The organism is Haloarcula argentinensis DSM 12282 (assembly GCA_000336895.1).
GTDB lineage: Archaea > Halobacteriota > Halobacteria > Halobacteriales > Haloarculaceae > Haloarcula > Haloarcula argentinensis.
This window is the reverse complement of the sequence record AOLX01000027.1, coordinates 54796-166594: the sequence shown is the minus strand read 5'-3', so window position 1 is coordinate 166594 and position 111799 is coordinate 54796. Positions and strand designations below refer to the sequence as shown.

Genomic DNA, 111799 nt, shown 5'->3' with positions numbered 1-111799 from the left:
TGCCAATTCGACTGTGCCGCTATCGTACTCTGCTGCCTGCTCGACGCTAACGTTCGCACCGGCGGCGGCTGCGCCACCGGAGAACGCGATGGTCCCGGCGAATACCGAGAAGACCATCAGCGCCGTCAGGAACAGACTGCGGATTTTTTCGCTTGTATCTGTCATGTTTGTGTTTGCTATCGGGCGACCCCAGCAGTTTTCCGCGTGGTCGGAACGTGGTCACCGCGACCACGCATAGACCGGACCGGCGTACTCACTTCTGGCGTCATGGGTAGGGGTGTCGATATATTGCCGGAAGTGTGGTAAATGCTTTATGGATAAAGGTTACATCCAAATTACATATTCGTGTCGGGTAATAATTATTTTGAAGTGGTATGTACACTTGTTCTGGACATTTAGTTGACTCTTCTTGAGATCGGATCTGAGAAACACGCCTCCGATTCCATCCGAGTTTGTTCCATCACTCGACTACGGATGGGTCCCAAATGATTGCCAAGCCGCCTTCACAGCGGCGGACATCGAGGGGGTGTCGGGCAGGTACCGGATCACTGCCGTGCTGTGCCAGCGTTCGCCTGTGATCCAGTCACGACTGACGATGGGCAGTTAGCCGTTCAGAAGTGGACGGAATAATATCTAAACAACGAGTCCTCGAGTCACTCTGCAGTCTATTTGAGTTGGTCTGCAGTCTGTTTGCACTCCTCGGGTACGCGCGCGAAAGAAAGAACGGTGTTCAGGGACTGGAGCGATTCCAGTTAGTTGTCGCGTCGGACGGCGAGGAGTGCAGCAGCGACGAGCGCGATGAGCGCGAGGGCTGCCGTGAAGCCGGGACCGGTCTGTTCCGTGGTCTCGACTTCATCAGTTCCGGAGTCCATGGTGGTGATCTCCTCAGTCTGATCCTCGGTTTCGGTCTCGGTTTCCGTTTCCGTTTCCGTTTCCGTTTCCGTGTCCGTCGGGTCCTCGGCAGTGACAGTCACGTTCGCACTGTCCGTCACGGCGGAGCCGTTCTGGGTGTACGGACCGTCATCGCCGGGGAAGTCGTACGCTTCGTTGTCGTTGGTGTCCTGATGCGGCATCGCGACCGCGGTGAAGTTCTCGTCCATCGGCTCGTCGAGCGTCACCGTGAGATCATCGTAGGTACCCGGTTCGAGGTACTCGGAGTTCCCGATGACATCGCCGGATGCGCTATCCTCGTGGATAGCGATGAACCCACCGCTGGACAGCTGGGCGCTGTCAACGACGACTTCGCTGCCGTCGGATTCCTGATCACTGATGCTCACAGTGGCCGTGTCGGCTTCGACGATGCGGCCGTCTTCCTCGTCGCTGAAGTCCTCGTCACCGTCGACATCTAGTGTCTCGACGGTGAAGTTCGTTCCAACGGCGTAGTCGCTGAAGTCTTGTGTAGCGACGTACGTGCCGTCCTGACCGACAGTTGCTTCCGGTCGTTCGACGAACGGGCTCACTTCACTCTCGGACTCCATTTTGACTTCGAACTCGGAGCCAGGAGCGACGTTCGTATCGCCGCTCACAGTCTGTCCGGCCGCGGCTCCAACGGTGACAAAGCCGTCGTCGTCAAGGTTCAGCTCCGCGCTGCGTTCGGACGTCGTGTAGAGTGCGCTTTCGGACGTACTATCATCGCTCAGTGGTCCTTCTTGGACGGAGAGGGTGGCGTTGATTTCCGTGTCCTCTTCGTCGGTGATCGTGTCACCGGATTCGAACTCGGCGTCACTGGTGTCGAGAGCGACGAAGTAGGTGTTGTTGTCCGGATCGTCAACGACGGTCACTCCACTACTGCTGTTCGTGAAGTTGAGGGGGTCTTCGTCCGCGTTCGCACCGACGTCGGTCCGGTTGACGTAGAGTCGGAGGCCGGATGCGGTCCTGTCGTCGTTGATGCGATCCGGCGTGGTGTCAGCAGCTGCGACGAACGCGTCGGTCACGTCGGAAGACCCGTTGTCTTCCTCTTCGTATTCGAGGACACCCTCGATACCGGATGCCTCAATCTGGTGGACGACGACGTCTTCCGCTGCGACATCGTCGGACTGCGTGAGGTTCTCACCGATGCGGTCATAGATATCGATATCCTCGTCATCGATATCTGCGTCACTCGGTGCAACCCAGGACCGCATATTCTCGACGGAATTCTCGTTGAGTCGGAGCGTTGAAACCGAATCAGGGCTGGTGACATCTGGGGATGTCCCAGCAGTCACGTTGATCGAGTAGGACTGAGGTTCGAGTACGTCCTCCTCCAAGTTGGCTCTGCTATCAGTGTAGCTTCCCTTCTCTTCGATCACATCAAGGTCGTCGTCACCGGGGACGCTGAGGACCGTGTTGTTGTTGTTGGTCCCAGCAGTGTAGCTGTTGAACTGGACAATGACTTCGCCGTCACCGTTTTCGTCCTCAAGTTGACCCTGAATGACGTAGTTGTCGTCGTTCTGATCGCCGACGTTGATGACGGCGTCCTCAGTGTTGGACATCTGGACGGTGATGTTGGCGACGTCACCGACCTCGTCCTGCACGGAGTCTTCGAAGCTCGCGTCACCCTCACCGGAATCAGAGACGTTGATCTGGTCGGAATCTGCGGAGACGCCGGTCTGGTTGTCCGTCACTGTGACGTAGTACGGACTGTCGTCTTCGCTCTGGTTACCGAAGTTGAACACGACGTTATCGTTGCCTTTCAGGTTCTTGATCTGCGTGGCAACCTTGTCGTCGTCTTCGTTGTACAGCGTCGCGTTGGCCGGCTCACCACCACGGTTCGTGGAGACGTTGACTGCGAGGGTGTCCGTGTCGTCGATGTTGGCACCGTCGCCAACATCGTCGTCAATGTTCACCCCTAAGTTGAGGTCGCTGACGCCGACGACTGCTTCGTCATTGTCGGCGACAGTAATGGTGTAGTCTTCACCAGTGTCGAGGTCACTCGTATCAACAGTGTAGACTTGGCTGTTGTCAGCGTACGAGTCAGACAGAACGATACTGTCTCCGTCAACCTCGATGGACGTGGAGGCGGTGTCTGCGGTGTCGTTTACAACAGCAATCACTTCGCCGCGGAAGGCGTTGAATTCCGTATCGTTCGTCCCGCTCGTCGTGATCGTCTCGGATGTCACGTCGATATCCTCAGCGATGACCGTCCCATCGCCGCCATTGAGGCCGGAAACCTTGATGGTCAGGTTCCGGTTCGGCTGAACGTCCTGAGCCAGACTGAACTCAAGGCGCCCAGTCGCTCCGTTGTCAGTCCCATCGACGGAGGAGACGTTGTAATTGCTGGGGTTCTCGTTCCCGTCAATGTAGACATCGATGTTTCCTCTCGGGACTGCGCTGCCGGTCGATCCATTGAGTGCCAATTCGACTGTGCCGCTATCGTACTCTGCTGCCTGCTCGACGCTAACGTTCGCGGCGGCGGCTGCGCCACCGGAGAACGCGACGGTCCCGGCGAATACCGAGAAGACCATCAGCGCCGTCAGGAACAGGCTACGAATCTTATCTGAATTTCCTGTCATAGTTTGTGTTGCTATCGGGCGACCCCAGCAGTTTTCCACGTGGTCGGAACGCAATCACTGCAATCGCGTGTAGACCGGACCGGTGTACTCACTTCTGGCGCCATGGGTAGGGGTACAGTCTAAACGATAGGTGTCTGTTGTAAATGTTTTGTGGTAAGAAAATCTGGCTGTCATGAATATTCAGGCATAGAGACACTATCAGTGGTGATTAGATGTGGTATAAGCATCTTGTAGGTCTAGAATAGGATCGTCATTCGAGCGTCTGACGGGTCAGATGTACACATTCGAGCTGATCTCATTGGACTGAGAAACTAGGGTTTCACAGATCCTGACTGCTGGCTCAGAAACGACTCCGTGGAAGGATCATCTTCTGATCGCTACTGCGTGAGAATAGGGAAGGTGTGAGAGCAGCCACTACCGGCCAGTGCCGTCAGTTCGTCACGATTTCGATTTCGCGGCCGTCGGGGTCTTTGGTGAACGCATAGCGGTCGTCACAGCTCTCGGGGTCGCGGTAGTCCTCGGCGTGGCGCCCCATCAGCGTCTCCCACGCGTCGTGGAGGTCATCAGTCTGGACCGCGAGATGTCCCCACGCATCGCCGAGTTCGTAGGACCGACCGTCGTAGTTGTAGGTGAGTTCGACCGACATCGCCTCGTCGGGGGCGTCCTCGGGTTTGAGGAAGTACAGCGCGAAGTCGTCGAACTCCTCGCGGCGGAACAGGTCGTAGTCGAGCTTCCGAGTGTACCAGCCGATAGCCTGTTCAGCGTCTTCGACACGGATCATGGTGTGGTCGAGGGACCACTTCGCACCGTGGTCCCGCTCGACGATTTCGATCTCGTGGCCGTCGGGGTCCGTGACGAAGGCGTATGAGCCGCCACAGGAGTCCGGGTCGCGGTAGTCCTCAACGCCGGCGTCCATCAGCTCATCGTAAGCCTCGTACACGTCGTCACAGCGGACGGCGATGTGCCCCCACGCGTCGCCCATCGTATACGAGCGCCCGTCGTGGTTGTACGTCAGTTCGAGCAGTGCACCCTCGTCGTGGACATCCTCCGGACCGAGGAAGACGTTGGTGAAGGTGTCGGCCTCCCAGCGGCCCTTCTCCTCGTAATCGAGGTGTGTCGTGTACCAGTCCAGCGAGGCGTCCAGATCCTCGACGCGCATCATCGTATGATCGAGTGACCACATACGAGGTACGTGGTCTGAGCGAGCGAAAAGGCTACCGCCACAGGCGGTTCCGTCCGGATTCGATACCGTGGTCACTGTGTCGATGTGTCGCCTCGGATGGCCGGTAGATAGTACCACCAAACCAGGATAAGCAGGACGAGGGAACCGACCGGGACAGCCACGTAGTTGAGCCGTCTGTTGAATCCCAGAAACACGGGCAACTGAGTCAGACCTGCACCCGCGAGTGCGAGGGCAGTGAGCCGAACGTCCTCACGCCAGACGACACCGGCGACGGCGCTGGCCAGGGCAAAGGCATACAGCAGGACACCCGAACCCCACGACTCGATGAACTGCGGGAGGGCGTCGGTAAGCCGAACGAAGTAGCTGTAGACCGAGAGGAGCTCCGGCGGGTTCGTGTTGAACAGGCCAAAGGAGAAGACGAGCGTCAGGTCCGTCCCGACTACCACCACTGTCCAGGGGACGAGGCCAGCAACGACGACGGCAACAAGACGGCGTCGGGGACCGCGATCCATATCTGGTCGCAGGGCTCCACACGCATGAACGCATCTACTCCAGCGCGTTCCGAGATCGCGCGCGCGTGAGCTAGCGCGCGACACCTAGCGGTTGGCGACGATCCGCAGAATATCCTCGTCCGCAAGCTCGTGGTCGCGCCCGACCTGCTGTTCGTCGTGCTTGGCACTCGGGCCGGTCACACGAGCGAACCGGAACCGTTCGTCGAAGCTCCCACCGAGCTTCTCGCAGGCGTCGTCGACGGTGTCGCCTTCGCGGAGTATCAGCGGTTCCTCGCGGTCGACACCACGGCCCGGCTTGTCCATGTAGATCCGGATCAGGCCGAGTTCCTCCCAGATACGCTCGGTGAGGCTATCTAGCCCTTTCTCTTCCTCGGCGCTGATGAAGATCGCTTCGTCGGGGTCAATGTCCCGCTCTCGGAGTTCGTCTTCGACCTTCGGAAGGTAATCGGGTTCGATGAGGTCCGCCTTGTTGATGGCGACGAGAGACGGCAGGTAGACGCGATTGTCCATCACCCCGTCGATGAGCTGGTCGATGTCGATCTGCTCGCCGATGGTCACGTCGGCGTTGACGTAGCCGTGTTCGCGCAGGACAGCTTTGACCGTCTCGTCGTCGAGTTCGACGCCGGTGGCCGTGTTGACCGAGATCCCGTCCTTGCCCTTCTTCCGGACGTTGACCCACGGCGGGTCCTGGTCGAGTCGGATCTTGTTCTTGTACAGCTCTTCGCTGAGTCGGTCGTACTGGTCGATCTCGAAGACGGAGATGAGGAAGACGATGAGGTCCGCGGTCCGGACGACGGACAGCACTTCCTTGCCGCCGCCGCGGCCGCCGGCAGCGCCCTCGATGAGACCCGGGACGTCGAGAATCTGAATGTTCGCCCCCTTGTGCTTGAGCATCCCCGGATAGACGTCGAGCGTGGTGAACTCGTATGCACCGGTCTCANAGAGATGTGTATAAGAGACAGGGTCGCGTCACCGTGTTTCTCGACGCCGTAGCCACCGCCGCCGCCCGAGGAGGCCTGTTGTTCGAGTTTCTCTTTTTTCTCCGCGAGCTTGGACTTCAGCCGACCGATATGGGCCTCTGTAGACTTGTTGTAGGGAGTGCTGGCGATTTCGTCTTCGAGTTCCTGAATCTCCTCTTCGAGCCCCATTAGATGTATGTCGGCCCCTCGCACCGAATAAGGCTTTCCTCCCTCGCCGACGCCGCCCCATCGACACGGATAACGGGGCCGTTCTGCCGTTCGAAATGGTCAAACAATGCTCATGTAATTCGACACACCTATAGGGTATCCTGCGTCATGTGTCGATAATGGGAGCGGCGAGTCGGTTCCGCGACAGCACGCAGATACTGTTGCCAGTCGGTGCGCTCGACGGGATTCGCGAGGAGTTGGAACAACGGTTCACTGTGAGTGTTCATCAAGAGGGTGAACAGGTTCGGATAATCGGCTCCCCGGTCGAAATCAAAGACGCGAGTGATTTCCTCGCACGGCATGGCGTGACGTTCGCCTGAGGCGGCGGGGAACCTATTCTTTGGCGCGCTAGCAGTCCCGATATTGCGTCCAAACGGTGAGTGTTCGTGCGTGCGGGAGCCTCACGCAGCGATCCGTGAAACGCAATCCTTTAAACTGCCGCGAGGATTCCACTATGTATGGCTGGAACTATCGAAGTCCTCGTTCCCGGTGGGGAGGCCAACCCTGGCCCGCCACTCGGCCCGGAACTCGGCCCGACACCGGTGGACGTGCAGGCAGTCGTACAGGAAATCAACGACCAGACGGCAGCGTTCGACGGCACCGAAGTCCCCGTCACTGTCGAGTACGACGACGACGGCTCCTTCGAGATCGAAGTCGGTGTCCCGCCGACGGCCGAACTCATCAAGGACGAGGCTGGCTTCGAGACCGGTAGCGGTGAGCCTCAGGAAGACTTCGTCGCTGACCTCTCCGTCGATCAGGTCAAGCAGATCGCCGAGCAGAAGCATCCCGACCTGCTCTCCTACGACCTGAAGAACGCCGCAAAGGAAGTCGTCGGAACGTGCACCTCCCTCGGTGTCACCATCGAAGGCGAGAACCCACGCGAGTTCAAGGAACGCATCGACGCGGGCGAGTACGACGACGTGTTCGCGGCCGAAGCACAGGCGTAAGTCGGACCGCCGTGCGACTGGCGTGTGTTTTCCCTTGCTTTCGACGCTACTGAGCCACTGCACTGTCGGCTAGACCCCCGTCAACGGCTGGTCCCTGCGAACCGGAAACACGCCTGTCAGCGGTCCTTGGGCTGGTTCGACGGGTTTAAGTGTCGCATTGGCGTCTACCCGCACGAGACAGGCATCCGCCTGTTTCACTGACCCGTAGAAGCCGATTGGCGTACTACGGAGGTGAACAATGGCAGATCAGGAAATAGAGAACGCAGTCTCGCGCGCACTCGAGGACGCACCTGAGCGGAACTTCCGCGAAACGGTCGACCTCGCTGTGAACCTGCGCGACTTAGATCTTAACGACCCGTCGAACCGCGTCGACGAGTCCGTCGTGCTTCCTGCTGGCACCGGTCAGGAGACCACTATTGTGGTCTTCGCCGAGGGCGAAACCGCCCTCCGTGCCGAGGAAGTCGCAGACGACGTACTCGACGAGGATGAACTCGAGGAACTGGGTGGCGACGACGACGCCGCCAAGGACCTCGCCGATGACACTGACTTCTTCATTGCGGAGAAGGATCTGATGCAGGACATCGGTCGCTACCTCGGGACCGTCCTCGGTCCGCGTGGGAAGATGCCGGAACCGCTCGACCCCGACGACGACGTCGTCGAGGTTATCGAACGCATGAAAAACACCGTGCAGCTCCGCAGCGGGGAACGGCGAACGTTCCACACGCGGGTCGGCGCGGAGGACATGTCCGCCGAAAACATCTCGGACAATATCGACGTTATCCTCCGCCGTCTGCACGCGGACCTCGAGAAGGGCCCGCTCAACATCGACAGCGTCTACGTGAAGACGACGATGGGGCCTGCGATGGAGGTTGCCTGATATGAGCGCCGAATCCGAACGCAAGACGGAAACTATCCCCGAGTGGAAGCAGGAAGAGGTCGACGCCATCGTGGACATGATCGAGTCCTACGAGAGCGTCGGCGTCGTCAACATCGCCGGGATCCCGTCCCGCCAGCTGCAGGACATGCGACGCGACCTGCACGGGACTGCCGAGCTCCGCGTCTCCCGGAACACGCTCCTCGAGCGTGCGCTCGACGAAGTCGACGACGGACTCGAAGACCTCAACAGCTACATTACCGGACAAGTCGGGCTCATCGGGACCGACGACAACCCGTTCTCGCTGTTTCAGGAACTCGAGGCTTCCAAGACGCCCGCACCCATCGGTGCCGGCGAGGTGGCCCCGAACGACATCGTGATTCCGGAAGGCGACACGGGCGTCGACCCCGGTCCGTTCGTCGGTGAACTCCAGAGCGTGGGTGCCGACGCACGTATTCAGGAAGGCTCCATTCAGGTCCTTTCTGACTCGACAGTGCTTGATACCGGCGAGGAAGTCTCTCAGGAACTCGCAAACGTTCTGAACGAACTCGGCATCGAACCGAAGGAGGTCGGTCTCGACCTTCGCGCCGTCTTCGCCGACGGCGTGCTGTTCGAACCCGAGGAACTGGAACTCGACGTCGACGAGTACCGGAGCGACATCCAGGCGGCTGCCGGCCGAGCGTTCAATCTCTCGGTCAACGCCGACTACCCGACTGCGACGACGGCCCCGACGATGCTCCAGTCCGCTCGTGGCAACGCCAAGAGCCTCGCGCTCCAGGCGGCCATCGAGGACCCCGAGGTCGTGCCTGACCTCGTGAGCAAGGCTGACGCACAGGTCCGTGCGCTCGCCTCACAGATCGACGACGAAGAGGCGCTCCCGGAGGAGCTCCAGGGCGTCGAGGCCGACGTGGCGACAGAGGAACCGACTGACGACCAAGACGAGGACACCGTATCCGAGGACGACGCGGACGCCGACGACGCGGCCGAGGAGGCCGACGAGGACGACGATGATGGCGACGCCGGCGACGCACTCGGAGAGATGTTCTAACAACACACACTACAACAATGGAATACGTATACGCTGCACTCATCCTGAACGAATCGGGCGAAGAAATCAACGAAGACAACCTCACCGACGTGCTCGACGCCGCAGGCGTCGACGTCGAGGAATCCCGTGTCAAGGCTCTCGTCGCCGCCCTCGAGGACGTCGACATCGAGGAGGCCGTCGACCAGGCCGCTGCGGCACCGGTGCCGGCAAGCGGTGGCGCGGCCGCACCTGCAGAGGGTGACGCCGACGAGGCCGACGAGGCCGACGAGGAAGCCGAAGAAGAGGCTGCCGACGACGGCGGCGACGACGATGACGATGAAGACGACGAGGCAAGCGGTGAGGGCCTCGGCGAACTCTTCGGCTAACTCGGTTCAACACAGCTCAACTTTTCTTTGCGTACGCCTGACCGGTGAGAGACATCGCCGGCGTTCGAATCCTAAAAACCGCCATAATGCCTTGTCTGTGAACTACTGTCCACGAACGAGCGACTGCAGAAGGATGCCGCTGCGACCGTTTAGCTACCGAGTGTCACCGTGTCTGAGTCGACCGTAACCGGTGAGTCGTTTCCGGTTGCCCCGGTTTCGTCGACGTTCTTGAGATATATTTCGCCCGTCGCGGTGTCGGCCACGGTGCCGCTCGCTGTCTCGTCGTACACAGTCACCTCATAGGTGTAGTAGCCGGGGTCGAGATCGACGTCGTACCCCGCCCAGGCCGGGAACGGATCGGTATTGGTCAGGTCGCCGCTCCCGACGGTGACCATCTTGGAGCCTACGAAGGCGGTCGACCCGTCGCTTTTGTTCTTGATTGTGAGGTTCACTTCCCGCTCGTCGCCGACGGTTCCGTTATTGCGCACCTCTACAGTCATCCGCTGTGCGTGGCCGCGACGCTCGATTAGCTCTGAGGTGTTGTAGGTCTCCGCGCCAATGTTCACCGACTGCGTCTCGTTGACGACAACGTTCGACTCCCCCACGAAGAACGACTGCTCCGGGGATGTGGAGTTCGACGTTTCGGCGTAGTAGGTGTAGTTACCGCGGCTAGACGGCAGATCGAGCGTAAACTGCCGTGTTTCACCGGGCAATAGTATCGTCGATATCTTTTCTGAGTCGATGGTAGTGAACGATGGACTCGCGTCATCGTTGTTTTTGGCACGGAGGGAAACATTACCTGTACCGGCCTGGCCACCGACGTTGGTGATGTTGACGGTCGCAGTCGCGGTGTCGCCGCTGTCGATGACGCTCTGTCCACGGACTGAATCGACCTGCATGAACTTTTCTGACGTATCGCCAACACGTACGTTCCCGCTTGCCTTCTTCTGTGAACCTGCAATAGAGGCCGTGTATGGGTACTCTCCAGGAGTTTTTGAACTAGTCGGGAGCGTGAACGTGACGGTCTCGGTCTCACCAGGTTCAATTGTCGCTGACTTCGTTCCGGTACTGTTGCCATCGAAGCTACTTTTTAGAGTAACTTCACCGCTCTTTCCGCCGACGTTTATTACTTCGGCCGTCAGCGTCGCGTCAGTTGTCTGATCAACTTTGCTTGGGACGTTGACATCGATGAACTCGTACTCCGGACCCGTCTGTACGTCTTTTTCGATCGCATTGACTGTGAACAGGACAACGGCGTCGTTATAATCCGGGTCATCTGGTTCCGACGCGTTACTTGGATACGCGTTCTTTTTCGAGAGTTCGTACAGAAATGCACGCTCGCCATCACCCAATTGGAGGTATCCCGTGTCATTCACACGGCTGCCGAGAACATCTTGAATGTTACGTTGATATTCTGCAGCCTGTTTAAAAGATGGAAGTTCATCGCCATCATTCAGGATAACAAGATTCCGCTGGTTCTGTGTCTGGCTGACAGTAGTCGTATCATATCTATCCCAATCGCTACAGTACGCTGTAGCGTAATTCTCATCTGCGAGTTTGATTGAGGGGTCGGTGCGGGTATACCCGTCACAGTCATAGGCTGTTGCGAAGACTGAAACCTCCGTCCCAGGTTCGAACGAATCGGAGTAGGAGTACGGGTTCTCGTACGCGTCAGAGACGAGACGTTTCTCCGCATACGGACCGTTGATATCGCCGTTCTCGTACCCCCGCCAGAGTCCGATCGACCGCTGGCTGGACCCGTTGTCGACATACAACGACATCTGAACGGGTGCGTGGAAGATGTACGGACTCGAAAAACGTGGATTCGCGAGCCCTTCCAGATCTGCGCCCTTCAGTGCGACCGAAGCATTGACCGACTGCTGGATCGTGACTGTCGAGCCGTTCCCTTCGAGCAGCGAGTCCGGCTGGACGTACAGCGTCGCCTGTCGCGACCGGTTCGCCGTCGAGAACGTTAGCAAGTACTTGCCGGGCTTTCCAGGCGCTGTGACAGTCCGATTGAGCGTGACGCTTTTTCCGGGGGCGAGCCGTTCGTCCTCCGCAATGTGAGTCGTTCCGTTATACTCGACACGCAGTGTCTGTTTCCCTTCCGTGCCGCCAGTGTTCGCGACAGTGAACTCGACAGTCGTCTGGTTGTTCGGCGTAACGGGGTTCTGGACGTCCGCAGCAGTGATCTCGAACAGCGGCGGCGGCGATGAACCGACGACGAAGGACCCTGTCTGAGTGTCATCCGGTGTATCGACGACGTAGGTGTAATGCTGTGGTGACCCGACTGTTATCGGGCTACTGGTCACTGAAGCGGTCCCCGACTCGGTTCCTCGACGCGTACCGTTGAGGATAAGCGTCGTGTTCTGTGACGCAACAACGCTGCCAGACGTTGCGTTTTCGATACGGACTTCGACGTCGGTGGATTTCCGAATGTCGCCGGTGTTTTCGACCGTCGCTTCGACGGTCGCCGTATCCCCACTCTGCAATCCACCCGGCGGCGAGACAGACGAAATCTCGAAGACACCTGCGTCACCGACAATGAAGTAGTGACCGTCATCGGTGTGCTGCGAATATAGGTCATCCCCTGTCTCGACTTCTAGATCGTACGTCCCGTTCTCCGAAGTCGGCAGCGACGGACCGAAGTCGATGGTTCGGCTCTCTCCCGGATCGACCAGCACGCTTCGGGTCGCGCGTACCGTCCCGTTGACACGGAAGGCTACCTCCTGATCTGCGGTCATTTGCCCGGTGTTCGTGACCGTGACCGGGGCCGCTGGGACCTGATTCAGTCGTGCTGTTGCCGGAATCGAATTGCCAGTGACGTCCAGCGATGGCGTTCCGTGGGAGGACGCATACTTGATGATTTTGTAGTCTTCGTCCTGCTTTGACTCCACAGTGAAGTTGTGTGGCTTCGCAGTCGAGACGCTCAGCGACCGACTCACAGTGGTCGATTCGCCGCCGGCGAGGGTCACTGTCTCGTCCACCTCGCTTGGTGACCCCGACTGGTTGTGCTTCAGCGTGATGTCTTGCGTATCTTCCAAGCCCCCGGTGTTACGGACCGTCGCTGTTACGTCCGCCTTTCCGGGGTCTGACGGAACCGGCTTGACCGTGACATCCTCGACTTTGAACTTCGGGTTCGTCACATCGCCGAGTGCAAAGCGTATGTGAACGGTCTCTCCCGGTTTGACAGACGCCGGGGCCACCGTAACATACTGGTCATCGTAGGTACTCCGTGCCCAGTCCGCCCACGCGCGGGAATAACTACTGTTTTCGATCGTCAGTGTCGCGTTGGCGACCTGCGACGGAGTACACTCATAGCTGGGTGACGAAATTGAGCCGGTTCGTGCGTCCTCGTAAGACGCGTCAGTGAACAGGGCCATCTGCAGTGCCGCTTCGTGAGACCGCTTGGCCGTCGCGTTCGACTGAATCGCAACTGAACTCCCCTCGATCTGCTGCCCGGAGATATTCGCGAACGAGACCGACAGAGCCCCATTGTCGTAGTTCACTGCTGGAGGCGACGACATCGTCGCACCTGACTCGGTCATCCGCCAGACACCCCCGCCCTGGTAGCCGACCTGTTGGCCGTTCTCTTGATACCGAATCGTCTGCAACGAACGGTTCCCCGTTGAACAGGCCGAGCGGCCGTTCAACGTCAGGTTGTATGCCGCGTCGTCAGAGACGGCGACATCAGATCGAACCCGGTCGGGAATCTTGACTGACTCGTTTGTATCCGACCGCTGGAAGCTCTGATCGACCGACAGCAGCACCTCCTCAGCGAGCTCGACATTCGCATCGTCGTTGATATCTCCGATCGTCTGCTGCCCCACCTGAACGATCAGTACAGCACCGATAATGACTGCACTTGCCAACAACACCACACCCAGAACATGCGATACACCCCGGTCTCCAGCCCCCCGGCTGCCCCACTCGAACATATCCAATTACATACCAACTATTGCACATAAGTGTACTGTTTCAATCTATATTAATGATAGCTCAATCAGGGCCCGCCGACTTTGAACAGCATCTACTCAGTCCCAAACCAGCACGAATCTCACTATAGACGATTGGTTCAGTTACGTCTGTATTATGTTGACCAACGCTTCGATGATCATTCAGGATAATGTATTACCGTTTGTGCCATCTTCTATATGACAGTAGGGCTCTATCTCATGTTAACAGCAAACAAACAGCAGTTGGATTTGACTTCCTCACTGTTTGCATCTGGAGGATTAGGAGCAACCTACGAAGCACGTCTGGAATCAGTTCGAATGAGCCTGTGGAGAACGCGCAAGTATTGGCTCGCTCTTATTAATAGCTGAATGTATTCTTATATCGTTACTGAATGTGGTTGCAACTTCAATTATCTGGGGTGTGATAAAAGCCACCAGACCCCATCGCTAGCCCTTCTAACAGTGTTGGGGGGATTCTTCAATTGTGGCAGTAAAATAAGGATGGACTCGCCGGGTTGTTAGCCTATTCGAGGATGCGCGTTTCCTAGATTCATCCGCTGGAGTGTACTGGTGCTGAATCATGCGTCGTCGATGAACTCCCGTCGAACCTCCATCTTCTCGCGCTCGCTGCGCTGGTCGTAGTGCTGGTCGAGAACGTCGTTAGAGACGTTCATCCGATCCGAAACAACCTCTTCCGGCGTACCGTCTCGAAGGTGCTTCGTGATCGAACCGCGCCGGATACCGTGTGGAGATCGGGACGACGGACAACCACTGGCAGTGTCCCGAGTCATGTACTCACAGCTCTCCGGGTTCTCGCCGTGTGGACACTCGCCGACCATACAGGGCCGAGTCCACTGGTAGACGGTACTCCGGATAGGTGTCTCACTCAGACGGCCCTGGTTGCTGGTGATGAGCGGTTCCCGACCGTAGTCGTCAGTGACCGAATCTCGGTGATTCTCGATGTACTCCTGAATCACTTCAGCGTAGAAGTCACCGACAGCTATCGACCGCTCGGCAGCCCGTCCGTTCTTCAGTGGAGTTCCTGTTCCCGGGCGGTGTCGCAGCTGTAGGTACTGTCCGTCAGCGTCGAAGTCTCCCAGGTCAAGCGACCGGAGGCTACCGAGTCGGATACCAGTGTGCCAGAGGATTCCGAGTATGACGTGTTCGCGGGAAGCGTACTGGTAGCGGTTCAGGTAGTCAAGGATGGCTTCGGCGTGTTCGGTATCGAGTTTCTCATCTTTCGAGGCTTCCTCAGGGTCGACCTCCGGCAGCAACACCCGTTCACGCATTCCCTGTTCGACTGCGTCGATGCTGGCGCAGAATTCGAGGAACTTCCGTAGCGTAGCGAGAATGCCCCAAAGGGTGACCTTCGACACCTCACCGTATTCACTTCCTTTGCCCTGCCGACGCCAGACTCGGAACTCATGTAGATCGCGCCCAGTCAGATCGTTCATGTTCTCGATTCCCTTCGACTGGGTCCACTCGATGAACGAGTTCAGCCGGTACCGCTGATTCGTGAGGGACTTTTCAGATAGCTCCGGTTCCCGGTGATCTAGGTAGAGATTCACTGCGGTTGCCGGAGCTATCGGTTGGAGGTCGTCGCTCACGCTTCCTCCATCGGGGCAAGCAGCTGGCGGGCAGTCTCAAACGCATCGTCCTCCGCTGGTTTTTCGCCAAGTGGGTAGCCGTCACCGTCTCGACCCATCGCCTCGAGTATCTTCGAAACTGAGGGTGCAGGACCGTCGATGAGGAGTTTACGGCGGGCTTCGCAGGCAGCCGCGACCGCTTCAGCAGCATCAAGCGATTCATTTCGTCGCTGCTCGGTACTTCTGACAGACCGAGCATTCGGTCACAGTGCGGGCAGGAATGGCGGCGTTGGTGGGAAGTCGCGTCGGCGTACGAGTCGAACCGTTTCGAGAACTTACAATCTGGACACCGAACGCGGTACTCCGTACCCGGGCGAACAGCGGACTTTTGAGCAGGCGATTCGACTACTTCCGTGCGGGGAGTACTCCCCGTATCGGTTCCGTACGACATTGGTTTGCCGGGCGGAGCCACCTTCTGGGCCGTGTCCTAGCACGGCCCGGTTCTCGATGGCCGAGAGCCATCTACGGGCGGCCGTAGCAACACTGTTACCCGGAAAATGCATAAATGTATCGAACGGCTATATATGCCTAACTGGTAAGTAATTGTAGAAAAGAACTGAATTAGGTAGGAAGGATAGTATACGTTATTCAAATGCGTCTATCGGGTTCGTGGCAGAGTGTATGGGATGACCGTATCCTCGAATGGATACGAGAGAACGAGGGTACAGGGACGCCCAAAGTAGTCCACGACAGTGGGTTAGTTCGCGTGTCGAGAACTCAGATCGGCCGTCGGATGAAGAAACTCGCCGAGCATGGACTTCTGACCCACGTCGGGAATGGAGCCTACGTGATTACTGAAGAAGGAGAAGCGTATCTCGATGAGGAATACGACGCCGAGGAAGGCGTGTATCTTGATAGAGAGAATGACGCTTCCGAGCTGTCGACGCCAGCTGAACCAGAAACGAACGACGTGTGAGCAGTCCTCCACCATGACGATACGAAAGACCGCCCGTTGGCAGCAGTCTATCGACGACCGGATACTCGAACACTTGCGTGATGATTCGTGGTCCACAGCGAGCCAGATGGCAAAAAGAGACGGAATTCACGCGACAAAAGCGCAGATTCAGGACCGCTGCCGCGTTCTGGCTGATGCTGACCTCGTGGCGTTTCTGACGGAGGATCATGACTTGATAGAGCTGACCACTGAGGGTGAGCAGTATTTAGAGGGTGAGGTTGATGTCGAACTCTATCCGTACCCGCGCCATCCCCGACTCATGGAATAACCAGCAAAATAAAAATAAATAGATGAAATAACGGTTCTATGGGAATACTCGCTATTCTTCAGACGGTGGGAAGTTTACTTACTGGCTTAGGTGCGGCATTCGTATTTTTACAATTCCGTCAGCAGAATATGCAATTTGTCACAGAGTTTGAAGATGGATTAACTAAGGAGTACAGAGAGATTGTTCAGGACTTGCCTGTCAAAGTAAGGGCCAGTGAAGACGTAGATTGGGAACAGAATAAACAAGATATTTACAGATATATCGACTTGTGCAACGAACAAATATTCTTGAGACAGAATGGACGAGTTAGCAAAGAAACTTGGAAAAGTTGGCAGGAGGGAATGGAGTCAAATATACAAGAAGGTGTTTTTAATAGTGGATGGGAAAATATAAAATCTAATACTGATTCATTTGATGAACTAAAGCGAGTGGAAAAGGAAGACTGGGATACAGACCCGTACCACTGGGAAAATATCAGGTATGGAGAAAAGCTCTGGAGATGGATAATGGGAAGACGGAGAAAGAGACCATTTTAAATTGGAGGCCCATCACTCACATCGATTTTGTGTTGTTGTCGATCTATTTATGATGACTAAATCTCATGACCGCGGTATCCTCAACTCATAGAGTGAATTAAGGGAAATCTTCTTAGCGGCTGAAACAACTGAATGAGTTGTGTATCAATTCTGCCCTGATGAGGTCGATCAGAATCGCGCCCACCACCAAGCGGTCAAGCAAGGTGCAGACGACGTTGATGTAAAGCGAATCGGGAACCTTGGAGAGATAGCATTCGAGCAGTTCTGCCGTGAATACCTTCCAGCAGAGATGTGGGAGTGGGAAAATGAAGAAGCCATGCGACGCTGCAACCCGGAAAGTTTCTCTGGCCACGATTTCGAAGTATTCGGCTACGAGATTGATGTGAAGACCTCCCGCGACGTGTCTGCATTTCTCCCCGAAACGCTCGTCGAGAACGACTCCGAAGATGATATCATTGTCATGGTCTGGCACCGCGACAACGAAGATAGCCTAATGCTACTCGGTTGGGAGCACGTTGATACATTGAAATCGAAGGTCGAGACAGAGGAGCAATTCTCTGGGAACTCGCCCGACAAGCTTGAACATCTTGCAACGAGGCCGATGAACGACCTGCGGAATCTCGGGCCGAACACTGCGAATATGAATCAGAAACCACAGAATCCATTCCAGCCGGGAGATCGCGTTCAGAAGCGCGAAGATGAAGATGCGTCCGTGGGGGTAGTTGTTGAGGTCCTTCCTCCAGAGACACAGGTCAAGCTGTACGGGCAGGAACTCGATGGCGAAGCCGTACGGGTTGCCTTCCCAAGTTCACTGGATGAAGGTCCCGGCGACTGGCGCGATATCTCACCGGCCCTTCTATCCTCATACTGTGACGATCAAGATATCAGCCTCTACACCTACAAACACGAGAATCTGAAATTTGCCGAGAATCCGTACACAGTAGGAGACTATGTTATCAAATCTTCACACGATGACCCGAACTTGGCAGTCGTAGTTGAGGTAGATGGATACGATGTCACTGTCGTGTATGAGGGGCCGAAGGGTGATGAAGTCGCTCCGGCGAACCTCCCCGATTACTGCGAGGATGAAGACCTGTCTTTGTATGAGTACACTGAGGAAGAACTCCAGTTCGCCAACTTAGCTAATCTCTAGTAAATCGATATAAAGCAGCTAGCATAGTGTTTAGCAACCAAACAGAGAGTGAGTATCCTAGGGGCTCTACAAATTCTCGCCGACAGACAGTTTGTTTCCCCTTCTACGATCGGAATATCATGACAGAGTAGTGTAGGTTACCACAAGCTATTACCTCGGATATCTCATATGAGGTACATGGTAAGTTTCGTAGTTTACGTAGTAATTGGATTAACAATTCAGTCCATATTAGCGATGTTTGTTGCCGGAGATGCCTCCGATAGAGGCCTTAATAGTCAATTTTGGGGAGCGTTTACGTTCATTTTCGGAATCGCCGGAATTGTAATCTATCTTTTATTACGACCCAGTAGCGACCCTGACATCATCTATGTCTGTCAAGAGTGCCGCACCGAAAATCCCGAACAGAACAATTTTTGTTCGGAGTGTGGGACTGAACTGAAGACAAGACAATCAGAAGGCAAGCATCAGCCAGATGATGAAACTGAAAAAAAGGGAAGCATGAGCATCATTGAAGCTGTCAAATCTGGTTTTGGAATGCGGTGAAGGCCCCAATCAAGTGTCCAGAGAGAGATCGCACACAGAGTTCTAATGAGTTTCCGCACTGGGATTGCCCCCGTCGCTCCGCTCGGGGGCGTGCGCTCACAGGCTCGCTCGGCCCCCCATGTGAGGGGGGCGCTTCGCGTCGCCGTTCGCTTGTGGCGTTGGTGTAATCAGCAGGCACACCGTGGCCGGACCCTGAAAGCGGTGGGTCGGCGGGTGGGTGGGCGACGGGGTTACGAAGATCGTCGGCTACGTTGTTGGACCGAGTTCTTCCAGTCGGTCGCCAAAGTGGTTCCAGTCATCGAAGCCGTGCCATACATCGGGATCAAGGTTCCACTTCCAAGATGCCACGTCGTCAGGGTCGTAGCTGTGCAACGTTGGTTCGAGATCGGTCAGGTCCGCATCGAACAGCGGGGAATCAGGCCGATCAGCGTCACCGTCCCAATTGGTGTAGAACTCGACGACATCTGGAGCTGATTTCCAGAAGGCCAGATTTGTCAGGCGCTTGCACTCGGGGACGACGTCTTTCCCGGTGTGGCCGACAGCACCGACAACCTCAACGCCGAGTTTGCTCATGGCCTTCAGCGCAGGGGCGTACTGGGTACTCACTTCGCGGCTGTAGACACGAGCGTCCATGTAGCGACTGGCTTCGTCAAGGACGAACGTTTTCGGAACGTCGCGGTTTTCGACGAGGAGCGTCATCAGCTCGTGCATCGAGGAGACGTAGCGGTCAGCGCCTTCCCAGGTCTTGGAGTTCGAGATGACCAGCACGTCGTCCCAGACAGCACGGGCCATATCCGAGGCGAGCAGGAACATCGTGTTCGTCTTTCCAGTGTTGGGTCGGCCCGCAGCGAGAACCGTCGTCAGCGTCCCGTCGGCTTCGAGCCGATCCATCAGGCGAGCGGTCACCGTCAACGACGACGCGTCGAGTTCTTGCTCAGTAATACCGACGAGGTAGGAAGCGAGCGACCCGTTTCCGTTCTCGATTGCGCGAGTAGCCGCTTCGGTGTGATATTTAGCCTGGAGAACGTCGGAGAGCGCGGTTTGCCCGAAGGACCGGGAACCGCTCACCTCAGCACCACGGTCAAAGAGCGACGAGACGAACGACAGGGTCGCCTGGTCAGCGTCATCAGCCACGACACCGGTATGTTCGTGCAGGGACTCACCGCCATCGATGTTCCCAGCAACGACCTCGTTGAGCTTGGCCGCCGTCAGCAGCCTCTCATCGGAGTCAGTCATCAGCTGGCACCTCAACAGATTCAGTATTGTCCTCTACAAGCTGATCCCGGAACGCGTATGCGAAAGCGACCAGCGGTAGCGCCACCGACAGCACAGGGAGATGGTCAGGAACAGGACGATACGCAGCTTGGTATGCCTGTTCACCGGCGCGATACGTCACATCGACCGGTACATCGAGTGCCTGCGGTGGGACTGCCCACAGGCCAGCCCAGTAGCCAGCGACGAAGGTTACAGCAGCAGTTACCACAACAATACTCTTCTCACGATGGGTTAGGTTGAGTTCAATCATCAGCGGAAACACCTCCGTCACCAGCACCAGCGAGGTCGGCGAGATCCTGGTCGAGATCGACGCGGACGCCCGGAACATCAGACTCCGGAGACTCATCGTCCTCGGCAGCGCGGATCTTTCGGTCAAGGCCGAACTGTTCGATAGCCGAATCTATCTCGTCGGTCAGTGCGTCACCCTCGTCCGGCAATGTTCCGCGCTCGAACGTCGACACGATACGGAGAACCGCCTTTCTGGTGGCGTTGCGGATGATCGTGAACGCCTGGGCTTCGATTGCGAAGCCACGCTTGGCGTCGGCTTCGAGCTGGCCGCGACACTCTTCGACGGCTTGGAGTGTTCGCATCAGCTCGCGGTCGGAGAGCGTGCCACGCCAGCAGCCGTCGACGGCCTGGGCTTCGAGATCGACGTTCTTGCCGAAGGCGAGGTTCGGACTCACCCAGTCAAGTTGCCCGTCCTCGACGGACCACTCGCGGAACCGTTGTCCAGGTGTCCGGAAGATACCGCCTTTGGTGTGGCGTGCATCGATGTCGACGAGCCAGACGTAATTCGGGTCCCAGAGCAGCGACCGGACTTTCTTGCCGGTTGGTCGCCCGACCAGCGGAATCGTCACAAGCGCACAGAGTCCGATCAGGCGCAGGCTCCGAGGGAGTTCGTAACCGAGTATCGATGCGATGACGAACAGGACGATGCCGACACCCGAGGCGATCAACAGCAGATTCTCCGTGAACCACCGGAACAGTCGATAGGTCCGACTGTGATCCGGGCCGGGTTCGGCGTTGTGCGCCATCTCGTCACGGTCGAGATCGGGATTACTCTCGTCGTCGGTCATGCCAGTCGCTCACCTCGTTGGGCTGACCCGATCTTCGCAGAGACGGCTTCGTACAGGACGGCAATCACGACGCCGAGCGCACTGCCAAGGGCAGCGTTGCGAACGTCCTCACCGCTCCACGGACCGGTGATGATGAACGAATTGGGCTTGCGGAGGTAGTGGAAGCGCTGCTGTTCGATGGACTGCTCAGTCCAGAGCGTGACACCACCGCTGGATGGCACTCGAACAGTTGTGGTCGTATCCGCGTCAACGACAGCCGCACGGAATGAGACACTGCCAGCTTCCGACCCATCGTCGACCTGCGGAGCGACACTGACGACCTTGTACTCGTCCGATCAGAAGTCGATCATCATCTGGCCGTCCTCGTAACGATAGCCTGTGACCACCACGTTCTCGTCAACGACGAGTTCGACATCGCTGGGTGCGCCATCCGGTGCAGAGACGTTTGTCGAGGTCGCCGTCTTGTTCGTTGTTTCCTGCGCTGCTGCTGGTGCAGCGAGAGCGATACAGCTGACGATCAGTATGAGGAGTATGGGCGTACGTGGGTTCATGCTCGAAAAATACGCGTGTTGGTCACCAGAACCAGCCGAGCGAAGGTTCTGGGAGCCAGGACGATACCAGATCGATGGCTGGCCCCATCACATCGACGGCCCCCGAAAGTTGCAGCGCGACGAGTGCGACTATGACGAGCCACACGTCCCGAGGGACCAGCTTGAGAGCCAGCCAGTAGACCATCAGTTGTTCCCTCCCGTTCGCCGCTGGCTCACGGCATAGAGTGCGCCAACGCTGACCAGTACCAGCACGAGTGAGGAGGATGAACCACCAAGCAGGCCACCGCCAGCCGAGCCACGAAGGTTCTGCTCACGCGCCTCGATCTCCGCTCGCTTCCGCGCAAGATCCTCGTACTGCTGTTTCAATTCGGTTACGTTGGTTGTCTCGTAGGTGGTTTTCTGGATAGTGACGTTCTGGACGGTCTGGCCGTCCGTCGTAGTGATCTTGTTCACCGTGAAGTTACTCTGTAGCTCGACAATTCGATCACTAGTGACGACGTACTGCGTACCGCCAATCTGGTATGGGTTGTAAGTAGAACCGTTCTCGAACTGCCCGCTGGCAGGATTCTCCTGTGAAAACAGAACGCCCTGGTACTGCTTTCCAGATTCAGTGGTGATGTTGAAGCTCCCGATCTGGTCGAAGTTCTCCGGGGAGTTCTGTCCCATTAGGGTCAACTGTGCGGCGGTCCAGCCCTGGAAGTCATCGCCTGCGGACTGCTGGGACGCCAAGACGTATGGGTCCACGAGGTCGCCACTGTTGATTTCGCCGTTCTGATAGGCGCTATACGTGTTTTCAGCTAGCGTGTCCATGTCGTTTTGCACCTGCGTGTTCTGTGACTCTATTTCAGCCCACCGAGTGCCGTAATCGTCGAAGGTCAACGCTGAGAGGTCGTTGTTTGGAGTCTGGTGCGCGAACCATAAGGGCTGAAACCTCTAGTTCGCGTCCATCCGTGTCCGTAAACAGGAGTGGCCCCGTCTGTGTCGGGACGACTGTCTTAGTCGTCGGTGAGCCAGCCGACGACGGTTGCCCCTCAATTTTGATTCCAGTCACAGATGCGGACGTGCCATTAACGAGCGAGAGGGTCGATTTGGAGGTTCCGAGGTATGTCTGATGATTATACTCTTCCGAATCAATCGCGTTATACGCAAATCCAACGTCTGTACCGTCGTCGGCGGCTGTCGAGTCTGTTACCCCCGACTCAGAAGCCGCCGTACTGTGCAGATAATCGTAATTTGATACCTGAATGTCCCACTCGTTTATGAGGTTCTGCTGTTTGACGGCGTAGTAGTCTGCTACTGCTGATTTAGCCTCAGTCTTGGCCGCGGATTTGCTACTGCCGTTGTTCAGGGCACGGATGTATGCGTTCTTGCCGATAATCCGGGCCTGAGTCTTTGTATCGGACAGATAGTTATCCAGCGTAGTCTGGTAGTTCTGCGACCGAGCCTTGCTGTTCTGTGCGCTCTGGTATATGTCGGTATTGACCTGCTGAGCATCTGTACCGGTAGTATTGACGGTCGTGGAATCTGGTAGACCGGTCCGGTCCAGTTGCACGACCTGCGGCATGACCGATTCCCCGATTTGCTCACTGATTTCGTACTGGAAACCGGGGTCTCCGCCCGTGTCTCCGAGGAATTTGCCGTCATCGCCCGGCTTCCATGCATTCGTGACGCCGCCTTTCGACATGGACACCGGCCCATCAGCGCCTTCGACGCGGATGGTGAAGGACTTATATGCACCAGCGTTTCGGAAGTGTGCGCTGTTGTGAGAGCCACTGACGGTCTTTTTCAGAATCGCCGTGTTGTCGCCAGCGGGTGATTCATCGGTAATCACAGTGATGGTAGTCTCTGAGGACACATNCCAGCGTTTCGGAAGTGTGCGCTGTTGTGAGAGCCACTGACGGTCTTTTTCAGAATCGCCGTGTTGTCGCCAGCGGGTGATTCATCGGTAATCACAGTGATGGTAGTCTCTGAGGACACATCGAACAGGTCAATCTTGACCTTATGTGGGCCTGTCTCGAAGGTTTTCGTCACCGGGCCGGAGTCCGTAGCCGTCTCCGTCGACTGTGCCAGCGCGGGGCCGACTCCAGTAACGACGGTCGACAGGACGAGCAGGCCAGCCAGCAGGATCGAGCGTGCGTGACTCATCGTGGTTCACCTCCGAAAGAATAGCGTCGTATCATCGGTTTACTGAACAGCGACTCCCCAGGAGACGACCGTGGCGAGGAACGCCAGCTGCATCCCGAGCGGGTCGCCGAGGGAAGTGAGGAAGTCGTTCACCGCTGGCAGATACTCATTGCCGAGGATGACAGCGGGACCCAGTGCAATGGCGATCTTCTCCCAGTCCTCGTAATACTCGAACTGCTTCGTCTCGGAGCTGGCAAACGCCGCAGCGAAGGCCCCGAGCGAAATCAGCAGCGAGTGCTGTGTTGTCAGTGTGTACGACAGCCACGGGAGTTCGACCGTGGTGATGCCGCCGAACTGGTAGAGGCTGGCCGCGACGAATGCCACCGACAGCATGGCGGGCAGACTACGGATGTTCATGTAGTCGCTCACCATGCCGCTCGCGCGACTCTGGTAGCTCATTCAGGCCCTCCGGCAGGGAGTTCCCGGACCTTCCAGATGTCGTACTCCTGTTCCTCGCCGTCCTCGTTCGTGAACGTACTCGTCTGTTCGGTGTGCTTGATGCCGACCACGTCGCCCTCACCGAGGTCGTTGTCGTCGAGCGCGTTGTCGATCTGGCTGTTCGACCACATTGCGACTACGTCGCCGATGCCACGGGCCAACTCGATGACAGTCGTGTCGTACTTGCCGCAGTTGGGCGAGAGTTCCCGAATCTCACCGACGACCGATTCGCCGGGTTCGAGATCTATCCACTCCGAATCGTAGTCGTCAGAAGTGCTGTTGTCGACCGGTTCGAGATCGTCGAAGGATGGCGTCTCTTGGGTTGCCATGCATTCGAGAAAACTAGTGGTGGGTACTTAACTAGCAATACAGCCGGAGTGAAAGTAAAAACAGGTATTAGAGCGGCTGTAAATACGTTTGAGTGGAATATCTTACCACATATAGACACTTCACAAGTTCCCTTTAATTGGAAGAGTTCTCAGCTTCCCCGGAGTCTATTGGGGACTCTGGGATTGAATTTTGCGTCTCAGAAATCTTTCTCCACAAAAAATACAATGAAGATACAAGACCTACCAACCAGATTAATGTTATAACCACTGGCTCAATAATCGTGAATACGTCTGGAGTTCTCAGTGTGAGTCCTGTCTGATGGAGAAGAGAATAGAGTATGGGTGATGAAACAGAGAACAAGATAGGGAATACGGTCCATTTCAGTGATTCCTTCAGCTGCTGTGGGTCTGAAGCTTCAAACTCTTCTATCAAATTTTCTCTTTCTTTTTGGAGCTGTTCAAGATCCTTTTTAAACTCAAGATACATATTCTCATTCATATCATATTTTTCTCGATCATAGATATTCCAAAGTGCTTCAATTACCATATTAGCTGCATCATATTCGGACGTATCTACGGGAACAGAGCCAAGACCTCGATCAGGAGTTAGCTCAGAAATTAATTCCTCCCAGCGGTTTTCTAACACCTCTGTATGGTACTCGGTGATTTGATCTCTTGAAAGATCTCTGTGGGTTATCATTGCTTCAAATGCATCTTGCAAAGATACGTTGTCTGGGTCTGGATCCCAATCTCTTCCAACATCGAATTCAATGAAATTGTCTACGTGAGATTCAGCATCCTCCCTATTCCATCGATCTTCAGTTGATTCTAAAAGATGTTCATGCACATCATGCCGTTCATCAATCACTTCTAGCTCAGTATTGATAGATTGCATTCTCGTGACCAAACGACTTCTTTCAGCTCGAAGGCTGGATAGCCGATTTACAAGATAAGCAGTAAATATACCAACGAATACACTGGCTGCAGTAGCCAATCCAGTATAATATTGTAGTAATGACATAGCTTAGAATTTCGTTCGTCTAAAGAAAAAATTATTATCGATGTTTTTCACACTCATTCCACTTGGGCCATATCGTAATTTTGTGGTCTAATACAACTACTGGGGAGATCCCAGTATGCGTACGCCCCAATATAGTCGATCACACGCTGAAATGTCACTTCCTCGGGCAGTGTTGAACGTACCTGCGGCTGTTCAACGTCGGCAATCGCCCGCTTTACCGCAGATTCGAGATCGTCGAGGTCATTCCACTGTCGACGGGCGAGGTCGTCTCGAATCTCTCGCTCACTGGCAGCCTGCACAGAGTCGAGCGAGCACCAACGAACAGTCTGCCGAACGTCGGAGTCGTGCAAGTGATCGTTCGGGTCGATACCCTCGGTGATTGGCTTCGAGCAGGACCAGAAGCGCCGGTTCGTCACCCAGTAGAGCGCGAGTTTCCACGTCGCCGCTTTGTCGACGAACGCCTCACGTTCGTCGTCGTCGGGTTCCTCGAACGATTCAGTGGCGTCGAGCAGTGAGCCGAACGTCGCGCTCAGGTACTTGCCGAGGTATGCGCCAGCTGTAGATTCCATCGACTGTTCATCGTCGTCGAAATCGATCAGCTCGTGCGCTCGCGTTCGTTCACGAACCCACTCGTCAGTGTGTTCGTGATCACCGAAGCGGTACCAGTCGACGAAGCCTTCGTCAGTGTCGAAGTTGGCGTCGAGGTCATCTAGGTCGTCACGATAGACGAGCGGGTAGGTGTCGACGATCCGCCCCTGTCCGTAGTCGGACCACTTCGCCGAGATCTCCTGTTTGTCGCAGAGCCACGGCAGGCCGTCGGACTCGCGGGTGGGCACGTCGAAAAACAGCACGTGCAGGTGTGGATAGCCCTTCTCCGTGAACTCTAAGGCCTTGATATAGTCCGGGCGACAGCGGGGACGACCGGTCACGTCATCGGCGAGATCGGGCCGCCAGTTGCGCCCGTCCGAGCTGCGAGTGTCGGCCTTCGTCGACGGATCGGAGTCAAAGTACGAAAGGAGTCGATTGAAGTTTTCGTTGATACTATCGATCGCGTCTAGCAGGGAGTCGTGCTGTTTTGGGTCGGTGGTCAGCGTGGTGAGTACGGCATTGTCGGCGTGATCGTAACCGTATTCGAGAGCGCCGTTGAAACGCGCGAATTGCTTGGAGATGCGCCCGGAGTCGTTGAAGCGGGTCTTGTAGTCCTTCGTCATCCGCTTGGTGGTCTTGTCACCAGTGCGACCGACGAAGTGAACGTCGAACAACAGACGGTAGTCTTTGATCCGATTGAGGTAGGATGTAAAACCGTCCACCAGCAATTTCCGAAGGTCCTCGTCGACAGAATCGACCTTAGTGAGGTAGTTGCGGAGGAATTCACGATCGTACGTAACGCCCTCTGCGTTGGCCGTTTGAGTAATGCCTTCTGATATCAAGTCAAGAAGGCGGAGGGTCGGGGTGACCATCAGAACGCCAGCAGAGCGTGATTTACGCACGTACGGCTGGTCAGGGGCTACGAGGTCGTCGACGAAGCGGTAGACAAACTGGTAGTCCGGGTCGGAGCCTTCGACGCGCTCGCAGGCGTCCGGTGCGACTCCTTTCACTGCATAGGAAACGACGTGAGACAGCGGCGTGCCTTCGGGATGTGCCGCTATGAACTTCGCAACGCGAACGCGGTCGGTATCACGTTCTGTGAGTGCGCCGTCGATCAGTGGCCCGTGGCCGAGAAGATCGCGGTCGTTGAGGAGATCTGCCAAGACGGGGGTGTTACATCTATCGGCGAGGTCGAGACCACTCAAATGACCGGGCGGTTCGACGACGCTCATTTTCGACCATCAGTCTGGGCTACGGCGTCGCTGTCGCCCTGCAAATCCCACCGACGATTCCCTTCACCCTCCGGATTCGGGGGGAAAGCTCGGGCCTCCGGGTCGACCCACGAAGGGGCGCTTCCAGCTGGTCGAGCTGGTGCGGAGTGCGATTGGCGCTCGTCCTCCGTTCCGGGATGCTCGCTTCGCTGCGTTTCCGGGCGGACCAGCTCTCCCGTGCCCTCGCTTGTGGTGTCGGTCGAGGGCACATCGAAGCAATCCTTGCACCGGTTCGCTCGCGTCGCTGGATGGTCCTCCCGGTTGATGCAGTTGCTATGGCAGGTGGGACACCAGTACGCGACGTAAGCCGACCAGTCCGTCATCGAATCACCTGCCCCTCTTTCGAGACGGCGGTAACGCCGGGGTCGTTGAGGCGATCCAGAGCGACCGAGCAGCGAGCGCAGGGGGCAGGTACGAGTTCCGACGCGCTACTATCGCACCAGCGACAGCGCGGGCGGGCAGGAAGATCGTTGGTCACTGCTGACCACCGTCCTCAATGCGCTCGATAGCTCGCCGAACATCGCCGTCGGTCGCCTCCAGGAGGCGAGACGCACGGACGAACTCATCACGAGCGAACGGCCAGTCGGCAGGCTTGGCGAGATCGGGTTTAAGGGACACGCCGACCACCTCCGAGAACTGGTAGAGAAACAGACTCCCTCAGAATAATCGCATGACTGCGAGGGCTGCATCCGGGTTTCCAATGAACTCTCTTTCTCTGGGGACGGTCCTCGAACCCCGATTGTGCCGAAAACAGGGAGAAACGGCACTCTCGCCGTGATATAAATTCCCTATTTACGGTGGTAAAATTAGGATGGACTCGCCGGGATTTGAACCCGGGGCCTCTCCCATGCCAAGGGAGTGATCTACCCCTGATCTACGAGCCCTTGCGTGCACTGATTGCTTCCCGATGGGATTGCTTAAACCCATCGAAGCACGGGGACATAGAGAACCGGCCCCACGGTCTCGATTCAACCCGGTAATGTATCCGCCTATCAGAGAGTTCGCAGATCTGGTAATCGGAGTTACAGTACGGCCACAATGGTTATAACGCCTGATACCATCCCTACAGTAATCTCAGTTCAGTGACTCAGGCTTATGAACCGTAGGAGAAACGAGACGCAGTCTACCAACCAGCTTGTCGGCCAGTTACCTCGGATGGAAGAGCGCCGCCGCGGACAGACGACGCTGGACTTCGCAATCGGTATGAGCCTCTTTCTGAGCGTTCTGATATTCATTTTCCTGTTCATTCCGGGGCTGTTGTCGCCGTTTTCTGCGGGGGTCCAAGAGGAGACAGTTACGACCGATAGAGTGGCTGACGGGCTCACAATGGGGATGCTCGGTTCGCCACAGCAACCGTATGTCTTGGACGAGCACTGTACGCAGGAGTTCTTCGCTGGGAACACACCACCATCAGGATGTGGCTACGACTCCGGCGGAAGTGTGGAGGAACGGGTCGGCCTCGACCCGGCTCTGGAGAACGTGAACGTTACAATCAGGGGAAACGCGACGACAACAGCAGCCGCCGATGAAACGCTCTGCTGGGATGGAGCAAGCGAGGAACTCGTCGAAGCCGGGACCGGCTGTGGGACGATACTCACGACCGGCGGGAACCCGCCGGCAAACAACGACGCGTCGGTCACTGCGTTGCGAGTGGTCTCGCTGAACGGGCAGGATGTCACAGTCCGCGTGGTGATGTGGTAGCATGCGCGCGCAAGCACACACGCTCGAAGCTATCGTCAGTGGAATGCTGTTACTGGCAAGCTTAGTGTTCGCGCTGCAGATGACAGCGGTGACACCGCTGTCGGCGAGTACGTCGAGTCAGCACATCGAGAACCAACAGCAGGCAATCGGCCATGGAGTGCTTGCCTCGGCAGCGGCAGAGGACGCGCTAAAGCCGGCTGTGCTCTACTGGGACAACAGCACAGCGCAGTTCCACAACACGGCCGGTGGCCGGGAGTACTACACGAACGGGCCGCCGGAAAATCGGTTCGGAGAGTTGTTAGAACGCGCGTTTGACCAACGGGGAATCGCGTACAACGTCTATCTCAGGTTCCAGAACACGCAGGAAAAAACCGTCACGACCCGCTACGTCTACAGCGGGGAACCGAGCGACAACGCGGTACGTGCGAGCCACACAATCACACTCATGGACGACGATCACCTGCGTGATGCAGACGGGACACGCAACAGTACGCGGCTCGGTGACCCAGCGACCGATTATACGGTTTCGGACACCGGAAAGAACGTCTACAACACGGTCAGCGTGGAGGTGGTCGCGTGGCGCATCTGAACGACGACGAAGGCGGACAGATAATCCTCATCGCCGCGCTAGCGCTGGCAGTGACGTTCATCGGCCTTGCGCTGGTCGTCAACTCCGCGATCTACACGCAGAACCTCGCGAGCCGGGGTGAGGTTGCCGGGAGCAACGACGCGCTGGGGATGCGGGCGATGGTAGAGTCGAACGTCGGACAGGGAATCACCGCAGCTAACAGGTACAACCACTCGAACCAAACAACACTCAAAGCCGGTGTGCGTGAGAGCACCCGGACTGTCAGTACACAGACGGAACGCCAGCGGGTCACGAGCGGGACACTAGTCAACGTCACACTCGCTGGCTCGCCGACCTACGGCACGCGGATCGTCCAGAACGATACGTCGGTGTTCAACTCCAGCGAAGCGACACCAAGCACCGATTGGACGGTCGGAGAGCGGATCAAGCGCCCAAGTGACGGAACGAACGCGACCAGACGGTTCGTAATCAACGCGACAGAACTCCCGAGTTCGGGAAGCGAGTTCGTCGTCACAGCGAACAGCACCAGTAGCAACCAGAAATGGGCGATGCGAGTCTGGGGCGCTGTCGGACCCAGCGGAACCGTGAGCGTGGAAGTCGAACCACCGTCTGGTGGGACACAGATGTGCTCCGTCTCCATAGAGGAGCCGTACGCCCATATCGACGTGACCGGCGGAACAGTCCAGGGCGAGCCGTGTCTCGCACTCCAAGACGGAAGCTTCGACGGGCGGTTCGCCCACGGCGTCGGCGACGAGTACAACATCACCTACAAGCGGGGCGACCAGATCAGGGGGAACTACTCGATGGTCGTCCGCGATAGCACGCCAGCCAACACGCTCGATACAGCGCCCAAATCGCCGTTCAGCACTATCGCGATCTATAACGCGACTGTCCGCTACCGCTACGACACCTCTAATTTACGGTACGAGGCAAAGATACGGGTGGCCCCGGGTGAGCCAGATGCGTCGTAACCGCGCCGTCTCGACGACGCTGAGCTACACGCTGAGTCTGGCCATCGCCTCGATTCTGGTGTCTGGCCTCCTCATTGCCGGCGGCAACTTCGTCGAGAATCGGCAGGAACAGGTCATCAGGGATGAACTCGAAGTCATCGGACAGCAGGTAGCCTCTGACATCGCTCGTGTTGATCGGCTGGTGGTCGCTGCCGACAACGACCCAACTGTGCGACTGAACCACGCGTTCCCGGCGCGGGTGAGTGGGTCCGGCTACCGGGTCTCAATTGACCCCGCTGCCGATGAACTAACGCTCGAATCGACATCGCCGGAGGTGTCCGTGACAGTGTCACTCAAAACGAGGACAGACCTGGGGGACTCCACCGCTGGCGGCGGTGTGGTAACCGTGTTCTACGACGAATCGAACGACCGACTGGAGGTCCAAAATGGCTGATCGCGCCGTAAGTGAAGTACTGAGCTTTGCCCTGGTGTTCAGCCTCATCGTCGCGTCGATTATCCTCGTCTCAGTGAGCGGCCTGGGGGCGTTACAGAACGCTCGGGACGCGGAGCAGATGGAGAACGCTGAGCGGGCATTCGATGTGCTCTCGGACAACATCGCGGACCTCCACAAGCAGGGTGCACCGAGCCGTGCCACAGAGGTCAGCCTCGGCGAGGCATCGCTCAGGACAGGCGAAAACACGACGATATCGGTACAGGTCCACGACGGGATCGCTCCCAAAGACGTCGGGACCTGGGAGATACGCCCGATCATCTACGCCGGCAATCAGGAGCGGGAGATCGTATACGAGGCCGGGGCAGTGTATCGGACGAACCGGGACGGTGGGGTGCAAAAGCGAACGCCGCCGATACTCGTCTCAGATGACCGCGTACTCATCACCGTGGTCGGCACGACCGCCAGTGGCCAGCAGAGTCTGGGTGGGTCGACGGTGCTCGTCCGGACAAGCCACCGGAACAGCAACGTCTCGTTCGCTGATACCGGTGGCAACATCGAACATGTCAACGTCAGTGTCGACTCCGATCCACGACGCGAGAAGCTCTGGCAGTCGTACTTCGAGCGCGAAGGGTTCACGTGCGCGGCCAACGGCTGGTGTAACTTCACGTCGTCCTCCGGTGACATCCAGCGGACGTACGTCGTCTACCACGACATCGCGGTCGAAATCGACCAGTAATCGGTCGACTACCCGCTGGTTACGTTGATTCGGTTCTCTGAGACGTGGAGGTACGTCAGCCGGATGATGTTCGTGTTCTTCGGGACGGCTCGCTCGCTTCTGAGCGCCCGGTCGTAATGGACCAGCCCGCCGTTATCGACCGTGACGGACCCAGCGACGAGGCCGCCGTACAGTTCCGCCTTCTTGAGTAGGACACTGCTGGCACCGACGCCACCGGCAGGTGCATAAATCACGCCCTCGAACTGCGGAGTAGCAGTGTCCCCCTCGATGACGGCGTCGAAGTCCGACTTGCCGTACACCCAGAACTGTGTCGAGTTCTGCGCGGTATCGACATCGATGTCCCCGGTACGATAGATGTGGAAGTGGTGACCGCTGGGGGACGTGGCTTCGCCTTTGACGTAGAGGCGGACTTTCCCGTCACCGTTGACTTTGATCCGTCCGCTGTTTTCGATGTAGACGTAGTCCCGGACGGCGATGGTCACGTCGTCACCACCCGTATTAACCGTCAGCGTCTCGCCGTCCAGCGTCAGATCTTCAAGGTAGTATGTGCCCGCGTCCAGCGTTTGGTCGCCAGTGACAAGCTGGTTGCCGGAAATGCTGCCGGTCGCGCCGTTGTCATTGGCATCGCTTGCGTTGGCGACTCGTCGATTCACTAGGCCGTCGATAGCGCCGGCTCCCTCGACGCCCGAGATCTGGCTGACATCGCCGTTGACAGTGCCCTTGATGTGCTTCGTGCTCGAGTATTCCACGTCACGGGTGACGACGCCGCTGCCTTTGACCTCGACCCGGTTACCGGACCGAACAGTGCCGTCCACCTCGCTATTCCCTTTCACGTAGACGTCACCGGCTGTGGTGATCGTTCCGAACGATCCCACTGTACTCGAGTAGTCGCCGACAGACGAGTTGTAGCTATCCGTTCGAGCGGGGTCGGTACCACTGCCGGAGAGCGTAATCTGTCCGCCGGCGGAGGTGGCCGCGACAGCACTCGTCACCTCTCGCGGCCCCGTCGGCACGACCAGCGTCGTGGTCACGCTGTCGTTTTCGTGGTCGTAGTACGCGTCGCCGTCAGTCCGCTCTTCGAAGTAACGCCCCCAAGACCGGTAGTATTCGCTCTCGACGGTAATGTTGACCGTCCCCGTGTCTAGCGGGTTGACGTTCCCGGCTGCCTGGTCGGGATACACCTGCGTCGTACTGTCCTTCGTAATGCTCGCCCGTGAGCCAAGCGAGCGATCACCGCGGACAGTGATGAGCGGCAGTGTCAGCGTCGCGTCGCGGTAGTAGAACTCCGGCGGTGAAACCATGACACTACCACTGTCGGAGCGCCGCCATACCCCGCCTCCCTGATAGGCGACTTTCTGATTCCCGTTCTCGTAGACAACCGCGCCGAGTCGCTCATCCATCAGCGTCCTTGTCGTCGAGGGCGAAGCGGAGTGGTTGGTGATATTGACCGTCATCCGACCCGCAGTGTCGTCGATTCGGTACGTGGATTGGTCTGTCCCGACGAGTGATACCCGCTGGCTGTCAGCGTTCCCGAGCGCCACCAGCGCCGCCTGAGAGTCCAGCTGAGTCATCCCCGTCTCCGCCCGCGAGACATCGAGCCCAGCCTCAGTATCGACCAGCGCCGTCGCTCCCAGGCTGACAACGACGCCGGATCCAACAATGACGAGACTGAGAACTAGTAACAGCCCGAGCGGGGCTGATTGCGCGCGTTCCTGGCCCCAGGGGAAGTGCATTATCCGACAGTAGTTATCATGGTTGATAAGATTGCTGGCCGAATTCTGAACAGTCGCCACCAGTGGCTGTTTATGCCGGCCACAGCAGGAACCGATCGACGTCAAGTGCTATTACTTCTGATAGTGATGAAGTGGGTGTGTCCGCTGTCAGTTCGATGTAATATTGACGTCGTTCGTCGAGATGTGGAGGTAGGTGATCGCGACCACGCTCGTGTCTCTGGGGAGTGTGCGCTCTTGTCTGAGTGCCTGGTCGAAGTGGACCCGGCCACCTTTTTGGAGTTCGACTTGGCTGGTGACCGCACCACCGTAGAGGTCGCTCTTCCAGATCTCGAACCTGCTTGTTCCGGACTCTCCACCCGGCGCGTAGATGACACCCGTGACTCTGGACTTATCTGATCCTTTCTTCTCCATCCGAGCCTGAAGGTTATCTTTCCCGTAGATCCACACCTGTGTCGACCGCTCACTGACCGCACCGGTTGTCCTAATCTCACTCGCCCGTGTGAAGAAGTGATAGCCGTCGGCGCTCCCGCCAGACGCGGGCGATCCGCCTTTTATGTATATCTTGACCTGATTCGGGCCAGACACTGTGATGTCGTTCCCGGTATTGAGACTCACGTAGTTCTCGACGCCAATGATTACGTTTCCACCAGTCGTGTCGAACTCGACGTCGTTGCTCAAGTCGATTTTGTTGATGTGATACCTGCCGGCAGACAGCGTCGTCGTCCCCTCCGTACCGTCGATGACGCCGTCGTCGGCTATCGTTCCCGCGTTATCGTTCGACGACGAGAGATCGTCGACCTGTGTGTCGACATGAGAGTTGATGTTGGTAGTCTCGCCGAACGAACTGATCTGTTCGTCGGAACAGGACCCTGTACACGCGCCGTGTTTGTCGTCGAACGCGTCCGCCCATTCTACCCGGTCGCCGTTGAACGTCATCGAGTTACTACTGAATTCGACGCGCCCGCCTGAGGTGATGTTTCCGTTCAGTTCCGCACTCCCGGTTACGATGACATCACCTGCCGTCGTGAGATTGCCGCCATCACCAGCCTCGGAGGCGTCGTACCCGTCCCCATCCGCCGAAGTATAGCTGTTGGTAAATGCGTCGTTCCCGCTCAGTTTGATCGAACCGGAGTCGCTCGTCGCGGCGACGGCGTTCCGGACCGTACGCGGCCCTGCAGGGACCTTGAGAATGATCGAAACACGATTGCTATCGGGATGATACGTCACGTCACCGTCCGTTCGCTCCTCGAAGTACCCGCCCCACGCACGGTAGTAATCGCTCTGGACGGTAACGTTGACCTTCCCGTTTTCAAGTGGGTTCGTGAAGTTCGCGTTGCGCGTACTGTTGGGAAAGTGCGACGTCGTTCGGTTGTGGGAGATCGACGCGCTGTCTTTGATTGCTCCAGATCCACTCACTGTCACGAGAGGGAGCGTTAGCGTCGCGTCCCGATAGTGAAACTCCGGTGGGGATACCATCACCGACGTTCCATCGCCGTTGGACCGCCAGACGCCGCCGCCCTGATACGCGAGTCGCGTTTCATCACTGCCGTGATACGCCACCTCACCCATCGATTCGTTGAACACAGTTGTCCGATTCTCGGACGTTGTATTCCGATAGGAGACGTTCATCCACCCCGCATCCTCGTCAATACGATAGGTACTCGAACTGCTCGCGGGAAGGGAGACCTGTTGCACGTCTGTCTGTCCCAGTGCCACGAGCGCGGTTTTGGAATTGAGTTCCGTCAGCGACTTCTCGGTCCGTTCCGCGTCGAGTTGCGTCTGCGTGCTTGTAATTGCGTCAGCACCCAGCGCAACGACCGCCGTCGTCGATATAATCATCACCGCAAAAACAAGCGCGAGCCCGAGCGGAGCACTTTGTCCACGACTTCCGAGTCTCCACCCAGTGCTATCCATACTACGCACATACCCCGGCAAACGATTTAAACGAGGTGGGCAAGTTATCAATTGTAATACTTCGAAGTCTTTCGCCTATGAACCGGATTTGAGACGGTGTCCTCGTTTCGAGACGCGGCCGGGAAGCGGAACGGTTTAGTCGCGCCCTCTCAGATAGGGAAACGGGAACAGCACGACCGCAAATCTGACTCGCTATGGACTTTCATAGCTCGGGATTGCGGCCGTGTTCGGCACTGTACAGTGCCAATACGCCTCGTAACGAGAGCGGTTCGTGCGGTTCCAACCAGATTACAATGGCACGAATGCATACACGCCGCCGCGGTTCGTCCGACTCGGACAAACCGGCGGCAGACGAACCCCCGGAGTGGAGCGACGTCGACGAGGACGCAATCGAAGCGCGCGTCGTCGAACTGGCCGAACAGGGCCACTCGCCTAGCGAGATCGGCCTGAAGCTGCGCGACGAGGGCGTTCAGGGCACGCCGATCCCTGACGTCTCGCTCGCGACCGGCAAGAAAGTCACCGAGATCCTCGAGGAGAACGAAGCCGAACCGGACCTGCCGGAGGACCTTCGGAACCTGCTCGAACGGGCCGTCCGCCTTCGCGATCACATGGACGAGAACCCCGGTGACTACCAGAACAAGCGTGCGCTCCAGAACACGCAGTCGAAGATCCGACGCCTCATCGACTACTACCGCGGTGACGAAGTCGACGAGGACTTCACCTACAGCTACGACAACGCCGTCGAGGCGCTGGGTCTCGAATAGATGTCGGCGACCGGTCGGGAACCGACGCCAGCCACGTCCCCCGATGACCTTGCCGGGTCGCTACGGGAGGCCACCTTCGTGCGCCTCGTCAGCGACGCAACCGGCGAGGCACTGGCTGCGACTGGCCTGCTGGCACGGGCGCTCGATGACACGCCGTTTCAGGCGAGCGTCGTCCGCCCGTTCGAGGACCCTGACCGGACCACGGAGACCGACATCACTGTCGCCATCGGTCGCACGCAACCGACCGCCGACGTGACGCTGACCGACCGCGCCGCCGCGACCGCCTTCGAGACCGCTCGCGAACTCGGCACGACCGACCCCGCGCTCGCCCTGGCTGGCACGATTGCCGCCGGGGCGGTCGACGGGACCGTCGCCGAAGCCGCCGAGCAGGCGGGATTCGACCGCCGGCCCGGCGTCGCCGTGCCGACGGCAGACCTCGCAGATGGGCTGGCCCACTCGACGCTGTTCGTCGCGCCCTTCTCGGGCGACGCCGACGCAGCGCGGGCCGCGCTCGCCGACCTGGGTCTCGACGCGGACTCGGTTCGTGTGGGTGACCTCTCGGCCGATGACCACCGACGCCTCGCGTCGTTGGTCGCGCTGGCCGTCACCGCGGACGCGCCGCCACGGGCCGCCGATGCGGTCCAGCGCGCGCTTCGTCCGACAACAGGCGGCCCCTTCGAGACAGTCGGTGGCTACGCCGACGTGCTCGACGCCGTCGCCCGCGAACAGCCGGGCACTGCCGTCGCGCTCGCGCTCGGCCACGAGGCTGTCAACGAGGACGCGTTGGACGCGTGGCGGACTCACACCGCGCGCGCCCACGGAGCAGTGTCCGAGGCGACCACAGGCCGGTACGACGGCCTGTTCGTGGCCCGCGGCGACGCAATGCCGACCGGCACCGTCGCCCGTTTGTTCGCGGACTACCGCGCGCCGGAACCGGTGACGCTCGTCGTCACCGACGATCAGGCCGCGGCCCGCGCTACGGACGGACGAGACGTGGCCGAGACGATGCACGCAGCCGCCGAGACGGTCGGCGGCGACGCCGTCGGGACGGGCGACCGGGCACGCGCCCGGTTCGACGTATCAACGGCCGACTTCATCGAAGCGTTCCGGGAGGCAGTATGAGACGGGCCGAGATTCGCACGACACACGACTCGCCCGAACGCGTCGCACGCGCGGTGCAACCGGACAACACCGACGAGATGACCACGCGCGTCGAGGGCGACGCCGTTGTCACGACCGTCGAACGCGACTCGACCGGCGGCCTGCAGGCGACCGTCGACGACTACGTCGTCAACATCCGGGTTGCAGCACAGCTCGCAGACCAACACACACAATCCAACCATGAGTGAACGAAGCGTTTCCAAGCGCACAGAACAGAAACGGTGGTACACCGTGCAGGCTCCCGAGCAGTTCGACCGGGAGGTTCTCGGTAAGACACCGGCAGACGAACCGGACAAGGTGCTCGGACGCACCATTGAAACGACGCTCGGCGAACTGACCAACGACGCCAGCGAGAACAACACGAAGCTGACCTTCAAGATCAACGAGGTCGCCTCGGACACGGCGTACACGGAGTTCATCCGCCACGAACTCACGCGGGACTACCTCCGCTCGCTCGTCCGACGGGGCTCCTCGAAGGTCGAGGCCTACATTACCGTGCTGACGACGGACGACTACCGCGTCCAGATCCAGCCCGTCGCCGTGACGACGAAGAAGGCCGACGCCTCCCAGGAGAAGGCCATCCGCCGAACGATGATCGACCTCGTTCGCGAGACGGCCAAAGACCGTACCTTCGAGGAGCTCGTCGACAGCGTCGTCGAGGGCCGACTGTCCTCAGCCATCTACGGTGAGGCCAAGGACATCTACCCGCTCCGACGCGTCGAGATCAAGAAGACCACGCTCGAAGCGCGGCCGGAAGAAGTCGCCGCCGAAGAGGAGACGGCCGTCGACGTGGACGAAGAAGACGTCGACGTCGAAGCCTAAGCGTTTCAGCACTGACGTTCGATTTTCCTTCGTCGTAAGACAAAGTACCTACTGGCGAGACGGTAGACATGGGTTTATACTGTGGTGTGTGTTATTATACCACATGTACGAGTCAGTGCTGATTCCGACTGACGGGAGCGGCGATATGCGCGAGGTCGCCGATCACGCCATCGCACTGGCCGAGCGGTGCGAGGCTGTGGTGCACGTCCTCCACGTCGTCGACGACCGGGCATACGGGTCGATTCCCGACGACGTACAACAGCGCGTAGAGGAGACGCTCACCGCGGACGGAGAAGACGCAACGAAAGCAATCGCCCAGCGGGCACTCAATGCTGGGCTCGACACGATCCGCGAGGTTCGATGGGGGAACCCGCCAGCTGGGATCGTCGCCTACGCCACGGAAAACGATATTAGCCTCATTATCATGGGGACTCACGGCCGGACCGGATACGACCGGTACCTCCTCGGGAGTGTCACCGAAAAGGTTGTCCGCGTCGCCCCGATGCCGGTCCTGACGGTCAGCGTCGGAGACGAGGACGAAGACGACGAGCCGTTGGTCGGTATCTCGATGACGGATTCAACCCGAGAAAACTGAGACAGCCATTCCCGAAAGCAGCGCCGCTACTCGCTGTTTGTCGACGCTTCAGGATTTTCGGTTACGAAGACAGTCCCGACCATCCCAGCTCGTTCGTGCGGGATACAGAAGTAGGGATACTCGCCAAGCTCCTCGAAAGTGTGCGTGAAATCGTCGCCTTCGTACATCGTCCCGCCGGAGGAACTCCCCCAGTTGTCGCGGGCCGCCTGTTCGGTGTCGAAGCCGCCGGAGGCGAAGTAGTCGGCCTCGTCGGGGATTTCGTCCTCGTAGGCCGTAACCGAGTGGCCCTGTTTGCTCGTGTTGAGCCACCGCACGGTCGTCCCCGGTTCGACAGCGATCCGAACCGGGCGGTACGCCTTCGCGGACATCCCAACGTCGTAGTCGGTGTCAGCGCTCCCACCGCCGAGGCAGCCGGCGAGCCCTGCGACTGCCACTGGACCGGCCGCACGGAGGAAATCCCGTCGCTCCATACTACGACTCAGGACCGCATAGTCAAAGACCGCTCGGTTCCGGACTGCGGGGAACTCCGTGGTCAGTCCGTGTCGCTCACTCGAAAGTCAGGCCGTCACGGAGTTCGCGGGCGTCGTCAAGCAAGCCGTCGCGGTCGTCGGCGGTCAGTGTGACGTGCCCCATCTTCCGGAGAGCGTACACTTCGCGCTTGCCATACCAGTGCAGGTGTGCTCGCGGCGTCTCCAGCACGCCGTCTTCGCCCCGTAGCTCCGCCGACTGGCGCTCGGTCACGTCTCCAAGGATGTTGGTCGACACGGTCGGGAACCGCTGGTCGGTCGACCCCAGCGGCTGGCCGGTGACGGCCCGCAAATGTTGCTCGAACTGCGAGGTGTGGCACCCCTCGATAGTCCAGTGGCCAGAGTTGTGTGGTCGGGGCGCGATCTCGTTGAGCAGGATCTCGCCGTCGGTCGTCTCGAACAGTTCGATGCCGAACACGCCGCGGCCGTCCATTACGTCGAGCACGTCGTGAGCGACCTCTCGGGCGCGCTCGCGGACGGCTCGTGACGCTCTGGCCGGCGCGACGGACTCCCGGAGGATCTCCTCGCGGTGAATCGTCTCGGTGACCGGGAACGTGTCCCGCTCGTCCGCACCGCGACAGCCCATGACCGCCAGTTCCCGCTCGAAGTCGACCATCTCCTCGACCATCGCGGGGCCGGCGATGTCGTCGACAGCGGCCTCGACGGCCTCCGGGCCCTCGACGCGGATGTTTCCGCGGCCGTCGTAACCGCCGGTCCGGGCCTTGAGCATCACGGGGTAGCCCAGTTCCTCGCAGGCCTCGCGGAGGTCTTCGGCGGTGTCGACGGCGCGGAACTCGGGGACAGGAACGCCGGCCTCGGACAGCCGGCGCTTCTGGACGAGCTTATCCTGAATCGTCCGGAGCGTCTCGGGAGCGGGATGGACCGGCGTCCCCGTCTCCTTGGCGACCCGTTCGAGAACGTCCGGATCGGCCAGTTCGATCTCAAAGGTGAGGTAGTCGGCGCGCTCGGCGAGTTCCCGCAGGGTCGCCTCTTCGTCGAAGTCCCCGACGATCTGGTCGCGGACGACCGGCGCGGCCGGACAGTCCGGCGTCGGGTCGGTCACGAGCAGTTCGAGGCCAAGCGGCGCGGCCGCCTCGCCCAGCATCCGGCCGAGTTGGCCACCGCCGACCACGCCGACGGTCGGCCCTGGTGACGTGAGCGTCATACCGCGCGCTTTCACAGCAGCAGGGTTAACGGTTCGGTTCTCGGCCGTAGGACTCGTGAACCCACACCGTCATGTCGTTCGAGCTGTACTTTGTCCGCATCCGGTGTGTTTTGGGTACGTACCCGGCGGCTTCGAGCTGTTCGGTAGGGACTGTGCTGTCGATCTGCTGGGTGATGACTATCGGCGGCTGATCCGCCTGCGCCTGCTCGGCGAGCATGTCGGGGCGGGTCTCACAGGAGACGTTCACGTCGTCAGCCGCGTAGTACCACGGCAGCGGCAGCGAGTTGTGCCACTGCAGGCAGATCGGTCTGGTGTTCCACCACGAGTCGTTCCACTGACTGCGGTCTTCCTTGACGTACGCGTCGTCACTGTCGTAGGCGTCGCCGCGTTCTCCGTGGTACATGACGACATCGGTGCCGTTTCCGTGGGCCGTCGCGATCCGGTCCATTTCCGCCAGATCCGCACGGAGCGATTCCTGTGGCTGGGCGTACTGGACCAGCGGATTCCCTTCCAGATGCTCGTTCGTGTACACCCGCGTTGCGGTTGTGTTGACGACGAGTGCAGTGACGAGCAGAACGATGGCGGCGGCGATGGCAGCGCCGGTCACGTCGTCAGTCGACAGCGATTCGTTGCCCCACCGGATCACAGCAGCGAGTCCGACGGCGGCCGGAATCGACAGCGGGACGACGACGTGGACAGCGAGCCACGGCGCGCCGATGTCGGTTCCGATGGGGTACCCCAGAATCGAGACGTAGCCACCGTAGGCCGCGAACGGGACGAGATGGCGCGGCTTGACCGTTCCGAGTCGGTCGAGCGCGTACCCGAACATCGAAAACAGGAGCAGCGGTGCCGCGGTGTAGCCTAGTGCTTTCAACAGCACCTCGTAGTGGCCGTCGACGCTCTCGTAAAACGTCTCGATGGACCCGACGAGTCCGGTATCCGTCGTCGTGGTCTTTTCGGAGGCCGGCGAGAACCACTCGCTGTACTGGTCAGCGACGCGCTCCCAGGTGGTCTGGACGAGTTCGGGGAACAGCGACGGGTTCGTCACGCCGGACCAGAAGTTCACGTCGCCGCTGGCGGCCGGCGCTGGCGGGTATTCGATACCCGCGACACCAGCCCCGCGGGGGGCGTAGAAAAACAGCGAAACGAGACCGAACACCAGCGCGGCGAGGACGATATGACTCGCGTATGCTGCGAGGACGGAGGCGGCGCTATCGTGGCGGTCACGGAACGAGCGGATGATATCGCGGCCCAGATGCACGTCTGCCCAGAAGCGCCCTCGAAGCCGGCCCCAGATTGCACCGATGCTCGGGACGGTCCGGAGGAAGCCGACGGCGTCGCGGTAGCCGTTCGGGAGGACGAGCACCTTCGCCAGCAGGAGGCCAGTCGCGCCGAGCCACGTCAGCACGTAGACGATGGCGTTCTCCTTCGAAGCGAACCCGAGCGCCATGAACGCGGCAACGCCGTAGAGATACCGAGCCTTCCGGGTGTCGGCGAACCGGACGAGCAGGCCGAAGGCGGTGAACATGAACGCCGCGACCAGCACGTCGCTGCGCATGAACCGCGAGAAGTACAGGAGGACGGGATTGAGCGCGAGAAACGCGGCCATGAGGACAGTCTCGTCGGACCGGAGGTGCTCGCGAAAGAGCAGCGCCGTCAGCGGGAGGAGGCCGCCGACAATCGCGACCGGGAGCCGCATCGTGAAGTCGGTCGGCGCAGCGATAGTGAACAGCCAGCTATCGACGTGCTGAATGAACGGGCCGTGGATGATGTAGCGGTATGCGAACGACCCGGAATCGCGGAGATGTAGCGCCCAGTAGGCCACGCGCCCCTCGTCGAAGTGGGCGACGCGGCTCCCGAGTGCCGCGATTCTGAGGACGAGACCGAGAACTGTCACGGCGACGACGAGCTTCACGGTTGCGCGGGGGTCGTCCGCGAACCAGGATCGGTTCCGGTCCCGGATATCGTGGAGGGCAGACAGCAGGGACGACTCAGCCATATCTGGCTCAAGCACATGGGACATTAGAATCCTTCTGGTTTCTATAACAGGTTTTTAAGCTACCCGTCCGCCGACGATACCGGCACAGTCGACCTGCGGCCACACAGGCACGGAACGGTAGTTCTTTAGTCGCCCCTGCCCGGGAGTCAGGTATGGTGCAACTCGGGCTGGTTGTCGCTCAGTATGATAAACATGGGGCCGTTATCGAGGAGATGGAGCACGGGGCTCACGAGGCCGCTGCCGACAACGATGCCGAGATTGTCGCATCGGTTGACGTCCCGGGGGCCTACGACACGCCCCTGGCAGCTGACCGGCTCGCGCGCCGGTCGGATGTCGACGCTGTGGCCGTCCTCGGCGCGATCATCAGCGGCGACACTGACCACGACCAGGTCATCGGCAACGCCGCCGCGCAGGGGCTGACCGACGTGTCTCTCGACCGCGACACCCCCGTCACGCTGGGCATTATCGGCCCGGGCATGAGCCAAGCGGAGGCCGAGGCCCGAACTGACAAGGGGGCCTCGGCCGTCCGGAGTGCAATCGAACTCGCCACCGAACTCGAACAATGACTATGGACTTCGCTTCCCGCGTCGAACGTGTAGAACCGAGCGCGACCCTCGCGATCAGCAACAAGGCCGCAGAACTCGAAGCCGAGGGGAAAGACGTCGTCGACCTCAGCGTCGGCGAACCCGACTTCGATACGCCCGAAAACATCAAAGACGCCGCCAAGGACGCACTCGACGCCGGCCACACCGGCTACACGTCCTCCAACGGGATCCCCGAACTGAAGGAGGCCATCGCCGACAAGCTTCACGACGACGGCCTCACCCAGTACGGCCCGGACAACCTCATCGTCACGCCGGGCGGTAAGCAGGCGCTGTACGAGATCTTCCAGACCATCATCGACGACGGCGACGAGGTCGCCCTGCTCGACCCGGCCTGGGTGTCCTACGAGGCGATGGCGAAACTCGCCGGCGGGACGCTGACCCGCGTCGACACTGCCGCCCACGACTTCCAGCTCGAAGGCGCGCTTGACGACCTCGCCGACGCCGTCTCCGACGAGACGGAACTGCTCGTCGTCAACTCCCCGGGTAACCCCCACGGAGCGGTGTACTCTCGCGAGGCGATGGAGGGCGTCCGTGACCTCGCCGTCGAGCACGACATCACGGTGATCTCCGACGAGATTTACAAGGAGATTACCTACGATGGCGTCGAAGCCGTCTCGCTTGGCACGCTCGAAGGCATGGAAGACCGGACCATCACGCTGAACGGCTTCTCGAAGGCGTACTCGATGACCGGCTGGCGGCTGGGGTACTTCGCGGCTCCGGAAGAACTCGTCTCACAGGCCGGCAAGGTCCACTCCCACTCGGTCTCGTGTGCCGTGAACTTCGTCCAGCACGCTGGCGTCGAGGCCATCACGAACACGGACGACGCCGTCGAGGAGATGCGCCAGGCCTTCGCCGAGCGCCGCGAGTTCCTCATGGGCCTGTTCGAGGACCACGGCGTTCACGTCCCCGAACCACAGGGCGCGTTCTACATGATGCCCGAAATCGCGCCGGATGGCGACGATACCGAGTGGTGTGACCAGGCTATCTCCGAGGCTCAGGTCGCCACCGTCCCCGGAACCGCGTTCGGGACCCCCGGCTACGCCCGCATCTCCTACGCCAACAGCAAGGAGCGACTGCAGGAAGCCGTCGACCGACTGGCCGAGGCGGACCTCATCTAAGCGGCCCGTCGCGTCTTACCCTCGTCGACGTTCAGTATCAAAACCGCCCGAGCCACTGAAAAAGTGGGTCGACCGTTAGGTTGGCTGTTTTGCTACGTTACGACGAACACCGTCACCAGCGTGAGGATGACAAGCGTCTCGGGCAGCACGGTGAGGATGAGTCCTCGGCCGAACATATCGGGGTCCTCGGCGATGGCCCCGACAGCCGCCGCGCCGATACCACGCTCGGCGAACCCGGAGCCCAGCGCCGCTAACCCGACGGCGAGGGCTGCGAGTCCCCCGGCGAGATAGCTGGCTGCCTCGGCGGATATCGCGGGACCACCCGTCTGTAACATGACCGTGGTTACGGTGCCTGGCATGGCAGTTTATCCTCCGAGCGGCGGGACAATCATCTGACCGCTACATTCCAGACTCTGGTATTCATGATCGCCTTTTAGACATATCCGTGGTGAAGTAACACGGATGTACAGCTTTCCCGGCTAGTGATTCCTCGATTGACGCCACTGCGAACAGCGCCGCCATCCGAACGCGACACAGGTTCGAGCAGTTCCGTGCGAACCGTTTTCCCCCGGCCGCTGGAACAGCCGGTATGCGAACCCGGAGAACGATGCTCGCTCTCTCGGTCGGGACGCTCTATCTGGCCGGCTGTGGGGCTCCTGGCGGCGGTTCGGACAGCGGACTCACCATCGAAACCGCAGACGCAACCGCCGCGCCCGGCGGGACGGCGAGAATCGAGGTGCAGGCCTCGTCGGTCGGCGTCCTGACTTGGCAGCTGGCCGAAATCCCCGAAAACTGGCAGGTGACACACGAGGGTTTCGAACCGGAACCGACCGCCGTACGGGAGTCCTATCCGCCAGAACTCGTCTGGGACCCTGTTGCTGATTCGGTTACTGGCAACCTGACCGTGGCCGTTCCGGACGACGCGTCACCCAGTGAGTACGCGCTGGCGGTTGAGGCCGGCATCGACAGTACCGATGAGCGTGTCGTCTCCGAGGCGAGAGTGACTGTTGTAGAATGAAAATTGCGGAAAGACTGGAACCGGGACCCACTCGCCTTACGTGGTCAATCAGCAGCAGGAGCGTCTCTCGGATCGGAAGCAGGATAGCCGAAGCACCGATTACAGCGTCCCGATAGCCCGATGGCGACGGAACAGGTAGTAGCAGCCGATTATGGGGTACACTATTGGCCCGAGAAGCAGGAAAAAGACGCCGAGATTGACGTAGTTCCCTGGATTGGGCTGCCAGGCCCCGGACTGAAGACGGACGTAGGTCGCGTCGCGGTAGATGGCGACAGAGAACGGCACCGCTGTGAGAATGCCGACACCAACCAAAACAAATCCGATGCCGAGGCTTCCGCTCGAAACAAGCGTGGCCCCGAGAGCGATACAGACAGGCGGCAGCACGGTTCCGACAGCGACAACCGTCCACCACCAGTCCCGGTCCACCCAGTCGACGACATACTGATGGCGATGATACAGGTGGTGAAGCTTCATCAAGTAGCCAAGGAAGAAGCCGCCGACCGCGTACAGGACCGGATTCGGGTCCCAGTCCACGTCCGCATCTCGTATCTTCTTGGTGTCGAAATAGAGGACAATTGGGGTTACAAGCCACGATATCAGTGCGACAACAATGCCGCCGATATACCAGACGCCGAACGTCCCGAAGATGCTAGCCATTCCGAGTGGACCATCGCCCACGCTCTCGCCCCCTAGCCCGACGAGGATCACCCCAAGCCCGAGAAACCCAAACAGGAGGGTCGGCAAGAGCAGCAGTACTTCGACAGCGCGGTACGACAGCGAATCGACGTCGTTGACTGTAACCATCCCCATCGTATCAACACAACTGTTGATTACATTAGAGACGTAGCATTGTAAAATAATTTTGCTAAGCTACTGATATGAGTGTATAAACCGCGGTACCGAGTTAGCAACGCTCGTCGAGAATCCGGTCGATAATACGACCGGTCGATAGGAGTCGGTCAGCCGATTCGGCTTCTAACGGGCTGGCCCGGCGGATGTCACAGTCGATACCCCGGGCGGACAGCGCCGCTTCGAGTTGCTCGTCGTCGTGATGCTGGTCGTAGCCAAGCGCGATGATGTCCGGTTCGATGCGCTCGATGGGGACGAAAATATCCTCCGGATGGCCCAGGTGCGCCTCGTCGACCGGTTTGAGCGCGGCGACCATCTCCCGGCGTTGCTCGTCCGGGACGACCGGCGGCTCCTTGTGCGTGACGTTGACCGAGCGGGCGACGATGACGTGCAGTTCGTCGCCCATGTCGGCGGCGTCCTGCAGGTAGTGGACGTGGCCCGGGTGCAGGATGTCGAAGGTCCCCTGTGCGACGACGCGGGTCACTGATCGAACTCCTCCTCGCGGAGCTCGGCGTCGATGTCGGCCTGGTCGAAATCGAAGAAGGACTCCTCCGGCGGCTCCACGTCGAGTACCGGAAGGTCGACCTCTGTCCCCTCGCTGTCGAAGGCCTTCCAGTCGTCGCGGCCGTACGGATAGCCGACGATAATGTGGACGTCGCCGCGACCGAACGTGGCGAGGTCGGCGTCGCTCGGCTTGAGGACGCCGTTCGGGTGGGAGTGAATCGACCCCGCCGCTCGCATGTCGTTTGGAACCATGCTCGTCTTGACGGTCGCGCTGACCGGGTTCGACTCCGTTCCCGGAATGACCAAGACGTCGGTCAGCACTGTGCCGTCGTCGTCAAGCCCGAGCTTACTGGCGTCATCGCCCCGGAGAAAGCCCATGTACTCGTTGGGATGGGCCTCCTCGGAGGCTGCGAGCGCGAACTCGAGTGCGGACTCCGCGATGCCGAGTATCCCGCTCGTTCGGAACAACCCCATACCACGCAGTCGGGTCGGGCGCTTTTTACGCGTTGTGTTCGTCCCTCCGCGGATTCCGAAGAGTACAAACGGGGGAGCACCGAAGGATTGACAAATGTCTTCGCCAACTGGCACCGGTGACGGTGCGACGGTCCCCGACGGCGGGACCATCGTCTACGATCTTGCGGACCAATGTACGTCCGATGATCTCGAAGAAGGCGCACTGTACCACGCAACTGTCAACGGCACCGTCGAATACGGCGTGTTCGTCGATCTCTCCGATGCTGTCTCCGGGCTCGTCCACGACTCTAATCTCCTGGGCCAGTACGACGTGGGCGACGACCTCATCGTCGAACTCGGCGAGATCCGTCCCGATGGCGACCTGAGCTTCGAGGAAGTGCAGGTCGCCGACTACGATGAACAGCACGTTGTCCACGGCAACGCGACCACCGTAACCGACCTCGCCGCCGCTACCGGTGAGACGGTTATCATCGAGGGGCAGGTCGTCCAGATCAAACAGACCGGCGGCCCTACCGTGTTCCAGGTCCGCGACGAGACCGGTATTGTCCCGTGTGCCGCCTTCGAGGAGGCCGGCGTCCGGGCGCACCCCGACGTTGAGATCGATGACATCGTTCGCGTCTCCGGACGTGCCGAGGAGCGCGACGACGGTCTGCAGGTCGAGGCCGAATCGCTGACCGTCCTCGACGGCGAGGCAGCCGACGACGTCCAGAGCGACCTCGACGCGGCGCTGGCCGAGGCCGCTGAACCGGCCGATGTCGAGCCGCTGGTCGAGTGGCCCGCCTTCGAGAAACTGTGGGACGACCTCCGCGAAGTCGCGACAGAACTCCGAAAGACGGTACTTTCGGGCCGGCCGATCCGGATGCGTCACCACGCCGACGGCGACGGGCTCTGTGCGAGCGTCCCACTGCAGGTCGCGCTGGAGTCATTCATCGCCTCCCAGTACGAGGACGCCAGCGCGCCCCAGCACCTCCTCAAGCGCCTGCCGAGCAAGGCCCCCTACTACGAGATGGAGGACGTAACCCGGGATCTCAACTTCGCACTGGAGGACCGGACCCGCCACGGACAGAAGCTTCCGATGCTGCTGATGCTCGACAACGGCTCGACCGAGGAGGACACGCCGGCCTACCGAAACCTCCGGCACTACGACATCCCGGTCGTCGTCGTCGACCACCACCACCCGGACCCCGAAGCTGTCGAGCCGCTCATCGAGCAGCACGTCAACCCCTACCTCCACGACGAGGACTACCGCATCACCACGGGGATGCTGTGTGTCGAACTCGCCCGGATGATCGACCCCGACATCACTGCGGACCTTCAGCACGTTCCCGCGGTCGCAGGCCTGTCTGACCGCTCCGAGGCCGAGGCGATGCGGGACTACATCGACCTCGCAAGCGAGAAGGGCTACGACGAGAACGATCTGCGCGACATCGGCGAAGCGCTCGACTACGCGACCCACTGGCTGCGCTACAACTCCGGTGAACAGCTCATCACCGACGTGCTGAACGTCGACTGTGACGACCGGGACCGCCACGGGGAGGTCGTCGACTTCCTCGCCGAGCGGGCAGAACGCGATGTCGAGGATCAACTCGACGCCGCCATGAGCCACGTCGAGCACGAGCGCCTCGACAACGGCGCCCACCTCTACACGATCGACGTGGAGAACCACGCCCACCGCTTCACCTACCCTGCACCGGGGAAGACGACCGGCGAAATCCACGACCGGAAGGTAGCGGAAACTGGCGACCCCGTCATCACCATCGGCTATGGCCCGGACTTCGCTGTCCTGCGCTCCGACGGCGTCCGCCTTGACATCCCGCGGATGGTCACTGAACTGACCGAGGAGGTCGACGGTGGCGGTGTCTCCGGCGGCGGCCACCTCGTCGTCGGCTCCATCAAGTTCGTCAAGGGCCGCCGCGAGTCGGTTATCGACGCCCTCGTCGAGAAGATGGCAGAGGCCGAGATCGACGAGGAGCTCGGGAGTTCGACGGCGTTGCCCGAAGAAGTGTAAGCTCGCCACGCAATCCGTTTTCTACGCTTCGAACGAAACCCGACGAGCGGCGAGCCCGGCGACTACCAGAAGACCGAGTAGGGCCACGAGTGCCCCGACCGGCATGTCGAAGCCGCCGCCGTCCCAGTCAGCGTCGAAGACAGCTCCAAAATAGTCGGCCGCATCGCCGCCGTGCAACACCAGTACGACCTCGCGATTCGACGTCGCTGCCGCCTCGTTCCAGTTGAGACTGCCGACGACGACCCGCTTGTCATCGACGACGGCACCCTTCGCGTGGATTTTTTCGTAGCGACCGTCGGGGTCTGCCACTTTCGCCGTCAGCGGCGCGTCGTTGCGGTCGGCCCACTCTCGAAACCGCTGTGCTGTCTGTTCGTTCTCTTCGCGGACGTACCACGCGTCACTCAACAGTAAGCGGACCTCGACGCCGCGCGACGCAGCCCGGCGGAGCGCCCGCAAAAGCGGGCTGTTCCAGTCCCCGACCGTCGGCTGGATAACATCGATTGAGTCGTCCGCGTCGTCTATTGTCTCGACGAGTCTACCCTGGGCGTTGTCCGGAGTAATCAGGAGGTCCGTCCGCTGGACCGATACCGATTCAGCCCGGAACTCAGTCGGATACGACCCGGTCGCTGGTCCGGCCCGCTCGAACTGTCGGCCCTGACGGTACTCCCCCCATGGCTTGCTATCCTGCCAGCCGATGTCGGACTGGAATGTCCGGTTCAACCCGTCGATGATTCGCGGTTGTGACGTAACGACTCCCCAGCCGCGGCTACTGTTGCCGCCGGTGCCGGCGGGCTTCCAGTTCTCCGTCAGCACGACGGCCCGTTCGTCAGCGATGGCGTACTTCGCGTGATGGTAGCGATATCTGGCACGAGGGCCTGTCAACACCCGAACGGACACGCCGGCCTCGGTCAGTCGGTCGAGCGTGGCGGCTTCCCTGTCAGTGCGGCTCCCGACCGGTTCGCCCTCAAGCAGGATGCGGACCGTCGCGCCCCGGCGCTGAGCAGCAATGAGGGCATCGGCGACTCTGTCCGAGGAGAGCGTGTAGCCGGCCAGATATACCCGCTCACCCGCGTTTCGTATCGGCCGAATCGGCGCGGCGGGTGTATCCGGCAGCGTGAACGCGCGGACCTCGCCACCAGCGGCCCTGACCACAGGGCGGTCCGTTGCACCCAGCGGCCGCCAGCGAATAACCGACCCGTTCACTATGCCGAGTTCCCCCTCGACGGCCTCGGTGTATCGGACAGCGTCGACAGTCCGGTTGCCCCGCTGTAGCCGGATTCGTTCGCCGCCGTTTGCCAGTGCGAGATGACCATCGAAACCGACGACCGGCCAGTCAGTAAGTTCCCGTGTCCGGTTCGGTACCGTCGAGAGAACGACGCGCCCGCGTGCGCTGGTGTTCGGAATCCCCACGGTTCCATCGCCGTCGGTGACAGCATACTGTCCGATGTCAGTCCCGTCGGGGACGCTGAGGACAACGAACTCTCCTTCGTCGCCGCCAGCGATGGGATCCGGGTACACCGCGTGAATCGACGGCTCTGCGGAGCTGGGTGTTGTTGCGGCTGAAGTCGCCTGTCCAGTGGCGGTATATGGACCCATCGCTACGAGGACGAGCACGCAACAGACGAGTGGGGCAAACGACCGCATCGGGGCGTCTGGCCGCCCGTTTGTATAAAAAGGTTTCCTGACTCAGGCGCTTGAGGCCTTTTCGGCTTCGGCCTGGACGATGTACGCACGGTCGTCCGCGTAGCGGGCGGCTTCCTCGAGCGCCGTTTCGGTCCCGATCTGTCGGAGCGCCCACGCGGCGGAGGCTCGCACGGAGTCGCTGTCGTCGGACTCGAGGATGTCGCCGAGCGGCTCGATAGCGCGAGTGTCACCGAGCAGGCCGAGGGCGCGGGCCGCGACTGAGCGGACCTCCTCGCTGTCGGCGTCGAGCCGATTGGCGACCGGCTGGACCGACTCCGCACTGCCGATAGCGCCCAGCGCACGGAGCGTGACTTTCTGGAGCGCAGGGTCGCCGTCGCCATCGATGTAGTCGTGTAGCGTCTCGGTCGCGCGCTCGTCGCCGATCTTCCCCAGTACCTCGATCGGTCCCTTGTCGCGTTTCTGTGCACGCTGGTGCATCGCGTCGAAGGCCGGCTCGGCGTCGCTCCCGAGGTTGTACAGGAGGTCGACGATGTAGCCGTCGAAGAACTCCGATCCTAGTTTTTCGTAGGCGAACAGAACCTGCTCGAAGTCTCCCTCCTCGGCGTGGAGCTTCGCGGCGTTCCACTCCGGCGGGAAGTCCTTCCGGTTCTCGTTGGTCAGGATATCGTAAAACCCGCGGGCATCGAGTTGCTCCTGTACCGTGAGATCGTCCCAGACTTCGGCGTCGTCAAGCCCCGTTTCCAGTGTCTCGGCCGCTTCGAGGAGGCCTTCGATAGTCTCCGTGTCCTCGTCGGGGTCGAGGTTTGCCGCTTCGATGGCGTCGGCGACTGTACTCAGCGCATCCCCGGCAGCGACGAAATCGCCGCCCGTGTCGGCGTCGTGGTCGACGAACTCGGCGCTTTCGTCGAGGAACGTCTCGACGGCTTCCTGCGCCTCGTCCTCTCCATCGTCGGTCCACTCGCTGTCAGTGACGGTGTCGGCGGCGTCGGAAACGATGGCGACGACATCCTCAGCGTAGGGGCCGCGCTGTTCCTCGAGATCGTCGCGAAGGTCCGAAAGCTGGGACTCTAGCTCCTCGCGGGGGTCCTCGGCCTCGTCATCGTCCTCGTCGGGTTCGGGCAGGTCGGCGGCTTCGAGGTCGGTCTCGATGTCGTCGAGGGACGACTCAACGTCGTCGAGGTCGGCCTCCGTCTCCGCGGCCTCTAACGCGTCGCCGGCCTCTGTGAGACGCGATTCCAGTTCTTCGGCGGTCACGTCGATCTCATCTGTTGCCTCGGCGTCGTCCGACGCGTCGGCCTCGTCGTCCCCGTTGCTCATGTCGAAGACTGTGTCGGAGCGGGCCAAGAGCGTTTTCCTTTCGAGGCGGCTGTGCCCCGTCGGCGCTGGGCCAACGAGCAAAGAATATGTATCGGGAGTTGCAGTGCCATGGGTAGCGAGCATGACTGACGCGACACCGCCCGATGACGGCCAGAGTGCAACCACACCGGAGGAACCGGAAACCGCCAGCTTCGTCGAGTACGGCATCGACGACAAGCCGCCGCGAAAGCAAGCGATACTGCTCGGCGTCCAGCACTATCTGACAATGATCGGCGCGTCCGTCGCGATCCCGCTCGGACTGGCGGGCGCGATGGGGATGTTCGAGGCCGCGCCGGACCAGGTCGGCCGTCTCATCGGGACATTCTTCGTCGTCTCGGGCATCGCGACGCTCGCCCAGACGACGCTCGGGAACAGATACCCGATCGTTCAGGGCGGGACGTTCTCCATGCTCGCGCCCGGGCTGGCCATCATCGGCGTGCTGGCCCAGCAGGGTGCGAACTGGCAGACTATGCTCGTCGAGCTACAGGGGGCCGTCATCGTCGCCGGTATCGTCGAAGTGGTGATTGGCTACAGTGGCCTCATGGGGAAGCTGAAACGATACGTCGGTCCGGTCGTCATCGCGCCGGTCATCGCGCTCATCGGACTGTCGCTTTTTAACGTCCCACAGATAGCGAACCCGAACTTCGGCGACCCCGGGACCGGACAGAACTGGTGGCTCCTCGGGCTGACGATGCTCTCTATTATTGCGTGTTCGCAGTATCTCGACCGACGTCACCGCGCGTTCAAGCTCTTTCCCGTACTCTTGGGAATTCTGTTTGCGTGGACTGTCGCAGCTATCCTCTCGGTCACCGGCGTCTTCACCGCCGGCTCGATCAGCTACGTCTCGCTCGGGTCGGTCACGAGCGCACCGCTGGTCCAGCCCATCTACCCGTTCCAGTGGGGGCTCCCGCAGTTCACGCCGGGCTTCGTCGTCGGGATGTTCGCCGGGATGCTCGCCTCCGTCGTCGAGAGCTTCGGCGACTATCACTCCGTTGCCCGCATCGCCGGCCGCGGCGCACCGAACAGCAGCCGAATCAACGACGGCATCGGGATGGAGGGTGTCGGCAACGTGTTCGCCGGCATCATGGGCACCGGCAACGGCTGTACGTCGTACACTGAGAACGTTGGAGCAATCGCTATCACCGGCGTCGCGTCCCGCTACGTGGTGCAAATCGGGGCCGCGGTGATGATTCTGGTCGGATACTTCGGACCGGCGGGCCAGCTGTTCGCGACCATCCCGTCGCCGATCATCGGCGGCCTCTACATCGTCATGTTCGGCCAGATCGCCGCTGTCGGGCTCTCACAGCTCAAGTACGTCGACCTCGATGCCAACCGAAACGTCTTCATCGTCGGCTTCGCGATGTTTGCCGGGCTCGCAGTGCCCGAGTACATGAGCCAGATCGGACAGGGGATGGATGTCGGCGGGGCGACAGCCCTCCAGCAGGGTCTCGCGGCTGTGCCGGTGCTGGGGAGCGTCCTCGGGACCGATGTCGTCGCGACCACGCTGTTCGTCATGGGCGGGACCGGGATGGTCGTCGGCGGCATTGCCGCTTTCATCCTCGACAACACGGTGCCCGGAACCCGTGAGGAGCGCGGTCTCGCGGCCTGGGCCGCGCTCACCGAAGACGACAGTGAGTACGTCTCGTCGATGGACCGTATCCGCGGCCGCGGCGGCGACCGCCCGCCCGCGGTGAGCGACGACTGACCGTGGACAGCGATAGCGACGGTGCGACCGGGGACACCGTACCGCCCATCGACACCGAACGGTACACCGGCACGCTCCGAACCGGCGGGACTGTCGTCCTCGCCGCTGACCGACTGGTGGTCGACCGCGGTGACGGTCCGGTGGTAATCGACCTCGACGACGTGGTCAAGGTGAGCCTACAGGACATCGACTGGTTTCTCGCGGTGATGAGCGCTGCGCTGATCGGGTTCGGCCTGCTGTCACTCGACCGGTCCGTTCTCCTCGGCGGGGCCTTCGCTGTCGCCGGTACCGTTAGCCTCGCGCTCACGTATCGCAAGCGGTACGCGCTCCGGATACAGGTAACCGGCCGTACCGATCCACTCAGGTGCTTTCCCGCAGAGCCACAGGCGCTCCTTACTGAACTGGAAGCGGCGCTGGCCGACTGACTGGAAACCGCCTACACTTACGCCGGTCCCGGTTCCAGTCGGTCGTATGCCCGCAGACAGCGTCCAGTCGCTCATCGACCAGTTACACGAAGAAGCTGAGATGGACCGACCGAACGACCTGACGCCCGATGTCGGCATCATCATGGGCTCCGACTCGGACCTGCCGACGATGGCCGGCGGGCAAGGCAAACGGCCCGGGGCCTATGCGGCGCTCGCCGACGAACTCGGGTTCGAGGAACAGACGGATTACACTGACGCGCCCGAAAATCGCTTCACGTTCGAAACGTTCGTTTGCTCGGCCCATCGGACACCGGACCTGATGTACGCGTACGCAGAGACGGCCGCCGACCGCGGCGTCGACGTGATTATCGCCGGCGCGGGCGGCAAGTCCGCAGACCTGCCGAACATGACCGCAAGCATCGCCTACCCGCTGCCGGTCATCGGGGTTCCGGTGCAGGAGAAATCAGTCGACTCGGTCATCGGGATGCCCCAGGGTGCGCCCATCACCGCGGTCGACGCCGGCAAGTCGTTCAACGCCGCGCTCTCCGCGGTACAGATTCTGGCACGGCAACACGACGAGCTTCGGGATCGACTCGTCTCGTATCACGAGGGGCTCCAAACCGAGGTCGGCGAGGCGTCGCGTGACCTCCACGAACTCGGGACGCCCGGATTCAAACGCGAGTACTGGGACGAGTGAGCAGCGAGGGGCGTCGCGATACGGGAAGTGCGGTGGGTGCAGGTCACTTTCCATCCGAAGGCGCGTCGGCTCTTAAAGACCCACAGGGCCGAAAAACCGAACAATGAACCCTTATATGCGAGTACTTCTAACCGGCAGACGATAGGAGATACCGGAATGAGTAATCCATGGATCGCCATCGGCGCGCTCGCGGTCGTGGCGCTAGCCATCCCACTGACGATGATGGCAGTTTCGAGCCTCTTGCGGCCCAGCGTGCCGGAACAAGGCAAACGCACCACCTACGAGTCCGGTGAAGTGCCGACTGGCAGCAGTCGACAGATCAAGTTTAATATCCAGTACTACATGGTCGCGCTGCTGTTCGTCGTCTTCGACATCGAGACCGTCTTCATCTTCCCGTGGACGGTCATCTACAGCGACGCCGCCGCTGAGTTCGGGATGACCACGGCACTGCTACCGATGGTCGTATTCATCGCGATTCTCGCCATCGGACTCGGTTGGGCCTGGCGTAACGGCGCAGTTCAGTGGGTGCGCAGTCCGCGCGCCACGAAGGGGGCAGACACATATGAGTAGTGACCAGACACCACCGGCCGCGAGAGACGTATCGACACAGGAGGCCCGAATGGGTGACGGGGCCGACGACCGCTTCAACTCGACGCTACGCGAGGCGTTCGGGTCGACGCCGTTCATCCTGACCAAGTTCGACAAGTTCATGAACTGGGTCCGGGGCTCCTCGATGTTCATGCTGCAGTTCGGGATTGCCTGCTGTAGCATCGAGATGATCCACACCTACGCGATCAAACACGACCTCGACCGCTTCGGTTCAGGGGTGCCGCGCGCGTCCCCACGCCAGGCGGACGTCATCATCGTCCCCGGGACCATTGTTTCGAAGTTCGCGCCGCGGATGAAGCGCGTCTACGACCAGATGCCCGAGCCGAAGTTCGTCGTCTCGATGGGGTCGTGTACCATTTCCGGTGGGCCGTTCCAGGAAGGGTACAACGTCATCAAGGGCGCAGAGGAGGTCATCCCGGTCGACATCCACGTGCCGGGTTGTCCGCCACGCCCCGAGGCACTCATCTACGGCGTCGCCAAACTGCAAGAGCGCATCGCCGAAGGCGAGTCCTCGCCGGTGACGGTCAAACCCTACGAACTGGAGCAGTTCGGCGACCTCGAACAGGACGAGCTCGTGGACAAACTCGCCAGCGAGATCGACGAGGAGGACCTCGTCATGCGGTACAACTGGAACGACTCCCCCTAACTTGCCATGAGTTTAGAAAAACCATCACGCGATACGGCGCTCGATGTCGGCGTTACGGAGGACGGCCTCGATTACGACGCACTCGCGGACCTGCTCGGGGGCCACATCCTCGACCGCGAGGAGCACCTCAACGCCGAGGGGTTCGTCATCCGTCCCGACGAGGTTCAGGAAGTCCTCTCGACGCTGAAAGAGGAGGCTGGGTTCGACCACTGCGCCTGTGTCACGGCACAGGAGTACGACGACCGGTACGAATCCATCTACCACCTGCGGAAGTACAACGACCCGACACAGGAGTTGTCGATCGTCGTTCCCTCGCCGAAAGACAACCCGCACAACGAGTCGGCCGCTCGTGTCTACGACACCGCGGACTGGCACGAGCGGGAGGCGTATGACCTCGTCGGCATCGACTACGACGACCATCCGGACCTCCGGCGCATCCTCCTGCCGGAGACCTGGCAGGGCCACCCCCTGAGTCAGGACTACAATCAGGACCAGCCACAGATCGTCTCACTGCGCGAGCACGCGAACCCGCTGGAAGACGACAAGCGTAGCGAGGACGATCCGGACACGATGTTCGTCAACATCGGCCCGCACCACCCGGCGACCCACGGCGTGCTCCACGTCGAGACGGTGCTGGACGGCGAGCAGATCGCCGATCTCGAACCCGACATCGGCTACCTGCATCGCTGTGAGGAACAGATGTGCCAGCAGGGCACATACCGCCACCAGATCATGCCGTACCCGGACCGATGGGACTACATTTCCGCTGGGATCCTCAACGAGTGGGCGTACGCCCGCGCGGCCGAGGACCTCGCCGACATCGAGGTCCCGGAGTACGCACAGGTCATCCGGACGATGGCGGCAGAGATGTGCCGGATCGCCTCGCACGAACTCGCGCTGGCGACGTTCGCACTGGACGTGTTCGGCGACTTCACCGCCGTCTTCCAGTACGGCATCCGCGACCGCGAGATCGTCCAGAACCTTCTGGAAGACCTGACCGGCCAGCGGCTGATGTTCAACTATCTCCGACTGGGCGGGGTCGCCTGGGACCTGCCCGAGCCCCGCGAGGAGTACTTCGAGAAGATCCGGGACTTCCTCGACGATCTCCCGCACAAGCTCGAAGAGATCCACGACCTCGTCACCGGTAACGAGATCTTCCAGATGCGGTGTGTCGACACCGGCGTCCTCTCCCCGGAGCAGGTCAAGCAGTACGGCGCGACCGGTCCCGTGGCACGCGGGTCGGGCGTCGACTACGACATTCGGCGGGACGACCCGTACGGCTACTACGACGAACTCGACTGGAACGTCGTCACCGAGCAGGGCGGCGACAACTTCAGTCGCGTTCTCGTCCGTCTTCGCGAGGTCGAGGAGTCCGCGCGCATCATCGAGCAGTGTGTCGACCTGCTGGAGCAGTGGCCGGAAGACGACCGCGAGATTCAGGCCAACGTCCCGCGGACACTCCGGCCGGACCCCGACAAGGAGATCTACCGCTCCGTCGAGGGCGCGAAGGGCGAACTCGGCATCTACATCCGCTCGGATGGGACGGACAAGCCGGCCCGGTTCAAGATCCGCAGCCCGTGCTTCTCGAACCTGCAGACGCTGCCGGAGATGTCCCAGGGCGAGTACATCCCTGACATGATCGCCTCGCTCGGGAGCCTCGACATTGTCCTCGGGGAGGTGGACCGGTAATGCAGTCGGCGCCGTTACCGGAAACGCTCGCGAACCTGCTTGGGTTGGATCCCAACAGCACGGCCGTGATGATCGTGCTGAGCCTCGTTGGGGCCGGGCTCATCGGGACGCTCATGATGACGAACACGGCGCTCGCTGGCCCGTGGGCGAAGCGAAAGATTACGGCCGCGTTCACCGACCGTATCGCCGTCGACCGTATCGGTCCGTACGGGCTGTTCATTATCGTGGCTGACGCCGTTCGCCTGCTGTCGAAGGAACTCATTGTTCCAGAAGGCGCCGACCGACCGGCGTGGGACCTCGCGCCGCTGATTATCGCCAGTACCGCGCTGCTTGGCTTCGCGGTGATTCCGATGGGGAACGGCATCCATCTCGCCGACCCCGAGGTCGGGCTGGCGTACGTGTTCGCCGTGGCCTCGACCACGTCGATCGGCCTCGTGATGGCCGGCTACGCATCGAATAACAAGTACTCGTTCCTCGGCGGGCTGCGTGCTGTCGCACAGAACCTCGCCTACGAGATCCCGCTCATCCTGACGGGCGCGTCGGTGGTCATCTTCGCCGGCTCGCTTCAGATGAGCGAGATCGTCGCCGCACAGCAGCAGTCGCTGATCGGCCCGCTGCCGTCGTGGTACGCGTTCGTGAATCCCTTCGCCTTCGTGCTGTTCATGATCGCGAACCTCGCGGAGGTCGGCCGGAACCCCTTCGACATCCCGGAAGCGCCGACCGAGATTGTCGCCGGCTACCAGACCGAGTACTCCTCGGTGTACTTCGTCCTGATCTACCTCGGGGAGTTCATCCACATCTTCCTTGGCGGGGCAATCATCGCCACGATTTTCCTCGGCGGGCCGGCCGGTCCGGTCCTGCCGGGTATCGTCTGGTTCCTCATCAAGATCTGGGGCGTCTTCCTGTTCACACAGTGGGCCCGCTCGGCGGTCCCGCGCGTCCGGATCGACCAGCTTATCGAAATCGGCTGGAAGGGAATGCTGGTGCTGTCGCTGGCGAACCTACTGCTGACCGCGGTTATCGTCGGGGTGACCGTCTGATGACGGCCACGCGAACCGACCCGCGAGCGACCGGAGGTGACCACTCATGATTGGAATCCTGAAATCAATGGCGACGACGATGAAACACGCCCTCGACGGGGAGACGTTCACGGTAGAGTACCCTGACGTCGCCCCCGAGGTGAGCCCCCGTTTCCGCGGCGTCCACAAGTGGAGCCAGGAGCGGTGTATCTGGTGTCGGCAGTGTGAGAACGTCTGCCCGAACAACACCATCCAGATCGTGATGGACGAGCAGCGCAACGGCGAGCAGTACAACCTCCACATCGGCCAGTGTATCTACTGCCGGCTGTGTGAGGAGGTCTGTCCGACCGACGCCATCCTGCTGACACAGAACTTCGAGTTCACCGCGGACACGAAAGACGAGTTCGCCTACGACAAGGAACAACTCAAGAACGTGCCGTGGTACAAGGATATCGACCCACTAGAGTCCCGCGAACCCGATCGGGGCGCGTGGATCGGCGAGGGCGACGGCGAAGTGGATTACCAGTAACTCCTTCGACGGACTTTCAGCGGGTTTCGCTTACTACCCCCGGAGCGACTGCCCTGTTCTGATTAGCGCGGGCTTTCCAGAACGGCCGCAACCGCTCAGGCAAGTTTTCCGGTGTTGATCCGAGGTGGAACGACGTTTGTGGCGTCAAAAACGGTGCTGGAGTGGCACATTTTCGCCAGCAGGACGGAAGTGCCCCGAAATCTGGGGGCCATACCGGCAAACAGTGGCTCTACTGGCGAGACGAAAGAGGAATCTTCAAAGGGACGCCGCAAAGAGTCTCCAAGTAAGATGGCACTGGCAGAGTCAATTGCGTTCGCGCTGTTCGCTATGGTAACAGTGGGCAGCGCTGCGGGCGTCGTGTTAGTCCGGGACGTCTGGCACTCGGCGCTGTTACTGGGCGTGTCACTCGTCAGCGTCGCAGTGTTCTACGTAATGAACCAGGCGGCGTTCGTCGCAACGATGCAGATCCTGGTGTACGTCGGCGGCGTCCTCGTTCTCATCACCTTCGCGGTGATGCTGACCCGCGAGGACGAGTCGGTGATCGAGGTGACACCATGACCACAAAACCCGAACTACAGACGGAGGGGAGTTTCGTCGCTGGACTGGCCGCAATCGCCCTGTTCGTCGTTCTCGGTGCAGTGTTCATGGGCGTCTCGTTTCCCGCGCCAGCGGGCTTCGGCGAGGGAGCGGCGATAACCAAGAGCCTCGGTGCGGCGATGTTCGATATCGCCCCGGGCGCGATTATGGGCGAGAGTGAGACGGCCGTTCCAGCTGAAGGGTTCCTCGTCGCCTTCGAAGTGATCGACATCGTGCTGGTGGCCGCTCTCGTCGGGGCCGTCATGCTCGCCCGACGCGAAGTCGCTGGCGAATCGGTAACGCTCGGTGTCGAAACCACGGACGACGACGACATGGCCGTTGCCGCTGACGGTGGTCCGGGAGGTGACGACTCGTGATTCCGGCTGAGACGTATCTCCTCCTGTCGGCGGCCATATTCTGTATCGGCCTGTTCGGTATCCTTACCCGGCGGAACGCGCTCATCTTCCTGATGTCCGTCGAACTGATGTTGAACGCTGCGAACATCAACCTCGTCGCGTTCTCGCTGCAACACGGGAACCTCACCGGCCAGGTGTTCAGCCTGTTCACGATGGCACTCGCTGCCGCAGAGGTCGCCATCGGGATCGGTATCGTCCTGGTCCTGTACCGCAACTTCACAGACGTGGACGTGACGAAGGCGACGACGATGAGGTGGTAACAGATGGCTGCATTCACATACGCTCCGGCGATTGTCCTGCTGCCGTTCGTATCGTTCCTCGTTGCGCTGTTTGCCGGCGATCGCATGCCAAAAGGTGGCGCGCTCGCTGGGATCACCGCGACGGGCGGATCGCTTCTGCTGTCGATCTGGGTCGCGCTGACGGTGGCCGGCGGTGCGGTCCACAACGAAATACTGTACCAGTGGACCACGAGCGTCGAAACGCTCCAGCTCAACTTCGGACTCCTGCTGGACCCGCTTTCGGCACTCATGCTGCTTATCGTCTGTCTCATCTCGTTCCTCGTCCACATCTTCTCGCTCGGGTACATGAACGACGAGGGCGAGACTGGCCTCCCGCGCTACTACGGTGGGCTCGGCCTGTTCACGGCGAGCATGCTCGGGTTCGTCGTCGCCAACAACCTCCTGATGGCGTTCATGTTCTTCGAGCTGGTGGGCCTGTGTTCGTACCTGCTCATCGGCTTCTGGTTCCGTCAGGATGGCCCGCCGAGTGCCGCGAAGAAGGCGTTCCTCGTCACCCGCTTCGGTGACTACTTCTTCCTCATCGGCGTCGTCGGCATCTTCGCTACCTTCGGGACCGGCCTGTTCGCCCCGATCACGCAGGGTGGCGAAGTAGTCGCCGAGAGCTTCCCGATGCTGGCCGAACACGCTATCGTCGACGGCGAGGTTGAGGGCATCGCAATGCTGGAGACGGTCGGCATGGGCCCACAGGCCTGGTTCACCGTGCTCGGCCTCCTCGTGCTTGGCGGCGTTGTCGGCAAGTCCGCGCAGTTCCCGCTGCACACGTGGCTGCCCGACGCGATGGAAGGTCCGACGCCGGTCTCAGCGCTGATTCACGCGGCGACGATGGTCGCAGCCGGTGTGTACCTCGTCGCGCGTATGTACGGCTTCTACGCCCTCTCGCCGACGGCACTGGCCGTCATCGCTCTTATCGGCGGCTTCACCGCACTGTTTGCGGCAACGATGGGCCTGGTCAAACAGGAAATCAAGCAAGTGCTCGCGTACTCCACTATCTCCCAGTACGGATACATGATGCTCGCGCTGGGATCGGGTGGCTACGTGGCCGCGGTCTTCCACCTGACGACCCACGCTGTGTTCAAGGCGCTACTTTTCCTCGGCGCAGGGTCGGTCATTATCGCCATGCATCACAACGAGAACATGTGGGACATGGGCGGTCTGAAAGACCGGATGCCAGTGACCTACTGGACGTTCCTCGCCGGCTCGCTCGCACTGGCTGGCATCGTCCCCTTCGCCGGCTTCTGGTCCAAGGACGAGGTGCTGTACGAAGCACTCATCCACGGCTTCGGTACTGAGGGCGGCCTCGGGACGGTCTATCTGGCCGCGTACGCCATGGGGCTGCTGGCCGTGTTCTTCACCGGCTTTTACACCTTCCGGATGGTGTACCTGACCTTCCACGGCGACGCGCGCTCGGACACCGCTCGTGACCCCGAGCCCGTCCGCTGGAACGTCAAGGGGCCGCTGACGGTGCTTGGCATCCTTGCGACGACTATCGGATTCATCAACATGGCTCCGGTCGCGAAGCTCACCGGCGCGCACATTGACTTCCTCCACACGTGGCTAAGTGGACCGGAGGAGGGCGGCTGGCCCGAACTCCTCTCGACGGATCTGCACCACTACGAGGAACTGCTGCACGAAGTGCCCCACGTTGACCCGGCATACCCGCTGGGCGGTGAGATCACGACGCTACTGGCCTCGGCAGCTGTCTCACTCGGGCTGGCACTCGCCGGCGTGCTCGTCGCGCGGAGCCTCTATGCCGGTGCCGACCCGGTCGAGCATACCGACAAGCTTGGCGGTCTGAAGACGCTACTCATGCACAACTACTATCAGGACGAATATCAGGTGTGGCTCGCGACGGGTGTCACCTACCCGCTCGCCCGAGTGATGAACAAGTTCGACCAGGGTGTCGTCGACGGCGTCGTCAACGGCATCTCCAGCGTCAGCCTGTTCGGCGGCAGCCGCATCCGACGCATCCAGTCCGGCGTCGTCAGCAACTACGCGACGCTGCTGACGCTTGGACTCGTGCTCTTGCTTGCTGCCTTCGGCATCATGGGAGGGTGGTTCTAGATGTGGGTCGCTGCGCTCCTGCTCGTGACCCTGCTGGGAACCGGGCTCGTGTTCCTCTCGCCTGACCGGTACGCCGGAAAGCTCGCCGCGGCCGTCAGTGCGGTTCCGGCGCTCGGTAGCATCTACATGTACTGGGTGTACCTCACGCAGTACGGCGGCACGGGCAACGCCCTGCTGTCACCCGCCGACATCGCGTTCGGCCAGCAGATCCCGTGGATCACGCTGGGTGAACTGGAAGTGTCGTACTACGTCGGCCTTGACGGCATCAGTATGCCGCTGCTCGCGCTGACGACGGTGCTGACGACACTCGCCATCGTCTCGGCGTGGACGCCCATCGACGAGCGACAGTCCCAGTTCTACGGGCTGATGCTGTTCATGGAAGTGAGCCTCATCGGCGTGTTCTCCGCGCTGGATTTCTTCCTCTGGTTCGTCTTCTGGGAGGGCGTCCTTATCCCGATGTACCTGCTCATCGGTGTCTGGGGTGGCCCGCGTCGGAAGTACGCCGCAATCAAGTTCTTCGTATACACGAACGTGGCGTCGCTAATCATGTTCGCGGGCCTGTTCGCGCTCGTGTTCAGCACCGACCTCACGTCGCTGTCCCTGCCTGCGATGGCCGAGGCGTTCCGCACCGCGAGCGGGCTGCCGACCATCGCCGGCGTCAACCTGATGACCATCTCCTTCATCCTGATGTTCTTCGGGTTCGCGGTGAAGGTGCCCGTCTTCCCGCTGCACACGTGGCTGCCAGACGCTCACGTTGAGGCCCCGACGCCGGTGTCGGTCATGCTGGCCGGCGTCCTCCTGAAGATGGGGACCTACGCACTGCTGCGGTTCAACTTCACGATGCTCGCTGACACGGCACGTCAGCTCGCGGTTCCGCTGGCGATTATCGGCGTTGTCAGCGTCATCTACGGCGCGATGCTCGCGCTGGCACAGCGCGACCTCAAACGCATCGTCGCCTACTCGTCGATTTCCTCGATGGGCTATGTCATCCTGGGTCTGGTCGCGTTCACGCCCTACGGCATGGGCGGGGCGACCTTCCAGATGATCGCCCACGGCCTCATTTCGGGGCTGATGTTCATGGCTGTCGGTGTCATCTACAACACGACACACACGCGCATGGTCGGCGATATGTCCGGCCTCGCGGACCGGATGCCTTGGACGGTCGGCATCTTCGTCGCCGCCGCCTTCGGCTACATGGGCCTGCCGCTGATGGCCGGCTTCGCCGGGGAGTACTTTATCTTCCAGGGTTCGTTCAACGCGCCGACGCTCGGTGGGGCTGCACCGGTACTGACCTCGCTGGCGATGTTCGGCATCGTCATTGTCGCCGGCTATCTGCTGTGGGCCATGCAGCGCACGCTGTTCGGTGGCTTCAATCTGGAGACGGACTACGAGGTCAGCCCGGCCGCGTTCCACGATGTCGCGCCGCTGGCCGTGTTGCTCCTGCTGGTCATCGCACTCGGTGTCGCACCGGACCTCTCCTTTGCCATGATACAGGACTCGATTTCACCGGTTCTCGAGATCGGAGGTGGTGCATAGATGGTCGCACTCCCTGACTGGATGGCGCTTGCCCCGGCACTCTCGCTGGCCCTCGCCTCCCTGGTGTTGCTGCTGGCGGACTCGGTCGACCCGGACACGACGAACACGGGGCTGCTGGCCGGTATCTCGGTGCTCGGCTCCCTGCTTTCCTTCGGGTTCGCCGGCTGGTTTATCACCGCCGGCACCGGAATGGCGGATAGCACTGGCGTCGCGCTGTTCAACAACCAGCTCGTCGTCGATCAGATGGCCCTGTTCTTCATGGCCATCGTCGGCAGCGTCACGACGCTGGTCGTGCTCGCGAGCTACGACTACGTCGCCGAACACAGCTACCAAGCCGAGTTCTTCGTGCTGGTCCTGCTGTCCGCAACCGGGATGAGCCTTCTGAGCGCGGCCAACAGCCTGGCGACGGCCTTCGTCGCACTCGAACTGGTATCCCTACCGTCCTACGCGCTCGTTGCCTTCCTCAAGGAGAACAAGGGCAGCGTCGAGGCGGGATTGAAGTACTTCCTCATCGGTGCGGTGTCCTCAGCGGTGCTGGCCTACGGTATCTCGCTCGTGTACGCTGCGACGGGCGTGCTTCGATTCGACGGCGTCGCGACGGCCATCTCCAGTGGCACGGTCCAGACCATCGTCGACGGGTCGGTTCAGGCCCAGGCCGGTGACCCTGCCGTCCCGATGGCTATCCTCGGCGTCGGTATCCTGATGATCATCGGCGGCGTCGCGTTCAAGACCGCCTCCGTGCCGTTCCACTTCTGGGCACCCGAGGCGTACGAGGGCGCACCGGCACCGATCTCGGCGTTCCTCTCCTCGGCGTCGAAGGCCGCCGGCTTTGTGCTGGCGTTCCGCGCGTTCGCCGTCGCCTTCCCAATCGGTGACCTACTCGCCGCTGGCGGGGCGATCAACTGGGTGATGGCGTTCCAGATCCTCGCCATCGCAACGATGTTCATCGGGAACTTCGCCGCCGCGACCCAGGAGACGGTCAAGCGGATGCTGGCCTACTCTAGCGTCGGCCATGCCGGCTACGTCCTCATCGGACTCGCCGCCGTGTCTGGCTCCGGTGAGGGCCTGAGCCTCAGCATGAGTGCGGGGATGTCCCACCTGCTCGTCTACGGCTTCATGAACACGGGCGCGTTCCTGTTCATTGCGCTGGCCGAGTACTGGGGCGTCGGCCGCCGCTTCGAGGACTACAACGGCCTCGGCAGGGAAGCGCCGGTCGCCTGCGCGGCGATGACGGTGTTCCTGTTCAGCCTCGCCGGCCTGCCGATCGGCGGTGGGTTCTTCTCGAAGTTCTACCTGTTCCAGGCGACGCTCAACGTCAGCGCGTGGTCGCTGGCCGCCGCGCTCATCATCAACAGCGCGCTCAGCCTGTTCTATTACTCCCGCGTCGTCAAGGCGATGTGGATCGAAGAACCGACTGGCAGCCGAACCATCGAGTCGTATCCGATGGGGCTGTACACCGCTGTGGTGGGCGCAGCCCTCGTGACGGTGCTCCTGCTGCCCGGCTTCAACCGCGTCTCCGAAATCGCGTTCCAGGCCGCGCAGTTGCTGTAGTCTGACGCCTAGCTATTTTCTGTCTCACACGCTCTTCAAGTAGCGAGGTTTACGCCGACTCGTAGACGAACACGCCGCCGCTCTCGCGCTTCTCGACGCGGTCGGTGACTTCGAGTACGTCCAAGTGGCCGACAGCCTCGCTCATCCCAGCAAAGTACTCCGTGGCGGGCAGGTCGCCGAACAACGCCGTCATCACGTCACTGGGTGTCGTCGCTCCGCCGGAGACGATGTCGGCGACCTCCGCGGTGCGCTGGTCGTGTTCCGCGAGGATGTCGTCGATACGCTCCTGCGGTGATTCGACGGGCTCGCGGTGGCCGGTGAGAAAGCGGTCGTGACCTTGCTCACGGAGCCACCGGAGCGAGTCGTTAAATGCCGGTAACACCTTCGGCCGCGCCCCGCTTTCGTCGGGCACCTGGAGGAACGGATTGGGTGTGATGTCGCCCAACACGTTGTCGCCGACGACCGCTTCACGTCGGCCCTGAAAGTCGTACGAGAATATTATCTCGCCCGCGGAGTGGCCCTGAACGGTGTCAATCGTCAGTTCTGTGTCGTCGACGGTGACGGTATCACCGGCCGCGAGCGCGCGGTCGGTGTCGACGCTCTGGGCGTAGGGCAGGAAGGCTTCCGGTAGCTGTGTGACCGTTTCGGCGGTCTCGCGTGAGACACCACACCGCTCGAAGAAATCCGCAAAATAGGACTGTTCGGTGTGTAGTTGCGCTGCGAAATCGCGCATAATCTCTGCTGCCGGTTCGCTGGCGAGGACACGCGCTCCCCGCTCGGCGAACCGGTTCGCCATGCCGAAATGATCCGGATGCGGATGGGTTACCAGCACCTGCTCGATATCATCTGGGGACAGTTCACGTGCTTCAAGCGCCTCGATCAGACGCGACCACGCTTCCTCGCTGTCAGGTCCCGGATCGACGATTGTTCGCCGCGCGATGTATGCATTGACTGGCCCGACCTGAAACGGCGTCGGGATCGACACCCGTGTGAACATATCTCCCCGTTGCAGGTGGTGGCGCAAAACAGTTCGTACCCGCACGGCACGTTTACCATCGTGGCCGCTCGCCGTCCCTCGGTTAGCCGTGGTTCCTCATGGTTTTCCGGGCACAAGAGATATATTCGTCCTTCGCGTAGGGACAGATATGAACAAGCACTTCGAAGACGCACGGTACTACCTGAAGCGTGCCGGGGAAACCGCCACCAAGGGCGTCAAAGAGGAACTCGAACCGGTCGAGGAACGCTTCCGAGAACTCACCGGGAAGGAAGAAGAGCCCGAACCCAGCCGCCTGGAGGCCGTCAAGGCCGACCTGAAGGACCTACAGGGAAAAGCAGAGGGCGAAGCCGAGGAAGCGATCGCTGACGCCCGCAAGAAGATCGGTGCGTATCGCGGTAAGGAAGAGCCGGAAGCGTAGTCGGAAAGCAATTCTTAAGGGATGCGCTCGAATAGCATTGAGTGCACTGGGTTGGTGATCTAGTTCGGTTATGATACCTCCTTCACACGGAGGAAGTCGGCGGTTCGAATCCGCCCCAACCCATCCGCTCGCTTCCCACGTTTCTCAAGCAATAACCCTGAAGCCGTATCTGGGCCGTTCTCAACTGAACTGCGGGACTGTTTTCCGCGTCCGATCACCAAGCGTGTGCGAGCGCGTAGTAGGTAACTCCACAGGCAAAATTTCTGATTGAAAGCCAGACTCTTGATCACACAATTCACTACGAAACGTCTCACTTAGGCTTTCGAAGCCCACGCCGGGGGGTGGACAGTTGTCTGTCCCCGTTCAGTGAATTGGAGGCTGACGGTCACGGTCACCGGCCGCCCATCACGACTTGTCGCGTAGGAGACGTGGTACTCATGGACGAACCCCTCAGGGCTAATGAGCGCCGAGAACTCATAGTTCGAGGCGTTCGTATATGCTGAGGAGGTGTCCGGCTCACCGACCGACTCCACCCGGTAGAGCCTCGTACCGTTGCGCTCAACCGTCTCCGCAACCGTCGTGTTACTTGCAACCAATTTTGAGTAGACGGCCCCATACCGTTCCTTTCCGGGTGTTGCTGCCTTCTCCGCGCCAACGTGCACGACCGTTCCGTTCTCGTAGGCCGTCCGTTGGACGAGCATTGAGTCGTTCCGGAACACGGTTATTGCACGAGTCGGATTCCGTTCAGTACCCCCAATGTGCAACTCATAGAGGTACTGCCCACCGTGGCCGCGTTTCATGGTCGCCGAGAGGTTTTGGAGAAGGGTTCCATTAGCGCGAATCGACCGATAGGAGCGCTTCGTGTACGTGGTGTTCGTAAGGTGGTCGCGGTGGGCCTTCGTCAGCGCCCATGCGTCAGTTACGCCCGATTCGGTAAGCCCGGGTGCGAGTGCTGACGTGTTCTCGCCGCTCGTCGGTGACGGTGTTACGGTCGGTGACCACGGTACCCCACTACACCCCGCAAGAACGACGAAAACGGCGACGACTACTGTAAGTCGAATACGTCCGGGAATTTTCACTCTCAATTGACATTATTGCGTTCATCACCGATATGATTTAGGGACGTAGATACGACCTTGGAGTTCTCACATTCGCGACAGGAGTACGTACGACCGTTTGGACCACTCTCATAATGAGAAGTTATCGCACCGTAGGCCGTGAACCTCTCCAGGATCAACCCCGGTTAGCACGCTACGAATTTGTTACCACCGTCGTAACGCCACGGGAGTACAGATAGCGGCCGGTTGCACATCAGCCCGACAACTTTTACCGCTCGGTAAACAAAGCAGCATATGACCGAAAGTGAGTCGCAGGCGTCGGCTGACGGGCCGCTATCCGGAGAGATGATCCGGCATGGGACGGGCGTGAATTCCAACCGTGCGTTTCCGACGGAGAGCTATCCGTCCACTCTGGACCCGTTTGTCCTGTTCGAGCAGTTCTACATCGACCCCGACAAGGGGTTCCCGATGCATCCGCATCGCGGGTTCGAGATTGTCTCGTACATGATCGAGGGTGGCATGGACCACGAGGATTCGCTGGGCGTCGCAAACACTGCATACGAGAACGACGCGATGCGTATCACGACCGGCAGTGGGATACGTCACTCCGAATTCCCCGCCGACGGGCAGGCCTGCACCGGGCTACAGCTCTGGGTGAATCTGCCGCAGGCGAAGAAGGACGCTGACCCGGACTACGTTGACGCCACGGCCGACGCGCTCCCGACAGCGGAACAGGACGGTGCGACGGTCACGACGGTTATCGGCGAGGGCTCACCGATCAGCCTCCATACGCCGATGGAATATCTGGATGTGTCTGTGGCCGACGCGTGGACGTGGTCGGTCCCGGCGGAGTGGTCCGGATTCCTCTATGGTGTCACCGGTAGCGGAACGGTCGCGGGACAGTCGTTCTCCGACGGTGATTTCCTACCGGTCACTGACGAGCGGTCGGTGACACTCCAAAGCGATGAGTCGCTTCGTGTCGTCGCCGTCTCGGGCCGCCCGCACGGCGAGCCGATCCGACAGCGCGGCCCGTACGTTCTATAAGGGGCGATATGGAAGGTCTCAGGGCCAGACGTGAGGGCTTGACTAGATTTTACCAGATGGTAAAATTCTTTTGTGGGCGGTCCGTGCTGTGAGACATGGCAGACGTAGCAGTTGTCGGCGGCGGCCCCGCCGGACTGAGTGCGGCACAGTACGCTGCGAAGAACGACCTCGAAACGATCACCTTCGATACGGACGAGTCGTGGATGCACAAGGCGCACCTGTTCAACTACCCCGCAGTGCGCTCCATTAGCGGCGAGGAGTTCCTCACGATCGCTCGTGGGCAGGCCCGCGACCGCGGCGCGACGCTGTACGAGACGGAAGTTACGGCCATCGAACGGACCGACGACGGATTCGTCCTCACGACGGCCGACGACGAGTACACCGCGGAGTACGTCGTCCTCGCGACTGGCGGCGACCGCAGCCTCGCCGAGGACCTCGGCTGTGACTTCACCGATGAGGATGTCGTCGACGTGACTGTCGACATGGAAACGTCCGTCGAGAACGTGTACGCGACCGGGGCGATGGGTCGAGCAGAGAAGTGGCAGGCGGTCATTGCAGCCGGTGACGGTGCTGCAGCCGTCCTCGACATTCTCTCGAAGGAGAAAGGCGAATACTACCACGACTTCGATATGCCGTCAGACGTGCCGGAGCTCTAACGATGCAGTCAAAATCTACTACTACAATGACTCCCGCTACAGTCCCGAACCGTACTGTTGGAAACGCTCGTGCAGTCTCGGTGGTGAGTTTGTGATGGCACCCGAACTCAACGTCGTATTGCTCGTCGTCGGCCGCGTCCTCTTTGGCGGCGTACTCGCGTTCACCGGCCTGAGCCACTTCACACAGACGGAACAGATGGCCGGCTACGCCGAATACAAGGGCCTCCCGGCACCGAAATTCTCCGTCCTCGCGTCCGGCGGGCTTCTCATCCTTGGCGGGCTCGGTGTGACAGTGGGTGTCTTCCCGGTCGTCGCAGCGATCGCTCTTGCTGCGTTCCTCATCGTCTCGGCGATTGCGATGCACGACTTCTGGGCCGTGCCGGACGAGGACCGGCAGGACGAACTGAACAGTTTCCTGAAGAACGTGACGCTCGCTGGCGGGGCGCTCGTCGTCGCAGCATCAGCAACCGGAACGTGGGCGCTCAGCGTCGGTATCAGCCCCCTCTGACGCTGGCTGGTCGGCCCGATCTACTGCGGTGGGTACAGCGAGTCGAGAATGAAGTCGTTGACGGCACGCTTGGCTTCGTCGGGTGCGTCTTCGTGGCCGAGCGCGATCCGCCGGCCACGGGCCGCGTGAATCACGTCCGTGATGAGCTGACCCATCAGTTCAGCGTCGACATCGCGAAACGAACCCTGCTCGATTCCGTCTTCGATGACCGTGGCGATGCTTTCTCGAAGGCGGTTGTAGTGCTCGTTGAACAGCGCCCGGTGTTCCTCGTCGTTTTGTGCGTATGCGTACAGTTCGTGGTACACCTTCATCCGGTCCCAGTGCGAAAAGTCGTCGAACTCCGGGCCGAACAGGCACCGGTCGATGCGAACATCGAGTTCTGTGCGGGGGTCGGTTTCGTCGTCAACCTCGACGCTTCCCTCGTACTGATCGATAATGTACTCCAGAAACGACGAGATCAGGTCGTACTTGCCGTCGAAATGATAGTGAATCACTTGCCGGGACATATCCATCTCATCGCCGATGTCCCGGACTCGCAAGTCCTTGTAGCCGTGCTTGCTCAGCGCCCGAAAGGTGGCCTCCATAATGACCTCTCGGGTGTCCTGTGGCGTGCTCTGCCCGTCCGATTCGCTCATGGCCTGTTTTATCGTGGTAGGCACATATCGGTTTCTCCCTCCGTCAGGACTGTGAGTTGTCGTCGACCGGAACGTGCCTCGCCGCAACGCTGTCACCGCTCACGCGCGTTCGACGAACCGAGCGTCAGCGGAGGTGTGATCCCGGTTGAACGACAGCACCTTCGCCCGGATCACGTCACCGGCCGACACTGACGACGGCACGTCCTCGGTAAACAGGACGAACCCTTCGACTTTCCCGACGGCGACGCGATCGCCGGAGTGGTGATCGCTGAATTCGGTGATGCCGAACTCGTAGGTCTCACCGAGTTCGACTGGCGGTTCTCGCTCCTGTGCGGCTTCGTGAGCACGCTTCGATGCACTGCTGGATGAACGGCGGGTAATCGCAAACGCCAGCGCGAGGCCCACGGCGAGGGCGGCCCCGCCGGCGGCGAGCCAGAGTGGTTCCATGACGGGGGTTGCAGGACGAACGGATTAATACCTTTCAGACTCCGGCGACAGCGGCTACAGTCCAAGGCGATCTCGAATTCCGCCGCCGCTGGAGTCAGAATCCTCGCCCTCAGGGTCCCACTCCGTCGGTAGCTCGGCCGCGAGCGACGTGACCTCGTCGTCGCTGTAGCGGTGGTCCGCCGTCGCGTCGTCGAGCCAGTTCGCCCACTCCTCAGCCGTCATTCGGCCCTGCGAATCGACCTCCCACTGGTCGACCAGCGCCTCCCGGTCGCGGAACGGGATGTCCATGCCGCTGTCGCCCCAGTACAGCGGGGAGAGCGCGAACTCGTGAGTGTCGTCTTCCAGCCAGACGAGCCGATAGGGGTAGTCGTTGTAGCAGAACACGTCGTCCGGCGAAACGACATCGCCGTTGGGGAGCTCCAGGGTCTGGGACATTGTAACACTGTAGAGGCTACCCACCTTTCAGGGTTATGTGTCGGTAGAGCTACTGGACCGGCTGGACGCCCGCCGCTACGCGAGCGGGTCACACAGCGCCCACTCGTCCGTCTCGGGGGCGAGGTTCGAGGGTTCCGCGCCCCGGTCAGTCACGATACCGGCGTGGTAAAGGATCGCCTTTAGCTGGAACACGGTCGGCGAGTGGTAGACGCTGCCGTCGGTCAGTTCCGAACCGCGGAGGTCACCGTCACCGGTCAACACCCGCTGGCGGACCGCCTCGTCGCCGCGGAGGAACAGTTCGACGGTGAACTCGGGATGGAGCGCGTGGAGGTACTCGACGAACTCGACGAGCGACGGTGACTCGTACCCGTCCCGGTGGCAGGCATAGAGTCCGTCGACCAGGAGGTCCGTGGCCGGATACTCGGAGACGACGCGCCGGACGAGCTGGCCCCACTGTGGTGCGATATCGATGAACCGCCTGCGAGAGCGCTGCCAGTCCTCGAACTGTCGGAGTGCGTCGTCAACGTCGCCGACTGTCCGGAGCGCGAACCGGACGACTTCCCGACCCAGCGGCGTCAGTGTGAGCGTTCCCTGACCGGTGTCAATCAGGTTCAGAAACGCCGCGCCGGCGAGAGCGCCATCGACAGCGCCGACGACGTGGGCGGCAATCAGGTCCCGTGTGTCGCCATCGTGGTGGACGGCCAGCGGCACCGCGATGTAGTTCTTCGGATGATTAAGTCCGAAGTTCTGGTCGGCGACACCCTGGGCGCTGGCCTGGAACCGGATGGCTGATGCGGCGTCCATCGACCCGTGGCCGACCACACGTGGCCTCTCCAGAATGGAGACTGAGCCGTCGGATTCGACGCCCAGCACGCCGACATTCAGTTCGCGAGCCATCGTCCGGGCAGCGGTGGATATACCACTCCGGGGCGCGGTCAGGAAGGCCACGTTGGCCTCGTTGAGTCGGTCGTGAGCCTGAACGACTCCACGTTCGGCGTCGACGCCACTGTTGCCGGTGTAGCCCTTCGCCTCGACGGCGATCAGCGGCGGCCGGTCACCGAGTCGGTCGACGGACAGCAAGTCCGTCGAGAGCGTCTGCACGCCGACGAGGTCGGGATAGCCCGTTCCGACACGGACGTGGTTGAACGGCGCAAGCGTCGCCTGCACGGACGCCTCGATAGGCGTGTCGTCCAGCCAGCGCTGCTGTGCGAACTGTGTGTCCGCGACGACGTAGGCGTCCTCGCGGTCCGCAAATAGCCGGTCTTTCGTCCGGGCGAGTACCTGTGGCTCGGAAAGTCCCGACGCCGCTGTGGCCATAGACGGCGTTCACACAGGGCGGACATGAGTGTTCTGTCCCCGGGCTTCGAGTGGCAGTGGCGTTTTCTCCCGGCCACGCTAAGCAGGACATATGACGACGTTGCGAACGGACAGCGTGCGGGATTGGTTCTGGACCCGCCATGCGAATCCGAAGAGCGGCTGGTCGCGCGTGCCGACCGGCGCTGTCATCGTGTACGCGGTGTATCAGCGGGACTGGCGGCTCCTGATCGCGGCCTTCTTGTGGACGCTGGTCAATCCAGTCCTGTTCGCCCCGCCCGAGAACGAGGACGCCTGGATGACCCGTGCTGTGCTGGCAGAGCGGTGGTGGCTGACGGAAGAGGCCAACGGGACCATGGGTCTCGGGTACCCGAACGTCTGTAACACCGGCGGCGCGCTGGCGTCGGTGGTCGCCCTGTACGCTGCCTGGCGTCGTCGGCCGGCCACTGCTGCAGTCGCAACGATTACCATGGGCGGGTTGAAGCTCTGTTGGCTCCGCGAACTCGTTCAGGAGTACGACGTGCGCAAGGCGGGGACCAGCAGTCCTAGGTAGGATGAAGCACTGCTTGTTCGCGCGTGCAGCGGGGGCCGGTCCCCAGACGCGGCCACAAAAGGGGGAATGTCTCTGGTGGTCGTCAGTACTGGTGGAGCGGCTGTTGGCGGATTTTGGCCCGTAACTCCCCGATTGACGGGTCGCCGTCGCCGCCGAACTGCTGTGTCACGGAGTGAACTTCCTCGCGGGAAATCTTGACGTTGCCCTGCTCGATAACGTCGGCGGGTCGTTCGCGGAGCTCACGGATCGTTCCGACCGCGAGCAGGAACGGAATGGCCCACGCTGAGAGGGTGTTCCCACGGGTTTCGGGCATGGCTTCGAGCCACGCCTGCGCGTCGTCGAGGTAGCCCTCTGCTCGCTCGGTCACCTGCTCGATGACGGGAACCAGCGAGTCGACATTGTCCGTGTCGCTCACGTCGCTGTGGTCGAGGCCCTGCTCGTGGAGCAGTTCAAGCGGGAGATAGACGTTGTTTTCCTCTTCCATGTCCGTCGCGGCGTCCTTGGCGACGTTGACGAGCTGGAGCAGCAGGGCAAAGGAGCGGGCGTTTTCCTCCATCTGGGCGATCTGCTCGTCGGTGGCTTCGTGGGAGACCAGCCCGGTCACCAGCGTGCCGACGGTCCCGGCGGCGTACCAGCAGTACTCTTCGAGTTCGTCGAGCGTCTTGATCCGAAGCCCGCCAGCATCGGCGTAGCGGTCGACGAACATCGCCATCCCGTCGACGAGCTCCCGGACCGGCCCGCGGATGGTCCGCGTGGAGTGGTCGTCGAGTGTGTGAAACACGTCGACGATACGGCCCGCGTTCTCGACGACTTCCCAGTCGGCGTTCGTCGTCGTAGGGATCCACTCTTCGACGGCATCGTGGAACGTCGACACGGTCGTCCCGCTCGACGGTTCGAGCGAGCGGCTATACGTCTGCAGGAGTTCGGTCTGCACCGCTGGAGGGAGATGACCGGCGTCCTCGATCGTGTCAGCCACACGACAAAGAAGGTAGCCCAGACAGATGTCCCGGGCCATCGGTTCGTTGAGTTCCGAAATTGTGAGACTAAACGTCCGCGACACACGATGGACGGCATCGTAGCACCACTCGATGTCTTCCGAAGACGACCGGTCTGTGTGGTTCTGAGACATTCCCGACATCCGGGGTAGGGCATACGATGATAAAAATGGGACGGCTACGGCGTCAGTTCCGTCCCGGTCACGGTTCGGTGTTCCGACAGACTCACCAGTGTCCGAGCCTAGTTTACCGTATGAACGGCATAGCGACCGGGAGGGCACAACCGTGAACAATCAGGACGCAGTAGTGTTGGCGTTGACGGTCGTTGCTGCGATCATCCTCCCGGGCCTCGCAAACTGGGGATTCAGTACGCTCGGCTACCCCTGGGTCGGAAGTGCTGTCTGGGCGCTGGGGTACGGCCTCGGTGTCGTCTTCATCTGGTACGAGTGGGTCCGGCCGCTCGATATCACCGGTCCGGAGGGTGTCAGCCGAAGCGAGGACTCGGGCGAGTAACGCGCTGTTCTGCCTCCCTTGACGACCAGCCATCAGTTTTCTCAGCCAGCCACGTCGCAAGAATATACATATTGTATATTTTTCATACAACATCCGTAGTACCCAGCCGACAACATTTATACCCGTAGTCGGCCCAACGTGAGATATGACAAACGAGACGCTCGGTGTGGGTCGTCCCGGAACGAGGGGACGCGCCGGGTGGACACGCGAGCAGGCGAGTCGGATCGAGCGGACCGACGACACCGTTGCCCCCATCGTCTACCCGCCGGAAACCGATCAGATCCCCGATGTCCACATCTGGGACACCTGGTTCCTCCGGAACCGCGACGGCACGCTGGCGACAGTTGACGGCTACCGGGTCTGTTTCTCGCTGACCGCCCCGTCGGATCTGCTGCCCGGCAAGCGCCACGACGTGGCGACCATCCGCTGTTTCTACTCCGATGACGGGCGGAACTGGCACAACGCCGGCCCGGTGTTCGAGGACGCACTGGGCCAGCGCCAGTGGGCTGGGTCGGCTCTGTACGACGACGACGGCAGCGTCTATCTGTTCTATACCGCGGCCGGTGAGGAGGGAGCCGAAGACCTGACTTACACACAGCGCATCGTGGGTGCGGGCGGCGGCAGTATCAACACGGCCGACGGGTTCGAGCTCTCGGGTCCGTGGACCCACCACGAACTGCTCCAGCCCGACGGCGACCGTTACGAACGGGAGGACCAGTCCAGGGGGATGATATACACGTTCCGCGACCCGTGGTTCTTCGAGGACCCCGAGACGGGCGAGACGTGGCTTCTGTTCGAGGCGAACACGCCGGTTCCGGAAGGGAGCGACGCCTGCGGCGGCGACGCCACGCTCCAAGAGTTCAACGGCAGCGTCGGCATCGCGCGCTCGCCGACGGGCGACCCGCTGGCGTGGGAAATCGAAGATCCACTGCTGGACGCTGTGGGCGTCAATCAGGAACTCGAACGGCCGCACATCGTGTATCGGGACGGCCTGTACTACCTCTTTATTTCCAGCCACCTCCACACCTTCGCGCCGGACTTGGACGGCTTCGACGCGCTGTACGGCTTCGTCGCCGAGGACCTCCGCGGCGACTATGTCCCGCTGAACGAGTCGGGCCTCGTCGCTACGAACCCCGAGAACGCGCCGTTCCAGTCATACTCGTGGATGGCCTTCCCTCACGACGGCGAGATGCTGGTCCAGAGCTTCTTCAATTACTACGACTTCGACGGCGAGACGCTGGACGAGATCGCCCACCTGTCCGAGTCCGAACAGATGCGTCGGTTCGGCGGCTCGCTTGGCCCGACGCTCCGGCTTGAGGTTGATGGGAGCCGGACGCGTATCATCGGGGCGCTCGGGCACTGGCACATCCCACTTGACGGCGAGACGCTCCCGCTGACGGACCGCGAACTGATTCAGCGCGGCAAACGCGACGAGACGGACGCTGGTGGCTACGGCATCCGAACAGAGACTGAGCGGAAGTAAGGAGTCTCAAAGCGGTTTTTTCAGGCGCTGCCTACCAGACAGAGTCCAGTTCCCAGACGTCCAGCGACGCAACAGTCGCACGACCGCCCTCGGCCGACAGTGAGATGCCGGTCGCGTCCTCGCGGGTCGGATACACGCGGCTGGTCAGGCAGTGCCGTTCGTTGGCGAACACCTCGACGACGCTCCCGTCGACGAAGACACGCAGCGACAGCGGCGCGTCGTAGGGCCGGACTCGCATCGTCTGGGTGTCGCTGGTCGCCTTGGGGTCGGTACTCGACGCTACTCGGTCGACGGCGATTTCGCTCTGGTAGGTGTATCGGATCGGCGTCCGCTCCTCGCCGTCCGGCGATTCGAGAACGGACAGCTCGACGGCATCGGCGTCCTCCAGCCGAACCGTGGCGCGGAGTTCGAACGACCGACTCTCGACCGGCAGGCTCTCGCTCTCGCCGTCGTCAAGGCGTACCTCGTCGTAGCTGGTGTTGTCGCCCCGTAGCTCTGTGAGTTCAGGTACCGGTCGCTGGCACAGACCGCCGTCGTCGGCCAGCGATAGCTCTCGGGGCAACGACATCGCGCCGGACCAGCCGGCGTCCCACTGCCCGCTCACGTCGCGAGCTTCGGGGAGCCACCCCCAGGTCAGGATACGGCCATCGTCGGTCCACATCGACTGCGGGGCGTAGAAGTCGCCGTGGTCAAGTTTGTCGCGGCGGTCGACCTCGAACTCCCCGTCCGCGTAGGTACCCAAGAAGTACACCACGTCCTCGTAGTTCGAGATGTGCAGGAGCTGTCGGTCCCCGAAGTCGAGCAGTTCCGGGCATTCCCAGACGGTCCCGGCGGTGTCCCGGTCGCCGGCGAGGATCGGGCCCTGATACTCCCAGTTCCGGAGGTCTGCGGACTCGTACAGCAACGCCGCGCCGCCGCCGCCCTCGATCCCGGCCCCGATGAGCTGGTACCAGGTCCCGTCTTCGCGCCAGACGCAGTGGTCCCGGAACTCCCCTTCCCAGTCCTCGGTGCGGAGCACTTCCGGTTCGGACGGCAGTTCCTCGATGATAGGGTTGTCCGGGTCCTTGTCCCAGGCCGTGAGGCCGTCGTCCGCGGCGGTGGCGATACAGGGAAGCTGGCGCTTGTCGCGACCGCCCGTGTACAGCACGGTCGGGACGCCGTCGTTGTCGACCGCACAGCCGGACCAGCAGCCGTCCCGGTCCGGGCCGTCGGGCGAGGGGGTGAGCGCGACGGGGCGGTCCTCCCAGTGGACGAGGTTGTCGCTGACCGCGTGGCCCCAGTGAATCGTGTTGTGAAACGGCCCGGCCGGATTGTACTGGTAGAACAGGTGATAGCGCCCGTTCCAGTGGATGAGGCCGTTCGGGTCGTTGAGCCAGTTCGCCGGCGGTGTCACGTGATAAGACGGACGACTCGGGTCGTCGTCGAGTCGCTCGCGTAACTGCCCGAACGTGTCGGCCTCCTTCGGGCGGCCGGTCAGCGGGTGCCGTTCGTCTGTCGCCAGGAACGCCAAGGCGTTCTCGATGAGCGTCTCGCGGTTGCCGCGACACACGTCGTGGGTGGGCTGGGCGAACGCCACTGAGGACCCGATGCCGAGCACCTGCCCGTTCCCGGGCTCCCAGGAGATGGTTGCCATCTGTTTGACTACGTCGGTGTCGCCCTGGACCGTACTCGCGAGCACGTCTCCCGATTGGGGCGCGATGGACTCGTATCTCGCGTAGGGAATCGTGACACCGGCACCGCGGGTATGAACACGAAGGGTATCGTAGTCCGCGTGGATCGGGTGATCATCGTAGAGGGCTTGCCAGAGATGGCCAGTCGGCTCGGGGATCTCTTCCCAGCCGGTAGCGTCGGGCGCAACTTCCTCGAACCCGAGCGGTTCGACAGCCGAGAGCGCGCTCAGTGTCAGCAGGAGCGAGCCGCCGTCACGGACATATGCGGCCAAGGCCGGTGCGTCGTCAAGGGCTCGCTCGTCGAACCGTTCGTCACGATGCCACCAGAGGATATCGTATTCGGTGGGCTCGACCGACGAGAGTGCACACCGCTCCGCACCGTCAACCGTCTCCTGACACCAGTCGTAGGCCGACGCCTGCTCGTCCGTGCAGGCGTCGGCATAGAAACAGCCGATGCGTGGCGAATCTGCCATGACCCGTTATCCCCTCCTGAAATATAAAAACATTCGGCAATCGTTTCTGAGCGAATATGCACGCTCTTGTGGTTACCGTCGTGGCTGTGGCCAGCAGACCGCCCGGCAATCAGTAGCTACCTACAGTGTAGTCCTACCCGGTTACGACAGTGGAGAGACAACGAGGACGAAATCAATAGTCGGAGCAGTGGCTGACAGCGGACTATCGATGAAAAAGCGAGCGGGACCGGTCAGTGGACGCGAGCGTTGCGGGCCTCGGCCTTCCAGTCGATGACCGTTTCGTGACAGCTGGGACAGACGAACTCGGTGAGCTTTGTCGTCTGGTCGTTGTATGACATCCGTGTGCCACAGTTGGTGCAATCCATTATAATTGTATATATTCTACTGAAGGATATAAATTTTCTCCTGACCATAGTCGGTCCGGGCGAGAGACGGTCTGACACGGCTGAATTATGCTATCTCGTCGCATGGTTCCCCGCAGAAGCCCTCGATCTATAGCGATAGCACCGTCACTACACAGGTCTCCAGAGCGTGGATGAGCACAGACAGTAGACGGTGAGCCGAGAATGGGTGGCTGGCGGGGACTATGATCCGCCGTGGCCCGTCGGGTCGACTTTTGCGTCGGTACTACCGTTCTCGGTATCCGAGCGGTCGGTCGTGTCAGTCGCCGACGGCGAGCGTTCGTCGGCGGTCGTGATATCCACGTCCGGCGCTGTCTCGGTCCCGTCGAAGCGGTCGTCCACGTCGACGGGTTCCTCATCGAGTCTGGCTTTCGCCCGTGAGAGCCGCTGTTCCACGGCATCGAGTTCCGCTTCGAGGTGGTCGGTGGCGTCCGGATAACAGTCTCTAGCGTCTACCAGGGCAGTTTCGAACGCCGCCTTCGCCGTCTTGTACTCCGCTAACGCGGCGTCGGGCTGGCTGGCGTCGGCGTACCAGTCCCCTGCCTCCATCGCGTCCGTCGCGACTGTCCGCCGGGCGGTGACGAGGTTCTCCGCGACGGTCCCCAGTCGGTCCCGGACCCGCTTGGGGTCGCCAGCGAACCGCCGTTGGTCCGCCCCCCAGTCGAGTTCGAGGACGTCTCGGTAGGCTTCGAGCGCCTCGGCCCAGTGTTCGGCGGCGACAGCGGGGTCTTCCGCCGCGACAGCCTCGTTGTCGGCTGCAGCCGCAGTGCGCAGCGGTGACTGTTTGAGGTCCTCGATGACTGTTTCGAGCCGGTCCCGCTCGGCACGGATGTCGGCGAGTTCGGGGACGCCCTCCGTCGGAAGCGAAAAGATCTCATCGTACTCTGCTCGCGCCGCCTCGTAGGCGTCGTACGCCACTTCGAAATCGTTCCCCCGCCAGTGTTGCTCACCGGTGTCGACCGCCCGTCGGGCGCGGCTGCGACGGACTTCCGTGAGGGTCGCAATATGGCGCTCCTGCACCGTCGTAACCCGGTCTTCGAGCGCGTTTGTATCGCCGGGTGGCCCGAACTCGGTAGCTGTCTCCCCGGCCGCGTCGAGACGGTCCCCGGCTTCCAGCACCGTCGCCAGTGCTTGCTCGTAGTCTCCCTGATCGCGCTGCTCTGTCGCCGTCACCAGCATCCGCTTGACCTCGTCTAAGATGTTCTCGACGCGGACCCACGCCTGTGACGCGTGTGAGAGATACGCGGTCAGGTCGACGATTCCCTGCTTGCCACAGTGAACCCGCCACTCAGTCTCACCGCACCGCCGGAACGTGATCTGGCCGTGGCCCAGGGAGTGGTCACCCGCGACCTGGTCGATATCGACGTGCGGGATGGCGAACCGCCTGTCGCCGTCGTCGTCGCCCACCAGCAACAGGACCTGCTTGTCAGTCACGACGCCGACCATTCGGTAGTTGCTGCCCGGCCGCACAGCCTCACTTGACTCTGAGGTGCCGATTTCGACGCCGTGCTTGCGGCTGGTGAGAGCAAACCGTGGGGTTTCGTCGTCGTCGACGGCTGCCAGTGCCGGCTCGTCGTGGAGATATCCGGTCAAGAAGAGCCCGCCCGAACCGGTACTAGTGAGAACATCGGGTGGATCTGTCTCCAGATTATCTAATCTGATAATTTTTCCATTATCGGGTCAGAATGCGTCTGAGGGTTTGATTTTGACTTATGTATTCTGATACTGGCGTAGTAAATTAATATAAACTCAAAGTGAATTTCATCGTCGCGTCGCCGTCAAGGCCGCGGCCGTCGATACCCCACGCGTCTCGTCACGCCGTCCGTCAGCCGGCAGACGGGTGTCTGACTTGGCTTTAGGTATCAAGCTGCCGTAGCCGAGCATATGCCACGTACCAGTCTCGGCGGGGGTTCATCTCAGAAGCGACAGGGTGGTGACCTCGCAACGGACGCGACCAGCTTCGGAATCGACACCGACGTGTTCGAACTGCTCTCGACCGATCGCGGTCACAAAATGGCACAGTCCGAGCCCAGAATCGAGCGGTGGCTGGACTGCTGGCGGAATCCCTAGCTGGTCTCGACGAGGCGCGCTGCGATCCGCTGTGCGCCGATGGTGGGTGCGATGTCCGGTTCCTCAGCAGCGATGACATCGATGTCGCGGTTCAGCTCCGCGCTGAGGCGTTCTTCGAACTCGTCGACGATACCGGGGATGCAGGCCATGCCACCGGTGATGGCGATCGGTCGGTCCAGCGCGAGCTGGTACACTTTCATGTAATCGTTCGCCAGTTCCGGCAGGAACGTGTTCGCCAGTTCGTCGACGGCGTCGTCGAGGTACTCGTTGACCGCGTCCATCACTGAGCGCTCGATGGTGAACTCGTGTGAGCCGCCGCCGGGCTGCTGGATGATGTCCGTGAACGGCTCGAAGTCGACGAAGTCGGCGTGTTCTTCCTTGTATTCGCGGGCGGTCTGGTTGTCGATGTTGACACGGCCCTGCGTTTCTTCCTCGACGTAGTTGGCGATCATCCGGTCGACTTCGTTTCCGGTCACCGCGCCCGTCGTGAACGGAGAGAGTTGCTCGCCCCGTCGGTACGCGGAGGCTTCGAGGTTCGTCGATCCCATGTTGACGGAGACGAAGATCTCGTCGATAGCTTCGAGATCGTCGCCGAAGGCCGGGATGGAGCCACACAGCGACTCCGGGTAGCTCTCGACGAGGTCCAGCCCGATAGAGGAGTTCTCGATGACGTTCTGGAGGTTCTCCAGCCCGGTCGGATTGTCGATGGTCGGGATGGCGTACACCACGCCGCTGTTTGCCGGGATGTCGTGCTCCTCGATGATGGCCTCGAAGAACGTCTTGGTCATCTCGGCCCGGTCGGCGTCCTCGGGAAGCCCCGACCGAAGCATGTACTCGACGCGGTCTGGATACTCGCGGGCCGCTTCCTCGCCGTAGAGGACCTTTTCCTCGCCGGTCAGGGCGTCCTCGTACGTTGCCATGCACGTTAGTGTCTTGATGATCCGGTTCTCCGTGCCGTGTTCGCCCGGCAGGGCAATGACGGTCCGGGTGCTCCCGAGCTTGACCCCGACCGGAACAGCGGCAGCGCCGTCCGACGACACACCGGCGTCCGATTCGGACCCGGTGTCGTCGTCCGCATCCTCGTCACTCATATACGGTCGTCTTTGTCGACCGCCCGATATATATCCTCTCCCTAGTATTCAGGACTGATAGCTGTCCCCTCGGGTAACTGATACTGCGTCCCCCCTCAGTATCGGGGATTCGACGGACAGAATTGGTACTGAAAACGAAGGTTACGTCATCGCAGTGAGCTTCGCGATGTAGACGAGACTCAGCATGTGGTCGTCGACGCTCAGTTCGTTGTCGTCGTTGGTCGCCGACTCGTCGATGCCAAGCAGGTAATCCGAGAGGTCGTCCTGTACGTCCTCGGTTATCCAGTCGATGGAGCGGTAGTAATCGAGCGCTTCGTCGGCCCCCTGATACCCGGAGTGCATCAGCAGGAACTCGAGCCACTCGAAGACCACGAACTCCGCAGCGTAGGTCTCGGGCAGCGTTTCGAGGTAGGGCTTCTCCTGTGCGTCACCACCGAGGAACGGCAGCAGTTCACGGTACAGCCCGGAGCGAAAGGAACTCCCGGCGAGCACTTCTTCCTCGGAGTCGTCGAGCCCCATGTCCAGGTCCGTCGGGTCCGGGACGTCCTCGTCGCCCATCCCGTTGCCCCGCTGACGAGCCATCTTCCGTAACTCGTCGAGGTCGTAATCGCGCGGGTTGATGGTCATGATACTGACTCTTCAATCTACACAATGATAAATCTTGCACACCGTCAGACGGCCGTCATGCATACGCTCGCGGGTGTTTCAGTCTCGTCCGCGTTCCGTCCCCCAGTTGCGACGTTGATAATCGGGACCACATTTTTATAGTGACTCGGAGTCGACCTGTGGATACTTGGATGATGAACCGGCAATCAGAAACCGGTCCAGCCCGCTTCTGTGTGACCAACGCAAAAGGCGGGACCGGAAAGACGACAGTTGCTATCAACGTAGCCGGTGCACTGAACGACCGCGGCCGGGACGTCCTCTTTATCGACCTCGACCCGCAGGGCAACGCCACGGAAGGCGTCGGCCTCGTCGAGGCGTACGACGCCGACCCGCCGACGCTATTCGACGCACTGACCGGCGATCCATCGGCGCTGGGCGAGCTTATCTGCGAGGGCGAGGAGATGGACGTGATCCCCTCCAGCATCGACATGCTCCAGGCCGAGCACGAACTGACCATCGCCGACCTCATCGCCCGGGTCAACACACAGGGTGGGGATATCGACCAGGCCGCGCTAGCCTCGTTCGCTATCAACATCACGCCGGAGATGGTTACGGGGTCACACGCGCTCGATACGCTCGACCGGGCGCTGTCGACGCTCGACGCCGATTACGACTACGTTATCATCGACTGCCCGCCGTTCTACGGGAAGCTAACCGACACCGGCATGTACGCCGCACAGAACGTCCTCATTCCCGCACTGACTGAGGCCACCTCCGAACGGGCCATCGAGTTGCTGATGGACCAGATGGCCGCGATGGAGCGCCAGACCGACGCGTCAATCAACACGCTCGGCGTCGTCGCCAATCGGGTCGAAACGACGTCCGAAGACGAGACGATGCTCGAATGGTTCAACATGGCGTTCCCGGACAGTCCCGTCTGGGAGGTCCGCAAGCGGGTGGCGCTGCAGCGCGCGTTCAGCGCTGGCCAGTCTATCTTCGCGACCGAGGAATCGTGTGACATGGCGGCTGTCTTCGAGGACATCGCCGCTGAACTCGACGAGCAGTTCGGCTTTACCGACACAGAGGTACCAGCATGAGTGACGACGAACGCATGGACAGGGCGGAGCGCATCCGGCAGATGCGCGAGGGGAACAAAGCAGAAACTACCGACGACACCGAGGAGACAGACAACGCCTCCGCGGATGGGTCCGGTGAGCAGCCCGGCGACGAAGGCGAAACCGAGGAGACGGCAGGTGAGGCCGCCACCGCGGACTCGACGGCCGCCGCCAGCGACGACACGGCTGACGAAGCGTCTGCAGCCGATGGACAGGCCGACAACGACGGCGGCAGCGCCACCGACGCCAACGGCACAGCCACTGGCCAGAGCGATACTGACGCGATGGCTGCCGCACAGCGAGCGGCCGAGGCCTCCGCACAGGTAACGGCCGACGACACCGACACTGGAGCCGTCGACCAGCCGACGGACGACCTTTCGGCGTCGGCCAGCCCGATGCAGGGCCCGACCGGCGTCGAGTTGCCGGACCAGGAACTCATCGAGGAGGCAATGGCGTCGGACAACACCGCCACGACCGAGGGTGGCGCTCGCGCTGCGGCTATCGACGACGAGGCGACCCAGACAGAGGAACTGGTCCGGGTCCTCGAATTCGCGCTCGGCGACGAGTACTACTGTCTCGACATCGACTACGTCGAGGAGATCGTCAAACGCGAAACGGTCACTCGCGTCCCCAACACCGATGACTACGTCGAGGGCGTCGTCGACCTCCGGGGGCAGATTACGACGATCCTCAACCCCAAGGAGATGATGGACATCGACAGCGACGGGTCAGAGAACCTCATCGTCGTCTTTGATGCAGGTGTGTTCGAGGAACAGGGCGCGATGGGATGGATCGTCGACGAGGTCCGTCAGGTCGTACCTGTCGCCGAATCCGAAGTGAACACCGCCCCAGTCGACGGCGATTACATCAACGGTGTCGTCGACCGCGACGGCGAAGACGAGTTCGTCATCTGGATCGAACCCGACGACGTGCTCGGGAACGCAACCGCGGACGGCGAGAACTGACGCGCCCTACTGTTTTGCCGCTCTGTTGCAGCCATTCAGAACCACCCTCAGTGCCATCCGTGGTGCGGAATGTGTAGCCGCCGGGCGCTACCGTTCCGGTCGCACTCTCGACAGTATGACAGGGCTGTTGGTACGCCCGAGGACAAGAGACATACCGCTGCCTACAATACGCACGTGTATGGAGGCCCTACGAAGTCTGTACCGACAGGCGGATGATCGAGTCCGTGGGCTGTCTCGCCTCTCATACGCCCTTCTTATCGGTTTCGTCTCCGCTGTGGGCGTGTTTGCCGTTCGTCTTCTGTTGCCCGGCAGCGGGAGTTTTGGGCCGGTCGCGATGGGTGTCGCGATGGCTATCGTCTATTATGCCTTCGACCCGAATAACGAGAACTGACGCGAACTGCCGCCTGTGAACCGACCGATCCACAGCCTCTGTTTTCAGCGACAGACCATCGGTCGATACGCGCGCTGTATGCAGCAGGGTCACCGGATTTGAGCACTGCTGGAGGGTTTAGCGAGGTGTTCACTCATGTTCAGCTTCACCACCGTTGAGGTCCAGTTCCTCACTGACGAGATCGACCGCGTTCTGGACGGCTCCCACCGTTCCCAGATAGCCCGCGCCGACAGTCGTCTTGAGCGCCAGCGCGGCCCGCCCGGTGAGGACAGAGGGGCCAACCTTCGCCACGGCGTCGTCGCCGACCGAGACGAGCCAGCCTGGCACGTTGAACTGATACTGGGTCAGTCGGGGCTGGAACTCGCCGTGGCTACCCTGTGACTGCTCGACGAGTGTCCCGATGTTGTCGGCGGCGACACGGGCCTCGCGGATGGCCGCCGCCGCGCTTGCTGGCACAGCTTCGCCGTCGCTGTCGACGACCCGAGCGGCGTCGCCGACGGCGAACGTCGACTCGCCGAGTCGGAGGTCCGCCCGGACGACGGGTCGGTCGGCGTCAAGCGCCGGTGACCCCTCGATACCGCCGGTCCAGACGAACTGGTCCATTGCTAGGTCCGAGCCGTCTTCGAGCGTAATGGCGTCGGCATCGGCCTCGGCCACACCGGTGCCGGTCCTGACTGTCACGCCGGCGTCGACCAGCGCATCGTGGACGGCCGACTGGAACGACGCCGGGAACGCCGGCCCGACGGCGTCTTCCTGTTCGAGCAGGAGGACCTCGATATCGCTGTCCTCGCGCATCTCGGCCAGTTCGCCGGCCACCTGTACGCCTGACAGGCCAGCGCCGCCAACGATCACACGGTCGCCATCGCCGAGTTCGAGAAAGCGCTCGCGGATCTCGTGGGCGTCGTCGAAGCGCTTCAGCGGCGTCGCATGCTCGCGTACGCCCGGGAGGTCGTAGAACGCCGTCTGCGCACCGAGACACACCGCACCCACGTCGTAGGACAGGGTCTCCGATCCGTCCAGCGTCGCAGTCCCTTCGTCGGGCGCTACATCCGTGACCCTCGCCTGTCGAATCTCACAGTCGAGTACCTCATCGAGGTCGACGGTGATCTCGTCGGCCAGTGACGGCCGCCGGACGACCCTGTGGAGTTCGTGCTGCACGAGGTGTTCTGTCTGTTCGTCGACGACGACCAGCGAGACGCTGTCGGGAAGAGTCTGTTCGAGCTTTCTGGCGAGCGTGAGTCCGGCATATCCGGCTCCGAGAACGGCGACGCGCATTGTAACTGACTCTTGGTGCGAGGCCGGATTAACTCTGTGTGACCGTTATAGACACCACCACAAGCTCCGTCTATCCGAGTCTTGTCAAGACTCGCGTACAAGTACAGGGCGAAAGTGGGTTGAGCGTTCAAAGACCGGCTTTTTAATTTCGCCCGCTCACGCTCTCGTCATGCAGACGTTCCTCCACCTCGTCCACGAGTACGAATTTGATCTCCCTGACACGTTCGACGGCGACCCACGTACGCCCGCCGCCTATGTCGAGCACTTCCTGTCAGAGTGCACCGACGCTGGCGACACTGTCCTCGACCCGTTCGCCGGATTCGGGACGACCCTTCGGGTCGCAGAACGTATGGGACGGGAGGCATACGGCATCGAGTACGACGCCGAGGTCGCGTCGTTCGCTCGTGAGCAAGTTGACCATCACGAGCGGGTCATCCACGGCGACGCGCTGGACGCCACGAGCTATGACGACGTGCCGCCCGTCGACTGCTGTTTCACCTCGCCACCGTACATGGTCGAGGAGATGAATGCAGACCCGTTGACGAACTATACCGAGACAGGACGGGACTACGAGCGGTATCTTGCAGACCTTAGGCGCGTGTTCGACCACGTCGACGGTCTGCTCAAAAAGGGCGGCCACGTTCTCGTCGACGTCTCGAACATGAAAGTTGAAGGAGCGGTGACAACGCTCGCGTGGGATGTCGCGAGCGAGATGGCCGACCGGTTCCGGTTCGAAGGTGAGGTTGTTGTAACGTGGCAGGCCGACAACTCCTCACGCGACCACGGTGAGGGCACATATGGCTACGGGTACGACCATAGCTATTGCCTCGTGTTCGAACAAGAAGGGGACGCTGCTGAGTCATCCGATAATCCGCGATAGGCCCACGCTGTCTCTGTTTCCCAACTCGCTCTGTCAAGCGTGAAATCACGGGTGGCAGACTGTTGGGTCTACCCGCTGTATCTTACACTACTCTCTGTAGCTATTCCCTCCTCAAAGCTTTACCCCGAGTTGCACCGCAGTAAACCGGTTTGAATGGTTCTGTGAAGCACTATCTGTGTTCGTGACTGGGCCCTATATGCGACCGAGTGCCGTTTCAGGGACCGGGAACACGAGCCCGTACACGATGCGGTAGCCGATGAGACCGACGCATGCCCCGACGACTACGTCGTCGAGCCACCGAATACCCGAATCGTACAACAGACTCAACCCGGCAACTCCCAGCAAGACAATAGCAAAAAGCGTCAACAGTGTTAATCCCTTCCGTGGCAGCGTATTCCACGCACTGTACACCGACTCTGTGAATCCCTGGCGTTCGGAGAGATACGTGAATCCTGTAATTGCCAGCCCTGCGATAACGATGACCGCCCAGTCCAGCGGAGACGCCGTCTCAATAGTTGTCACTACTTTATCATGAAACAAGAGAAAATTGCCGAACCCGACAGCGAAGTGGGAGACGATAAGCCGATGTGCAGGCGTCACAGCTGACCGTTGTTTGTGACAGTACAAAATAACTTCTACCTGGAGCGGGGGCGACAGCCCGAATGTGTCCGAAGCGTTTCGACAGTGGGTTCAGAACAGCGCCTTGTCCTCGTCGAGGATCTGTGCGGGGCCACCGACATCCCAGACGCGGGTGTCGACGCCGCAGTCGGCGACCGTTTCCTCGACGCGGCCGACGTACTCCTCGGTCGTATTGATGTAGACGCTCGCGCCGGTGTCGACGGAAAAGTACACGGGAACGTCCTCGCTGTTCCGGAGTTCCCGGACAGCGTTGAATATCTCGATGGTTCGCGGTTGCCAGTACACCCAGCCGGCCGGCCCGGTCATCGTCGCGGCGGCCAGCGACAGCGAGTCCTTCTCGGCGAGGTCGAAGACGGCGTCGAAATCGCCGTCGTACAGCGCATCGCGCATATCCGAAATCTGGCTGTGGATATGAGCCATCCGCGACTCGAACATGTGGCTCTCGGCGGCCTCCTTGTGAGCTTCCTCGGTTTCCTTGTAGGATGGGACCATCCCGGCGACGATTCGCAGGTCGTCTTCGAGGTCCGTCTCGATGCGCTCGCTCCGGCAGTCCCTGTCGTTCATGCCGGTTCGGAGGTGGGAGAACGCACCCGTCACCGCACGCGCGGCCGAGGAGGAGCCGCGGCGTGCGACCGTCGAGATTTCCGGTCGCGTCATGTCGAGACCGGCCGCCTCGACGAGGGCCATCGCCGCGGCGGCAAAGCCCGATGAAGAGGAGCCAAAGCCGATGTTCGTCGGGAAGTTATTCGCCGATTCGAAGCGGACCCCGTGGTCGATGCCGGCGAGGTCGCGGACGTGGTCCACGACGGCGTCGATACGCTCGGCCCCGCGGCCGGTAACCTCCTCACCGTCGATGACGTACACGTCCTCCTCGCGGTCCGGGTCGAAGGCGGCCGTCGTCTTCGAGTGGCTCGGTGCGGTACAGACGGAGATGCTGTCGTGGTACGGCAGTCGCAGTTCCTCGTCGCGCATCCCGTGGTACTTGACCAGCCCCTGAATCGGATGTGCCTTCGCGGTCGCTTTCATACCTCACCCTTCCGGGCCGGTCACTTTGCTATTGCGAACCGCCGGCGCTAGCGTGGCGTCGAGTTTCAGATACCTCCTGCCGAAAAAAGCCCCGAAGCGTCAGTAATCGGGGTTTTCCTCGCGGATGCCCTCGCGCTTGTTGACGAGGCGGGCGAGCGTGAACAGGGCGTCCGAGAGTCGGTTCAGGTAGATGATGGCCGTCTCGTTGACACCGGCCTCCTCGGCGGCGAAGGAGACACAGCGGCGCTCGGCGCGCCGACAGACCGCACGGGCGTGGTGGAGCTTCGCCCCAGGTTCGGACCCGGAGGGAAGGATGAACGATTCGAGCGGGTCCAGTTCCGAATCGGCCTCGTCGATGAGGTCTTCGAGCGTCTCGACGTGGGACTCCTGTATCCGCGGGTCGTCCTCCTCTGGGCTGGGGTTGGCGAAGTCGGCCTGGACGATGTGGAGGTGATTCTGGATGACCCGGAGCTTCTCGTCGATGTCGTCGTGACCGGTCGGCCTGACGACGCCGACCAGCGCGTTCACCTCGTCGACAGTCCCGTAGGCCTCAATACGGCGGCTGTCCTTCGAGACCCGCTCCATGTTCCGGAGATCTGTCTGGCCCTGGTCGCCGCGACCGGTATAGATAGTCATAGCTAAATCTGGCACTGCCAGCGTCTTATAGGCGTGGGCGAATCCTTTGGGAGCGCGGGCGGCTGAGATCCGTGGCGAGCGCGGACGGCCGAGCCCCGTGGTGACTGTGGACCGCCGGCACCGCGTTCAGAGCCGGCGACGGACCTCCGAGAGCGCAGCCGGCGAGATATCCAGTTCGGCAAACAGCGTCTCGCGTTCGTCGTCTTCGCCGTGGCCGGCAACGAAGCCGTTGAGCCGGGCGGCGACCGTCGAATCGACGAACGCGCCGCCGTAGCGGTCTTCGAGTTCGTCGGCAATCACCGGTGTCGAGCGGAGTTCGTACTTCTGGTGGTAATCTTCCGCCAGATAGAACTGGTCAAGTGCTTCGATAGCTGTTTCGACGGTCTTCCCGGTCCGGGATTCGAGTTCCTCGCGCGTCTGTTCCGCGGTCTCCTGCTGCCGGTCGTCGTGTGCCAGCACCACGCCGCGGTACTGGCGCTTTCGGGGCGCGGAAAACGGCGTGTGGTTCGCCCAGAACACGCCTAGCAGGTCCTCGTAGCTTACCACGTCAGGGTCGTACTCGACCTGCACGACCTCGGTGTGGTCGCCCAGCGAGTAGTAGCTGGGGTTCGGTTCGGCCCCACCAGCGTAGCCCACCCGCGTCCTGACCACGCCCGGCATTGCGCCGAACCGCGCGTCCGGGCCCCAGAAACAGCCCATGCCGAACGTCGCCGTCTCGGTCGCCGATGGCGGCAGCGATTCAGCGTCGACGGCCAGTTCGGTCGGATGGGTCGGCTCGTACGCACTCTGAGTCATACTGGAAGACAGGGGTTCGAGCGGTTTGCCTGCTTCGACGCCCCGCGTGGAACCGGGAAATTCAACTGTACCCCTGTGAAAACAACCGAGTATGAGCCTCGAACTCGAACACTACTGTCCTGAATGCGAAGAGTACCGCGACTTCTGGAAGGTCGCGAGCACGACGATGCACCTGGGGACCAAGATCAAGTGGCACTGCCCTGAGTGTGACTACGGGTTCGTCCGCATCGACGGCGAAGTCGACACTGGACAGGCAGCATAGCTCTCCGGATCGGTATAGAGACCTCTTAGCAGCTGTTTTACACCGTCCCAGAGAGATATCTACTACCGATGAGTCTCGACCCGCACGGTGCAGGGAACGCGACCACCGAGCGAACGCAGGCCCCGCACAAGCTGTCGATGACCGTGGTTGAGTACACCGGTGAACCGGATCGCTGTACCGTGTCGCCGCGGGGGCTCTCCGGCATTGCCAAGCTATCGACGTGGATTACCGTTGACAAGGAGGTCGTCGTCGATCTGGATACGATGCGGTGACCGAGAGTTTTTATCGGGGAACCACGGATCTAGAACCGATGAGTATCGAGGTCCTACTGGTAGACGAAGACGTAGACGTTCTGGAGATCGTCGGGACGTTTCTGGGACAGGAAGACGGGTTCGAGATAACGACGGAGGACGACCCAGAAACGGCACTGGACCTGGCAACGAACGGTGACTTCGACGCCGTCGTCAGTGACTACAAGATGCCCCGGCTCGACGGAATGGAACTGTGTCGCGCGCTCCGGGATAACGACGTCGACATCCCGTTTCTGCTGTTTACCGCCCGCGAACACGACGACGTCGCAGATGCTGCCGCGGAACACGGCGTCACTGCCGTGGTCCAGAAAGGAACGGGCACGGAGCAGTACAGCGTGCTCGCCGACCGGATTCGCGACACTATCTAGGCGTCTATCCGAGGCAGTTCCAGTGTGACGACTGTTCCGCCGTCCGGACTGCTATCAAAGTCAACTGTGCCGCCGTAGGTTTCGGTCACCCAGACGACTAGCCACAGACCGAGTCCGGTCCCATGACGCAGTTGTGTAATCGGTTCGTCGCCGGTCACGACATCGAGTTCGTGTTGTGGAATCCCCGGCCCGTCGTCGGTGACAGTGATTGAGACGGTTCGTGGGCCCGTCTGGACACCGATGCGGATAGACGGGTCGTCGCCGGCGTGTTCGAGGCTGTTTTCGAGGAGTTCACCGAGGATTCGATGTAATCGCCCATCACCCGCCGTAACCGACACATCCGGGAGATCTGTTTTGATTTCACCGGCGTACTCGTCGCGATACGAGGACACGGTATCGGTAACGGTTGCGGACACATCGACAGGGTCCGTACCGTACTGGTCGCGGCGAACGGAGCGCTCCATGTCGCGTGCGCGCTCACTCAGCGACGCCATCTCCTCCGCCTTTCGCTGAAGCCGGTGGAGAATGGCACGCTGGTCCTCGTCGTCAATTCGCTCATCCAGCGCGTCAGCCATCCCGAGGACGACAGTCAGGTCGTTGCGGAGATTGTGCCGAAGAACACGGTTGAGCAGTTTCAGCCGGCGTTCGCGCTCGCGCTGCTCAGTGATGTCGGTGTAGATACCGAATCCGCGGATGCTGTCACCGTCTCGGCTGTACGGCACGCCCCGGAAGAGGAAGTCGCGGAACCCCGTCTCGGTCATCAGTCGGAGTTCCGTCTGGAAGGGGTCGCCGTTTGCCTGCCCGTTGTCGAACCGGGGCAGTTCATCGTGCGCAGTGTCCGGTGGGCGGAGGAGGTCGGACAGGGGACTGTTGACGGCCGTGTCCTGGTCGTACCCGAACACGTCGGAGAACGCGGGATTGACTGATCTGACGACCGACTCGCGTGCAACGGTCTCCGTCTCGATGACGGCGTCGGGAAGCGTGTTGAACAGGTACGAGAACCGGTCGCGCTCGTCCTCCAGCTCTGCCCGTGCCTGCTTGAGGTCGGTCAGGTCCCGGACGACGCCGACGGTTCCACGGAACTGGTCCGCGTCGAGCAGCGACACCTCGATCTCTGCCGGACGCGTCTCTCCGTGTGCCGTTTCCAGCGCCGTTTCGAGCTTGACCGCCCCGGTTCCGCCTTGCTGACAGAGATCGCCAATACGACACGTAAACTCGTCAATCGCGTCCTGATCGAGGACGGTCCGCGGGTGCTGGCCCAGAAGCGTCGCCTGCTCGTAGCCGAGCCACTCCGCGAGCGGTTCGGTGACCAGCTGGAACCGACCGGCGTCGTCGAGGACGTACATCATATCACGGACGTTCTCGACCACTGATTCGTACCGGAGCAGGCTCCGTTCACGCTCGACACGGTCGAACGCGGCGGCCGCGTTGGAGGCGAGGATTTCCGCCACAGAGATGTCCGAGTCGGTGAACTCTTTCCCGTCCCGTGCGCCGACGCTCACGACCCCGTGGTCACCCATCGGGAGGTACATCGTCGCCGACAGAACGTCGGAGTCGTAGTTGTCGACCCGTTCGAATTCGTCGATGACCAGCGGGTCGCCGCGCTGGAACGCCTCGCCAGGGAACCCCTCGTCGGCGTCGTACACCGGTCGTTCCGGGACTTTGTCACTGGCGACGGCGGGTCGGAGCGTGTCTGTCTCTTCATCGTACAGTCGCACGAGCGCGTGGTCGAACCCGAGGTCCGACCGGGTCGCTTCGATGACCGTTTCGGCGACCTCCCAAGGCGTCTGTGCCTGCATGAGCGACCGGGTCGTATCCAGCAGTCCGGACAGCGCCTCGTCGCGCCGCTTTTGCTCCGTGATATCCCGGATGACGCCCGCAGTCCCGGCGAATTGCCCGTCGTCATCGTACAACAACGTCATGTGGTCCTGTGCGGGGAACGAGTCCCCTGACGCCTGCTGGATCGCCAGTTCGAACGTCTCCTCGTCGTCGCGGTCCCCGAATATCATCTCCTGGACGATGGACTCGGCGCGCTCGACGACACTGTCGTTCTTTATGAAGCCGGTGTACGACCCAAGCAGCTCGGATTCGGAGTAGCCCGTGAGGTCGGTCATCGCCTGATTGACGAACTGGAAGTACCCCTCGGAGTCGAGGGCGTACACGCCGTCGTCGACCGCCTCGATGATGTTCTCGTACCGTTCGAGTTCGTCCTCACGGTGGCGGCGTTCGAGTTCGTGGTTCACCCACTCCACGAGCAGTTTCATGAACGCCTCCTCGCTCTCGGAAAAGGACTCCACCCGGGCCTGCTCATCGCCGAAGCAGAGCGTTCCGTAGGGCTCGCCGTCGACTGTGATGAGGCCACCGGCGTAGCACGCGACGCCGGTTTTTCTGTACACGTCTGACGCGTGTCCGTCCTCGGTGGTGGCATCGGTAATCGCGTAGAGGTCGCCGGATTCGAGCACTCGCTGACAGTACGTGTCTTCAAGCGGCGTCTCTGTTCCGGATTCGAGAGGAGTGTTACCGGAGACCATCTGGATTTCGTGGACTCCGTCCTCGATACGGCTCAGGTAGCCAAACGACATGTCGAGTCGGTCCAGCCCGATTTCGATGACCCGACCGACGGTTTCGGCCTCGCTGAGTCCGTTCCCGGCTGCAAGCTGTGTCAGCTCCTGTAGCGAGTCGTTGTTGGCACGCAGCGTCCGTTCCCGCTCCTTGCGTGCCGTGATGTCCGTGGCGATGGCGACGAGACGCGGAGCCTGTGCGTCGCGTTCCTCGATGACTCCGCGCGTCCGGAGCCACCGCGTCTCCCCGTCGACGTCGGTACGGAACTCGGCGTCGACCCGTTCACCGCTCTCCGACACCCGCTCGACCGCCGCTTCGAGTGACTGGCGGTCGTCGGGATGGACGTACTCGTAAAATGCCGAGGCAGTGCCTTCGAAGGTCGCTGGCGTCGTCCCGAAGAGTTCCGCGGTCGCCTCGTCCCAGACTATCGCGTCGGTGTCCAGATTCCACTCGTAGACGCCGGTGTTTGTCCCGTCCAGCGCCAGATCGAGCCGCCGGTTCGTCTCTTCGAGCGCCCGCTCGCGCTCCTTCCGATCGGAGATATCCCTGAGAACGCCCGTACAGAACCACTGCCCGCTTCGCTCGAAATCACCGAACGACACCGCGACGGTCAGCTGGTTCCCATCAGCGGTCACGAGCGGGAGTTCGAGATAGTCCCAGTCGACGTTCCGGTCGCCGGTCCGGCGGTAGCGGTCCACTCCCTCGAAGTGGGAGCTTCGCAGGTGTTCAGGGATCACTTTCGCGAAATCGTCACCGACCAGCTCCTCACGGTCATAGCCCGTCAGCTCGGCAGCCTCGTCGTTGGCGTACACGACTTCGCTGTCGGCATCGATGGTGACGACGGCGTCGGAGATACTGCCGGCGATGGCGTCGAAAGAGTCCACGAGTTCCGGCGGAAGCCGCGTCGGTCGGTCATCGGTAGTAGCCGGTGGGTCACTTCCGTTGCCGTGGTCCGTCGGTTCGCTCCTCTGTGTTACGATATCATACACCCGGTCCGTCAGCGACACTTCGCTGCGGGGGACGTACTCGGTTACATCGAGCTGTGTCGCGCGGGCGGCGACCATCCCATCTGGCTCGGCCGTACAGAGAACGACTGGGAGCGTGTCGTACTGCTCACGTACCGCCGCTACCACCTCCAGACCGGTTTCCGTGCCCGGTAGGTGTTGCTCACAGATGACGGCATCGTAGGCGTGCTCGGCCAGTTCCGATAGCGCGGCCGCCACGGTGGTGACTGACGTGACCGTGGCCGGCGCGTCTGGCATGGCTGTATCCGCGTCATCGTCGGCAGAGCCTACGTACAACAAATTCGGCATCTCGGACATAGCGTTCCGTTGTAACTGCTATACGTCGGGGTGGCATATACGCTCGGGCAAGAGTATCAAATGTCGAAACGAGCGGCTACGTGTCGTCAAGCGCCTGCCAGGAGAGTCGCGGGTTCCGGGCCGCAGTCGCCTGGTCGATGCGTTTCGCCGCCGGACGCAACGGCGCGTCGGCCAGTTCGGCGTCAGAATCACTGGCCACGGCGTTGAACGCGGCTGCGAGCTGGTCCAGCGAGCGTCTGGTTTCGCTCTCCGTGGGCTCGGTCATCAGCGCCTCGTCGACGATTTCGGGCCACTTCGTCGTCGGCGGGTGGACGCCGTAGTCGAGCATCCGCTTGGCCGCGTCGGCGGCGTCCTGCTCGCCCGCACTGGCGACGAACTCGTGGTGGAACGGGCCAAAGGGCACCTCGTACTCGATCTGCTCGGCGAGGTAGTTCGCGTTCAGGACGGCCTTGGCGCTGGCGTCCCGGAGCCCGTCGTCGCCGAGCCTGGCGATATAGGCAAAGGTCTTGAGCAGTACCGGCCAGTTACCGTAGAAACCGTGGACCTTCCCAATCGAGTGGTCCGGCTCGTAGTGTTCGTAGTTGCCGCCGCGCTCTCTGACGTGTGGGTTCGGGAGGAACTGGGACAGTTCCTCGCGGACGCCGACCGGGCCGGCACCGGGGCCACCGCCGCCGTGGGGCGTCGCGAACGTCTTGTGGACGTTGTAGTGCATCACGTCGAAGCCCATGTCGCCGGGGCGAGCGCGCCCCAGCAGGGCGTTGAGGTTCGCGCCGTCGTAGTACAGCAGGCCGCCGGCGTCGTGGACGATATCGGCGACGTGCTCGATATCGCGCTCGAACAGCCCCAGCGTGTTGGGGTTCGTGAGCATCAGCGCGGCGGTGTCGTCGCCGACAGCCGCCTCCAGTGCCTCGATGTCGACGCGCCCGTCGTCGCCGCTCGGTAGCTCCACGACCTCGTAGCCGGCCATCGCCGCCGTCGCGAAGTTCGTGCCGTGGGCCGAGTCCGGGATGACGACCTCCGAGCGCTCGTCGTCGTTATGTTCGTGGTAGGCCTTCGCGATCTGGATGCCGGTAAACTCGCCAGCTGCGCCGGCCGGCGGCTGCAGCGTCACGGCGTCCATACCGCCGATGCGGCCCAGATAGTCCTGAAGCCGGTGACACAGCGCCAGCGTCCCCTGGACCGTCGAATCGGGGCGGTCCGGGTGGATTGCCGCGTCTGCCCGTGCGGCCACATCCTCAGTGAAGGAAGGGTTGTACTTCATCGTACACGAGCCAAGCGGGAACGGCCCGCTCTCGACGCCGTAGTTCATCTGCGAGAGGCGCGTGTAGTGCCGGGCCAGTTCGGGTTCGGCCGGGTCCGGCAGTGAGAGGCTGTCTCGCGTCAGGTCATCGGGCAGTGGCGAGTCCTCAATGTCGAACGTTTCGTTCGCCTTCTCCGAGAGCAGCGGCTCGTACCGGTCGTCGCTGTTATCGGTCCAGCGCGCTTGATCGTATTTCACGCGAGACTCCCCCCTGTCGAGCGTGAAGCTCGTGGGACGTGGTTTGTCCCACGGTGTTTCGCCAAGTAGCGCGAGGCGAGTGTCATTTCGCTACCTCCCGGAACGCCGCCACAAACTCGTCTGTGGCGTCAGCAGTGGTCTCGGTCACACACACCTGTACCAGATGGTCGTCGACCGCGTGGACTGCGAAGCCCTCAGCCGCGAGATCGGCAACGATGGCGCTTGCGGGCTGGTCCGTGCGGGCGAGGAACTCCCGGAAGTGGTGGCGGCCGTGAATCGGCGCTTTCACGCCGACAATGTCGTCGAGGCGGCCAGCCAAGTCACGGGCGCGGGTCACACAGTCCTCTGCGAGGTCGACCAGCCCGTCCGGGCCGAGCCACGCGGCGTGCATCGCGGTTCGGAGCGCGACCCACGCCTGGTTCGTACAGATGTTGGAGGTGGCCCGCTCCTTGCGGATGTGCTGCTCTCGCGTCTGGAGGGTCAGCGTGTACGCGCGTCGGTCGGCGGCGTCTTCGCTGGCCCCGACCAGCCGACCGGGGACCTGCCGCAAGTACTCCTCGCGGGTGACGAACATCCCCAGGCCGAAGCCGTACGCCGTTCCGGTCCCCAGCGATGCGGCGTCGCCGACGACCACGTCGGCCCCGACATCGGCCGGCCGCTCCAGCAGAGACAGCGCTATCGGGTCCGAGCCGAGACAGAACAGCGCTTCGTGGTCGTGGGCTAGATCGCCGATTGCGCCGAGCCGTTCCTCGATGACGCCCCGGACCGTCGGCGACTCGGCGTACACCATGGCAGTGTCGTCGCCGATCTGGTCGGCCAGCGCCGGGACGTCGACGACGCCGTGGGTCATCGGGTACGACTCGACCGTGAGGTCCGGTCCATCGGCGTAGTTCGACAGCACGGCTCGTTTGCCCTCCCGGAGGTGTTCGGGAACCAGAATCCGATCGCCGGACACCGAGCGCACGCGCTGTGACAGCGTCGCCGCCTCGCCCAGCGCCGTCGCGTCGTCGTACATCGAGCAGTTGGCGACGCCCAGTCCCGTGAGTTCCACCAGCATCGACTGGAACTCGAACAACGCTTGGAGAAAGCCCTGTGCGACCTCGGGCTGGTACTGCGTGTATGAGGTCAGGAACTCCGACCGGCTTGCGAGGTCGTCGACAACGCTCGGGACGTAGTGGTCGTAGTGGCCACGGCCAAGGAACTCTGTGAGGTCGGCGTTACGACCCAGAAGGCCAGCGACTTCCCGGCGCGCTGCCCGCTCGCTCCGGGCGTCGATACCGAACTCGCCGTCGAAAGCCACTGATTCGGGAACGTCGAACAGCGACTCGAGGTCGTCGGCTCCGACCGCGTCGAGCATCGCCGCGGTTTCTGCGGCCGTCTGCGGTGCGTACGGACTGCCTGTGGCATGTGAATCACTATCGCTCATTGGAGAACCACCCAGTAGCGCCGGGGTGACATGATATCGACAGCTAGCGACCGTGTCCACATTAGGTTACTCCTTTCACCCCCTGCGGGGGACCGCTGCCACCAAGCCTTACTCGATCTGGTCGCGGTACGCGTCGGGTGACAGCAGGTCGTCGGTTTCGCTCTCGTCGTCGACCTCTAGCTTGAGCATCCAGCCGTCACCGAATGGGTCTTCGTTCAGCAGTTCCGGCTCGTCGCGGAGTCGGTCGTTGACTGCTGTGACGGTGCCGGAGACGGGGGCGTACACGTCAGACACAGCCTTGATAGACTCCACGACGCCGAAGTCCTCACCAGCGGTCAGCTCCGCCCCTTCCTCGGGCAGCTCGACGAACACCACGTCGCCGAGTTCGTCCTGTGCGAACGCCGTGATGCCAACCTTGGCAGTGTCTCCGGCGACGCGTACCCATTCGTGTGACTCCAGATATCGCAGGTCGTCGGGAACGTCGAAGCTCATCTATCGAGGAATGGCGTGCTCCTGGTACGTGCTTTCTTCGGTTCACCGCGGACGACAACGCGGACGGACTCGTCCGGTTCGGCGTACGCCGCCGGGACGTAGGCGAGGGCAATCGGCGATCCCAGTGTCGGACTCATCGTTCCGCTTGTGATGTGGCCGATCGGCTCCCCCTGCGGCGTTGTCACGTCGTACCCGTGGCGCGGGACGCCGCGGTCGAGGAGCTCGATGCCGACGAGCTTTTCTTCGGGACCATCCGCAGCGACGCCCTCCAGAGCGTCCCGACCGACGAACTCCGTATCGAGCGCAACCGTCCAGCCGATGCCGGCCTCGTAGGGCGTCCGGGGCTCGTCGACCGGATGGAACTCTTGACCGGAGAGCAGAAAACCCATCTCCAGACGAAGTGTATCGCGTGCGCCCAGTCCACATGGCTGACACTCCAGCGCGCTCCAGACCGCCTCGGCACCGTTGGGCGGGCAGAGGATTTCAAAGCCGGGTTCGCCGGTGTAGCCCGTCCGAGCGATCAGCGAGTCGACGCCAGCAACGACCCCGTCAGCCACCTCGAACCGCGATAGGCCAGCGAGCGAAACATCTGTCTCGGCCGCCAGCAGGTCCGGCGCGTCAGGCCCCTGGACGGCGATCATCGAGTACTCCTCGGTCCGGTTCGTCACCGTTGCGTCGAGCCCGCGCTCGTCCCGCTCAGAGAGCCACCGTTCGGTCATTTCCCCGTCGTGCCCGGCGTTCGGGATGAACAGGAACTCGTCGGCCGCACCTTCCGGTAGTCGGTAGACGACGGTGTCGTCCAGCATAATCCCGTCCTCGTCTGTGATCGCCCCGTACTGGGCCTCGCCCGGGTCCAGCACGGTCACATCATTGGTGGTCAGCCGCTGTGTCAGCGTCGTCGCGTCCGGGCCGTCCACGGTTATCTGTCCCATGTGCGAAACGTCGAACTTCCCGGCTTCGCTCCGGACTGCCTCGTGTTCTGTGCGGATCGACTCGAACTCGACCGGCATCTCCCACCCGCCGAAATCGGTGAACGAAGCGTCGGCCCGCCGGTGAACCGCAGAGAGCGGTGGTGCCCGCAGTGTCATACCCGGACCTGTCGAACCGCGTGGTCTTACCGTTTGGCCCTTCACCGCCTGTGTGGTCTCTGATAAATCATATACCGCGATATCAAATCGGCTTTTGTGGCATATGGACGGCAAGAGCAGGACCGAAAATTAGTGGTCAGCCCGTTACTCGCTTCGGGCCAGCGGGAACACGAGTTCGACCCGCGTTTCGTCGTGGTCCTCGTCGATTGTCACAGACCCACCAAGGCGTCGGACGAGCCACGTAACTGCCCACAGTCCGAGTCCACGGCTGTGTGCCACTGGCCCCTCGGTTTCTGAGGCCAAGACATTGCGTTCCATATCTGGGATAGCAGATCCATCGGTATCGATGCTGACTATCACTTGGCCTGTCATCGTTTCTTCGGCGGTAAGCTTGACTTTCGGATCAGGCAGGTCGCTGTATTCGATGGCGTTTTCGACGATGATCTCCAGTATCAGGTCGATAGCCATCCTGTCGCCCGATACCTCTGTGTCGGTTGGTACGACTTCAATGGTGGCTTCGGGATGCTGCGGTGTGAATTCGTCCCGGATATCGGTGAAGGCTTGCTGGAGGTGAAGTGTGCCATCACGGAGGTCGCGCTCGATAGCCCGATCAAACGTCCGTGCGCGCTCGGCCAGCGAGTCAAGCTCTTTCGAGGCGTTTTCGATTCTGTCGATGTGTCCACTAGCAGCGTCAACGGAGAAATCAGGCGAGTCGAGTTCTTCTTTGAGGAGTCTCGAATTACCCCGTATCACGGTCAGCTTGTTCCGGATGTTGTGCCGGAGAATCCGACTCATGACCATGAGCCGCTGCTCTCGCTCTTTGTCCTGTGTGATGTCACGAACGATGCCACGCAGTTTCGGCGTCCCGTCCCGGACAGTTTTTTCCGCCCGGAGTCGGAACCAGCGCTCGGTTTCGTCAGCGGTCTGACGGCGTGCCTCCAGTTCCATCGGTTCGCCAGTTTCACGGCAGGTCTCGATAGCGTCGCGAACGGCCGCTCTATCGTTGGGGTGGTACTGCTCGATGGCCTCCTCGAGCGTCGGATTGTACTCCGGCGTTCCATAGAGGCGCTTCATCCCGGCAGTTCCCTCTATCATATCCGTCTCCAGATCGAGCTCCCACCCGCCAACGTCAGCCAAGGTTTCGGTTCCGACGAGCCACTCCAGTTGTTCCTCCCGCTGTTTCAGCCTCGTTGCGTCGTCCAGACCGACGACGACGCGCTCGATGGTCCCGTCATCACCCAGTATCGGCGCGGCATTGCTCGAAAGCCACCGCTCGCTCCCGTCGTCGAGTTCTATCCAGTGCTCGAACCCGAACACTGGCTCGCCCGATTCGAACACCTGCGTAACTGGATGGTCCGATTCAGGGATCGGGGTCCCGTCTTCGTAGGAGATATTCCACTCCGGTTGGTTGTACTGTCTCCGAGTGATCTCCTTGCGTTCGAGACCGAGTAGCTCCTCGGCGCGGTCGTTAGCCAGCGAAATCCTGCCGGACCGCTCTACGACGACGATACCGACCGGACTGACCTCGAACACCCGCTCGATGAGGGCTTGCTTCTCTCGCCGTTGCTTCCGTTGCGTGATATCTTCCGCCAGCCATAGCACCCGCCCAGCGCTATCACCGCCGACTGGCGTGACACGAGCCTCGAAGTATCGCTCCCCATGATCGAGCGATAGCTGATACTCGATGTGCTGCTGTTCACCTGTTTCTAAGACCTCTTCGATAATCGCATAAAACTGGTCAGCCTGTGCTGTAGAGAAAATATCCCAGAGGTCCGTTCCCAGCAGTGCTTCCGGGTCTTTGAAAAATAATGCCCCGTTGTGGGCGTTGTGGATGATGTCGACAAAGACGCCGTTGGCGTCTAGGACGATAGCCGGATCGGAGATTATCTCACAAAGCCCGTTTAGCACGTCTTGATCGTGCAGAGATTCTTTACTCATATGTCTAATCCTGTGCTTGTTGCTGGCCGACTCCGCATGAAATGTGTCTGTAGTGTGTGGGAGGTATCGTCCTAAGTTTTGTGCCATGTCATTCTATATAGCGGTGAGAGGTTTACAGAACGAAGCGGCACGCATAAGCGGCCTGGGCGGGGAAAGAGGCGCATGAAGCTGCTCCGTCGGCTATTCGAAGAGAAAGACTCGCGACAGCGCGTCGGGCTGTTCGTCGACGGTCCGAACGTACTCAGGTCCGAGTTCGATGTCGATTTGGACGAGGTCCGGGATATCGCAGCCGAGTACGGCCCGCTGGCAGTCACTCGCCTCTACGTCGACCAGAACGCCTCACCGGGACTCATCCAGGCCGCCGAGGCTCGCGGGTTCGAGGTTCGAACCACCAGCGGTGACGTCGATGTCCGGCTCGCCGTTGACGCGACTGATGCCGTCGCCTCGGGACAGATCGACGTACTGGCCGTCGCCTCGCGAGATACGGATTTCAAGCCGGCGCTGGAAGTGGCCGCACGGGAGGGGGTCAAAACGGTCGCTATCGCGCCGGGTGAGTACGGCCGCTCTGACGCGTTACGCAACGCGGCCGAAGATGCAGTGACGCTCTAGGGTTTGAAGCCCATGACGCCAACTGTTTTTTTGGCCAGTACCATTGAGCACGTATGGATATCGACGACACGCCGGTACTGGACAACCACCTCCATCTCGACCCGGTCAACGGCCGGAACGTCGCGGCAGCCGAGGAGTTCGCGTCTCAGGGCGGAACACACCTGCTTGTGCTCAACAAGCCGTCGTGGCACCTCGTCGAGAAGGGCACCGACGAGGCAATCTTCCGCGAGGTGTTCGACCTCACCGTAGAGGCCGCCGCCGCAGCATCCGAGGTGCTGGACGGTCGCGCCTGGCCCGTCCTCGGTGTCCACCCGGCGCTGATTTCGAAGCTCGTCGACGGCGGCTACACGCCGCCGGAAGCGCGAGACATCATGCAGGCTGGCCTCGACGTGGCGGCGGAGTACGTCGATAACAGCGACGCGCTCGCGATGAAGTCCGGGCGACCGCACTACGACGTGGACGACGTCGTCTGGGAAGCCTCGAACGAAGTGATGTGTCACGGGTTCGAACGCGCCGCCGACGTGGGCTGTGCGATACAGCTCCACACCGAGGGCGGCGAAGATTTCGAAGCGGTGGCTGGCTGGGCCGAAGATCGTGGCCTCGACCGGACGCAGGTCGTCAAACACTACTCCGGCGGTCAACTCCGTGGCCCGGTCAAATCAGTACTTGCAGACAAAGACGAACTGGAGATCGCGGTCGAGACTGACGAGCCGTTCCTGATGGAGACGGACTACATCGACGACCCGGACCGCCCCGGCGCGGTGCTTGGACCGAAGACCGTGCCACGGCGCGTCCGCTGGCTACTCGAAAACGGGCACGAGGACGCGGTCAGAACAGCACACGTCGAGACACCGAAAGCGGTGTACGGCATCGACACGGAAGCGACGCTGGAGCGGTAAGCGGTGACAAAAACGGCTGCGAGAGACAGCTATCCGAACTTGCCGGTGATGTAGTCCTCGACGCGCTGGCTGTCGGGGTTCTCGAAGATCTTGTCTGTATCGTCGAACTCGACGAGCTCGCCGCCGGTGAGGAAGACAGCGGTCTTATCCGAGATGCGGGCCGCCTGCTGCATGTTGTGAGTAACGATAACGACAGTGAACTCCTCGGCCAGTTCCTCGATGAGGTCCTCGATCTTCGATGTGGCGATCGGGTCAAGCGCCGACGCCGGCTCGTCCATCAGAATGACATCCGGGTCGACGGCGATGGCGCGGGCGATACAGAGCCGCTGTTGCTGGCCGCCTGAGAGGTCGAGTGCGCTCTTGTCCAGTTGGTCTTTGACTTCGTCCCACAGTGCGGCGCGCTTGAGCGCCGTTTCGACCTTCTCGTCGATGTTCTCCGTCTGGTCCTGAATCCGGAGGCCGTAGGCGACGTTGTCGTAGATGCTCTTTGGGAAGGGGTTCGGATGCTGGAACACCATCCCAATGCGTCGCCGCAGCGCCACCGGGTCCACGTCGGCATCGTAGACGTTCTTCCCCTCGAAGTAGAGATCCCCCTCGACCCGTGCCGCGTCGATGAGATCGTTCATGCGGTTGATACACCGCAGGAACGTGGACTTGCCACAGCCGGAGGGGCCGATCATGGCTGTCACCTGTTTCTCGGGGATGGCCAGATCGATGCTCTGGAGCGCCTGCGTCTCGCCGTAGAACACGTTCAGGTCACTGGACTCGATGACTGGCTTCCCCGTTTCACCCGCAGTCGCGTCAGTTCCTTCCACGTCAATCGACTGTTCGATGAGAGGGTCGCCAGACGGGTCCGGTGACGACGCGGCCGTTTCAGTAGTCGGTGTGGGCTCGGTACTGTCGTTGCTCGTCATCTCGTTCTCTGTCATGAATTATCCTGTTCGCTGATACCGGTTCCGGATGACAATCGCTGTCGCGTTCATCACCAGCAACACCGCAAGCAGTGTAATCACGCCGGCCGCCAGCACGCCGTGGCGGAACGATGGGTCCAGTTCCGACGACCACGAGAAAATCTGGCGGGGCATCATACTCGCTACGTCGAAGAAGCTGTTCGGCGCGAGCCGGACCGACGCCGCCGCCCCGATCATCAGCAGCGGGGCCGTCTCGCCGATAGCCCGACCCAGCGCCAGTATCGTTCCGGTCAGAATCCCCGGGAGTGCTTCGGGGAGAACGACCTGACGGATCGTCTGCCAGCGGGTCGCTCCCATTCCGTAGGACGCCTGTCGGAACGAGTCGGGAACGGATCGGATCGCTTCCTGGGCCGAGATGATTACGATCGGGAGTATCAGTAGGCCGACGGCGAGGCCGGCGACGATAATGGACCCCTGGGGCCACTGGAGCACCCGGATGAAGAGCGCCAGTCCGAGCAGGCCATACACGACCGATGGGACACCGGCGAGGTTCCCGATGTTGATCTCGATGAGCGTGACGAACTTGCCCATCAATCCTTGTGAGGGGGCGTACTCCTCGAGGTAAATCGCCGCCCCGACACCGACCGGGAAAGTAGTCAGGACGATCACGATAATCATCATCACTGAGCCGACCATCGCAGGGTAGATACCGGCATCAGCGGCGGTCCGGGAGGTCGCGCTCGTCAGGAACCCCCAGTCGAGCCAGGGGTCCGGTCCGGCGAACCCAAGTGCACCGGTGACGACGCCGCCGACGACCACGCCCAGCACGGCGACGACCGGGAAGGCGAGGCCGCGGACGCCCTCGCCACGACGGAGCACGCCTTCGACGTAGACACCAAGCGGGAGTACGGCGAACGTGACTATGAGCAGCCACACGTCAGTCCCAATTCCGAGTAGCGGCCCAGCGACGACGCCCAGTACCGCCACTGCTGTCGTCAGTCCGACGACGGTCAGGCCGTCACGTCGCGACTCGCGTCGCTGTTCGACGAACCAGCCTGCGGCACCGGCGATCGGGAGCACGAGCGTCAGGAGTAGCATGACCCAGTCCGTGGGCACGAACGGGAGCATCAGGATCGCTTCTCGGAGACTTATTACGCGATAGTACAGCCCGAAATCGAGGCCGAGCGCCGCGGCGGCGTCGGTGACGAACCAATTAAATCTGGTGGGTGGCAGCCCGAACACCGTGATAATCGGGGCGAGGAGCACCACGGCGAGGCGTTCGAGCGCGGCCTTCGGCCGCAGTCGGCCGTGTGCGACGATCAGGCCGCCGGCCACGACCAGCGAGATGAGCAGTGCGAACCACTCGAGCACGGAGAGTAGTTCGATGAACAGCACTGCAAACCCGCCCGTAAGTAGGAGTCCGACAACCGGGAGTCCGCTGGTGACGTATGCGACCTCACCGGCCGGTTCGTCGAGTCGATAGTAGTAGACGGCCAGTGCGGCCAGCGGGACCACCACGGTAGCGGCGTAGGTCGCCAGCCAGCCCGCGTCGGCCGAAAAGGGCCGAAACGCGTCGTTGGCGACGAACAGCAGGAGAAGCATGACGGACACGAGTCCGAACGCGGTTGCCGCGAGACAGGTCGCCTCGAAGGCACGCCCCCGCAGATGGTTGACGTCGCTGTTCTCCCCGTGCCAGCCCGTTTCAGGTTCTCGTGTTGCCATCAGTTCAGTCCCCCAGTGTTCATTCGTACTCCTCCCGGTAGCGCGCCGCGATTCGGTTGCTCAGCAGGTTCAACAGGAACGTAATGACGAACAGCGTTAGACCGATAGCGAAGAGACTGGTAAAGCCCAGTTGACTGACGCTGTCGGCGCTGTTGATCTGGACCATTGCTGCCGTCATCGGCTGATACCCCTGGAAGAGGTTCGCGAGCGGGTCCGAGAGGTTCAGCATCCGTGGCCGGCTGCCGGCCGCGACGACGACAATCATCGTCTCGCCGATAGCCCGCGACAGGGCAAGAATGAACGAGGAGAAGATGCCCGAGGCCGCTGCGGGGACGACGACGCCGGTAGTCACCTCGAACTTCGTCGCACCCATCCCGTAGCCGGCCTGTCGTAGCGAGTCCGGGACGGAGCTCATTGCGTCCTCGCTCAGACTGGAAACCATCGGGATAATCATGATACCGACCATGATGGAAGCGCTGAGGATGTTGAACGTGTTGACCGGGAGCCCGATGGCCTGGAGGAACGGCGTCACGTACACGAGCGCGAAGATACCGTAGACGACTGTCGGGATACCGGCCAGAATTTCCAGACCCGGTTTCAGAACTGAGCGCATCTGGTCGCTAGCGTACTCGCTGAGATAGACCGCGGCCGCGACACCCGTCGGGAGTGCGATGACGGCAGAGATTACCGTCACCAGCAGTGTGCCGCTCAACAGCGGGAGCAACCCGTAGACGTTTCGACTGATGAGGAACTCCGTTCCGGTGAAGAAGTCGACCGGGTTCACCAGCGTAAAGAATGTAATCGCGTCGCGTGCGAGCAACACGACGATGCTGACGGTGACGAGAATCGACGCGGCAGCACACAGGAGCAAGACATATCGGTACATACGCTCGCGTGCTGCACGTCCGGTCGGCCTGGACGTAATATCCGGCCTGGGCGTCTCGGTGCTCATTGTGTTGTCTCCAATAATGTATCCATGTGAGTAAGCCGATTCTATACTGTGTTAGCCAGCGACCTCGTCCAGCTTTTCGAGGTTCTCGTCGCGCTGCTCGGCGCTCGACGGCACGTACCCGATATCTTGTACGATATTGGTTTCGGCCTGCTCGAGGTAGAACTCGATGAACTCGTACATTTCCTCTCGCTGAAGCGCTGACTTGGCCGCATAAATGAACAGTGGCCGGGCCAGCGGGTACGAGCCGTCCTTGGCGTTTGCCAGGCTCGGGGCGGTACATTCGCCGTCTTCCTCGGCCTTGACTTCGACGGCTTTCACCGCCTCGGAGTTGGAGTTGTAGTAGGCGAAGCCGAAATACCCCATCCCACCCTCGTTGTCACGGATCCCTTTGACAATAGTCTCGTCCTCCTCGGTCGGTTGGTACTCGGTCGTGTGTTCAGTGTCTTCACCGACGACGTTCTCGTTGAAGTAGTCGAACGTCCCGGACGTCGACGCCGGGCCGTAGCGTTCGATCTCCATGTCGGGCCACTCGTCGCGTACGTCTGACCAGTTCGTGACGCCTGCTTCGTCGCTCCAGATCTGGCGCAGCTCGTCGAAGGTTATGCAGTCGACCCAGTCGGCGTCGTTGTTGACCGCGACGGTCAGGGCATCGCCCGCGATCTCGAACTCGACAGGCTCGACGTCGTTGCCCGAACACTGCTCGATCTCGGCGTCGCTGATGGGGCGGGAAGCCCCGTTGATATCGGAGTCGCCGGGACAGAACCAGTTCTCGAAACCGCCACCGCTCCCCGTGGAGTCGACGGTGACGTTGACGTTTCCGTGTTCCGCCATGAACTCCTCAGCCATCGCGTCGGAGATTGGGAACACGGTACTGCTGCCCTTGATAATGACCTGCCCCGAAAGCCCGTCGGAGCTCCCGTCAGACCCACTGCCATCGGAGCCACTGCCGTCGCCACGGCTCGTATTCTGGACACAACCAGCCAGCGCCAGTGTCCCGATTGCACCAGAACTTGTTAAAAAACGACGGCGAGAGAGACCACCGCTCGGTGAATCTGTCATCACCTGATGGAAGTTACAGAGCGGATAAGTACCCTACTATTATCCCTATATCCAGATATAAACGCTATATACTGCTATATATTATTATGTGCCGCTACCGTGTTACACGCCGAAGACGGCGTAAAAGCTGTCTGAAGCCGACTAAGACCAGGTCTGGCCAACAATCGTCGGGATGATATTGCCAGCAGACCACTTGGCTGAGTGCCCGCATCATGGGTCGTGATTCCATGACAGCGCAAGTCAGAGTTTCGACCGTTGATATATAGTCACAGTATATTTTATAAATCCTCAGCGCGTATTCAGAGTACTATGGAGACGCGCAAAGTGCAGTTGACGGGCGGGTCCACGTACACTGTCTCACTACCGAAGGAGTGGGCGACGGAGAACGGCGTCGAGAGCGGAAGTATCGTCGAGTTTTACGCCGAAGACGACCTGTTACTGGTCTCGCCACAGCACGGTGATGACCACGTTGAGGGAACGCTCGACGTGACTGGCCTCGAAAACAGACACGAACTCACGCGGGCAGTGATGACGATGTACGTCAGCGGCTTCGATATCATCCGACTGGAAGCCGCCCGGATAACAGCCGAACAGCGGCGTATTATCCGCGATGCGACCCAGGGACTGGTCGGTTTAGAGATGATCGAGGAAACGGCCGACCGAGTCGTTCTGCAGGACCTGCTTGACTCCTCAGAACTCTCCGTTCTCAACGCCATTACGCGTATGCGGCTGGTGTCGCTAACGATGCTCTCCGACGCTGTCGAGGCGCTCATCGAGGATGACAACGATCTCGCCGAAGACGTGATACAACGCGACGACGACGTGGACCGGCTCTGGTACATGGTTTCGCGTGTGTTCCGGACCGTCCTTCGCAATCCGACGGCTGCCAACGAGATCGGCTTCCCACGCGAGACTGTGTTCGATTACCAGTCTAGCGCCCGGCAACTCGAACGTATCGCCGACCACGCAACCAAGATCGCCGGCCTCTCACAGGAGATCGACGAAATCACCGGTGAAACAGCCGACCTTCTCGACCAGTTAGAAACCGAGGCCATTGCTGTCCCCGAAACCGCGATGGATGCGCTGTTAGCTGACGACAACGACGAAGCCGTCGAACTGGCAAACGAGGCTCGCTCTCGTATTCCCGAAGTCGACGAAACCGCTCGCGAGGTCGACGGAAAAGTCAGAGAGCTAGACCCACAGAGCGCACAGCTACTTGGCCGCGTGGTCGACTCGCTGTCCCGGACCGCCGACTACGGCGGCAATATCGCCGAAAGCGCCCTCCAGAAGGCTGCCCCACGGCCATAGCTGACGCTGTCGACCGAATTCGTGAACAGCTGAAAAAGCTGATTGCGTGCCGGATTACTCGACCAGCACGGCGTTGACCTGGCCGTGCTGCCCGGGACGGGAGGTCACGCGGGCCTGTCCCTCGGAGGTTTCGAGGATTGCGCCTTTCGTGATGATGTTTCGCCGGGCGTAGTTCGGGTTCGACGGGTTCTCGACGACGTTCTCGATGGTCGCTTCGATGGTTTCCGCGCCGTCGGCGATGCTCGCAACGTCGGTCTTGACCGCACGGACCTTCTGAGTGTTACCGCGGGAGTCGACAGTTTTCAGTCGCTGCTCGCCGACCTGCGTCTCGACGGTATCCTTGCCGAGCTCGTGTTTCTTCTTCTTGTGGTTCGGTCGTCGGCGGCCGCCTGTCCGCTTGCGAGGGGAGCGTCCCTGGTCTTTCATACGGGAAGGAAGACCCAGCGGCTACTTGAACCGTTCGATGCCGACTCGCCATCGTAATCGTTACCCCCACGCCGACCGGTTGCTCTGACGATGAGTCTGAAGACGGCCGTCGCCGCGCCGTTCCGTCAGCGTGGAACCGACCGGATGGCGGAAAGTGAGTTCGTTGTCGCGCTCTCGCTGGACCGGAACTGGTTCTCGCCCGACCAGGCCAAGACGCTGGTCGACGTGGCCGCAAGCGAGGGACTGGTCGAACGGGACGACGACGACCTCGTCGTGGCCTTCGACGCCACGCACACCGATATCCCGGACGGTTTCACGCCAGGTGAGGAGATCCTGCAGTCACGGTCGACGTTCGAGCGGGTACTCGACGCCGTCGTCGAGGCCGGCATCGAGAAACAGACTGCCGTCGCCGGCATCAACGCACTCCAGTCCGACATCGGCGTGACACTGGAGACGGCGGCCGTCGTATACGCGCGGAGTGAAGGTGTCGGTGTCGAAGCCATCGCTGCTGACGTTCGGGAGGACCTCTAATGGTCAAAGACAGGATTGCTGATGGCCGGCGGATCGGACAGTTGCTCGCCTCGGAACTGACCGGTCTCCAGCGCGGGCCGCTTGCCGATGTGTCCGTCGTTGATGCGGACAGGGACGTGGACCCGACGCCGGAGGGGGCCTTCGCCTACCGCGTGACGGCTGACGACACCGAAGTGGCAGTCGTCGAGGTGACACCGGAAACGGCCCGCCTGCTCCTGAACGAGGAGCCCGCAACCGTCCCGGAGCGTGACGATATCACGACCGACGGGGCAACTGTTGTCGTTCACAGCGGCGCGGCGGTGAAAGCCGCGGTCGACGTGCTGGAGGAGACTCTCTCGGGGTAGGACAGTTCTCCGGACGGAAAGAAACGGTTGGCTGCGGCTCCGGCTGAAATACCTGCAATCAGTGACGGCTCGGATCGGCGATAGCCGCGGACGTCCACGCGACGAAGCCGGTGAGGACGAGCACGGAACCGAGTACCGCTGTCGCGGCAGCGATAGCAAGCACCAGCGTCGGGAGGCCGAGCGGCGTTCCGATGGCGATGACGATCGGCGTCACGGTGATACAGAGCGAGCCCAGCGCGACGGCCCGGCGCTGTGTCGTCGTCAGTTCGATGCCGAGATGGAACAGCGACCCGGGCTCCGGGTCAGGAGCGGCGAGGCCGAGACACAGCAGCGGGACGCCAATGAACACCAGCGTCGCGGCGACGGCGTACGACCAGAACAGCCACTGCCCAGACGCGGGCGCGAGCGACAGCAGCGCACCGACGCCGACGAGTCCGACGCCGCCGACAAGCCCGAACTGCCGTAGCCGCGGGTCTTCCAGGGCTTCGCTCAGGTCCGGGAGGGTCTCGGCCACATGGCCGACATCCATGAAATGGTCCATGAGCGGGCTTCTACCTGCGGTGTAAAATAGACCGGGGCAAAAATATCAAATCTGATTCCACCGAAGCAGGACACGATGCGAGAAGGAAACGCTTGTATCGCTGCCAGCCGCTGCGGTATCTATGCACTTCTTCGACCGTCTCGCGGACCGCATCGCGACCGCCGACAGCGTGGTGTCGGTCGGCCTCGACCCGGACCCTGCCCGCCTCCCCGACAGCGTGCTGGACGCCGACCTCCCGCGCTGGCAGTTCAATCGCCGTATCATCGACGCGACCCATGAACACGCCGCCTGCTACAAGCC

General features: G+C 61.2%; 119 protein-coding genes, 2 tRNA genes and 1 pseudogene (2 of these 122 running past the window's edge). 60 read left to right on the top strand and 62 right to left on the bottom strand.

Annotated elements, in window-relative coordinates; genetic code table 11:
- The 5 genes and pseudogenes from C443_RS18640 to C443_RS18620 form a co-directional block, all read right to left on the bottom strand.
- Positions 1–165, bottom strand: the 5' end (the start) of a protein-coding gene (locus C443_RS18640) for a DUF7282 domain-containing protein (RefSeq protein WP_005538341.1). 2589 nt of this gene lie to the left of the window's left edge; the window shows 165 of its 2754 coding nt (coding positions 1–165); it begins with the start codon at positions 163–165; its stop codon lies off the left edge, out of view.
- A gap of 587 nt (positions 166–752) precedes the next feature.
- Positions 753–3491: a DUF7282 domain-containing protein gene (locus tag C443_RS18635; protein ID WP_049944144.1), complete on the bottom strand. Its 2739-nt coding sequence runs from the start codon at positions 3489–3491 to the stop codon at positions 753–755.
- Positions 3492–3921: 430 nt separating this feature from the next.
- A complete protein-coding gene (locus C443_RS18630; protein ID WP_005538339.1) occupies positions 3922–4674 on the bottom strand; it encodes a VOC family protein in 753 nt (250 codons plus the stop codon).
- A 71-nt stretch (positions 4675–4745) separates the two neighbouring features.
- Entirely contained in the window at positions 4746–5186 is a 441-nt protein-coding gene (locus C443_RS18625) for a TIGR04206 family protein (protein WP_005538338.1), read from the bottom strand.
- 84 nt (positions 5187–5270) lie between these two features.
- Positions 5271–6334: pseudogene (locus C443_RS18620) on the bottom strand (OBG GTPase family GTP-binding protein).
- 158 nt (positions 6335–6492) lie between these two features.
- On the opposite strand from C443_RS18620, the gene C443_RS18615 reads away from it, so the two are divergent.
- From C443_RS18615 to rpl12p, 5 genes are all read left to right on the top strand, one after another.
- A complete protein-coding gene (locus tag C443_RS18615) occupies positions 6493–6693 on the top strand; it encodes a VNG_1110C family protein (RefSeq protein WP_004591733.1) in 201 nt (66 codons plus the stop codon).
- 138 nt (positions 6694–6831) lie between these two features.
- Positions 6832–7320: a 50S ribosomal protein L11 gene (locus C443_RS18610; protein WP_004591731.1), complete on the top strand. Its 489-nt coding sequence runs from the start codon at positions 6832–6834 to the stop codon at positions 7318–7320.
- 238 nt (positions 7321–7558) lie between these two features.
- On the top strand, positions 7559–8197 hold the full coding sequence (locus tag C443_RS18605) for a 50S ribosomal protein L1 (RefSeq protein ID WP_005538335.1): 639 nt from the start codon (positions 7559–7561) through the stop codon (positions 8195–8197).
- A gap of 1 nt (position 8198) precedes the next feature.
- On the top strand, positions 8199–9242 hold the full coding sequence (locus C443_RS18600) for a 50S ribosomal protein L10 (RefSeq protein ID WP_005538334.1): 1044 nt from the start codon (positions 8199–8201) through the stop codon (positions 9240–9242).
- 17 nt (positions 9243–9259) lie between these two features.
- Positions 9260–9607, top strand: a complete 348-nt coding sequence (gene rpl12p, locus C443_RS18595; protein ID WP_004591725.1) for a 50S ribosomal protein P1 — start codon at positions 9260–9262, stop codon at positions 9605–9607.
- Positions 9608–9756: 149 nt separating this feature from the next.
- Here the strand turns inward: rpl12p and C443_RS18590 are convergent, their stop codons facing one another.
- Both C443_RS18590 and C443_RS18585 read right to left on the bottom strand, forming a co-directional pair.
- Positions 9757–13545, bottom strand: coding sequence for a DUF7289 family protein (locus tag C443_RS18590; RefSeq protein WP_005538333.1), 3789 nt, complete (start codon positions 13543–13545; stop codon positions 9757–9759).
- Between the two features lie 596 nt (positions 13546–14141).
- Positions 14142–15170 carry a tyrosine-type recombinase/integrase gene (locus C443_RS18585; protein WP_005538331.1) on the bottom strand — a complete coding sequence of 343 codons (1029 nt, stop codon included), beginning with the start codon at positions 15168–15170 and terminating at the stop codon, positions 14142–14144.
- 631 nt (positions 15171–15801) lie between these two features.
- Between C443_RS18585 and C443_RS22415 the strand changes: the two genes are divergently transcribed.
- From C443_RS22415 to C443_RS21335, 5 genes are all read left to right on the top strand, one after another.
- Positions 15802–16125 (top strand): helix-turn-helix transcriptional regulator, encoded by a 324-nt coding sequence (locus C443_RS22415; protein WP_049944143.1) that lies wholly within the window; start codon positions 15802–15804, stop codon positions 16123–16125.
- Between the two features lie 13 nt (positions 16126–16138).
- Positions 16139–16432, top strand: a complete 294-nt coding sequence (locus C443_RS18575; RefSeq protein WP_005538328.1) for a hypothetical protein — start codon at positions 16139–16141, stop codon at positions 16430–16432.
- A 38-nt stretch (positions 16433–16470) separates the two neighbouring features.
- A complete protein-coding gene (locus tag C443_RS18570; RefSeq protein WP_005538327.1) occupies positions 16471–16968 on the top strand; it encodes a hypothetical protein in 498 nt (165 codons plus the stop codon).
- Positions 16969–17107: 139 nt separating this feature from the next.
- A complete protein-coding gene (locus tag C443_RS18565) occupies positions 17108–18121 on the top strand; it encodes a hypothetical protein (RefSeq protein WP_005538325.1) in 1014 nt (337 codons plus the stop codon).
- A gap of 177 nt (positions 18122–18298) precedes the next feature.
- A complete protein-coding gene (locus C443_RS21335; RefSeq protein WP_160163371.1) occupies positions 18299–18664 on the top strand; it encodes a zinc ribbon domain-containing protein in 366 nt (121 codons plus the stop codon).
- A 246-nt stretch (positions 18665–18910) separates the two neighbouring features.
- Here C443_RS21335 and C443_RS18560 read toward each other — a convergent pair whose 3' ends face one another.
- From C443_RS18560 to C443_RS18510, 15 genes are all read right to left on the bottom strand, one after another.
- Positions 18911–19900, bottom strand: a complete 990-nt coding sequence (locus C443_RS18560; RefSeq protein WP_005538323.1) for a hypothetical protein — start codon at positions 19898–19900, stop codon at positions 18911–18913.
- Positions 19893–20189: a hypothetical protein gene (locus C443_RS18555; RefSeq protein ID WP_005538321.1), complete on the bottom strand. Its 297-nt coding sequence runs from the start codon at positions 20187–20189 to the stop codon at positions 19893–19895. The genes C443_RS18560 and C443_RS18555 overlap by 8 nt, the downstream gene beginning before the upstream one ends.
- The gene (locus tag C443_RS18550; protein WP_005538319.1) at positions 20182–21015 is read right to left on the bottom strand and encodes a hypothetical protein; all 834 of its coding nucleotides are present in this window, start codon (positions 21013–21015) and stop codon (positions 20182–20184) included. The genes C443_RS18555 and C443_RS18550 overlap by 8 nt, the downstream gene beginning before the upstream one ends.
- Positions 21012–21236, bottom strand: coding sequence for a hypothetical protein (locus C443_RS20955; protein WP_005538318.1), 225 nt, complete (start codon positions 21234–21236; stop codon positions 21012–21014). The genes C443_RS18550 and C443_RS20955 overlap by 4 nt, the downstream gene beginning before the upstream one ends.
- A 114-nt stretch (positions 21237–21350) precedes the next feature.
- On the bottom strand, positions 21351–21566 hold the full coding sequence (locus tag C443_RS20950; RefSeq protein WP_005538317.1) for a hypothetical protein: 216 nt from the start codon (positions 21564–21566) through the stop codon (positions 21351–21353).
- A 22-nt stretch (positions 21567–21588) separates the two neighbouring features.
- Positions 21589–21750 (bottom strand): hypothetical protein, encoded by a 162-nt coding sequence (locus C443_RS21550; protein ID WP_160163370.1) that lies wholly within the window; start codon positions 21748–21750, stop codon positions 21589–21591.
- Positions 21750–22376, bottom strand: coding sequence for a hypothetical protein (locus tag C443_RS22490; RefSeq protein ID WP_049944142.1), 627 nt, complete (start codon positions 22374–22376; stop codon positions 21750–21752). The genes C443_RS21550 and C443_RS22490 overlap by 1 nt, the downstream gene beginning before the upstream one ends.
- 34 nt (positions 22377–22410) lie before the next feature.
- Positions 22411–23397, bottom strand: a complete 987-nt coding sequence (locus tag C443_RS22485; RefSeq protein WP_049944141.1) for a hypothetical protein — start codon at positions 23395–23397, stop codon at positions 22411–22413.
- Positions 23398–23750: 353 nt separating this feature from the next.
- Positions 23751–24149 (bottom strand): hypothetical protein, encoded by a 399-nt coding sequence (locus tag C443_RS18525; protein WP_005538314.1) that lies wholly within the window; start codon positions 24147–24149, stop codon positions 23751–23753.
- Positions 24146–24517, bottom strand: coding sequence for a hypothetical protein (locus tag C443_RS18520; RefSeq protein ID WP_005538312.1), 372 nt, complete (start codon positions 24515–24517; stop codon positions 24146–24148). The genes C443_RS18525 and C443_RS18520 overlap by 4 nt, the downstream gene beginning before the upstream one ends.
- A gap of 133 nt (positions 24518–24650) precedes the next feature.
- Positions 24651–25385 carry a hypothetical protein gene (locus tag C443_RS21330; protein WP_152423069.1) on the bottom strand — a complete coding sequence of 245 codons (735 nt, stop codon included), beginning with the start codon at positions 25383–25385 and terminating at the stop codon, positions 24651–24653.
- 206 nt (positions 25386–25591) lie between these two features.
- Positions 25592–27358, bottom strand: a complete 1767-nt coding sequence (locus tag C443_RS18515; RefSeq protein WP_005538310.1) for a hypothetical protein — start codon at positions 27356–27358, stop codon at positions 25592–25594.
- The gene (locus C443_RS21325) at positions 27355–27720 is read right to left on the bottom strand and encodes a hypothetical protein (RefSeq protein WP_152423068.1); all 366 of its coding nucleotides are present in this window, start codon (positions 27718–27720) and stop codon (positions 27355–27357) included. The genes C443_RS18515 and C443_RS21325 overlap by 4 nt, the downstream gene beginning before the upstream one ends.
- 151 nt (positions 27721–27871) lie before the next feature.
- Positions 27872–28015 (bottom strand): hypothetical protein, encoded by a 144-nt coding sequence (locus C443_RS21545; RefSeq protein WP_160163369.1) that lies wholly within the window; start codon positions 28013–28015, stop codon positions 27872–27874.
- A 194-nt stretch (positions 28016–28209) separates the two neighbouring features.
- Positions 28210–28281, bottom strand: a tRNA-Ala gene (locus C443_RS18510).
- A 211-nt stretch (positions 28282–28492) separates the two neighbouring features.
- On the opposite strand from C443_RS18510, the gene C443_RS18505 reads away from it, so the two are divergent.
- The 5 genes from C443_RS18505 to C443_RS18485 are packed head-to-tail and all read left to right on the top strand — an operon-like array spanning position 28493 to position 31827.
- Positions 28493–29098, top strand: a complete 606-nt coding sequence (locus C443_RS18505; RefSeq protein WP_049944140.1) for a DUF7287 family protein — start codon at positions 28493–28495, stop codon at positions 29096–29098.
- 1 nt (position 29099) lies between these two features.
- Positions 29100–29687, top strand: coding sequence for a DUF7288 family protein (locus C443_RS18500; RefSeq protein ID WP_005538306.1), 588 nt, complete (start codon positions 29100–29102; stop codon positions 29685–29687).
- Entirely contained in the window at positions 29675–30658 is a 984-nt protein-coding gene (locus C443_RS18495) for a DUF7261 family protein (RefSeq protein ID WP_005538305.1), read from the top strand. Before C443_RS18500 ends, C443_RS18495 begins: the two co-directional genes overlap by 13 nt.
- Positions 30648–31091 carry a DUF7266 family protein gene (locus tag C443_RS18490; protein WP_005538304.1) on the top strand — a complete coding sequence of 148 codons (444 nt, stop codon included), beginning with the start codon at positions 30648–30650 and terminating at the stop codon, positions 31089–31091. Before C443_RS18495 ends, C443_RS18490 begins: the two co-directional genes overlap by 11 nt.
- Complete coding sequence (locus C443_RS18485) at positions 31084–31827, top strand: DUF7289 family protein (protein WP_005538302.1); 744 nt, start codon at positions 31084–31086, stop codon at positions 31825–31827. The genes C443_RS18490 and C443_RS18485 overlap by 8 nt, the downstream gene beginning before the upstream one ends.
- An 8-nt stretch (positions 31828–31835) precedes the next feature.
- Here C443_RS18485 and C443_RS18480 read toward each other — a convergent pair whose 3' ends face one another.
- Positions 31836–33560: a polymer-forming cytoskeletal protein gene (locus tag C443_RS18480; RefSeq protein WP_005538300.1), complete on the bottom strand. Its 1725-nt coding sequence runs from the start codon at positions 33558–33560 to the stop codon at positions 31836–31838.
- Positions 33561–33707: 147 nt separating this feature from the next.
- Positions 33708–35474 (bottom strand): DUF7289 family protein, encoded by a 1767-nt coding sequence (locus tag C443_RS18475; RefSeq protein WP_425554693.1) that lies wholly within the window; start codon positions 35472–35474, stop codon positions 33708–33710.
- A gap of 293 nt (positions 35475–35767) precedes the next feature.
- On the opposite strand from C443_RS18475, the gene C443_RS18470 reads away from it, so the two are divergent.
- From C443_RS18470 to C443_RS18450, 5 genes are all read left to right on the top strand, one after another.
- A complete protein-coding gene (locus tag C443_RS18470; RefSeq protein WP_004957060.1) occupies positions 35768–36238 on the top strand; it encodes a 30S ribosomal protein S15 in 471 nt (156 codons plus the stop codon).
- Positions 36239–37360 (top strand): hypothetical protein, encoded by a 1122-nt coding sequence (locus C443_RS18465; RefSeq protein WP_005538297.1) that lies wholly within the window; start codon positions 36239–36241, stop codon positions 37358–37360.
- Positions 37357–37587 (top strand): KEOPS complex subunit Pcc1, encoded by a 231-nt coding sequence (locus tag C443_RS18460; RefSeq protein WP_005538295.1) that lies wholly within the window; start codon positions 37357–37359, stop codon positions 37585–37587. Before C443_RS18465 ends, C443_RS18460 begins: the two co-directional genes overlap by 4 nt.
- Entirely contained in the window at positions 37580–38221 is a 642-nt protein-coding gene (locus C443_RS18455; RefSeq protein ID WP_004591699.1) for a 30S ribosomal protein S3ae, read from the top strand. Before C443_RS18460 ends, C443_RS18455 begins: the two co-directional genes overlap by 8 nt.
- 103 nt (positions 38222–38324) lie before the next feature.
- Positions 38325–38816, top strand: a complete 492-nt coding sequence (locus C443_RS18450) for a universal stress protein (protein WP_005538292.1) — start codon at positions 38325–38327, stop codon at positions 38814–38816.
- 26 nt (positions 38817–38842) lie between these two features.
- Here C443_RS18450 and C443_RS18445 read toward each other — a convergent pair whose 3' ends face one another.
- The 3 genes from C443_RS18445 to C443_RS18435 form a co-directional block, all read right to left on the bottom strand.
- Positions 38843–39286 carry a plastocyanin/azurin family copper-binding protein gene (locus tag C443_RS18445; protein WP_005538291.1) on the bottom strand — a complete coding sequence of 148 codons (444 nt, stop codon included), beginning with the start codon at positions 39284–39286 and terminating at the stop codon, positions 38843–38845.
- A 76-nt stretch (positions 39287–39362) separates the two neighbouring features.
- A complete protein-coding gene (locus tag C443_RS18440) occupies positions 39363–40508 on the bottom strand; it encodes a 5-(carboxyamino)imidazole ribonucleotide synthase (protein ID WP_005538289.1) in 1146 nt (381 codons plus the stop codon).
- A gap of 25 nt (positions 40509–40533) precedes the next feature.
- Complete coding sequence (locus C443_RS18435) at positions 40534–42507, bottom strand: flippase activity-associated protein Agl23 (protein WP_005538288.1); 1974 nt, start codon at positions 42505–42507, stop codon at positions 40534–40536.
- A gap of 152 nt (positions 42508–42659) precedes the next feature.
- Between C443_RS18435 and ribH the strand changes: the two genes are divergently transcribed.
- Entirely contained in the window at positions 42660–43073 is a 414-nt protein-coding gene (gene ribH / locus C443_RS18430) for a 6,7-dimethyl-8-ribityllumazine synthase (protein ID WP_005538286.1), read from the top strand.
- Positions 43070–44230, top strand: a complete 1161-nt coding sequence (locus tag C443_RS18425; RefSeq protein WP_005538284.1) for a pyridoxal phosphate-dependent aminotransferase — start codon at positions 43070–43072, stop codon at positions 44228–44230. Before ribH ends, C443_RS18425 begins: the two co-directional genes overlap by 4 nt.
- Positions 44231–44322: 92 nt before the next feature.
- Here the strand turns inward: C443_RS18425 and C443_RS18420 are convergent, their stop codons facing one another.
- Entirely contained in the window at positions 44323–44589 is a 267-nt protein-coding gene (locus C443_RS18420) for an ATP synthase subunit C (protein ID WP_005538283.1), read from the bottom strand.
- Between the two features lie 230 nt (positions 44590–44819).
- Between C443_RS18420 and C443_RS18415 the strand changes: the two genes are divergently transcribed.
- The gene (locus C443_RS18415; RefSeq protein ID WP_049944139.1) at positions 44820–45248 is read left to right on the top strand and encodes a hypothetical protein; all 429 of its coding nucleotides are present in this window, start codon (positions 44820–44822) and stop codon (positions 45246–45248) included.
- A 99-nt stretch (positions 45249–45347) separates the two neighbouring features.
- Here C443_RS18415 and C443_RS18410 read toward each other — a convergent pair whose 3' ends face one another.
- The 3 genes from C443_RS18410 to C443_RS18400 form a co-directional block, all read right to left on the bottom strand.
- Positions 45348–46058: a hypothetical protein gene (locus C443_RS18410; RefSeq protein WP_229727318.1), complete on the bottom strand. Its 711-nt coding sequence runs from the start codon at positions 46056–46058 to the stop codon at positions 45348–45350.
- 94 nt (positions 46059–46152) lie between these two features.
- On the bottom strand, positions 46153–46581 hold the full coding sequence (locus C443_RS18405; protein ID WP_005538278.1) for an adenylyltransferase/cytidyltransferase family protein: 429 nt from the start codon (positions 46579–46581) through the stop codon (positions 46153–46155).
- Positions 46578–47075: a Mov34/MPN/PAD-1 family protein gene (locus tag C443_RS18400; protein ID WP_005538276.1), complete on the bottom strand. Its 498-nt coding sequence runs from the start codon at positions 47073–47075 to the stop codon at positions 46578–46580. The genes C443_RS18405 and C443_RS18400 overlap by 4 nt, the downstream gene beginning before the upstream one ends.
- Positions 47076–47169: 94 nt before the next feature.
- Here C443_RS18400 and C443_RS18395 point away from each other — a divergent pair, with 94 nt between their 5' ends.
- A complete protein-coding gene (locus tag C443_RS18395) occupies positions 47170–49083 on the top strand; it encodes a DHH family phosphoesterase (RefSeq protein ID WP_005538274.1) in 1914 nt (637 codons plus the stop codon).
- 21 nt (positions 49084–49104) lie between these two features.
- On the opposite strand, the gene C443_RS18390 is transcribed toward C443_RS18395, so the two are convergent.
- Positions 49105–50727, bottom strand: a complete 1623-nt coding sequence (locus tag C443_RS18390) for a phospholipase D-like domain-containing protein (RefSeq protein WP_005538272.1) — start codon at positions 50725–50727, stop codon at positions 49105–49107.
- Positions 50728–50769: 42 nt separating this feature from the next.
- Positions 50770–52044 (bottom strand): HEAT repeat domain-containing protein, encoded by a 1275-nt coding sequence (locus tag C443_RS18385; protein WP_005538270.1) that lies wholly within the window; start codon positions 52042–52044, stop codon positions 50770–50772.
- Between the two features lie 121 nt (positions 52045–52165).
- Between C443_RS18385 and C443_RS18380 the strand changes: the two genes are divergently transcribed.
- From C443_RS18380 to C443_RS18315, 14 genes are all read left to right on the top strand, one after another.
- Positions 52166–53788 carry a uracil-xanthine permease family protein gene (locus C443_RS18380; protein ID WP_005538268.1) on the top strand — a complete coding sequence of 541 codons (1623 nt, stop codon included), beginning with the start codon at positions 52166–52168 and terminating at the stop codon, positions 53786–53788.
- 2 nt (positions 53789–53790) lie between these two features.
- Positions 53791–54213: a hypothetical protein gene (locus tag C443_RS18375; RefSeq protein ID WP_005538266.1), complete on the top strand. Its 423-nt coding sequence runs from the start codon at positions 53791–53793 to the stop codon at positions 54211–54213.
- Positions 54214–54259: 46 nt separating this feature from the next.
- Positions 54260–54910 (top strand): AIR carboxylase family protein, encoded by a 651-nt coding sequence (locus tag C443_RS18370; protein ID WP_005538265.1) that lies wholly within the window; start codon positions 54260–54262, stop codon positions 54908–54910.
- 156 nt (positions 54911–55066) lie between these two features.
- Positions 55067–55480 carry an NADH-quinone oxidoreductase subunit A gene (locus C443_RS18365; RefSeq protein WP_005538264.1) on the top strand — a complete coding sequence of 138 codons (414 nt, stop codon included), beginning with the start codon at positions 55067–55069 and terminating at the stop codon, positions 55478–55480.
- Positions 55473–56165: an NADH-quinone oxidoreductase subunit B gene (locus C443_RS18360; protein WP_005538262.1), complete on the top strand. Its 693-nt coding sequence runs from the start codon at positions 55473–55475 to the stop codon at positions 56163–56165. The genes C443_RS18365 and C443_RS18360 overlap by 8 nt, the downstream gene beginning before the upstream one ends.
- Before the next feature lie 6 nt (positions 56166–56171).
- Entirely contained in the window at positions 56172–57854 is a 1683-nt protein-coding gene (locus C443_RS18355; RefSeq protein WP_005538260.1) for an NADH-quinone oxidoreductase subunit D, read from the top strand.
- Positions 57854–58894 (top strand): complex I subunit 1/NuoH family protein, encoded by a 1041-nt coding sequence (locus C443_RS18350; protein ID WP_004591679.1) that lies wholly within the window; start codon positions 57854–57856, stop codon positions 58892–58894. The genes C443_RS18355 and C443_RS18350 overlap by 1 nt, the downstream gene beginning before the upstream one ends.
- A gap of 46 nt (positions 58895–58940) precedes the next feature.
- A complete protein-coding gene (locus tag C443_RS18345; RefSeq protein ID WP_004518194.1) occupies positions 58941–59402 on the top strand; it encodes a NuoI/complex I 23 kDa subunit family protein in 462 nt (153 codons plus the stop codon).
- Positions 59403–59690: 288 nt separating this feature from the next.
- Entirely contained in the window at positions 59691–59960 is a 270-nt protein-coding gene (locus C443_RS18340) for an NADH-quinone oxidoreductase subunit J (protein WP_004591678.1), read from the top strand.
- Entirely contained in the window at positions 59957–60355 is a 399-nt protein-coding gene (locus C443_RS18335; RefSeq protein ID WP_005538257.1) for a hypothetical protein, read from the top strand. Before C443_RS18340 ends, C443_RS18335 begins: the two co-directional genes overlap by 4 nt.
- Positions 60352–60654 (top strand): NADH-quinone oxidoreductase subunit NuoK, encoded by a 303-nt coding sequence (nuoK, locus tag C443_RS18330; protein WP_004591676.1) that lies wholly within the window; start codon positions 60352–60354, stop codon positions 60652–60654. The genes C443_RS18335 and nuoK overlap by 4 nt, the downstream gene beginning before the upstream one ends.
- 3 nt (positions 60655–60657) lie before the next feature.
- Positions 60658–62754: an NADH-quinone oxidoreductase subunit L gene (gene nuoL / locus C443_RS18325; RefSeq protein WP_005538256.1), complete on the top strand. Its 2097-nt coding sequence runs from the start codon at positions 60658–60660 to the stop codon at positions 62752–62754.
- The gene (locus C443_RS18320) at positions 62755–64290 is read left to right on the top strand and encodes a complex I subunit 4 family protein (protein ID WP_005538254.1); all 1536 of its coding nucleotides are present in this window, start codon (positions 62755–62757) and stop codon (positions 64288–64290) included.
- A complete protein-coding gene (locus tag C443_RS18315; protein ID WP_005538252.1) occupies positions 64291–65841 on the top strand; it encodes an NADH-quinone oxidoreductase subunit N in 1551 nt (516 codons plus the stop codon).
- A gap of 49 nt (positions 65842–65890) precedes the next feature.
- Here C443_RS18315 and C443_RS18310 read toward each other — a convergent pair whose 3' ends face one another.
- Positions 65891–66838, bottom strand: a complete 948-nt coding sequence (locus C443_RS18310) for an MBL fold metallo-hydrolase (RefSeq protein ID WP_005538249.1) — start codon at positions 66836–66838, stop codon at positions 65891–65893.
- Between the two features lie 148 nt (positions 66839–66986).
- Between C443_RS18310 and C443_RS18305 the strand changes: the two genes are divergently transcribed.
- A complete protein-coding gene (locus C443_RS18305; RefSeq protein WP_005538247.1) occupies positions 66987–67256 on the top strand; it encodes a DUF7553 family protein in 270 nt (89 codons plus the stop codon).
- A gap of 48 nt (positions 67257–67304) precedes the next feature.
- Positions 67305–67379, top strand: a tRNA-Val gene (locus tag C443_RS18300).
- Between the two features lie 191 nt (positions 67380–67570).
- On the opposite strand, the gene C443_RS21320 is transcribed toward C443_RS18300, so the two are convergent.
- The gene (locus C443_RS21320) at positions 67571–68335 is read right to left on the bottom strand and encodes a hypothetical protein (RefSeq protein WP_152423067.1); all 765 of its coding nucleotides are present in this window, start codon (positions 68333–68335) and stop codon (positions 67571–67573) included.
- 273 nt (positions 68336–68608) lie between these two features.
- Here C443_RS21320 and C443_RS18290 point away from each other — a divergent pair, with 273 nt between their 5' ends.
- The 3 genes from C443_RS18290 to C443_RS18280 all read left to right on the top strand — a co-directional run bounded on the left by C443_RS18290 (position 68609) and on the right by C443_RS18280 (position 70522).
- A complete protein-coding gene (locus C443_RS18290) occupies positions 68609–69358 on the top strand; it encodes a pirin family protein (protein ID WP_005538244.1) in 750 nt (249 codons plus the stop codon).
- Between the two features lie 95 nt (positions 69359–69453).
- Positions 69454–70014 (top strand): NAD(P)/FAD-dependent oxidoreductase, encoded by a 561-nt coding sequence (locus C443_RS18285; protein ID WP_005538243.1) that lies wholly within the window; start codon positions 69454–69456, stop codon positions 70012–70014.
- A gap of 94 nt (positions 70015–70108) precedes the next feature.
- Entirely contained in the window at positions 70109–70522 is a 414-nt protein-coding gene (locus C443_RS18280) for a DoxX family membrane protein (protein ID WP_005538241.1), read from the top strand.
- Between the two features lie 20 nt (positions 70523–70542).
- On the opposite strand, the gene C443_RS18275 is transcribed toward C443_RS18280, so the two are convergent.
- The 4 genes from C443_RS18275 to C443_RS18260 all read right to left on the bottom strand — a co-directional run bounded on the left by C443_RS18275 (position 70543) and on the right by C443_RS18260 (position 73356).
- Positions 70543–71157, bottom strand: a complete 615-nt coding sequence (locus C443_RS18275; RefSeq protein WP_005538240.1) for a TetR/AcrR family transcriptional regulator — start codon at positions 71155–71157, stop codon at positions 70543–70545.
- Positions 71158–71256: 99 nt separating this feature from the next.
- Complete coding sequence (locus C443_RS18270) at positions 71257–71604, bottom strand: TRAM domain-containing protein (RefSeq protein WP_005538238.1); 348 nt, start codon at positions 71602–71604, stop codon at positions 71257–71259.
- Positions 71605–71658: 54 nt separating this feature from the next.
- The gene (locus C443_RS18265; protein ID WP_005538236.1) at positions 71659–72039 is read right to left on the bottom strand and encodes a hypothetical protein; all 381 of its coding nucleotides are present in this window, start codon (positions 72037–72039) and stop codon (positions 71659–71661) included.
- Positions 72040–72114: 75 nt separating this feature from the next.
- A complete protein-coding gene (locus C443_RS18260) occupies positions 72115–73356 on the bottom strand; it encodes a hypothetical protein (RefSeq protein WP_005538235.1) in 1242 nt (413 codons plus the stop codon).
- Positions 73357–73447: 91 nt separating this feature from the next.
- On the opposite strand from C443_RS18260, the gene C443_RS18255 reads away from it, so the two are divergent.
- Positions 73448–73906 carry a DUF6653 family protein gene (locus C443_RS18255; RefSeq protein ID WP_005538234.1) on the top strand — a complete coding sequence of 153 codons (459 nt, stop codon included), beginning with the start codon at positions 73448–73450 and terminating at the stop codon, positions 73904–73906.
- Between the two features lie 82 nt (positions 73907–73988).
- Here C443_RS18255 and C443_RS18250 read toward each other — a convergent pair whose 3' ends face one another.
- Positions 73989–75035, bottom strand: a complete 1047-nt coding sequence (locus tag C443_RS18250; RefSeq protein ID WP_005538233.1) for a phytoene/squalene synthase family protein — start codon at positions 75033–75035, stop codon at positions 73989–73991.
- Positions 75036–75186: 151 nt separating this feature from the next.
- Between C443_RS18250 and C443_RS18245 the strand changes: the two genes are divergently transcribed.
- Positions 75187–75414: a hypothetical protein gene (locus tag C443_RS18245; protein WP_049944138.1), complete on the top strand. Its 228-nt coding sequence runs from the start codon at positions 75187–75189 to the stop codon at positions 75412–75414.
- A gap of 145 nt (positions 75415–75559) precedes the next feature.
- A complete protein-coding gene (locus C443_RS18240; protein WP_005538231.1) occupies positions 75560–76897 on the top strand; it encodes a glycoside hydrolase family 68 protein in 1338 nt (445 codons plus the stop codon).
- 31 nt (positions 76898–76928) lie between these two features.
- Here C443_RS18240 and C443_RS18235 read toward each other — a convergent pair whose 3' ends face one another.
- The 3 genes from C443_RS18235 to C443_RS18230 all read right to left on the bottom strand — a co-directional run bounded on the left by C443_RS18235 (position 76929) and on the right by C443_RS18230 (position 81034).
- The gene (locus C443_RS18235; protein ID WP_005538230.1) at positions 76929–79040 is read right to left on the bottom strand and encodes a GH32 C-terminal domain-containing protein; all 2112 of its coding nucleotides are present in this window, start codon (positions 79038–79040) and stop codon (positions 76929–76931) included.
- Positions 79041–79270: 230 nt separating this feature from the next.
- On the bottom strand, positions 79271–79405 hold the full coding sequence (locus C443_RS22245; protein WP_023843340.1) for a hypothetical protein: 135 nt from the start codon (positions 79403–79405) through the stop codon (positions 79271–79273).
- A gap of 219 nt (positions 79406–79624) precedes the next feature.
- Positions 79625–81034: a hypothetical protein gene (locus C443_RS18230; protein ID WP_005538229.1), complete on the bottom strand. Its 1410-nt coding sequence runs from the start codon at positions 81032–81034 to the stop codon at positions 79625–79627.
- Between the two features lie 291 nt (positions 81035–81325).
- Between C443_RS18230 and C443_RS18225 the strand changes: the two genes are divergently transcribed.
- Positions 81326–81511, top strand: a complete 186-nt coding sequence (locus C443_RS18225) for a hypothetical protein (RefSeq protein ID WP_005538228.1) — start codon at positions 81326–81328, stop codon at positions 81509–81511.
- On the opposite strand, the gene C443_RS18220 is transcribed toward C443_RS18225, so the two are convergent.
- Together C443_RS18220 and C443_RS18215 are read right to left on the bottom strand one after the other, a co-directional pair.
- Positions 81508–82602 (bottom strand): rod shape-determining protein, encoded by a 1095-nt coding sequence (locus C443_RS18220; protein ID WP_005538227.1) that lies wholly within the window; start codon positions 82600–82602, stop codon positions 81508–81510. The genes C443_RS18225 and C443_RS18220 overlap by 4 nt on opposite strands.
- Before the next feature lie 141 nt (positions 82603–82743).
- Positions 82744–83229, bottom strand: coding sequence for a FlaD/FlaE family flagellar protein (locus C443_RS18215; protein WP_005538226.1), 486 nt, complete (start codon positions 83227–83229; stop codon positions 82744–82746).
- 170 nt (positions 83230–83399) lie between these two features.
- Between C443_RS18215 and C443_RS18210 the strand changes: the two genes are divergently transcribed.
- From C443_RS18210 to C443_RS18200, 3 genes are all read left to right on the top strand, one after another.
- Positions 83400–84305, top strand: a complete 906-nt coding sequence (locus C443_RS18210; protein WP_080505498.1) for a ParA family protein — start codon at positions 83400–83402, stop codon at positions 84303–84305.
- Positions 84302–85288 (top strand): chemotaxis protein CheW, encoded by a 987-nt coding sequence (locus C443_RS18205; protein ID WP_005538223.1) that lies wholly within the window; start codon positions 84302–84304, stop codon positions 85286–85288. The genes C443_RS18210 and C443_RS18205 overlap by 4 nt, the downstream gene beginning before the upstream one ends.
- Before the next feature lie 178 nt (positions 85289–85466).
- Positions 85467–85679: a hypothetical protein gene (locus C443_RS18200; protein WP_005538222.1), complete on the top strand. Its 213-nt coding sequence runs from the start codon at positions 85467–85469 to the stop codon at positions 85677–85679.
- Between the two features lie 129 nt (positions 85680–85808).
- On the opposite strand, the gene C443_RS18195 is transcribed toward C443_RS18200, so the two are convergent.
- Positions 85809–86954, bottom strand: a complete 1146-nt coding sequence (locus tag C443_RS18195) for an NAD(P)/FAD-dependent oxidoreductase (RefSeq protein ID WP_005538221.1) — start codon at positions 86952–86954, stop codon at positions 85809–85811.
- Positions 86955–87123: 169 nt separating this feature from the next.
- Here C443_RS18195 and C443_RS18190 point away from each other — a divergent pair, with 169 nt between their 5' ends.
- Complete coding sequence (locus C443_RS18190; RefSeq protein ID WP_005538220.1) at positions 87124–87834, top strand: TRM11 family SAM-dependent methyltransferase; 711 nt, start codon at positions 87124–87126, stop codon at positions 87832–87834.
- 192 nt (positions 87835–88026) lie between these two features.
- Here C443_RS18190 and C443_RS18185 read toward each other — a convergent pair whose 3' ends face one another.
- The 4 genes from C443_RS18185 to msrA all read right to left on the bottom strand — a co-directional run bounded on the left by C443_RS18185 (position 88027) and on the right by msrA (position 90930).
- On the bottom strand, positions 88027–88434 hold the full coding sequence (locus C443_RS18185; protein ID WP_005538219.1) for a hypothetical protein: 408 nt from the start codon (positions 88432–88434) through the stop codon (positions 88027–88029).
- A gap of 90 nt (positions 88435–88524) precedes the next feature.
- Complete coding sequence (gene mvaD, locus C443_RS18180) at positions 88525–89499, bottom strand: phosphomevalonate decarboxylase MvaD (protein WP_005538218.1); 975 nt, start codon at positions 89497–89499, stop codon at positions 88525–88527.
- A 99-nt stretch (positions 89500–89598) separates the two neighbouring features.
- Positions 89599–90135, bottom strand: a complete 537-nt coding sequence (locus C443_RS18175; protein ID WP_005538217.1) for a cob(I)yrinic acid a,c-diamide adenosyltransferase — start codon at positions 90133–90135, stop codon at positions 89599–89601.
- A gap of 126 nt (positions 90136–90261) precedes the next feature.
- The gene (gene msrA / locus C443_RS18170; RefSeq protein ID WP_005538216.1) at positions 90262–90930 is read right to left on the bottom strand and encodes a peptide-methionine (S)-S-oxide reductase MsrA; all 669 of its coding nucleotides are present in this window, start codon (positions 90928–90930) and stop codon (positions 90262–90264) included.
- A 91-nt stretch (positions 90931–91021) separates the two neighbouring features.
- Here msrA and C443_RS21835 point away from each other — a divergent pair, with 91 nt between their 5' ends.
- The 3 genes from C443_RS21835 (at position 91022) to C443_RS18160 (ending at position 91871) form a co-directional block, all read left to right on the top strand.
- The gene (locus C443_RS21835; protein WP_005538215.1) at positions 91022–91192 is read left to right on the top strand and encodes a DUF7838 family putative zinc beta-ribbon protein; all 171 of its coding nucleotides are present in this window, start codon (positions 91022–91024) and stop codon (positions 91190–91192) included.
- A gap of 68 nt (positions 91193–91260) precedes the next feature.
- Positions 91261–91464 carry a DUF7511 domain-containing protein gene (locus C443_RS18165; protein ID WP_005538214.1) on the top strand — a complete coding sequence of 68 codons (204 nt, stop codon included), beginning with the start codon at positions 91261–91263 and terminating at the stop codon, positions 91462–91464.
- A gap of 38 nt (positions 91465–91502) precedes the next feature.
- The gene (locus tag C443_RS18160) at positions 91503–91871 is read left to right on the top strand and encodes a response regulator (protein WP_005538213.1); all 369 of its coding nucleotides are present in this window, start codon (positions 91503–91505) and stop codon (positions 91869–91871) included.
- On the opposite strand, the gene C443_RS18155 is transcribed toward C443_RS18160, so the two are convergent.
- The 6 genes from C443_RS18155 to C443_RS18130 all read right to left on the bottom strand — a co-directional run bounded on the left by C443_RS18155 (position 91868) and on the right by C443_RS18130 (position 102197).
- Positions 91868–95755 (bottom strand): PAS domain S-box protein, encoded by a 3888-nt coding sequence (locus C443_RS18155; protein WP_005538212.1) that lies wholly within the window; start codon positions 95753–95755, stop codon positions 91868–91870. The two genes, C443_RS18160 and C443_RS18155, sit on opposite strands and share 4 nt — an antisense overlap.
- 76 nt (positions 95756–95831) lie before the next feature.
- Positions 95832–97253, bottom strand: a complete 1422-nt coding sequence (gene gcvPB, locus C443_RS18150; RefSeq protein ID WP_005538211.1) for an aminomethyl-transferring glycine dehydrogenase subunit GcvPB — start codon at positions 97251–97253, stop codon at positions 95832–95834.
- 82 nt (positions 97254–97335) lie between these two features.
- Complete coding sequence (gene gcvPA, locus C443_RS18145) at positions 97336–98679, bottom strand: aminomethyl-transferring glycine dehydrogenase subunit GcvPA (protein WP_049944136.1); 1344 nt, start codon at positions 98677–98679, stop codon at positions 97336–97338.
- Positions 98680–98787: 108 nt separating this feature from the next.
- On the bottom strand, positions 98788–99171 hold the full coding sequence (gene gcvH, locus C443_RS18140) for a glycine cleavage system protein GcvH (RefSeq protein ID WP_005538209.1): 384 nt from the start codon (positions 99169–99171) through the stop codon (positions 98788–98790).
- A complete protein-coding gene (gcvT, locus tag C443_RS18135; RefSeq protein ID WP_005538208.1) occupies positions 99168–100259 on the bottom strand; it encodes a glycine cleavage system aminomethyltransferase GcvT in 1092 nt (363 codons plus the stop codon). The genes gcvH and gcvT overlap by 4 nt, the downstream gene beginning before the upstream one ends.
- A 144-nt stretch (positions 100260–100403) precedes the next feature.
- The gene (locus C443_RS18130) at positions 100404–102197 is read right to left on the bottom strand and encodes a sensor histidine kinase (protein ID WP_005538206.1); all 1794 of its coding nucleotides are present in this window, start codon (positions 102195–102197) and stop codon (positions 100404–100406) included.
- 162 nt (positions 102198–102359) lie between these two features.
- On the opposite strand from C443_RS18130, the gene C443_RS18125 reads away from it, so the two are divergent.
- Together C443_RS18125 and C443_RS18120 are read left to right on the top strand one after the other, a co-directional pair.
- Positions 102360–102806 (top strand): NYN domain-containing protein, encoded by a 447-nt coding sequence (locus C443_RS18125; protein WP_005538204.1) that lies wholly within the window; start codon positions 102360–102362, stop codon positions 102804–102806.
- Between the two features lie 53 nt (positions 102807–102859).
- Entirely contained in the window at positions 102860–103705 is an 846-nt protein-coding gene (locus C443_RS18120) for a TatD family hydrolase (RefSeq protein ID WP_005538202.1), read from the top strand.
- Between the two features lie 29 nt (positions 103706–103734).
- On the opposite strand, the gene pstB is transcribed toward C443_RS18120, so the two are convergent.
- From pstB to C443_RS18100, 4 genes are read right to left on the bottom strand one after another with little or no spacing between them, the layout of a single operon-like run.
- The gene (pstB, locus tag C443_RS18115; protein ID WP_005538201.1) at positions 103735–104634 is read right to left on the bottom strand and encodes a phosphate ABC transporter ATP-binding protein PstB; all 900 of its coding nucleotides are present in this window, start codon (positions 104632–104634) and stop codon (positions 103735–103737) included.
- 3 nt (positions 104635–104637) lie between these two features.
- Positions 104638–106338, bottom strand: a complete 1701-nt coding sequence (gene pstA, locus C443_RS18110; protein WP_005538199.1) for a phosphate ABC transporter permease PstA — start codon at positions 106336–106338, stop codon at positions 104638–104640.
- Positions 106339–106357: 19 nt separating this feature from the next.
- The gene (pstC, locus tag C443_RS18105) at positions 106358–107290 is read right to left on the bottom strand and encodes a phosphate ABC transporter permease subunit PstC (RefSeq protein WP_049944135.1); all 933 of its coding nucleotides are present in this window, start codon (positions 107288–107290) and stop codon (positions 106358–106360) included.
- Between the two features lie 51 nt (positions 107291–107341).
- Entirely contained in the window at positions 107342–108349 is a 1008-nt protein-coding gene (locus C443_RS18100; RefSeq protein ID WP_049944134.1) for a PstS family phosphate ABC transporter substrate-binding protein, read from the bottom strand.
- 309 nt (positions 108350–108658) lie between these two features.
- On the opposite strand from C443_RS18100, the gene C443_RS18095 reads away from it, so the two are divergent.
- A complete protein-coding gene (locus tag C443_RS18095; RefSeq protein WP_005538194.1) occupies positions 108659–109657 on the top strand; it encodes a phosphate uptake regulator PhoU in 999 nt (332 codons plus the stop codon).
- A gap of 54 nt (positions 109658–109711) precedes the next feature.
- Here C443_RS18095 and C443_RS18090 read toward each other — a convergent pair whose 3' ends face one another.
- Positions 109712–110083: a 30S ribosomal protein S8e gene (locus C443_RS18090; protein WP_004957203.1), complete on the bottom strand. Its 372-nt coding sequence runs from the start codon at positions 110081–110083 to the stop codon at positions 109712–109714.
- Between the two features lie 90 nt (positions 110084–110173).
- Here C443_RS18090 and C443_RS18085 point away from each other — a divergent pair, with 90 nt between their 5' ends.
- Positions 110174–110614, top strand: coding sequence for a DUF2240 family protein (locus C443_RS18085; protein ID WP_005538189.1), 441 nt, complete (start codon positions 110174–110176; stop codon positions 110612–110614).
- Positions 110614–110958 carry a hypothetical protein gene (locus C443_RS18080; protein ID WP_005538187.1) on the top strand — a complete coding sequence of 115 codons (345 nt, stop codon included), beginning with the start codon at positions 110614–110616 and terminating at the stop codon, positions 110956–110958. The genes C443_RS18085 and C443_RS18080 overlap by 1 nt, the downstream gene beginning before the upstream one ends.
- 58 nt (positions 110959–111016) lie before the next feature.
- On the opposite strand, the gene C443_RS18075 is transcribed toward C443_RS18080, so the two are convergent.
- The gene (locus C443_RS18075; protein WP_005538186.1) at positions 111017–111499 is read right to left on the bottom strand and encodes a hypothetical protein; all 483 of its coding nucleotides are present in this window, start codon (positions 111497–111499) and stop codon (positions 111017–111019) included.
- Between the two features lie 121 nt (positions 111500–111620).
- Between C443_RS18075 and pyrF the strand changes: the two genes are divergently transcribed.
- A protein-coding gene (pyrF, locus tag C443_RS18070) for an orotidine-5'-phosphate decarboxylase (RefSeq protein ID WP_005538184.1) crosses the window boundary here: on the top strand, positions 111621–111799 show its beginning. The gene runs 655 nt beyond the window's last position; only the first 179 of its 834 coding nucleotides appear in the window; its start codon is at positions 111621–111623; its stop codon lies off the right edge, out of view.

Excerpts from the sequence above, each read along its gene's own strand:
- C443_RS18635 (WP_049944144.1), bottom strand. The coding sequence starts at position 3,491 with ATGACAGGAAATTCAGATAAGATTCGTAGCCTGTTCCTGACGGCGCTG.
- C443_RS18630 (WP_005538339.1), bottom strand. The coding sequence starts at position 4,674 with ATGTGGTCACTCGATCATACGATGATGCGCGTCGAGGATCTGGACGCC.
- C443_RS18625 (WP_005538338.1), bottom strand. The coding sequence starts at position 5,186 with ATGGATCGCGGTCCCCGACGCCGTCTTGTTGCCGTCGTCGTTGCTGGC.
- C443_RS18615 (WP_004591733.1), top strand. The coding sequence starts at position 6,493 with ATGGGAGCGGCGAGTCGGTTCCGCGACAGCACGCAGATACTGTTGCCA.
- C443_RS18610 (WP_004591731.1), top strand. The coding sequence starts at position 6,832 with ATGGCTGGAACTATCGAAGTCCTCGTTCCCGGTGGGGAGGCCAACCCT.
- C443_RS18605 (WP_005538335.1), top strand. The coding sequence starts at position 7,559 with ATGGCAGATCAGGAAATAGAGAACGCAGTCTCGCGCGCACTCGAGGAC.
- C443_RS18600 (WP_005538334.1), top strand. The coding sequence starts at position 8,199 with ATGAGCGCCGAATCCGAACGCAAGACGGAAACTATCCCCGAGTGGAAG.
- rpl12p (WP_004591725.1), top strand. The coding sequence starts at position 9,260 with ATGGAATACGTATACGCTGCACTCATCCTGAACGAATCGGGCGAAGAA.
- C443_RS18590 (WP_005538333.1), bottom strand. The coding sequence starts at position 13,545 with ATGTTCGAGTGGGGCAGCCGGGGGGCTGGAGACCGGGGTGTATCGCAT.
- C443_RS22415 (WP_049944143.1), top strand. The coding sequence starts at position 15,802 with ATGCGTCTATCGGGTTCGTGGCAGAGTGTATGGGATGACCGTATCCTC.
- C443_RS18575 (WP_005538328.1), top strand. The coding sequence starts at position 16,139 with ATGACGATACGAAAGACCGCCCGTTGGCAGCAGTCTATCGACGACCGG.
- C443_RS18570 (WP_005538327.1), top strand. The coding sequence starts at position 16,471 with ATGGGAATACTCGCTATTCTTCAGACGGTGGGAAGTTTACTTACTGGC.
- C443_RS21335 (WP_160163371.1), top strand. The coding sequence starts at position 18,299 with ATGGTAAGTTTCGTAGTTTACGTAGTAATTGGATTAACAATTCAGTCC.
- C443_RS18560 (WP_005538323.1), bottom strand. The coding sequence starts at position 19,900 with ATGACTGACTCCGATGAGAGGCTGCTGACGGCGGCCAAGCTCAACGAG.
- C443_RS18555 (WP_005538321.1), bottom strand. The coding sequence starts at position 20,189 with ATGATTGAACTCAACCTAACCCATCGTGAGAAGAGTATTGTTGTGGTA.
- C443_RS18550 (WP_005538319.1), bottom strand. The coding sequence starts at position 21,015 with ATGACCGACGACGAGAGTAATCCCGATCTCGACCGTGACGAGATGGCG.
- C443_RS20950 (WP_005538317.1), bottom strand. The coding sequence starts at position 21,566 with ATGAACCCACGTACGCCCATACTCCTCATACTGATCGTCAGCTGTATC.
- C443_RS21550 (WP_160163370.1), bottom strand. The coding sequence starts at position 21,750 with ATGGTCTACTGGCTGGCTCTCAAGCTGGTCCCTCGGGACGTGTGGCTC.
- C443_RS22490 (WP_049944142.1), bottom strand. The coding sequence starts at position 22,376 with ATGGACACGCTAGCTGAAAACACGTATAGCGCCTATCAGAACGGCGAA.
- C443_RS18525 (WP_005538314.1), bottom strand. The coding sequence starts at position 24,149 with ATGAGCTACCAGAGTCGCGCGAGCGGCATGGTGAGCGACTACATGAAC.
- C443_RS18520 (WP_005538312.1), bottom strand. The coding sequence starts at position 24,517 with ATGGCAACCCAAGAGACGCCATCCTTCGACGATCTCGAACCGGTCGAC.
- C443_RS18515 (WP_005538310.1), bottom strand. The coding sequence starts at position 27,358 with ATGAGCGTCGTCGAACCGCCCGGTCATTTGAGTGGTCTCGACCTCGCC.
- C443_RS21325 (WP_152423068.1), bottom strand. The coding sequence starts at position 27,720 with ATGACGGACTGGTCGGCTTACGTCGCGTACTGGTGTCCCACCTGCCAT.
- C443_RS18505 (WP_049944140.1), top strand. The coding sequence starts at position 28,493 with ATGAACCGTAGGAGAAACGAGACGCAGTCTACCAACCAGCTTGTCGGC.
- C443_RS18500 (WP_005538306.1), top strand. The coding sequence starts at position 29,100 with ATGCGCGCGCAAGCACACACGCTCGAAGCTATCGTCAGTGGAATGCTG.
- C443_RS18490 (WP_005538304.1), top strand. The coding sequence starts at position 30,648 with ATGCGTCGTAACCGCGCCGTCTCGACGACGCTGAGCTACACGCTGAGT.
- C443_RS18485 (WP_005538302.1), top strand. The coding sequence starts at position 31,084 with ATGGCTGATCGCGCCGTAAGTGAAGTACTGAGCTTTGCCCTGGTGTTC.
- C443_RS18480 (WP_005538300.1), bottom strand. The coding sequence starts at position 33,560 with ATGCACTTCCCCTGGGGCCAGGAACGCGCGCAATCAGCCCCGCTCGGG.
- C443_RS18475 (WP_425554693.1), bottom strand. The coding sequence starts at position 35,474 with ATGGATAGCACTGGGTGGAGACTCGGAAGTCGTGGACAAAGTGCTCCG.
- C443_RS18470 (WP_004957060.1), top strand. The coding sequence starts at position 35,768 with ATGGCACGAATGCATACACGCCGCCGCGGTTCGTCCGACTCGGACAAA.
- C443_RS18465 (WP_005538297.1), top strand. The coding sequence starts at position 36,239 with ATGTCGGCGACCGGTCGGGAACCGACGCCAGCCACGTCCCCCGATGAC.
- C443_RS18460 (WP_005538295.1), top strand. The coding sequence starts at position 37,357 with ATGAGACGGGCCGAGATTCGCACGACACACGACTCGCCCGAACGCGTC.
- C443_RS18455 (WP_004591699.1), top strand. The coding sequence starts at position 37,580 with ATGAGTGAACGAAGCGTTTCCAAGCGCACAGAACAGAAACGGTGGTAC.
- C443_RS18450 (WP_005538292.1), top strand. The coding sequence starts at position 38,325 with ATGTACGAGTCAGTGCTGATTCCGACTGACGGGAGCGGCGATATGCGC.
- C443_RS18445 (WP_005538291.1), bottom strand. The coding sequence starts at position 39,286 with ATGGAGCGACGGGATTTCCTCCGTGCGGCCGGTCCAGTGGCAGTCGCA.
- C443_RS18440 (WP_005538289.1), bottom strand. The coding sequence starts at position 40,508 with ATGACGCTCACGTCACCAGGGCCGACCGTCGGCGTGGTCGGCGGTGGC.
- C443_RS18435 (WP_005538288.1), bottom strand. The coding sequence starts at position 42,507 with ATGGCTGAGTCGTCCCTGCTGTCTGCCCTCCACGATATCCGGGACCGG.
- ribH (WP_005538286.1), top strand. The coding sequence starts at position 42,660 with ATGGTGCAACTCGGGCTGGTTGTCGCTCAGTATGATAAACATGGGGCC.
- C443_RS18425 (WP_005538284.1), top strand. The coding sequence starts at position 43,070 with ATGACTATGGACTTCGCTTCCCGCGTCGAACGTGTAGAACCGAGCGCG.
- C443_RS18420 (WP_005538283.1), bottom strand. The coding sequence starts at position 44,589 with ATGCCAGGCACCGTAACCACGGTCATGTTACAGACGGGTGGTCCCGCG.
- C443_RS18415 (WP_049944139.1), top strand. The coding sequence starts at position 44,820 with ATGCGAACCCGGAGAACGATGCTCGCTCTCTCGGTCGGGACGCTCTAT.
- C443_RS18410 (WP_229727318.1), bottom strand. The coding sequence starts at position 46,058 with ATGGGGATGGTTACAGTCAACGACGTCGATTCGCTGTCGTACCGCGCT.
- C443_RS18400 (WP_005538276.1), bottom strand. The coding sequence starts at position 47,075 with ATGGGGTTGTTCCGAACGAGCGGGATACTCGGCATCGCGGAGTCCGCA.
- C443_RS18395 (WP_005538274.1), top strand. The coding sequence starts at position 47,170 with ATGTCTTCGCCAACTGGCACCGGTGACGGTGCGACGGTCCCCGACGGC.
- C443_RS18390 (WP_005538272.1), bottom strand. The coding sequence starts at position 50,727 with ATGCGGTCGTTTGCCCCACTCGTCTGTTGCGTGCTCGTCCTCGTAGCG.
- C443_RS18385 (WP_005538270.1), bottom strand. The coding sequence starts at position 52,044 with ATGAGCAACGGGGACGACGAGGCCGACGCGTCGGACGACGCCGAGGCA.
- C443_RS18380 (WP_005538268.1), top strand. The coding sequence starts at position 52,166 with ATGACTGACGCGACACCGCCCGATGACGGCCAGAGTGCAACCACACCG.
- C443_RS18370 (WP_005538265.1), top strand. The coding sequence starts at position 54,260 with ATGCCCGCAGACAGCGTCCAGTCGCTCATCGACCAGTTACACGAAGAA.
- C443_RS18365 (WP_005538264.1), top strand. The coding sequence starts at position 55,067 with ATGAGTAATCCATGGATCGCCATCGGCGCGCTCGCGGTCGTGGCGCTA.
- C443_RS18360 (WP_005538262.1), top strand. The coding sequence starts at position 55,473 with ATGAGTAGTGACCAGACACCACCGGCCGCGAGAGACGTATCGACACAG.
- C443_RS18355 (WP_005538260.1), top strand. The coding sequence starts at position 56,172 with ATGAGTTTAGAAAAACCATCACGCGATACGGCGCTCGATGTCGGCGTT.
- C443_RS18350 (WP_004591679.1), top strand. The coding sequence starts at position 57,854 with ATGCAGTCGGCGCCGTTACCGGAAACGCTCGCGAACCTGCTTGGGTTG.
- C443_RS18345 (WP_004518194.1), top strand. The coding sequence starts at position 58,941 with ATGATTGGAATCCTGAAATCAATGGCGACGACGATGAAACACGCCCTC.
- C443_RS18340 (WP_004591678.1), top strand. The coding sequence starts at position 59,691 with ATGGCACTGGCAGAGTCAATTGCGTTCGCGCTGTTCGCTATGGTAACA.
- C443_RS18335 (WP_005538257.1), top strand. The coding sequence starts at position 59,957 with ATGACCACAAAACCCGAACTACAGACGGAGGGGAGTTTCGTCGCTGGA.
- nuoL (WP_005538256.1), top strand. The coding sequence starts at position 60,658 with ATGGCTGCATTCACATACGCTCCGGCGATTGTCCTGCTGCCGTTCGTA.
- C443_RS18320 (WP_005538254.1), top strand. The coding sequence starts at position 62,755 with ATGTGGGTCGCTGCGCTCCTGCTCGTGACCCTGCTGGGAACCGGGCTC.
- C443_RS18315 (WP_005538252.1), top strand. The coding sequence starts at position 64,291 with ATGGTCGCACTCCCTGACTGGATGGCGCTTGCCCCGGCACTCTCGCTG.
- C443_RS18310 (WP_005538249.1), bottom strand. The coding sequence starts at position 66,838 with ATGTTCACACGGGTGTCGATCCCGACGCCGTTTCAGGTCGGGCCAGTC.
- C443_RS18305 (WP_005538247.1), top strand. The coding sequence starts at position 66,987 with ATGAACAAGCACTTCGAAGACGCACGGTACTACCTGAAGCGTGCCGGG.
- C443_RS18290 (WP_005538244.1), top strand. The coding sequence starts at position 68,609 with ATGACCGAAAGTGAGTCGCAGGCGTCGGCTGACGGGCCGCTATCCGGA.
- C443_RS18285 (WP_005538243.1), top strand. The coding sequence starts at position 69,454 with ATGGCAGACGTAGCAGTTGTCGGCGGCGGCCCCGCCGGACTGAGTGCG.
- C443_RS18280 (WP_005538241.1), top strand. The coding sequence starts at position 70,109 with ATGGCACCCGAACTCAACGTCGTATTGCTCGTCGTCGGCCGCGTCCTC.
- C443_RS18275 (WP_005538240.1), bottom strand. The coding sequence starts at position 71,157 with ATGAGCGAATCGGACGGGCAGAGCACGCCACAGGACACCCGAGAGGTC.
- C443_RS18270 (WP_005538238.1), bottom strand. The coding sequence starts at position 71,604 with ATGGAACCACTCTGGCTCGCCGCCGGCGGGGCCGCCCTCGCCGTGGGC.
- C443_RS18265 (WP_005538236.1), bottom strand. The coding sequence starts at position 72,039 with ATGTCCCAGACCCTGGAGCTCCCCAACGGCGATGTCGTTTCGCCGGAC.
- C443_RS18260 (WP_005538235.1), bottom strand. The coding sequence starts at position 73,356 with ATGGCCACAGCGGCGTCGGGACTTTCCGAGCCACAGGTACTCGCCCGG.
- C443_RS18255 (WP_005538234.1), top strand. The coding sequence starts at position 73,448 with ATGACGACGTTGCGAACGGACAGCGTGCGGGATTGGTTCTGGACCCGC.
- C443_RS18250 (WP_005538233.1), bottom strand. The coding sequence starts at position 75,035 with ATGTCTCAGAACCACACAGACCGGTCGTCTTCGGAAGACATCGAGTGG.
- C443_RS18240 (WP_005538231.1), top strand. The coding sequence starts at position 75,560 with ATGACAAACGAGACGCTCGGTGTGGGTCGTCCCGGAACGAGGGGACGC.
- C443_RS18235 (WP_005538230.1), bottom strand. The coding sequence starts at position 79,040 with ATGGCAGATTCGCCACGCATCGGCTGTTTCTATGCCGACGCCTGCACG.
- C443_RS22245 (WP_023843340.1), bottom strand. The coding sequence starts at position 79,405 with ATGGATTGCACCAACTGTGGCACACGGATGTCATACAACGACCAGACG.
- C443_RS18225 (WP_005538228.1), top strand. The coding sequence starts at position 81,326 with ATGCCACGTACCAGTCTCGGCGGGGGTTCATCTCAGAAGCGACAGGGT.
- C443_RS18220 (WP_005538227.1), bottom strand. The coding sequence starts at position 82,602 with ATGAGTGACGAGGATGCGGACGACGACACCGGGTCCGAATCGGACGCC.
- C443_RS18215 (WP_005538226.1), bottom strand. The coding sequence starts at position 83,229 with ATGACCATCAACCCGCGCGATTACGACCTCGACGAGTTACGGAAGATG.
- C443_RS18210 (WP_080505498.1), top strand. The coding sequence starts at position 83,400 with ATGATGAACCGGCAATCAGAAACCGGTCCAGCCCGCTTCTGTGTGACC.
- C443_RS18205 (WP_005538223.1), top strand. The coding sequence starts at position 84,302 with ATGAGTGACGACGAACGCATGGACAGGGCGGAGCGCATCCGGCAGATG.
- C443_RS18200 (WP_005538222.1), top strand. The coding sequence starts at position 85,467 with ATGGAGGCCCTACGAAGTCTGTACCGACAGGCGGATGATCGAGTCCGT.
- C443_RS18195 (WP_005538221.1), bottom strand. The coding sequence starts at position 86,954 with ATGCGCGTCGCCGTTCTCGGAGCCGGATATGCCGGACTCACGCTCGCC.
- C443_RS18190 (WP_005538220.1), top strand. The coding sequence starts at position 87,124 with ATGCAGACGTTCCTCCACCTCGTCCACGAGTACGAATTTGATCTCCCT.
- mvaD (WP_005538218.1), bottom strand. The coding sequence starts at position 89,499 with ATGAAAGCGACCGCGAAGGCACATCCGATTCAGGGGCTGGTCAAGTAC.
- C443_RS18175 (WP_005538217.1), bottom strand. The coding sequence starts at position 90,135 with ATGACTATCTATACCGGTCGCGGCGACCAGGGCCAGACAGATCTCCGG.
- msrA (WP_005538216.1), bottom strand. The coding sequence starts at position 90,930 with ATGACTCAGAGTGCGTACGAGCCGACCCATCCGACCGAACTGGCCGTC.
- C443_RS21835 (WP_005538215.1), top strand. The coding sequence starts at position 91,022 with ATGAGCCTCGAACTCGAACACTACTGTCCTGAATGCGAAGAGTACCGC.
- C443_RS18165 (WP_005538214.1), top strand. The coding sequence starts at position 91,261 with ATGAGTCTCGACCCGCACGGTGCAGGGAACGCGACCACCGAGCGAACG.
- C443_RS18160 (WP_005538213.1), top strand. The coding sequence starts at position 91,503 with ATGAGTATCGAGGTCCTACTGGTAGACGAAGACGTAGACGTTCTGGAG.
- C443_RS18155 (WP_005538212.1), bottom strand. The coding sequence starts at position 95,755 with ATGTCCGAGATGCCGAATTTGTTGTACGTAGGCTCTGCCGACGATGAC.
- gcvPA (WP_049944136.1), bottom strand. The coding sequence starts at position 98,679 with ATGAGCGATAGTGATTCACATGCCACAGGCAGTCCGTACGCACCGCAG.
- gcvH (WP_005538209.1), bottom strand. The coding sequence starts at position 99,171 with ATGAGCTTCGACGTTCCCGACGACCTGCGATATCTGGAGTCACACGAA.
- gcvT (WP_005538208.1), bottom strand. The coding sequence starts at position 100,259 with ATGACACTGCGGGCACCACCGCTCTCTGCGGTTCACCGGCGGGCCGAC.
- C443_RS18130 (WP_005538206.1), bottom strand. The coding sequence starts at position 102,197 with ATGAGTAAAGAATCTCTGCACGATCAAGACGTGCTAAACGGGCTTTGT.
- C443_RS18125 (WP_005538204.1), top strand. The coding sequence starts at position 102,360 with ATGAAGCTGCTCCGTCGGCTATTCGAAGAGAAAGACTCGCGACAGCGC.
- C443_RS18120 (WP_005538202.1), top strand. The coding sequence starts at position 102,860 with ATGGATATCGACGACACGCCGGTACTGGACAACCACCTCCATCTCGAC.
- pstB (WP_005538201.1), bottom strand. The coding sequence starts at position 104,634 with ATGACAGAGAACGAGATGACGAGCAACGACAGTACCGAGCCCACACCG.
- pstA (WP_005538199.1), bottom strand. The coding sequence starts at position 106,338 with ATGGCAACACGAGAACCTGAAACGGGCTGGCACGGGGAGAACAGCGAC.
- pstC (WP_049944135.1), bottom strand. The coding sequence starts at position 107,290 with ATGAGCACCGAGACGCCCAGGCCGGATATTACGTCCAGGCCGACCGGA.
- C443_RS18100 (WP_049944134.1), bottom strand. The coding sequence starts at position 108,349 with ATGACAGATTCACCGAGCGGTGGTCTCTCTCGCCGTCGTTTTTTAACA.
- C443_RS18095 (WP_005538194.1), top strand. The coding sequence starts at position 108,659 with ATGGAGACGCGCAAAGTGCAGTTGACGGGCGGGTCCACGTACACTGTC.
- C443_RS18090 (WP_004957203.1), bottom strand. The coding sequence starts at position 110,083 with ATGAAAGACCAGGGACGCTCCCCTCGCAAGCGGACAGGCGGCCGCCGA.
- C443_RS18085 (WP_005538189.1), top strand. The coding sequence starts at position 110,174 with ATGAGTCTGAAGACGGCCGTCGCCGCGCCGTTCCGTCAGCGTGGAACC.
- C443_RS18080 (WP_005538187.1), top strand. The coding sequence starts at position 110,614 with ATGGTCAAAGACAGGATTGCTGATGGCCGGCGGATCGGACAGTTGCTC.
- C443_RS18075 (WP_005538186.1), bottom strand. The coding sequence starts at position 111,499 with ATGGACCATTTCATGGATGTCGGCCATGTGGCCGAGACCCTCCCGGAC.